The 115,343-nt window shown below is 33.5% G+C and carries 116 protein-coding genes, 1 tRNA gene and 2 pseudogenes (2 of these 119 cut by a window edge); 21 read left to right on the forward strand and 98 right to left on the reverse strand.

The features are described 5' to 3' along the window. The 38 genes from ccsA to RVY88_RS05230 all read right to left on the reverse strand — a co-directional run. Nucleotides 1-2,786, reverse strand: the 5' portion of a protein-coding gene (ccsA, locus tag RVY88_RS05045; protein WP_162167116.1) for a cytochrome c biogenesis protein CcsA. 289 nt of this gene lie to the left of the window's left edge; the window shows 2,786 of its 3,075 coding nt (coding positions 1-2,786); its start codon is at nucleotides 2,784-2,786; the stop codon falls past the left edge of the window. Nucleotides 2,787-2,856: 70 nt separating this feature from the next. After that, nucleotides 2,857-3,552 carry an ABC transporter ATP-binding protein gene (locus tag RVY88_RS05050; protein WP_002848598.1) on the reverse strand — a complete coding sequence of 232 codons (696 nt, stop codon included), beginning with the start codon at nucleotides 3,550-3,552 and terminating at the stop codon, nucleotides 2,857-2,859. Further along, the gene (locus RVY88_RS05055; RefSeq protein WP_002848597.1) at nucleotides 3,549-4,313 is read right to left on the reverse strand and encodes an ABC transporter ATP-binding protein; all 765 of its coding nucleotides are present in this window, start codon (nucleotides 4,311-4,313) and stop codon (nucleotides 3,549-3,551) included. Before RVY88_RS05055 ends, RVY88_RS05050 begins: the two co-directional genes overlap by 4 nt. Further along, entirely contained in the window at nucleotides 4,310-5,368 is a 1,059-nt protein-coding gene (locus RVY88_RS05060) for a branched-chain amino acid ABC transporter permease (protein WP_372682840.1), read from the reverse strand. Before RVY88_RS05060 ends, RVY88_RS05055 begins: the two co-directional genes overlap by 4 nt. Beyond that, a complete protein-coding gene (locus RVY88_RS05065; protein ID WP_002848594.1) occupies nucleotides 5,368-6,264 on the reverse strand; it encodes a branched-chain amino acid ABC transporter permease in 897 nt (298 codons plus the stop codon). The genes RVY88_RS05060 and RVY88_RS05065 overlap by 1 nt, the downstream gene beginning before the upstream one ends. Before the next feature lie 274 nt (nucleotides 6,265-6,538). Beyond that, nucleotides 6,539-7,657, reverse strand: coding sequence for an ABC transporter substrate-binding protein (locus RVY88_RS05070; protein WP_002848592.1), 1,119 nt, complete (start codon nucleotides 7,655-7,657; stop codon nucleotides 6,539-6,541). Nucleotides 7,658-7,801: 144 nt separating this feature from the next. After that, a complete protein-coding gene (locus RVY88_RS05075) occupies nucleotides 7,802-8,371 on the reverse strand; it encodes a c-type cytochrome (protein ID WP_162167115.1) in 570 nt (189 codons plus the stop codon). A gap of 123 nt (nucleotides 8,372-8,494) precedes the next feature. After that, entirely contained in the window at nucleotides 8,495-9,715 is a 1,221-nt protein-coding gene (locus RVY88_RS05080) for a major outer membrane protein (RefSeq protein WP_317051268.1), read from the reverse strand. Between the two features lie 217 nt (nucleotides 9,716-9,932). Beyond that, entirely contained in the window at nucleotides 9,933-10,361 is a 429-nt protein-coding gene (locus tag RVY88_RS05085; protein WP_024305331.1) for a hypothetical protein, read from the reverse strand. Further along, nucleotides 10,348-10,959 (reverse strand): hypothetical protein, encoded by a 612-nt coding sequence (locus RVY88_RS05090; RefSeq protein ID WP_002848582.1) that lies wholly within the window; start codon nucleotides 10,957-10,959, stop codon nucleotides 10,348-10,350. The genes RVY88_RS05085 and RVY88_RS05090 overlap by 14 nt, the downstream gene beginning before the upstream one ends. A 26-nt stretch (nucleotides 10,960-10,985) precedes the next feature. After that, complete coding sequence (locus RVY88_RS05095; protein WP_162167110.1) at nucleotides 10,986-11,546, reverse strand: DUF5416 family protein; 561 nt, start codon at nucleotides 11,544-11,546, stop codon at nucleotides 10,986-10,988. A gap of 111 nt (nucleotides 11,547-11,657) precedes the next feature. Continuing rightward, nucleotides 11,658-15,212, reverse strand: coding sequence for a pyruvate:ferredoxin (flavodoxin) oxidoreductase (gene nifJ / locus RVY88_RS05100; RefSeq protein ID WP_011731797.1), 3,555 nt, complete (start codon nucleotides 15,210-15,212; stop codon nucleotides 11,658-11,660). 189 nt (nucleotides 15,213-15,401) lie between these two features. Beyond that, nucleotides 15,402-16,052 (reverse strand): HAD family hydrolase, encoded by a 651-nt coding sequence (locus tag RVY88_RS05105; RefSeq protein WP_002848575.1) that lies wholly within the window; start codon nucleotides 16,050-16,052, stop codon nucleotides 15,402-15,404. 8 nt (nucleotides 16,053-16,060) lie between these two features. Further along, entirely contained in the window at nucleotides 16,061-16,885 is an 825-nt protein-coding gene (locus RVY88_RS05110) for a mechanosensitive ion channel family protein (protein ID WP_002848573.1), read from the reverse strand. 5 nt (nucleotides 16,886-16,890) lie between these two features. After that, on the reverse strand, nucleotides 16,891-17,928 hold the full coding sequence (locus RVY88_RS05115) for an OmpA family protein (RefSeq protein ID WP_011731796.1): 1,038 nt from the start codon (nucleotides 17,926-17,928) through the stop codon (nucleotides 16,891-16,893). A 299-nt stretch (nucleotides 17,929-18,227) separates the two neighbouring features. After that, a complete protein-coding gene (rpsI, locus tag RVY88_RS05120; protein ID WP_002848569.1) occupies nucleotides 18,228-18,617 on the reverse strand; it encodes a 30S ribosomal protein S9 in 390 nt (129 codons plus the stop codon). A gap of 2 nt (nucleotides 18,618-18,619) precedes the next feature. Further along, the gene (gene rplM, locus RVY88_RS05125; protein WP_002848567.1) at nucleotides 18,620-19,045 is read right to left on the reverse strand and encodes a 50S ribosomal protein L13; all 426 of its coding nucleotides are present in this window, start codon (nucleotides 19,043-19,045) and stop codon (nucleotides 18,620-18,622) included. Between the two features lie 78 nt (nucleotides 19,046-19,123). Next, nucleotides 19,124-21,889 (reverse strand): RecB-like helicase, encoded by a 2,766-nt coding sequence (locus tag RVY88_RS05130; RefSeq protein ID WP_038452870.1) that lies wholly within the window; start codon nucleotides 21,887-21,889, stop codon nucleotides 19,124-19,126. Continuing rightward, nucleotides 21,886-24,246 (reverse strand): PD-(D/E)XK nuclease family protein, encoded by a 2,361-nt coding sequence (locus tag RVY88_RS05135; RefSeq protein ID WP_162167109.1) that lies wholly within the window; start codon nucleotides 24,244-24,246, stop codon nucleotides 21,886-21,888. The genes RVY88_RS05130 and RVY88_RS05135 overlap by 4 nt, the downstream gene beginning before the upstream one ends. Further along, entirely contained in the window at nucleotides 24,227-24,760 is a 534-nt protein-coding gene (locus RVY88_RS05140; protein WP_038452866.1) for a FixH family protein, read from the reverse strand. The genes RVY88_RS05135 and RVY88_RS05140 overlap by 20 nt, the downstream gene beginning before the upstream one ends. 3 nt (nucleotides 24,761-24,763) lie before the next feature. Next, nucleotides 24,764-25,363, reverse strand: coding sequence for a hypothetical protein (locus RVY88_RS05145; protein WP_029662426.1), 600 nt, complete (start codon nucleotides 25,361-25,363; stop codon nucleotides 24,764-24,766). Next, the gene (locus RVY88_RS05150) at nucleotides 25,360-25,461 is read right to left on the reverse strand and encodes a hypothetical protein (protein WP_002848561.1); all 102 of its coding nucleotides are present in this window, start codon (nucleotides 25,459-25,461) and stop codon (nucleotides 25,360-25,362) included. Before RVY88_RS05150 ends, RVY88_RS05145 begins: the two co-directional genes overlap by 4 nt. Nucleotides 25,462-25,463: 2 nt before the next feature. Continuing rightward, complete coding sequence (locus tag RVY88_RS05155) at nucleotides 25,464-25,682, reverse strand: DUF4006 family protein (RefSeq protein WP_162167108.1); 219 nt, start codon at nucleotides 25,680-25,682, stop codon at nucleotides 25,464-25,466. Between the two features lies 1 nt (nucleotide 25,683). After that, a complete protein-coding gene (locus RVY88_RS05160; RefSeq protein WP_162167107.1) occupies nucleotides 25,684-26,547 on the reverse strand; it encodes a cbb3-type cytochrome c oxidase N-terminal domain-containing protein in 864 nt (287 codons plus the stop codon). Beyond that, nucleotides 26,544-26,774: a cytochrome c oxidase, cbb3-type, CcoQ subunit gene (locus RVY88_RS05165; RefSeq protein ID WP_002848554.1), complete on the reverse strand. Its 231-nt coding sequence runs from the start codon at nucleotides 26,772-26,774 to the stop codon at nucleotides 26,544-26,546. Before RVY88_RS05165 ends, RVY88_RS05160 begins: the two co-directional genes overlap by 4 nt. A gap of 10 nt (nucleotides 26,775-26,784) precedes the next feature. Beyond that, on the reverse strand, nucleotides 26,785-27,450 hold the full coding sequence (gene ccoO, locus RVY88_RS05170; RefSeq protein WP_002848552.1) for a cytochrome-c oxidase, cbb3-type subunit II: 666 nt from the start codon (nucleotides 27,448-27,450) through the stop codon (nucleotides 26,785-26,787). A gap of 10 nt (nucleotides 27,451-27,460) precedes the next feature. Next, the gene (ccoN, locus tag RVY88_RS05175) at nucleotides 27,461-28,927 is read right to left on the reverse strand and encodes a cytochrome-c oxidase, cbb3-type subunit I (RefSeq protein WP_162167106.1); all 1,467 of its coding nucleotides are present in this window, start codon (nucleotides 28,925-28,927) and stop codon (nucleotides 27,461-27,463) included. Between the two features lie 159 nt (nucleotides 28,928-29,086). Then, nucleotides 29,087-29,767 carry a response regulator transcription factor gene (locus RVY88_RS05180; RefSeq protein WP_002848548.1) on the reverse strand — a complete coding sequence of 227 codons (681 nt, stop codon included), beginning with the start codon at nucleotides 29,765-29,767 and terminating at the stop codon, nucleotides 29,087-29,089. After that, nucleotides 29,760-30,998 (reverse strand): PAS domain-containing sensor histidine kinase, encoded by a 1,239-nt coding sequence (locus tag RVY88_RS05185; protein WP_011731792.1) that lies wholly within the window; start codon nucleotides 30,996-30,998, stop codon nucleotides 29,760-29,762. The genes RVY88_RS05180 and RVY88_RS05185 overlap by 8 nt, the downstream gene beginning before the upstream one ends. Next, complete coding sequence (locus RVY88_RS05190; protein ID WP_162167105.1) at nucleotides 30,995-31,660, reverse strand: sulfite exporter TauE/SafE family protein; 666 nt, start codon at nucleotides 31,658-31,660, stop codon at nucleotides 30,995-30,997. Before RVY88_RS05190 ends, RVY88_RS05185 begins: the two co-directional genes overlap by 4 nt. Further along, complete coding sequence (gene carA, locus RVY88_RS05195) at nucleotides 31,660-32,778, reverse strand: glutamine-hydrolyzing carbamoyl-phosphate synthase small subunit (protein ID WP_002848544.1); 1,119 nt, start codon at nucleotides 32,776-32,778, stop codon at nucleotides 31,660-31,662. Before carA ends, RVY88_RS05190 begins: the two co-directional genes overlap by 1 nt. After that, nucleotides 32,778-33,329 carry a DUF507 family protein gene (locus RVY88_RS05200; protein ID WP_162167104.1) on the reverse strand — a complete coding sequence of 184 codons (552 nt, stop codon included), beginning with the start codon at nucleotides 33,327-33,329 and terminating at the stop codon, nucleotides 32,778-32,780. Before RVY88_RS05200 ends, carA begins: the two co-directional genes overlap by 1 nt. Nucleotides 33,330-33,455: 126 nt before the next feature. Further along, on the reverse strand, nucleotides 33,456-33,989 hold the full coding sequence (locus tag RVY88_RS05205; protein ID WP_002848540.1) for a MotE family protein: 534 nt from the start codon (nucleotides 33,987-33,989) through the stop codon (nucleotides 33,456-33,458). Further along, nucleotides 33,986-34,411, reverse strand: coding sequence for a flagellar export protein FliJ (locus tag RVY88_RS05210; RefSeq protein WP_002848538.1), 426 nt, complete (start codon nucleotides 34,409-34,411; stop codon nucleotides 33,986-33,988). Before RVY88_RS05210 ends, RVY88_RS05205 begins: the two co-directional genes overlap by 4 nt. Then, nucleotides 34,408-35,658 (reverse strand): adenylosuccinate synthase, encoded by a 1,251-nt coding sequence (locus RVY88_RS05215; protein ID WP_002848536.1) that lies wholly within the window; start codon nucleotides 35,656-35,658, stop codon nucleotides 34,408-34,410. Before RVY88_RS05215 ends, RVY88_RS05210 begins: the two co-directional genes overlap by 4 nt. Nucleotides 35,659-35,668: 10 nt before the next feature. Continuing rightward, nucleotides 35,669-36,520 (reverse strand): ATP phosphoribosyltransferase regulatory subunit, encoded by an 852-nt coding sequence (locus tag RVY88_RS05220; RefSeq protein WP_002848535.1) that lies wholly within the window; start codon nucleotides 36,518-36,520, stop codon nucleotides 35,669-35,671. Between the two features lie 2 nt (nucleotides 36,521-36,522). Further along, nucleotides 36,523-40,650 carry a PAS domain S-box protein gene (locus RVY88_RS05225; protein WP_162167103.1) on the reverse strand — a complete coding sequence of 1,376 codons (4,128 nt, stop codon included), beginning with the start codon at nucleotides 40,648-40,650 and terminating at the stop codon, nucleotides 36,523-36,525. A 33-nt stretch (nucleotides 40,651-40,683) separates the two neighbouring features. Next, nucleotides 40,684-40,781 (reverse strand) — tRNA-Sec (locus RVY88_RS05230). A gap of 128 nt (nucleotides 40,782-40,909) precedes the next feature. On the opposite strand from RVY88_RS05230, the gene RVY88_RS05235 reads away from it, so the two are divergent. Next, nucleotides 40,910-41,485: a BON domain-containing protein gene (locus tag RVY88_RS05235; RefSeq protein WP_002848534.1), complete on the forward strand. Its 576-nt coding sequence runs from the start codon at nucleotides 40,910-40,912 to the stop codon at nucleotides 41,483-41,485. Here the strand turns inward: RVY88_RS05235 and RVY88_RS05240 are convergent. From RVY88_RS05240 to RVY88_RS05250, 3 genes are read right to left on the reverse strand one after another with little or no spacing between them, the layout of a single operon-like run. Next, nucleotides 41,458-43,923 carry an efflux RND transporter permease subunit gene (locus tag RVY88_RS05240; protein ID WP_147542849.1) on the reverse strand — a complete coding sequence of 822 codons (2,466 nt, stop codon included), beginning with the start codon at nucleotides 43,921-43,923 and terminating at the stop codon, nucleotides 41,458-41,460. The genes RVY88_RS05235 and RVY88_RS05240 overlap by 28 nt on opposite strands. Beyond that, nucleotides 43,923-44,522: an ABC transporter substrate-binding protein gene (locus tag RVY88_RS05245; RefSeq protein WP_162167102.1), complete on the reverse strand. Its 600-nt coding sequence runs from the start codon at nucleotides 44,520-44,522 to the stop codon at nucleotides 43,923-43,925. Before RVY88_RS05245 ends, RVY88_RS05240 begins: the two co-directional genes overlap by 1 nt. A gap of 2 nt (nucleotides 44,523-44,524) precedes the next feature. Beyond that, nucleotides 44,525-45,238 (reverse strand): VacJ family lipoprotein, encoded by a 714-nt coding sequence (locus RVY88_RS05250; protein ID WP_162167101.1) that lies wholly within the window; start codon nucleotides 45,236-45,238, stop codon nucleotides 44,525-44,527. A gap of 163 nt (nucleotides 45,239-45,401) precedes the next feature. Here RVY88_RS05250 and RVY88_RS05255 point away from each other — a divergent pair, with 163 nt between their 5' ends. The 6 genes from RVY88_RS05255 to RVY88_RS05280 all read left to right on the forward strand — a co-directional run bounded on the left by RVY88_RS05255 (nucleotide 45,402) and on the right by RVY88_RS05280 (nucleotide 49,556). Then, the gene (locus tag RVY88_RS05255) at nucleotides 45,402-46,193 is read left to right on the forward strand and encodes a TOBE domain-containing protein (protein ID WP_002848519.1); all 792 of its coding nucleotides are present in this window, start codon (nucleotides 45,402-45,404) and stop codon (nucleotides 46,191-46,193) included. Nucleotides 46,194-46,336: 143 nt separating this feature from the next. Next, nucleotides 46,337-47,077: a molybdate ABC transporter substrate-binding protein gene (gene modA / locus RVY88_RS05260; protein ID WP_002848517.1), complete on the forward strand. Its 741-nt coding sequence runs from the start codon at nucleotides 46,337-46,339 to the stop codon at nucleotides 47,075-47,077. Beyond that, the gene (locus tag RVY88_RS05265) at nucleotides 47,077-47,451 is read left to right on the forward strand and encodes a hypothetical protein (RefSeq protein ID WP_010400138.1); all 375 of its coding nucleotides are present in this window, start codon (nucleotides 47,077-47,079) and stop codon (nucleotides 47,449-47,451) included. The genes modA and RVY88_RS05265 overlap by 1 nt, the downstream gene beginning before the upstream one ends. Beyond that, nucleotides 47,448-48,299 carry an ABC transporter ATP-binding protein gene (locus RVY88_RS05270; protein ID WP_042960078.1) on the forward strand — a complete coding sequence of 284 codons (852 nt, stop codon included), beginning with the start codon at nucleotides 47,448-47,450 and terminating at the stop codon, nucleotides 48,297-48,299. The genes RVY88_RS05265 and RVY88_RS05270 overlap by 4 nt, the downstream gene beginning before the upstream one ends. Next, nucleotides 48,296-48,961 carry a molybdate ABC transporter permease subunit gene (gene modB, locus RVY88_RS05275; RefSeq protein ID WP_002848512.1) on the forward strand — a complete coding sequence of 222 codons (666 nt, stop codon included), beginning with the start codon at nucleotides 48,296-48,298 and terminating at the stop codon, nucleotides 48,959-48,961. Before RVY88_RS05270 ends, modB begins: the two co-directional genes overlap by 4 nt. Before the next feature lie 25 nt (nucleotides 48,962-48,986). Then, nucleotides 48,987-49,556, forward strand: a complete 570-nt coding sequence (locus RVY88_RS05280; protein WP_002848509.1) for a hypothetical protein — start codon at nucleotides 48,987-48,989, stop codon at nucleotides 49,554-49,556. Nucleotides 49,557-49,595: 39 nt separating this feature from the next. On the opposite strand, the gene RVY88_RS05285 is transcribed toward RVY88_RS05280, so the two are convergent. From RVY88_RS05285 to RVY88_RS05325, 9 genes are all read right to left on the reverse strand, one after another. Continuing rightward, a complete protein-coding gene (locus tag RVY88_RS05285) occupies nucleotides 49,596-50,543 on the reverse strand; it encodes a hypothetical protein (RefSeq protein ID WP_011731786.1) in 948 nt (315 codons plus the stop codon). After that, the gene (gene fliN / locus RVY88_RS05290; RefSeq protein WP_002848505.1) at nucleotides 50,540-50,845 is read right to left on the reverse strand and encodes a flagellar motor switch protein FliN; all 306 of its coding nucleotides are present in this window, start codon (nucleotides 50,843-50,845) and stop codon (nucleotides 50,540-50,542) included. Before fliN ends, RVY88_RS05285 begins: the two co-directional genes overlap by 4 nt. Beyond that, nucleotides 50,842-51,261, reverse strand: coding sequence for a hypothetical protein (locus RVY88_RS05295; protein WP_002848503.1), 420 nt, complete (start codon nucleotides 51,259-51,261; stop codon nucleotides 50,842-50,844). The genes fliN and RVY88_RS05295 overlap by 4 nt, the downstream gene beginning before the upstream one ends. 148 nt (nucleotides 51,262-51,409) lie before the next feature. Further along, on the reverse strand, nucleotides 51,410-52,159 hold the full coding sequence (trpA, locus tag RVY88_RS05300; protein ID WP_144685799.1) for a tryptophan synthase subunit alpha: 750 nt from the start codon (nucleotides 52,157-52,159) through the stop codon (nucleotides 51,410-51,412). Next, the gene (trpB, locus tag RVY88_RS05305; protein ID WP_002848496.1) at nucleotides 52,152-53,333 is read right to left on the reverse strand and encodes a tryptophan synthase subunit beta; all 1,182 of its coding nucleotides are present in this window, start codon (nucleotides 53,331-53,333) and stop codon (nucleotides 52,152-52,154) included. The genes trpA and trpB overlap by 8 nt, the downstream gene beginning before the upstream one ends. Beyond that, the gene (locus RVY88_RS05310) at nucleotides 53,330-53,935 is read right to left on the reverse strand and encodes a phosphoribosylanthranilate isomerase (RefSeq protein WP_002848494.1); all 606 of its coding nucleotides are present in this window, start codon (nucleotides 53,933-53,935) and stop codon (nucleotides 53,330-53,332) included. The genes trpB and RVY88_RS05310 overlap by 4 nt, the downstream gene beginning before the upstream one ends. Further along, on the reverse strand, nucleotides 53,932-55,527 hold the full coding sequence (gene trpD, locus RVY88_RS05315) for an anthranilate phosphoribosyltransferase (RefSeq protein WP_317051269.1): 1,596 nt from the start codon (nucleotides 55,525-55,527) through the stop codon (nucleotides 53,932-53,934). The genes RVY88_RS05310 and trpD overlap by 4 nt, the downstream gene beginning before the upstream one ends. Then, the gene (locus RVY88_RS05320) at nucleotides 55,524-56,783 is read right to left on the reverse strand and encodes an anthranilate synthase component I family protein (RefSeq protein ID WP_065844162.1); all 1,260 of its coding nucleotides are present in this window, start codon (nucleotides 56,781-56,783) and stop codon (nucleotides 55,524-55,526) included. Before RVY88_RS05320 ends, trpD begins: the two co-directional genes overlap by 4 nt. Nucleotides 56,784-56,974: 191 nt before the next feature. Further along, nucleotides 56,975-57,415: a DUF302 domain-containing protein gene (locus tag RVY88_RS05325; RefSeq protein WP_170117931.1), complete on the reverse strand. Its 441-nt coding sequence runs from the start codon at nucleotides 57,413-57,415 to the stop codon at nucleotides 56,975-56,977. Nucleotides 57,416-57,542: 127 nt separating this feature from the next. Here RVY88_RS05325 and RVY88_RS05330 point away from each other — a divergent pair, with 127 nt between their 5' ends. Next, on the forward strand, nucleotides 57,543-58,271 hold the full coding sequence (locus RVY88_RS05330; protein WP_002848487.1) for a sulfite exporter TauE/SafE family protein: 729 nt from the start codon (nucleotides 57,543-57,545) through the stop codon (nucleotides 58,269-58,271). A gap of 21 nt (nucleotides 58,272-58,292) precedes the next feature. Then, the gene (locus tag RVY88_RS05335; RefSeq protein ID WP_065844572.1) at nucleotides 58,293-59,036 is read left to right on the forward strand and encodes a sulfite exporter TauE/SafE family protein; all 744 of its coding nucleotides are present in this window, start codon (nucleotides 58,293-58,295) and stop codon (nucleotides 59,034-59,036) included. A gap of 22 nt (nucleotides 59,037-59,058) precedes the next feature. On the opposite strand, the gene RVY88_RS05340 is transcribed toward RVY88_RS05335, so the two are convergent. Continuing rightward, nucleotides 59,059-60,717, reverse strand: a complete 1,659-nt coding sequence (locus RVY88_RS05340) for an SLC13 family permease (protein ID WP_162167098.1) — start codon at nucleotides 60,715-60,717, stop codon at nucleotides 59,059-59,061. Nucleotides 60,718-60,953: 236 nt separating this feature from the next. On the opposite strand from RVY88_RS05340, the gene uvrA reads away from it, so the two are divergent. Beyond that, nucleotides 60,954-63,785, forward strand: a complete 2,832-nt coding sequence (gene uvrA / locus RVY88_RS05345; protein WP_162167097.1) for an excinuclease ABC subunit UvrA — start codon at nucleotides 60,954-60,956, stop codon at nucleotides 63,783-63,785. A 390-nt stretch (nucleotides 63,786-64,175) separates the two neighbouring features. Next, nucleotides 64,176-65,348, forward strand: a complete 1,173-nt coding sequence (gene nhaA / locus RVY88_RS05350) for a Na+/H+ antiporter NhaA (RefSeq protein ID WP_038452825.1) — start codon at nucleotides 64,176-64,178, stop codon at nucleotides 65,346-65,348. Nucleotides 65,349-65,393: 45 nt separating this feature from the next. On the opposite strand, the gene flhB is transcribed toward nhaA, so the two are convergent. The 17 genes and pseudogenes from flhB to lpxB all read right to left on the reverse strand — a co-directional run bounded on the left by flhB (nucleotide 65,394) and on the right by lpxB (nucleotide 81,116). Beyond that, complete coding sequence (gene flhB / locus RVY88_RS05355; RefSeq protein WP_024305324.1) at nucleotides 65,394-66,470, reverse strand: flagellar biosynthesis protein FlhB; 1,077 nt, start codon at nucleotides 66,468-66,470, stop codon at nucleotides 65,394-65,396. Between the two features lie 7 nt (nucleotides 66,471-66,477). Then, nucleotides 66,478-67,104 (reverse strand): annotated as a pseudogene (locus tag RVY88_RS05360) (NAD(P)H-dependent oxidoreductase). A gap of 9 nt (nucleotides 67,105-67,113) precedes the next feature. Then, nucleotides 67,114-68,133 carry a selenide, water dikinase SelD gene (gene selD, locus RVY88_RS05365; RefSeq protein ID WP_375153237.1) on the reverse strand — a complete coding sequence of 340 codons (1,020 nt, stop codon included), beginning with the start codon at nucleotides 68,131-68,133 and terminating at the stop codon, nucleotides 67,114-67,116. Then, nucleotides 68,126-68,725, reverse strand: coding sequence for a sulfurtransferase-like selenium metabolism protein YedF (gene yedF / locus RVY88_RS05370; RefSeq protein ID WP_065843700.1), 600 nt, complete (start codon nucleotides 68,723-68,725; stop codon nucleotides 68,126-68,128). The genes selD and yedF overlap by 8 nt, the downstream gene beginning before the upstream one ends. Before the next feature lie 83 nt (nucleotides 68,726-68,808). Beyond that, entirely contained in the window at nucleotides 68,809-69,942 is a 1,134-nt protein-coding gene (gene nspC, locus RVY88_RS05375; RefSeq protein ID WP_002848463.1) for a carboxynorspermidine decarboxylase, read from the reverse strand. 73 nt (nucleotides 69,943-70,015) lie between these two features. Further along, on the reverse strand, nucleotides 70,016-70,561 hold the full coding sequence (gene pth / locus RVY88_RS05380; RefSeq protein ID WP_162167096.1) for an aminoacyl-tRNA hydrolase: 546 nt from the start codon (nucleotides 70,559-70,561) through the stop codon (nucleotides 70,016-70,018). Continuing rightward, nucleotides 70,561-71,097, reverse strand: coding sequence for a 50S ribosomal protein L25/general stress protein Ctc (locus RVY88_RS05385; protein ID WP_002848460.1), 537 nt, complete (start codon nucleotides 71,095-71,097; stop codon nucleotides 70,561-70,563). The genes pth and RVY88_RS05385 overlap by 1 nt, the downstream gene beginning before the upstream one ends. A gap of 60 nt (nucleotides 71,098-71,157) precedes the next feature. Then, nucleotides 71,158-72,354, reverse strand: coding sequence for a type IV pilus twitching motility protein PilT (locus tag RVY88_RS05390; RefSeq protein WP_162167095.1), 1,197 nt, complete (start codon nucleotides 72,352-72,354; stop codon nucleotides 71,158-71,160). Between the two features lie 9 nt (nucleotides 72,355-72,363). Then, nucleotides 72,364-73,359, reverse strand: coding sequence for a transaldolase (locus tag RVY88_RS05395; protein WP_317051270.1), 996 nt, complete (start codon nucleotides 73,357-73,359; stop codon nucleotides 72,364-72,366). A gap of 12 nt (nucleotides 73,360-73,371) precedes the next feature. Then, nucleotides 73,372-73,995: a phosphoserine phosphatase SerB gene (gene serB / locus RVY88_RS05400; RefSeq protein ID WP_011731778.1), complete on the reverse strand. Its 624-nt coding sequence runs from the start codon at nucleotides 73,993-73,995 to the stop codon at nucleotides 73,372-73,374. 8 nt (nucleotides 73,996-74,003) lie between these two features. Next, a complete protein-coding gene (locus RVY88_RS05405) occupies nucleotides 74,004-74,501 on the reverse strand; it encodes a chemotaxis protein CheW (protein WP_002848456.1) in 498 nt (165 codons plus the stop codon). Between the two features lie 9 nt (nucleotides 74,502-74,510). Further along, entirely contained in the window at nucleotides 74,511-76,850 is a 2,340-nt protein-coding gene (locus RVY88_RS05410) for a chemotaxis protein CheW (protein WP_317051271.1), read from the reverse strand. A 10-nt stretch (nucleotides 76,851-76,860) separates the two neighbouring features. Continuing rightward, the gene (locus RVY88_RS05415; RefSeq protein ID WP_002848452.1) at nucleotides 76,861-77,817 is read right to left on the reverse strand and encodes a chemotaxis protein; all 957 of its coding nucleotides are present in this window, start codon (nucleotides 77,815-77,817) and stop codon (nucleotides 76,861-76,863) included. After that, nucleotides 77,810-78,529, reverse strand: a complete 720-nt coding sequence (locus RVY88_RS05420; RefSeq protein WP_042960071.1) for a UDP-2,3-diacylglucosamine diphosphatase — start codon at nucleotides 78,527-78,529, stop codon at nucleotides 77,810-77,812. The genes RVY88_RS05415 and RVY88_RS05420 overlap by 8 nt, the downstream gene beginning before the upstream one ends. Continuing rightward, the gene (gene argC, locus RVY88_RS05425; RefSeq protein ID WP_002848450.1) at nucleotides 78,526-79,554 is read right to left on the reverse strand and encodes an N-acetyl-gamma-glutamyl-phosphate reductase; all 1,029 of its coding nucleotides are present in this window, start codon (nucleotides 79,552-79,554) and stop codon (nucleotides 78,526-78,528) included. Before argC ends, RVY88_RS05420 begins: the two co-directional genes overlap by 4 nt. 8 nt (nucleotides 79,555-79,562) lie before the next feature. Continuing rightward, a complete protein-coding gene (gene greA / locus RVY88_RS05430; RefSeq protein ID WP_002848449.1) occupies nucleotides 79,563-80,048 on the reverse strand; it encodes a transcription elongation factor GreA in 486 nt (161 codons plus the stop codon). Nucleotides 80,049-80,084: 36 nt separating this feature from the next. After that, complete coding sequence (gene lpxB / locus RVY88_RS05435) at nucleotides 80,085-81,116, reverse strand: lipid-A-disaccharide synthase (RefSeq protein WP_042960070.1); 1,032 nt, start codon at nucleotides 81,114-81,116, stop codon at nucleotides 80,085-80,087. Between the two features lie 78 nt (nucleotides 81,117-81,194). Between lpxB and surE the strand changes: the two genes are divergently transcribed. Genes surE through RVY88_RS05450 form a run of 3 tightly spaced genes read left to right on the forward strand, consistent with a single transcriptional unit; the run spans nucleotide 81,195 to nucleotide 83,492 of the window. After that, the gene (gene surE / locus RVY88_RS05440; RefSeq protein WP_162167094.1) at nucleotides 81,195-81,965 is read left to right on the forward strand and encodes a 5'/3'-nucleotidase SurE; all 771 of its coding nucleotides are present in this window, start codon (nucleotides 81,195-81,197) and stop codon (nucleotides 81,963-81,965) included. Nucleotides 81,966-81,967: 2 nt separating this feature from the next. Beyond that, the gene (locus RVY88_RS05445; RefSeq protein ID WP_002848446.1) at nucleotides 81,968-82,615 is read left to right on the forward strand and encodes a ThiF family adenylyltransferase; all 648 of its coding nucleotides are present in this window, start codon (nucleotides 81,968-81,970) and stop codon (nucleotides 82,613-82,615) included. Then, complete coding sequence (locus RVY88_RS05450) at nucleotides 82,608-83,492, forward strand: nuclease-related domain-containing protein (RefSeq protein WP_002848445.1); 885 nt, start codon at nucleotides 82,608-82,610, stop codon at nucleotides 83,490-83,492. Before RVY88_RS05445 ends, RVY88_RS05450 begins: the two co-directional genes overlap by 8 nt. A gap of 26 nt (nucleotides 83,493-83,518) precedes the next feature. Here the strand turns inward: RVY88_RS05450 and RVY88_RS09220 are convergent, their stop codons facing one another. The 12 genes and pseudogenes from RVY88_RS09220 to RVY88_RS05500 all read right to left on the reverse strand — a co-directional run bounded on the left by RVY88_RS09220 (nucleotide 83,519) and on the right by RVY88_RS05500 (nucleotide 95,383). Continuing rightward, a complete protein-coding gene (locus tag RVY88_RS09220; RefSeq protein WP_410494535.1) occupies nucleotides 83,519-84,001 on the reverse strand; it encodes a methyl-accepting chemotaxis protein in 483 nt (160 codons plus the stop codon). A gap of 99 nt (nucleotides 84,002-84,100) precedes the next feature. Then, a pseudogene (locus RVY88_RS09225) lies at nucleotides 84,101-84,421 on the reverse strand (PAS domain-containing protein); the annotation flags it as partial. Continuing rightward, nucleotides 84,342-84,803 carry a PAS domain-containing protein gene (locus RVY88_RS09230; protein WP_410494534.1) on the reverse strand — a complete coding sequence of 154 codons (462 nt, stop codon included), beginning with the start codon at nucleotides 84,801-84,803 and terminating at the stop codon, nucleotides 84,342-84,344. The pseudogene RVY88_RS09225 and the gene RVY88_RS09230, both read right to left, overlap by 80 nt. A 101-nt stretch (nucleotides 84,804-84,904) precedes the next feature. After that, a complete protein-coding gene (locus RVY88_RS05460) occupies nucleotides 84,905-85,327 on the reverse strand; it encodes a Sua5/YciO/YrdC/YwlC family protein (protein ID WP_010400448.1) in 423 nt (140 codons plus the stop codon). After that, nucleotides 85,324-86,163, reverse strand: coding sequence for a molybdenum ABC transporter (locus tag RVY88_RS05465; protein WP_162167092.1), 840 nt, complete (start codon nucleotides 86,161-86,163; stop codon nucleotides 85,324-85,326). Before RVY88_RS05465 ends, RVY88_RS05460 begins: the two co-directional genes overlap by 4 nt. After that, entirely contained in the window at nucleotides 86,160-89,414 is a 3,255-nt protein-coding gene (gene carB, locus RVY88_RS05470) for a carbamoyl-phosphate synthase large subunit (RefSeq protein ID WP_162167091.1), read from the reverse strand. The genes RVY88_RS05465 and carB overlap by 4 nt, the downstream gene beginning before the upstream one ends. Further along, complete coding sequence (gene mreC / locus RVY88_RS05475; RefSeq protein ID WP_162167090.1) at nucleotides 89,414-90,166, reverse strand: rod shape-determining protein MreC; 753 nt, start codon at nucleotides 90,164-90,166, stop codon at nucleotides 89,414-89,416. The genes carB and mreC overlap by 1 nt, the downstream gene beginning before the upstream one ends. After that, the gene (locus tag RVY88_RS05480) at nucleotides 90,156-91,193 is read right to left on the reverse strand and encodes a rod shape-determining protein (protein ID WP_002848440.1); all 1,038 of its coding nucleotides are present in this window, start codon (nucleotides 91,191-91,193) and stop codon (nucleotides 90,156-90,158) included. The genes mreC and RVY88_RS05480 overlap by 11 nt, the downstream gene beginning before the upstream one ends. Nucleotides 91,194-91,206: 13 nt before the next feature. Continuing rightward, nucleotides 91,207-92,427, reverse strand: coding sequence for an ATP-dependent Clp protease ATP-binding subunit ClpX (clpX, locus tag RVY88_RS05485; RefSeq protein ID WP_162167089.1), 1,221 nt, complete (start codon nucleotides 92,425-92,427; stop codon nucleotides 91,207-91,209). Continuing rightward, complete coding sequence (gene lpxA / locus RVY88_RS05490; protein WP_002848437.1) at nucleotides 92,427-93,212, reverse strand: acyl-ACP--UDP-N-acetylglucosamine O-acyltransferase; 786 nt, start codon at nucleotides 93,210-93,212, stop codon at nucleotides 92,427-92,429. The genes clpX and lpxA overlap by 1 nt, the downstream gene beginning before the upstream one ends. 9 nt (nucleotides 93,213-93,221) lie before the next feature. Continuing rightward, nucleotides 93,222-93,668: a 3-hydroxyacyl-ACP dehydratase FabZ gene (fabZ, locus tag RVY88_RS05495; RefSeq protein ID WP_002848435.1), complete on the reverse strand. Its 447-nt coding sequence runs from the start codon at nucleotides 93,666-93,668 to the stop codon at nucleotides 93,222-93,224. A gap of 647 nt (nucleotides 93,669-94,315) precedes the next feature. Next, on the reverse strand, nucleotides 94,316-95,383 hold the full coding sequence (locus RVY88_RS05500) for an epoxyqueuosine reductase QueH (protein ID WP_038452803.1): 1,068 nt from the start codon (nucleotides 95,381-95,383) through the stop codon (nucleotides 94,316-94,318). A 104-nt stretch (nucleotides 95,384-95,487) separates the two neighbouring features. Between RVY88_RS05500 and RVY88_RS05505 the strand changes: the two genes are divergently transcribed. Further along, nucleotides 95,488-98,556, forward strand: a complete 3,069-nt coding sequence (locus RVY88_RS05505) for a DUF748 domain-containing protein (protein ID WP_162167088.1) — start codon at nucleotides 95,488-95,490, stop codon at nucleotides 98,554-98,556. Nucleotides 98,557-98,632: 76 nt separating this feature from the next. Here the strand turns inward: RVY88_RS05505 and bcp are convergent, their stop codons facing one another. The 6 genes from bcp to RVY88_RS05535 all read right to left on the reverse strand — a co-directional run bounded on the left by bcp (nucleotide 98,633) and on the right by RVY88_RS05535 (nucleotide 100,932). Next, on the reverse strand, nucleotides 98,633-99,193 hold the full coding sequence (bcp, locus tag RVY88_RS05510; protein ID WP_002848432.1) for a thioredoxin-dependent thiol peroxidase: 561 nt from the start codon (nucleotides 99,191-99,193) through the stop codon (nucleotides 98,633-98,635). Next, on the reverse strand, nucleotides 99,194-99,394 hold the full coding sequence (locus RVY88_RS05515) for a tautomerase family protein (protein WP_002848431.1): 201 nt from the start codon (nucleotides 99,392-99,394) through the stop codon (nucleotides 99,194-99,196). It lies immediately after the preceding gene. A gap of 293 nt (nucleotides 99,395-99,687) precedes the next feature. Then, complete coding sequence (locus RVY88_RS05520; RefSeq protein WP_202930961.1) at nucleotides 99,688-100,041, reverse strand: hypothetical protein; 354 nt, start codon at nucleotides 100,039-100,041, stop codon at nucleotides 99,688-99,690. A 1-nt stretch (nucleotide 100,042) separates the two neighbouring features. Beyond that, nucleotides 100,043-100,270 (reverse strand): hypothetical protein, encoded by a 228-nt coding sequence (locus RVY88_RS05525; protein WP_002848429.1) that lies wholly within the window; start codon nucleotides 100,268-100,270, stop codon nucleotides 100,043-100,045. Nucleotide 100,271: 1 nt separating this feature from the next. After that, nucleotides 100,272-100,670, reverse strand: a complete 399-nt coding sequence (locus tag RVY88_RS05530; protein ID WP_002848428.1) for a hypothetical protein — start codon at nucleotides 100,668-100,670, stop codon at nucleotides 100,272-100,274. Between the two features lie 7 nt (nucleotides 100,671-100,677). Next, nucleotides 100,678-100,932, reverse strand: a complete 255-nt coding sequence (locus RVY88_RS05535) for a hypothetical protein (protein WP_162167087.1) — start codon at nucleotides 100,930-100,932, stop codon at nucleotides 100,678-100,680. An 89-nt stretch (nucleotides 100,933-101,021) separates the two neighbouring features. Between RVY88_RS05535 and RVY88_RS05540 the strand changes: the two genes are divergently transcribed. From RVY88_RS05540 to RVY88_RS05565, 6 genes are all read left to right on the forward strand, one after another. Beyond that, nucleotides 101,022-101,282: a helix-turn-helix domain-containing protein gene (locus RVY88_RS05540; RefSeq protein WP_002848421.1), complete on the forward strand. Its 261-nt coding sequence runs from the start codon at nucleotides 101,022-101,024 to the stop codon at nucleotides 101,280-101,282. Between the two features lie 88 nt (nucleotides 101,283-101,370). After that, a complete protein-coding gene (locus RVY88_RS05545) occupies nucleotides 101,371-102,288 on the forward strand; it encodes a branched-chain amino acid transaminase (RefSeq protein WP_202930962.1) in 918 nt (305 codons plus the stop codon). 17 nt (nucleotides 102,289-102,305) lie between these two features. Beyond that, the gene (locus tag RVY88_RS05550) at nucleotides 102,306-103,400 is read left to right on the forward strand and encodes an SPFH domain-containing protein (RefSeq protein WP_011731770.1); all 1,095 of its coding nucleotides are present in this window, start codon (nucleotides 102,306-102,308) and stop codon (nucleotides 103,398-103,400) included. 9 nt (nucleotides 103,401-103,409) lie between these two features. Further along, nucleotides 103,410-104,141, forward strand: coding sequence for a bifunctional phosphoribosyl-AMP cyclohydrolase/phosphoribosyl-ATP diphosphatase HisIE (gene hisIE / locus RVY88_RS05555; protein ID WP_011731769.1), 732 nt, complete (start codon nucleotides 103,410-103,412; stop codon nucleotides 104,139-104,141). Next, nucleotides 104,125-104,658, forward strand: coding sequence for a DUF2393 family protein (locus RVY88_RS05560; protein WP_162167085.1), 534 nt, complete (start codon nucleotides 104,125-104,127; stop codon nucleotides 104,656-104,658). Before hisIE ends, RVY88_RS05560 begins: the two co-directional genes overlap by 17 nt. Then, nucleotides 104,658-105,191 carry a DUF2393 family protein gene (locus tag RVY88_RS05565; RefSeq protein WP_065843686.1) on the forward strand — a complete coding sequence of 178 codons (534 nt, stop codon included), beginning with the start codon at nucleotides 104,658-104,660 and terminating at the stop codon, nucleotides 105,189-105,191. Before RVY88_RS05560 ends, RVY88_RS05565 begins: the two co-directional genes overlap by 1 nt. Nucleotides 105,192-105,249: 58 nt before the next feature. Here RVY88_RS05565 and purF read toward each other — a convergent pair whose 3' ends face one another. From purF to rsmI, 12 genes are all read right to left on the reverse strand, one after another. After that, nucleotides 105,250-106,590: an amidophosphoribosyltransferase gene (purF, locus tag RVY88_RS05570; RefSeq protein WP_002848409.1), complete on the reverse strand. Its 1,341-nt coding sequence runs from the start codon at nucleotides 106,588-106,590 to the stop codon at nucleotides 105,250-105,252. 1 nt (nucleotide 106,591) lies between these two features. Beyond that, a complete protein-coding gene (gene dapB / locus RVY88_RS05575) occupies nucleotides 106,592-107,356 on the reverse strand; it encodes a 4-hydroxy-tetrahydrodipicolinate reductase (protein ID WP_162167113.1) in 765 nt (254 codons plus the stop codon). A gap of 194 nt (nucleotides 107,357-107,550) precedes the next feature. Then, nucleotides 107,551-108,330 (reverse strand): complement resistance protein TraT, encoded by a 780-nt coding sequence (locus tag RVY88_RS05580; RefSeq protein WP_144685819.1) that lies wholly within the window; start codon nucleotides 108,328-108,330, stop codon nucleotides 107,551-107,553. Nucleotides 108,331-108,421: 91 nt separating this feature from the next. After that, entirely contained in the window at nucleotides 108,422-109,366 is a 945-nt protein-coding gene (gene trxB, locus RVY88_RS05585; RefSeq protein ID WP_002848401.1) for a thioredoxin-disulfide reductase, read from the reverse strand. A gap of 117 nt (nucleotides 109,367-109,483) precedes the next feature. Next, nucleotides 109,484-109,798, reverse strand: a complete 315-nt coding sequence (trxA, locus tag RVY88_RS05590; protein ID WP_162167084.1) for a thioredoxin — start codon at nucleotides 109,796-109,798, stop codon at nucleotides 109,484-109,486. 72 nt (nucleotides 109,799-109,870) lie between these two features. Continuing rightward, nucleotides 109,871-110,209 (reverse strand): YraN family protein, encoded by a 339-nt coding sequence (locus RVY88_RS05595; protein ID WP_002848396.1) that lies wholly within the window; start codon nucleotides 110,207-110,209, stop codon nucleotides 109,871-109,873. Between the two features lies 1 nt (nucleotide 110,210). After that, the gene (locus tag RVY88_RS05600; RefSeq protein WP_038452790.1) at nucleotides 110,211-111,479 is read right to left on the reverse strand and encodes a homoserine dehydrogenase; all 1,269 of its coding nucleotides are present in this window, start codon (nucleotides 111,477-111,479) and stop codon (nucleotides 110,211-110,213) included. Continuing rightward, nucleotides 111,476-112,684: an LL-diaminopimelate aminotransferase gene (locus tag RVY88_RS05605; RefSeq protein WP_002848395.1), complete on the reverse strand. Its 1,209-nt coding sequence runs from the start codon at nucleotides 112,682-112,684 to the stop codon at nucleotides 111,476-111,478. The genes RVY88_RS05600 and RVY88_RS05605 overlap by 4 nt, the downstream gene beginning before the upstream one ends. Before the next feature lie 9 nt (nucleotides 112,685-112,693). Then, on the reverse strand, nucleotides 112,694-113,512 hold the full coding sequence (locus tag RVY88_RS05610; protein WP_162167083.1) for a hypothetical protein: 819 nt from the start codon (nucleotides 113,510-113,512) through the stop codon (nucleotides 112,694-112,696). Next, a complete protein-coding gene (locus tag RVY88_RS05615; protein ID WP_167497331.1) occupies nucleotides 113,506-114,432 on the reverse strand; it encodes a hypothetical protein in 927 nt (308 codons plus the stop codon). The genes RVY88_RS05610 and RVY88_RS05615 overlap by 7 nt, the downstream gene beginning before the upstream one ends. After that, nucleotides 114,425-115,105 (reverse strand): 23S rRNA (guanosine(2251)-2'-O)-methyltransferase RlmB, encoded by a 681-nt coding sequence (rlmB, locus tag RVY88_RS05620; RefSeq protein WP_002848390.1) that lies wholly within the window; start codon nucleotides 115,103-115,105, stop codon nucleotides 114,425-114,427. The genes RVY88_RS05615 and rlmB overlap by 8 nt, the downstream gene beginning before the upstream one ends. Nucleotides 115,106-115,141: 36 nt before the next feature. Beyond that, nucleotides 115,142-115,343, reverse strand: the end of a protein-coding gene (rsmI, locus tag RVY88_RS05625; protein ID WP_011731765.1) for a 16S rRNA (cytidine(1402)-2'-O)-methyltransferase. It continues 614 nt past the right edge of the window; only the last 202 of its 816 coding nucleotides appear in the window; the start codon falls outside the window, past its right edge — the gene reads right to left on this strand; the stop codon is at nucleotides 115,142-115,144.

Consider the following 115,343-nt stretch of genomic DNA (forward strand, 5'->3'; position numbering starts at 1 on the left):
TCCCAACCCCAATATCTACCCCAGCTTTCATTTGCCCAAACTCCGCCTAAAAAGTTACCAAACACAAGAAGGCTTAATCCAAGTATCATCGCCATCTCATTTATCCTAGTAGCCTCTAAGATATTTCTTGAAAGTTCACTATTTTCTTTTTTACCTTGTAAGGCAAATAGAACAAGAGTAAATAATCCAAGAAGCGAACAAAGACCTAAAAATCCATAACTAGCAGTTATAACGCTAACATGTATAGTAAGCCAGTAGCTTCGAAGCACAGGAACTAAAGTAGTGATCTGAGGATCTATCCAGCTTAAGTGAGCAACAAATAGAGTCACACCCGCTAAAATAGAAGTCAAAGCCAAAGATATAGCAGAACTTCTAGCAAAAACCATACCGCTAAATGCTAATGACCAAGCTATAAACACCATACTTTCATAGCTATCGCTCCATGGAGCATGCTCAGCTATATACCATCTAAGTCCAAGACCTATAGTATGAGCCGCAAAAGCTAAAATATTTATAATATAAACTATCTTGAATACTGAATTTATCTTAATTTTTGGTCTTATCATTCTTGTGAATACAACTATAAGAAGAGCAAAACCGGCTAAAAGATATACGGGCGTTAAATTTTGGAATATCTTGTATTTATTGAAAGCAAGTTCAAGTTCTATTTTCTTCTGATTCGGCATAACAGCCGCGCCATACTTCTTTTGATAATCTTTTATATCGTTTAAAGTTTTATCCGCTTTTTCCCAATTTCCGCTATCTTGCGCTATAGCCACTCCATCAAAGTAATTTTGCAATAAAGTAGTCACTTCCCTTGCTTCGCTAGGAGAGAAACTCATTATAGCTCCAGCCGGAGAAAACCATGTATTATTTACATCATCTTTTTTAGGTATTACTCTAAATAACTCGCCCATAAATACCATATAAAGTATATTTAATTTTTCATCCGCTTTTATAACATCTTTATCAAACTGATTTCTAGCTCCAGGAGATTTTCTATTTGCTAGTTCGCTGTATTTTATCAGCTTATACTCCATATTGTCACTGCTATCTTTAGTAAAGAAATCGTTAAAACTTGCATATTTTTGATTTATAGGCATTTCTAATACTTTTTTCAGCTCTTTATCTGTTATTTTGATAATAGGTACATTTCTCCAATAAGACGAATTTACCATCATAGACAAAAAAACAGAATTTGCGTTCATAGAATTGTAATTATCACTTCTGTATAGTTTATTTAATACTTCATGACTAACCGTATCAAAAGGTTTCATTCTACCATCGGCACTTTGAACAACTATAGTTGAGATATTTTGTGCATGTTCTTTAGATATAGTAGGAAGCGAATTATAAGCTTGCAGATCACTAACTCCAAATATTACGCTACAGGCTATCAAGAATACAGCGGCATTTTTAATATTTGCTTCATTAACTAATTTAGCTAATTTTCTAAATCTTGAATACGGATTTAAAATATTTAAAAATAATCCTAAACCTAGTAAAAAATATCCTATGTAAGTTGGAATTTTACCCGGGTCTTTATTTACTGAAAGAATAGTTCCTAACTCATCCATATCATAACTGCTTTGAAAAAATCTATACCCACTATGATCTAAAACGTGGTTCATATAAATTTTATAATCCATATTTAAATCCCCATCTTTAACTATAACATCGCTACTATAACTCATAGGAGAGTTTGAACCTGGATATCTTTTTAATTCAAAATCTTTAAGATAAAGAGAAAACGGAAGTTTTATCATCATAGGAGACCAAGTAGCCTCAAAATTCTTACCGCCTACAACTACGGTATCGCCTGGCATAAAATTAAGCATAGATATTTCTTTACTATCTCCATTATAACTTAAAGTAGCTATGATAGCGTCTGAGCCGCGCTCATTATCACTTACTTGTCTAACTCCTTTTATGGCTGAAGCAAGCATGGTTTTAGGAGCAAAATTTATACCGTCGATACTATACAATCTTAATCCCTCAAAAGGTACTATTTTATCTTTTGGTATAGAGCCTCTACTCATATCGCTCATTTGCATATAATCTATATTTTGATTTGTTTTAATAAAAAACTTACCGTCTTTTAAAACTATATTTATAAATTTAGATTGCTTTGGAGTATCATTAAATGTAAAACTGATATCGCCTACTTCGATACTTTCATTTTCTTTTAAAGTAACTGATCTACTATTTGTATCATTAGAAAATATAAGCTCCAAAACAGGCTCACCTTTATCACTTTGAACCCATGCCGAGGTAGCATTTGGCATAAAACTTTTATAGGTTAAAATAGCTGGTTTATTGTCTACATCAAGAGATAATTTAAAACTATTTCCCCAAGCGCTTGAGATATATTTTGGCTCTGAAGCTATATAAGTTTTTCCCTCATCAAAACTTTTTAGCTGAATATAGCTTTGAGAAGTTGAAATTTCATTACTCTCGCCGCTTTCTCTTATATGCATTTGGCCTTCAAAACCGATATATCTAGTAAGAGCAGCGCCTAAAAGTATAAAAATAAAACTAACATGGAATATAAGCGCAGGTAGTTTTTTCAAATTTAAAAGCTTGTATCTAACTATATTGTATGCAAGATTTGCGCCAAGCAAAAGCTGAACTAAAGCAAACCACCCAGCACCATAAACTATAGCCCATGCAGTTTGAGTATTATAAACACTTTCTATAATAGTTGCTACACCGCTACTAATAGCAAATATTAAAAAAAGTATAACAGCGGAGCCCATACTTAAAAATAATTTTTTAAAAATATCCATTAAAATCCTTAAAATTTTGTCACGTCTGGCTAAATTCTATTACCAAAAAATAAATATTTTGCTAATACTTTCAAGCACCTAAATATTTTTTCTTAATTTCATCATTGCCTATCATATCTTTTGAGTTACCTTCCATAACTATATGACCATTTTCAAGCACATATGTATAATCACTAATTTTAAGTGCCAAAAAAGCATTTTGTTCAACTAAAAGTATAGTTATACCTTCTTCTTTTAGCTTTAAAATTATGTCAAAAACTTCGCCGACTATCTTTGGAGCTAGTCCTAAACTTGGCTCATCTAGCATAAGAAGTTTTGGCTCGCTCATTAAAGCTCGCGATATAGCCAACATCTGAGCCTCACCACCGCTTAAAGTACCGGCTAATTGATCTTTTTTCTGCCTAAGACGCGGAAAAAACTCATACATCGCATCTCTTAAGTGTTCATAATTTTCTGAATTATTAAAAGCTCCCATTTTTAAATTTTCTTCTACTGTTAAATTTATAAAAACTCTTCTTCCTTCAGGAACTAACGATATTCCTTGTCTTACTATGGTGTGCGTTTGGTGGCGTCTTGTTTCATAACCCAAAAAACTTATTTCTCCGGTTCTTTTAACTGAGTTTATAAGGGCGTTTAAAGTAGATGTTTTACCAGCTCCGTTTGAGCCTATCAAACTTACTATTTGACCGGTTTCAACGCTGAAATTTATACCTTTGACTGCTTCTATAACACCGTAATATACGTGTAAATTTTTAACATTTATCATTCTAAAAAATCTCCCAAATAAGCAGTTATAACATCTTTATTTTGTACGGCATCACTAGGAAGCCCTTCAAATATCACTTTACCATAATCCAAAACTAAAACTTTATCACATAGTCTATTTACAAATTTCATATCATGCTCAATCAATAAAATACTAAGCTTATTTTTATTTCTTAAACTAAATATCAACTCTGCTAATTCGTCCGTTTCGCTAGGATTCATACCGGCGGCTGGCTCATCTAATAATAATAGCTTAGGATTCGTAGCTAAAGCTCTTGCTATTTCGACTTTACGCTGCTGACCGTAGCTAAGGCTATTTGCAAATTCATTTCTAAATTTGAAAATACCAAGTTCTTCAAGAATCTCCGAAGCTCTTTGCTTGGCTAAATTTTCAGACTTTCTAAAACGTCCTATATGAGAAATTGCTTCTAAAAAGCTGTATTTTGTAGAGTTGTTTAAACCTATCAAAACATTGTCTAAAACACTAAGAGAGCTAAAAAGTCTGATATTTTGAAATGTTCTTGCTATACCTAAACTAACTATTTTATGAGGTTTAACACTATTTAATAAAATAGAATTAAATCTTATTTCACCGCTAGTTGGAGTGTATGCTCCGGTTATTATATTAAACATAGTGGTTTTTCCGGCGCCATTTGGTCCTATAAGACCGAAAATTTCACCTTCTGAAACACCAAAACTTGTCTTTGCGATAGCTTGAACTCCACCAAAACTCTTACTGATATCTTTTAGTTCAAGTATCATTTACCGACCTTTTTAAATTTATTAAATAATTCTCCAAGCTCCATTTGTCCCATAATTCCTCGTCTAGCAAACAGCATTACAAATATTAGCACTACTGAAAATACCACCATTCTAAGACCCGGAAAAGCAGGAGTTTCATAGCCAAATATATTCATAGGTTCATCTAAAAATCTCAACCACTCGCTTCCTCCTATAACCAAAATCGTTCCTAGTATTGCTCCGGTCGTACTTCCAAGACCTCCAAGAACTATAATGATAAGAAGTTGGAACGTAAACATAAATGTAAATTGATCCGGGCTTACGCTGCCTAAAAGCCCGACCAAAAGAGCACCCCCTACGCCTTCAAAAAATGCGCTCACACAAAAAGCCAATGTTTTGACTCTGAATGTATTTATACCCATAGCAGTTGCGGCGTCCTCATCATCTCTTACTGCTTTCATAGCTCTTCCGAATTTTGAGTATATTAAATTTAAAATAGCAACAACAGCTATTATCGCCACCGATCCGCTATAAAATATATTTGTGTATCTGCTAATATTTCCATCCCCATCTACTCTTAAAACTTCATTTAAGCCAAGAGAGCCATTTGTATAAGCAGGAAAATTTACAGCTAAAAGCTGGATAATAAAACCAAATCCAAGCGTAACTATAGCAAGATAATCCCCTCTTACCCGAAAAACAGGCATAGCTAGGATTAACGCTAAGATAGTAGCGCATATACCACTAACTAGCATAGCAAAAATAAAATTTGTAGTATGAATAGCTAAAATGATACTTGAAGGTTCAGTTACGTCAAACTGATAGAGTTTTGAATCTGAGTTTAAAAGCAAAAGAGCTGCCGCATAAGCTCCGATCGCAACAAAACCATTTGGCTCAAGACTAAATTGACCAGTTACTCCATTTATGAGGTTATAACTTATGGCTAGGATTATAAAAATAGCGATATTATTTACTATTCTTAGGGAATATTCACTAAAATAACTATTGCTTAGAAAAAGAAAACCGACTGCCAAAGCTACAAATAAAACATATCTAAATTTACAAATACACATTATTAAAACCTACTTTTTTCAAAATTATATCCAAGAATTCCAGTTGGTTTAAAAAGTAAAACTAATATCAAAAATATAAACGCAAACGCATCTTTAAATCCAGCTAAATCAGGAAATAAAGCAACCGCTACGACCTCTGTAAATCCTATGATAAATCCACCCAGCACTGCTCCTCCAACACTTCCTATACCGCCTAACACAGCAGCCGCAAACGCCTTTAGTCCTATCAAAACTCCCATAAGCGGATCTATACTAGGGTAATTTAAAGCCCAAAATACACCGCCTATGGCAGCCAAAGACGAACCAAGAGCAAATACTATAGATATAATCATATTTGCATCGATTCCCATAAGATGAACCGTGCTTATATCAAACGCAAGAGCTCTAATTGCCATTCCGTATTTTGTTCTATAAAGTATAAAAAGTACGACAGAGAGTAAAAAAAGTGTGATAATCGGTACTAAAATAGCAGTCATAGCTAAGTTAACAGATCCTATAGTAACTAATTGTTCAAAATAAGACGGTACCGGAAATGATCGAGGAGTTCCGCCAAATATCACTTGAAAAACATTTTCCAGTAAAAAACTAATACCGATAGCCGTGATAAGAAGTGAGATTCTAGGAGCTTTTCTAAGCGGTTTATAAGCTATTCTATCTGTAAATACTCCTAAAATAATAGCAACTGTTATAGCAAACAAAAGCGCAAATCCAAAAGGAAGGCTAAGACTAGTCATAGAAAAAAGAGCGGCATACGCTCCAACCATCATTATATCCCCATGAGCAAAATTTATAAGTCTTAAAACTCCATAAACCATAGTATAACCTATTGCTATAAGAGCATACATAGAGCCTAAACTAAAACCATTTACCATCTGTTGGAGAAAAAGTGAGCTATCCATAATTTTCCTACTTTTATTTAAAACTTCAAATTTAATTTACTTTTTTAAATACCAAATTTGATAATTAAAAAAGTAAATTTCATATGCTTTTACCACTAAAAAATTTATCGTTATAAATGCCACAAAAGAAACCTAAACTAAATTATTAACAGAAGTATCTTGAGATTATTTTAGCAGCTATAAAGTAAAAATCTATACTAGAAGGCTTACTTCTAGTACATAAACTTATTATATGAATTTCCACTAAAATAACTCAAGAAACAATATGTGAAAATTAAGGATTCACGGTATCTTTATATACAGCTCTCCCATCCTTTACCTCTTTTATAACGACTGAACGGATAGCATTTCCTTTAGAATCTATGTTTATAATACCAGAAACACCTTCAAAATTTTTGGTCTCTTTGATCTTTTTATTAACACATTCTCTATCTTCTGGATTCTCGCATCTATTCATGGCATCCACCATCAAAAAATATGAATCAGCACCTAAAGCAGTAAATCCAGGAACATTTCCATCGCCTTTTTCTTTAGTATAAGCAGCCACAAACTCTTTGCTTTTATCTGTTGGGGGATTTGAACTATCAAACGCATCCGTATAAAAGTATCCATTCGAAGCATCTCCAGCAAGCTCTATAAACGTATCATTTGATACGCCATCGCCGCTTGCAAATTGAGTTTTTAAGCCTATTTGTCTTGCTTGGCGCACTACCAAAGCTGCCTCAGGATGGTAAAACGGCATATACACTATACTTGGATTTAAACTTCCTATTTGAGATACTATAGCTTTGAAATCTTTATCTCCGCTACTTATCTTAAGTTCTTTTAAAACTTTTCCGCCATCTTTTTCATACTGTTTTTTAAATGCTTTTGCAAGTCCGATCGAATAAGAAGTCGATTGATCTACTACAACCACTGCAGTTTTTAAGCCTAAACTTTTAGCAGCGTAAGTAGCAAAGCTAGTACCTTGAAAAGAGTCCATAAAAGTAACTCGAGCACCGTATTTTGCGCGGTCAAGCAGTTTATCGGCAGTTGCTGCTGGAGCTATCATAGGTACTTTTTTCTCATCTGCTATTTGAAGCACTTGCTGAGTATTTCCAGTGACCATGGCTCCTATTAAGCCAGTAACTTTATCATCACTTACTAGTCTTGTAGTAGCTGTTGTGGTTTCTACCTTATCACCTTTATTATCTACCAAAATTAACTTTAGCGTATCTCCGTTTTTTAAAGTTGGCTCTAATTTATTCGCCATCTCTATACCTGCCCACGCTGTTTGACCATATGCTGCAACAGCTCCTGTGATAGGCATAACAACGCCTATTTTAATCTCTTTTGCCATCAACGAAGTAGCAGCTACTAAAGCAATAGATGCTACAAGTGAAATTTTCTTCATATATACTCCTTGTTTTGCTATAATTTTAGATAATACATAAATTTACCTTAATATAACAGATAATTAGATATAAATTTTAAAAAAATTTAAAGCAGTGTAACAATTCGAAATACAGAACCGAATTATGGTCAATTGACCATAATGCTACTCAAGATAACTTCCTTGTTGAGTAGGCTTTGTACTTATATTGCTATTTTTTATATTATCTTCAATGGCAAATGCGTCATTTCCTTTTATATAGGCTATTATATCTCCGACTTGAGAAAAATTTACATTTTTTGCCATAGGCTGCATAATATATTTTAATTTACCGCCAAAAGTAGGATCTGAATTATAACCAGACATAGATGCAGAAATATTTTCTGCACTCATGTCGGCTAAACGCTGAGATACTCCCATAGCCCTACTTGTTCCTTTGTCTCCATGGCAATGCTTGCAATTTGCATTATAAAGCTCTTCACCTTTACTAGCATTGTAAGCTCTATTTTTATCTACTCCTATATTTATAAATCCACCGCTATTATCTTGTGGAGATTTTTTATAGACATTTATCGATACGTTTTCATCTTTTGCGTACTTTTCCACAAGAGCCTTAAGCTCTTTGCCAAAATCACCTTTAGCTTCTATAACATAGCTACTATCATCAGCTAGATCAGCAGCATACATAAAACATGCGAGACAGATGAAAAGTAACGGTTTTTTAAGAAAATTCATAATATTCCTTATGGATTAAATTTATTTAATTATACAGAATATTTTTTTAATAGTTGATAAAAAGAGTATTTAAATTTAAAAAGATTTAAGGATAATAGACCCGAACAAGTCGGGTCATAGAAATTAGAATGAGTATTTAGCTTCAAATCTGAAGTGATCAGTTTTATCTTTACCAGCATTGTCTGGCTCTTCAGTTATATGTGACCACCAAGCTTTAAAATTAAGTTTTTTGCTATATGCATAGCTAACTCTACCGACTAACTCTGTTTTGTCTGTTTTAAGAATATTTATTTTATTTTCACCATCGATGTAATCAACACCTACTCTATATTTCTCTAAGAAAGTATATCCTGCAGTAATGAACCAGTATTTGTTCTCACCATTGAATAATGTATAGTCTAATAGATCCTCGCCTGGTTTTATAAATGAACCAGCATCCTCATAAGATACAACAGAAACTTTATCTTTATCAGCTGAGAAGTCTATATAACCAGCGCTAAAGTCTATACCAAATCCTTCGGCAGTTGCTTCGATAGCCCATAAATTAGCATCATCTGCTGCGTTGTTTGTACCTATTTTGAAATCGCTATCTATGCTTGAGCCAGCGAATTGTCCGTGCAATCCAAGATTTAAATCAGCAGTTGCATCAAAACTTACTGCAACGTCTATAGCGTATAGATCAGTAACATTTTCAAGCATAGCATACCATAGTTGGAAGCTAACTGGATCATAAGAACCGATAGCAGCTACGCCATAAAGGTTATTTTGGTAAGTATGTGAGCCATTTACTACTAGACCTCTACTTCCGATATCTGGATCATTTTGTAAATCATCAAAAGCAATAGCAGCAAGAGTTAAACCTGTGATATCTGTATTAAGTACTTTAATACCTGTTCCTACCATATCATCAGTAAAGAATGTTCCAAGAACTTGGCGACCAGCTTGGATAGTTGTATTACCGGCTTTGTATCCTAATAAGAATTGTCTAACATTGAAAGTTTGACCAAAATCCTCAGCACCTGCGTCATTAACACCAACTTGTGTTTGTCCGCCTGTTATATGATCACCTGAAACATCTTTGCTATCATATCTAAGACCTAAAACAGCGAAAAAATTGTCATCTAAAGCAGTTTTGAAATCTACGTAAGATGTAAATCTATGGCTAGCTTTTGTATCACTGCCTTGATTACCATTTGCATCAACTTTTGTGCTATCAAATCTATATCTAGCAAAACCAGATACATCAACATTTTTTATAGCTTCTTCAAGTGGAGTTGCAGACGCAACACTTGTAAGAGCACCGGCAGCTACTATAGCGGCTAAGCTCATTTTAACTAATTTCATTTTTTCTCCTTCTAAAATGTGTTATGGGTAATTTTAATTGTAATTTGCTTAAAAAAAGATAAATTTCATACATTTTATTGATAATATCTACCAAAATATATATTTAGGTGAGATTTGTTACTAATCTCACCTAGAAATTTTAGAAAGGAGTTAAAATTCGGATTGCTTCTGAAATTATAAATAAATTTAGTAAATGCTCGGTAATTATATAGATAAATCAGAAATTTAGTTTTTCCGCCACAGGAGCTGCGATTTTAGACTGTTTGCTTTTATCTCTTTTATGTACTTTTAAAATTTGTTTTGATTTTTCAGGATTTGCATAATTTTGTATGATAAGACTTATGTAGGTAATCTTGCTGCCTTCTATCTGAGCATACACCAAATCACCTACTTTAAACCCGTTTTCACTAGAAATAGCACTTGCAAATTTAAGCTTTGAATTTGATGTTTCAATACCGCGTATATCATACTTCCAACCTCCTTCGGCTTGTTCAATTTTAGCGATAGTTCCTTTTATATATTTCGGAATTACTTTTGCGACCGGAGGTTTTGGCGTTGGTTTTGGTTTTGGTGCGGAAGTAACTCCGCACCCAGAAAAAGCAAACATACTTAAAACTGAAATTACAAGCATATTACGCAGTGACATTTAAGGTGTTACCTCCTAATTCGGATATGCGTTGATTTATCTGAGAAATTGCCTTAGACATAGTTTCTTGCGATATATCAGGAAGTTTTGAGCCCCATAGTTTCTCGGCTTCGGTAAAACCTCTTTTAACTCCTTCTAATCCACTTTGAAGCTTTTCAAGATTATCTCCAGCACCGCTTATAACAAAACCTGCTATTCTATCAGCAGTATTTGTAACTCCAAAATACCCATTTTCTGATATCAAAGCTTTAGCTTCACCTTGACTTAAACTAGATATAGGTTTTCCGGTATAGCCTGTTTGTGATATATTTTTAGATATTAAATCACTTAAACCGCTGCTAAGCCCGCTAGAATTATTGCTATTGCCCGGCATAAATGGCTCTGGAAGGCTAAATGACATAAGCCCAACTTGAACATTTATATTCCCTGAAGTATTACTGAAAGTGTTATTCTGAAACTGTAAAAAATAATTTTGGGTAATATTTTTTGCATCTATTTTTGAAGCACTTTCTTTAATTTTCTCTATATTTTCCGGTGAATCCGGTTTTATGTTTAAAAAACCGAACATACTATTGGAATTAAAATCACCTATTTGCATATTCTCTCCTTTTTATATTTAAAATATTATAATATCTCATATCTATAAATTTCATTTATTATAACAGATATTTTCTTATTTTCAAATCCATAATCGCTACTAAAAGCAAAAGATTCTATAAAGTTTTTAGCCAATCTTTGATCTAAATTCAGACTCATATGAGCATGAAACTCATCTTTTGAGATCCTATACTTATAAACAGCATTGCGTGGAAATTTATTTGGATCAAATAAAAAGCTATCTTTGGTCTCATCAAAACCAAAAATATAGACTTTGATATCTAAAATATTACCATTATCTATAGTCAAACTATTGGAAAATCGTACTTTGTTTTTAGGATTTGATTCTAAATTTAAAATCAACTCATCAAAACTTTTCACACAATCTTTGAAAACAAACATTTTTATAGAATTATCAAAAATATTTGTCTCATCTCTATTTTTAACAATATCTGAAATGATATAAAACCCTTGCATATGCTTTGAAGCGGTGATTTTATACTCATTAAAATTTCCGCTATAAGCGGCAGTTGTAGCGTCTGTTGCGCTATCATCTAAAATTTCTTCTATGATAAATGCTTTGTCCATATTTATCTCTTTTCATAGATTAGTTTAACTTAAGCATTTTGTATATCGGTAAAATTTGGATTTTTTTAAATTTGAAAGGAGTAGCTTCCAAGATAAGGAAGCTACTAAATATTATGCTAATTCATCGCTGAAATCAGCATTTGCAAGACGTCTTAACTGACGATATCTTCTTTGCGAATCTGCTTTATTTTGACTAAATAATTCAGCTGCATGTTCTGGATTTAGCTTTTTAAGCGAATTATAGCGAACTTCATTTAGTAAAAACTCTTCATATCTATCCCACTCTGGTTCTTTAGAAGTGATCTTAAGAGGATTTTTTCCTTCTTTTACTAAACGCGGATCATAGATAAATGTAGGCCAATAACCGCATTTTGTAGCAAGTTCTGCTTGATCTCCAGATAAAGATAAGCCGCCTTTAATACCGTGAGCTATACAAGGGGAATACGCTATAACAAGGCTTGGCCCATTATAAGCTTCTGCCGCAGCTATAGCTTTTACTACATTTGCTTGACTTGCGTTTGAATTGATTTGTGCTACGAAAATATTTCCGTATGTCATAGCGATTTGTCCTAAATCTTTCTTTTGAACCGCTTTACCGCTAGATGTAAATTGTGCGACAGAACCACTACGGCTAGATTTTGAGCTTTGTCCTCCAGTGTTTGAATAAACTTCAGTATCAAGAACTAAAACATTGACATTCTCACCGCTTGCTAAAACATGATCAAGTCCGCCATATCCTATATCATAAGCCCAACCATCGCCGCCTATTATCCATTGAGATTTGCGAGATATATATTTTTTCAAGCTAAGAAGATCTTTTACTCCATCAACTTTTTTATTCGCTTCAAGAAGCGGCACTAACATATCTCTTATTTGAGCTGTTTTTGTAATATCTCCTTTAAACTCAATCCAATCTTTATAAAGAGCTGCAAGTGCATTTGGCACTTTATCCATGGTATCTCGCATAATATTTTCTATGCGGTGGCGTATAGTTTCAGTTGCTACTTCCATGCCCATACCGAACTCAGCATTATCTTCAAAAAGCGAATTTGCCCAAGCTACGCCATGACCGTTTTTATTTGACTTACGATAAGGCATAGATGGTGCAGAACCTCCGTAAATCGAGCTGCATCCAGTAGCGTTTGCTACCATCATATGCTCTCCGAATAATCTTGTGACCAAAGTTATATAAGGAGTCTCTCCACATCCAGGGCATGCACCGTGAAATTCAAACAACGGCTGAGCAAATGTAGCTCCTTTCACGCTGTCTTTACTCATCAAGTCATCTTTATATTTTACATTTTTAAATAGATAATCGGCATTTTCTTGCTCACCTTTATCCATCTCTTCACCAAGTGGAACCATAACAAGAGATTTCTCTTTGCTAGGGCAGTTTTGAGCACAAAGTTCGCAACCTGTACAATCAAGAGGACTTACTTGAATTTTATACTTGAACTCTTTTATCTCTTTCCCTTTTGCATCTAAAACATGAGATTTTACACCTTTAGGAGCAGCGCTTAGCTCTTTTTCATCTATAAGAAAAGGTCTAATAACTGCGTGAGGACACACAAAAGCGCATTGATTACACTGGATACAATTTTCCTCTATCCATTTTGGAACCATAACACCTACGCCGCGCTTTTCATATTCTGTCGTACCAGCTTCGAATCCACCGTCTTCATAACCCAAAAATACCGAAACAGGAAGATCGTCTCCGCGTGCTGCGTTCATAGGTTTTACTACTTTTTCTATAAAATCGTCACCTATATATTTATTTTCACTTATAACTTCATCTTTTAATTTTGCCCATTTTGGATCTACTTTAATTTCAACTAATTTATCAGCGCCTTGATCTATGGCTGCATAGTTCATCTCAACTATCTTATCGCCTTTTTTAGCATATGTTTTTTTAGCATACTCTTTCATATAGTTTTGAGCATCTTTAAAGTCGATAATATTTGCAAGTTTAAAAAACGCCGATTGCATAATTGTATTTGTACGATTACCAAGACCTATATCATAAGCCAATTTTGTAGCATTAAGTATATAGAAATTTGCTTTTTTCTGAGCTAATAAACGTTTTACTTTATTTGGAATTCTTTTTACTGTTTCATCGGCATCCCAGATTGAGTTAAGTAAAAACGTTCCTCCATCTCTTAATCCATCTACAACATCATAAATATCAAGATATGCAGCAACGGAGCACGCTACAAAATGAGGATTTGATACTAGATAAGTTGAGCGGATAGGTTTTTTACCGAATCTTAAGTGACTTCTTGTATAGCCGCCTGATTTTTTACTATCATATGCAAAGTAAGCTTGTGCATAAAGATCGGTTTTATCGCCTATAATTTTGATTGAGTTTTTATTTGCTCCGACAGTTCCATCTGCGCCAAGTCCATAAAATAAGCACTCTATACAGTCATCGTCGCTAAGTGATATTTTATCTCCAACTTCTAAAGATAAATTTGTTACATCATCATTTATACCTACTGTGAAGTTGTTTTTTGGCTCATCTTGTTTTAAATTTTCAAATACTGCCACCATCTGAGCAGGATCTACGTCTTTTGAGCTAAGTCCATATCTACCTCCGACTATAGTTGGGGATTTTTTACTTCCATAATACGCTGCTTTTATATCAAGATATAGCGGCTCTCCAAGACTTCCTGGCTCTTTTGTTCTATCTAAAACAGCTATTTTTTTAACAGATTTTGGAATCACATCAAAGAAATATTTCAAACTAAAAGGTCTATATAGATGTACTTTTACTATACCTACTTTCTCGCCTTTGCTTCTTAAATAATCAACAACTTCTTCTAAAGTTTGCGTAACCGAACCCATAGCTATAACAACACGATCAGGCTTTTTATCTCCATAATATACAAATGGTTTATACTCTCGTTTTGTCTCTTTTGAAATTTCATCCATATAGTGAGCTACCACATCTGGAAGATCATCATAAAATTTATTTACCAACTCTCTTGTTTGAAAGTATATATCATCATTTTGAGCAGTTCCTCTTGTTTTTGGACTCTCTGGATTCATACTTTCGTCGCGAAATTTTTGAATAGCTTCTTTATCTACTAACTTATCAAAAACAGAGTAATCAATAACTTCAACTTTCTGAATTTCATGGCTTGTTCTAAATCCATCAAAGAAATGTAAAAACGGTACGCGACCTTTAATAGCAGCCAAGTGGGCAACTCCTGCTAGATCCATCACCTCTTGAACCGAACCTGTTGCAAGCATGGCAAAACCTGTTTGTCTACAGGCATACACATCTTGATGATCGCCAAATATAGAAAGAGCTTGAGCAGCTATAGAACGTGCAGCCACATGAATAACGCCCGGAAGCATCTGTCCTGCTATTTTATACATATTTGGAATTTTTAATAATAAACCTTGAGCAGCAGTATAAGTAGTAGTAAGGGCACCGACTTGCAAGCTTCCATGCACAGTTCCAGCAGCTCCTGCTTCACTTTGCATCTCCACAACTTTAACAGGCATACCAAAAATATTTTTTTTACCTTGAGAAGCCCAAATATCAGTATAATCAGCCATAGGGGAACTAGGCGTTATAGGATAAATACCTGCTACTTCAGTGAAAGCATAAGCCGCGTATGCAGCAGCCTCATTACCGTCCATTGTCTTCATAACTTTATCCATTAGGTTACCTTCCTTTCAATCGTGTAACTTGATTTTATAATTCTACATATATATAACTTAAAGTTTGGCTCCTATTACAATTTAAATTGCTTTTTAAATTTAATTCTTACTTATTTATCGTTAGAGTTATTGTAATTATATATAAAAATACTGAAATAAAAATTAATATAAAAATGGCTTTAAATAATATTATAAATTTGAAATGATATTTACGCGCTCGACCGCTTCTTTTGGATTTTTTTCTACCCAATCACAAATTTTAAATAAATTATCGATCTTCTCGTATCCGCAGCTAACTCCTATACTAATTATATTTGCGCCTTTAGCTGCCATAGCGTCCATAGAAGTATCTCCTATCATATAAGCATTTTGATTTGATTTATTTAAATTTGAAAGAGCTTTTAATATAGGTTCTGGATGAGGTTTTGGATTTATAACATCATCTTTGCCTACTACTGTTTGAAAGTATTTTCCTATACCAAGATGCTCTAATAAACAAATAGAGTATTTTGAAGTTTTAGTAGTTACAACGCCGATATCAGCTATATTGCTAGCTAATTCTACGGCTTCTTTAGCACCGTCTAAAAGCTTTGTTTGCTCTAAATACGTTTTTCTATATGCTTCTTTATAGGTATCTACAAAATTCAAAACAAGGCTATTTGGAACTCCAAGAGAGCAAAACATATAATCAAGAGGATGACCAATTAAAGAGCAAATTTGCTCATCATTTGGCTGAGCAAATCCAAATTTAGAAAACGCAGAGTGGAATCCATTTAAAATAGAACTTGTAGAGTCTATCAAAGTACCGTCTAAATCAAACAATATAGTGGTTTTTGGCAAATTATATCCTATTGTTTTTCATAAACGTGATGCGTAACAACCTGAGGAAAAGGTATAGAAATGCCATTTTCATCAAATGCAAGCTTAACTTCTTCTAACATCTGATGATAAACGCTCCAGTAATTCTCATTGTTTGTCCAAAACTTTGCAGTTAAATTTACACTATTATCGCCTAAACTAAGTACGCCGACAAATGGTGCCGGATCTTTTAAAATAGTATCTTTCTTTTCTGCTATATCTAAAATAATATCTCTTGCCAACTTTAAATCGTCTTTATAATCTATCCCAAAAACAAGATCAACTCTCCTAGTAGGACTCAAAGAATAATTTATAATGCGCGAAGATATAACTTGCGAGTTTGGGATAATTATTATCTTATTATCTCCGGTTCTAAGGCATGTGCTAAATAAATTTAGATCACTAGCAACTCCAACCGAACCGCCTATTTCGATGTTGTCGCCTAATTTGAACGGCTTAAAAAAGATAATAAGAACTCCTGCTCCTACATTTCCAAATGTATCTTTAAACGCCATACCTATAGCCAAACCCACAGCACCCAAAACAGCCACAAAAGACGTAGTTTCTATGCCTAAATTTGAAAGAGCCGCTAAGATAACAAATATAAACAACATAGTTCTAGCACTATTTATTACAAAATTACCAAGCATAGGGTCTATTTTTGTTCGTTTGATTATTTTTTCAAGAACAATGGCAAGTTTGGATATGATCCACTTGCCGATAAAAAAGATAAGAATGGATACTATAAATTTAATAGCGTACTTACTACTAAGTGCAAGTACGCTCATATAGTCAATGTTTTGTATAAAATCCATAGAAACTATTTATTTCTAAATTTAGCTTCAACGCGGCGATTTTCAGCACGTCCTTCTTTTGTAGCGTTTGACGCTATAGGTTGTTCTTCGCCAAATCCAACTGTTGTAATTTTATTTTTACTAACACCCATTTTTTCTAAAGTTGCCGCTACTGCATCTGCTCTTTTGACAGATAGTTTTTTATTATAATCTTCAGGTCCAGTGCTATCTGTGTGACCTTCTAAAATCACTCTATATTCTGGATTTGCTACCATAACATCTGCAACTTCTTTAATTTTTGCTTCATATTCAGGAGTAACTTTTGCACTATCGAATGCAAAATTTGCTTTTAAACTTAAACGGATCACTTTCTCACATCCATACTCATCTACAACAACTCCTTTTGGAGTTCCAGGACATCTATCTACGTTATCTAAAACGCCATCGCCGTCTTCATCACCTATGGCAGGAACTATTTTAGTAGGCGCTGGAGCTGGTTGCTCTTCTACCAAAACAGGAGCCGGAGCTGCCGATCTAGACTCGCCAAATCCAACTGCAAAACCTAAAGTGTATAAAAACGTATTTGATCCATTATTCCAATCAAGTGCATCTCTGGCCTCTGCTTTTAAAGCAAAATTATCTGTAATTTTGTATTTTAGGCCCAAACCAGCTTGAGCAAATCCACCATCTTCTACATCATTGGCTTCTCTAGTAAAATCTTGATAACCAACACCAATTAGTCCATAAACAGAGATAGTATCGGTAATAGCAAAATCTTTTACTAAATTTAAATAATATCTTGTAACATCAGTTTCAAAGCCTACGGGCACACCATTTTTATGCTCAAAACTAACATTTTTTGCATAATCAAAACCAAGCTCAATTTGACTTAGTAAAAACTCATCAAGGTTTCTTGCGATTCTAAGACCTACAAAATTTTGATCGTCTATGCCCTGAGTACCTTCTGGATGAGCATACCCAACGACTGGAGTAAATTCATAGTTATAAGCGTTGGCACCAAAAAGAGCTGACGCGACACATATAGCTAAAGCAATCTTTTTCATTTTCATTTCCTTCTTAAAATTTTTTTGATATTTTAGCACGAATTTCATAAAAAATAGATTTTATTTTTAAAAATTTAAAAAATTATTTGAAATATAAGCGGGAGTAGAGCCGCCAGACAAGCGACTCTATAAATTATTACAAAAAGGAGGTTTTATCTGTTGGACAAAAGAATTATACTTAGTTCTTTTTAACTTAATTATAATTTATCATAAACTATTGCTAAATATATGAATAAATTTGAAAAGATGGTTTGGAAGCCAAAAAAGCTTCCAAATTTGAGAATATTGCGAAATAAAAATTATCTTTTTGAGAATTGTGGACTACGTCTTGCTTTTCTACGTCCGCATTTTTTACGCTCAACAACACGACTATCTCTAGTAAGAAGACCTTGTGGTTTAAGTGCGGCTCTAAAATCAGCATCAATAGCAGCTAAAGCTCTTGAAATTCCGTGTCTTAAAGCTTCTGCTTGAGCAGAGTAACCTCCGCCAATAGTTGTAGCAGTAATATCTATAGACGTCTCTTGTTTAGTAACAAGAAGAGGTTGAACAACTTTTAGCTTAATAGCTTCGTGTCCGCCAAGCCAAGTATTTAGATCCATACCATTTATTATGATTTTGCCACTACCTGGTTTTACCCAAACTTTAGCAACTGCTGTTTTTCTTTTACCTGTTGCGTATGTTGTTGCCATTGTTATTTTCCTTCTTTAGCTATTTGTGCAGTATGTGGGTGTTCATTGCCCGCATAAACTTTAAGTTTTTTAAGCATTTCTTTTCCGAGTTTTGTCTTTGGAAGCATACCGCGAACCGCTAATTTATAAAGTTTTTCTGGTTTATTTACTAATAAATCACCGAATTTTTCACTTTTAACACTGCCGAAATAGCCCGAATGCCTGTGATACAGTTTAGCTTCAGCTTTGTTTGCACCCGTGAACTCGGCTTTACTTGCATTGATGATAATCACATAATCACCGCAATCAACGTTTGGCGTAAATCCCGGTTTATGTTTGCCACGGAGGTAAGTTGCAGCTTCTGTTAGTAATCTACCAAATCTCTTTCCAGCAGCATCAAGAACGATCCAATCGCGTTTAACTTCGCTTGGCTTAGTTATATTTGTCATAATCTTGCCTTTTATTCTTTAATTAGAGTTGGAATTATATCAAGATTTACTTAAATTTTACTGAATTTAAGAATAATTTTAGATTAAATCTACATTTAAAAACTCTACTTTATCGTTTAGAAGATAAATAATTTTCCCGACAACTCTTTTTTGAGGATAAATTTGAGATAAGATGCTCATATATTCTCTAACTTGATCTTCATTTTGAGTTATGAATTTCTTTGAACTTTTATAGTCCATTACTACTATTTCATCATCTCCTATGCAAAGCAGATCAAGTCTTTTGATAACTTGGTTAAATGCGATATCTTGCTCTTTTAAAATATTTTTATCTTTTATTATATTTTTAAACTCAACGCTATTTATCAAATTTAGAACCCTATTTATAATATCTTCTATGCTATTTTTGGATAAAATGGCTCCAAATTGATTTATCAGAGCTATTTTTGCGTTTTTTAAATTTTCTTCTTCAAAATCAAAAATCATTTCAAGACAGTAATGCAGCGCTTCTCCAAAGTATATAGATTCTAAATTCAGCTCATATTCATCATTTTGTTTATCGCTAACAGCTTGTTTTTTTATAGTTTCAAACTCTTCTAGGCGCTCAAGTCCTCCATAAAAACTCATACTTGTTTTACTAGGCTCGATCTTGCCGACGCTAAATGGCTTTAGATCAAGGTAACAAATTTGCTCTTTGGAGCTGGTAAATGCTTTAAAATATGACGGTTTTAAGCCGTTTGAATCCAACTTCGACATAACAATCAAACTATTTTTAGCTCTTGTTAACGCTACATAAAGTTTGTTGATATCCTCTTCATAATCAAGATCTTTGCACTTCTGTTTTAAATTTATAAACTCGCTATCTCCGAGATTTTGGAGTGCACTATCATTTAGCTTTATATCCCATTTTTGCTCTGAATTATTGTATTCGGTTATAAATACGTCTATGTTTGAGCCGGCTCTACTAAGTCTATCGGCTACTATAACGTGATCGAACTCAAGCCCTTTACTCTTATGCACAGTAAGCAAAGTAATACCGCAATGGCTAGTGTCGGCACTTGGAGTTTGATCGTTTTGTATATTAAATATAAAATCAAATATATCTGCATATCCCAAGCTAATCTCATAAAGTTTAAGTAAATTCTTATCAAAACACTCTAAATTCAGATAACTTGCTACAAATTTAAGCGTACTAGCAAGCTCTGCTGTGGCATTTAAGCTCAGCTTGGATTTTTTCTCCCCTATAAACTCGTGAACACTATAAATATATATCTCATCACCGAATAAACAGTATTTAATAAAATCCAAAACGACTCTAACATTAGCTGAGTTTATAAGTAAATTTGAGCCTCCAGTAGCCACCGGTACGCCAGACTTTTCTAACTTATCTTTGATATTTATGATATCGCTATTTTTCCAGCAAAGTATAGCTATATCGTCATATCTAACACCGTTTTTGACAAAAAATTCTATCTTTTGAAAAAGAGTATCATAAAACTCATCGCTAACAAACTCACAAACTTCGACGTAACCTTCATTTTCTAAGCACGATAATTGAGTTTTATAATCTTTTATTTTATTACTAAATGTTTGATTTACAAAATTTACTATATTTTTAGCGCTTCTATAGTTACTCTCAAGACTTAAAGTCTCTATTTGTTTATAGCTGTTTCTTAGTCTAGAAAATAGCTCTTTCCTTCCTCCTCTAAACCTATAAATACTCTGTTTAATATCTCCGACATAAAAAAAGCTTCCTATATCATTTTGCCCACTTCCGCTAAGAGTCTCTTCAATAAGGGGTAAAAGTATATCATACTGAATTATATTTGTATCTTGGAATTCATCTATAAGTATATGTTTTATTCTATCATCAAGTCTAAAATATAGCATATCACTATCTATATTGCCTAATAACTCGTAAACCAGCCTTGTAACATCTATAAAATCAAGCGCATTTTCTTTTTTTATCGCTTCAAATCTACTATATTTATATAGATAAATAAACTTCAAAAGCTCATTGATTTTAAACTGCTCATACTCCAAATAATATTTTTTTAAATTTGAAATAAGCTCATCCCTAATCATCATAAATTTTGCATTTAAAGCGGCTTTTTCAAAATATTTTTTTGAATCAAACTCTTTAATAAGCGGTTTACCGGCGATCTGAGAAACGGTGTTAGCTTCAAAATTTTTCAAGAAATTTTTATCCGATGAAATCTCTAAAGCTAAACTTTTTAACTCACTAAATTTAGCAAAAACATAAGATTCATCAGGAATCTTTGAATTCTCACCAAAACTAGGCAAACTAATGTTTTCATACAGAAGCTCTAGCGTTTCGAATACTCTATTTTTATTGCTATTTGTCTCTTTTATGTAAAATGCAAAGCTTTCTAAAAGATGATTTTGTTTTAAATTTTTTATAAATTCAGACCTTGTTAAACCATTTAAACTAGTTCCCGCTTTGAAATCTGGCATGATACCGAGATTTAAACTAAACTGCCGTAAAATCATCGTAAAAAACGAATCAAACGTAGAAATTTTAAGTTCATTTTTTAAAAAATTACCCATATATTTATCTCTTAAACTCAAAATATCTACAGCACTAAGCTCTAAAATCTTTTCAAGTTCGTTTAATTCGTTTTTTTTACTACTTTCGTGCAAATTGCAAAAAGCATCTATAATACGACTTTTCATCTCATTTGCCGCTTTTTTTGTAAATGTTAGAGCAAGAATTTTTGCTATATCGTTGCCTTGCAAAATAAGAGCTATAAATCTAACGGACAAAGCAAATGTTTTTCCACTTCCTGCGCTAGCCTCTAAAGCCAAATAACGCGAAAAACTCATTTTAGTTCCTTTTTGCAAAAAACAAAATACGCACAGTATTGGCACGCTTTTTCATTTCTATCAAAACAAACTTCATTTTTGAACTCATCTTTAAGACCGTTTATACACTGTGCTAGCTCATCCGTATTAGTATCATTTGGTATAAATTTATACTCATTTTTTATATCATAGTAAAATGATATACTATTGTGTCCGAATAAAGCTTCATAAAATGATAGTTGAAAAGATTTTTTAGGCACTGTTCCGCTTTTATAATCTATAAGCATAAAAGTATCTGCACTTTTATCTATTCTGTCTATTTTACCGGTGATCTTAACACCGCAAAACTCGTTTTTAAGCTCTTTCTCACACTCAAAAACGCTAAATCCGGAGTTAAAATGAGTATTTTGACTCTCTTCAAATTTCGCTAATCCGGCTTTGAAAATTTCACTATCTAGCGTATCTATTGTATTTTCATACTTTTTAAATAACTCTAAAAACTCTTTTTTCACGAATTTAGTTTTAAATTTAGAAAAATATTCTTGCAAAGCAGAGTGAATTGTACTTCCTAAATGACTTGAAATATCTTTATCAAATCCACGATATTCCTTAATGCCCAAAATATAACGGTAATAATACTTTCTTTTACAAGCAAGATAAGTATTAAGGCGGCTAAATGATAACTCCGTAGCGAAAAAATCATGTCTTAAATAGATATCTTTTTTTTCTAAACTAAGCTTTATTCCGCCTGATTTAAGTGAGTTTAGATACGCATTTTGAGTATATTTTTCATCGATTCTAAAAGAAAAATCCCTAGCAAAACGCGACAATATAGACTCTTCGTCGCTAAGATATGATATGCTTACTTTTTTTGCACGATTTATGAGGCTTTCATAATAAAATCTCTGTAAATTTTCTCTATCTTGATGGCTGATGAGTCCCGCTTTTTTTCTCACAGATGAGCTTAAAAACATCTCCTTTTGGCTACGTTTTGGAACAATATCATCATTAAAATCTATAATAATTACCCCATCATAATTTCCGCTTCTACTTTCTAAAACACCCATTACAGTGACTTCTGCGCCACCTACAATACTTAATTTTGCTTCTTTTAAATTCATCAAAAATATCTCAAATAAATTTCCAAATCTAAGAGATGTATTTTGTAAAAGCGCGCCTATTAAAAACGCTTCATTTAACAAAATAGTTTTTACTTCAATACTCAATGTAAATTTAGAAATAATACTAGAAATAGCGGAATTAAACCTATCAAAATCACAACTTTGATTATATATTTTATTCAAATTTGAATAAAGATCCGTATCAAATTTAAAATAATTTAAAGCCGAAATCAAGCTATCAAGACTACTATTTTTTGATAGATAACTTTCATCGTATTCATAAACTAAATCTTGATCCAAGGCAGATTTTAGTGTATTTAAAAGAACAAATACCGGCTCAGTCGTAAAACTTTTTCCCATAGCGTAATTTAGCATATTACGCTCATCTGCATTTTTTAAAATCTCATAAAAACTCTCATCTGGTAAAACCACGGCTATCTTTTTTGGATCTATTCCGCAGCGTACAAAATTAGAAATCTCGTCAAAAACATAAGCACACTGCAAACTTCTTATAGAAAAACTTTTTAGCTTTATGTCTGTATTTTTTTCTATTTTCACCTTAGAAATAACTGTTTTTCGGCTCAAATTTAAAACATAATCAAAGCCGATCTCAAAACTAGTTTCACAAATTTCGCTTATGCTTTCGATAGTTTTTTGATTAAATTTACTTGAACTAAACTCTATAATAACACTTACGTATTTTGAAATCTCGCAAAGTATATACCAGTCTAATTTTGAAAATATACCGTCTAGTTTTATTTTGATCTCATCGTAATTCTTTATAAAATCATAATTTATTTGATACTCGTCAGGAAGAGAGATATCATCGTAAAATCCGGCTTCTTTAAGCATAATAAGATAAAGTTTTAAAAGCTCCTCAAGTATGCTTAGATGCTCATCATAATTCGCATACGTATCGCTCCTAACAAGATCTTTTATGCTCACAAATTCCCTTTTTAACTCTTTAAAAAAGGAAAATAAATAATCGCTATTTTTTAAAAATGCAAAAAACTGCGATCCTACATTTATCACGCTGGAGATATTTTGTACGCTTTTTGCAGCCTTTTGCATTATTAAAAGTCTATCTATTTGACTAGCTTTTTTTAAATTTGGAACTATAACAATTTGTTGTTCAAACCGAGCGATAGTTATAGCTTTGGAGACTAAAGAGTTTGAGCGTGAATTTATAATGTAAAACTCACGAACATTTCTTGATGAGCTAAGGACGTTTAAAATCCTATTTGGCGTATAATTCAAATTTAAAAAATCCTACACTATCGTCATTCGCAGCTAGTTTCATCATAACTTGCCATCTGCCTGGCATAGTTAAATTTAGATCACTAATTCTAAATTTATTATCTTCTAACTTAAAATTTAAACTCTTATTAAATTGATTAGTATCTGGTCTAGAAAGCAGAAGTTCGGCTTTTAAATTTGTAGCATTTGTATCAAAAACTAGCTCAACATTTTTATTTTTATCTACTACCGGAACTATTTTGTTACGCCTTAGTTTTTGAGGTTCATTTTGATTTAGAAGTCCGTCTATATAAATAGTAGCATTTTGATTAAATTTAAAATCTTGATCAAATTTAGCCTGCTTGATCTGGATCTCGTTGTATCCGTTTTCTACATTTTGGTATTTATCAAAATAGAAATTATCCAAATGAACCGGATAATCCAGTGAATAATAGACAGTATAAATACAAGCACATACTATAGCAAATATAGATAGCAAAATCCCATATGGCCAAAAAGTTTTTCTATTTTGCATAAATTACCTTTTTATTTTTCTTATTGCAAATACGACTATGACAAGTATAATCGAACCATAAATTAAATATCTAAAGATATTAATAGTGTTTCTATTTGAGTTTCCAATGGAGCTTTTTAAAACTACACCTTTGGAGTCTGCTATCCTATCTGCTATATCGGCGTAGCCATTTAACATAGCTGCGTTGTATATATCTTTGCCTTTATTTGAAACTAGTATCGGAAGGATAGATCCACTTTCTGGATAAGGACTAAGAACAGCTTCTTTATCAAAAAGCGAATTGGCATCGTTTGAAGTGTAGATATCTACTTTGCCAGTTGTAGCTCCGGCTTCTTTAGGAACTAATACAAGAATAACATATGGAGGCTTTAAATTACTTTTAAAAGGCTTAATAGCTTCATCGATACTTGCAGCGTTCAAATTTGAAAAAGTAATCAAATCCAAAGTGACACCTGTTGTCTCTTTTAACTCTGCGCCCATCTCATTTAGTTTAGATTTTATAGGCTCGCTTAAAACTCCAGCATTATCTATGGTAGCAGCATTAAGACCAAAGCTACAAAGAGCGGCTAAAAAACCGCTCTTTAACAAAGTTATTAACTTCATCCTAAAAATAGGCTATTTGGAGTTAAAACCGACCAAGCAGTTATAGCCGCTGTGATTATAAGACCAACAACTATCAATGATTCTAATACATTTGACATTTTTACTCCTTTATAACCATTACTTCTGAGGTTTGCTTAGTACTGCTTTTCATCTGTACAGATGCAGGATCGACTAACTTATATGGTTTTTGCATAACATTTTGTTGTGATAAAATACCAAGATATGTTAAAACCACTAAAATAGTTAGCAAAAGCACAGTAGCGATCAGCATTCCAGATACTCCGCTTATTCCAAAAACGGATCTATTTGTATTTTCCATGCTACTCCCCTTTCGAAAGCGAAATTACATATTCGCCGACAGCTTTTTCTTGAGTCTCATTAAGTATTCCTGAGCCGGTGAATTTTGGCATATGTCCTATATTTCCTATTTTACCGCGATTAAGAACATCTACGACAAATGATCCCGAACCATATTTAGTAAGATCTGGAGCTTGTCCGTCCATACCCTTACCATCATCTCCATGGCAAGCTGCACAAGTAGGCCATGCTTCTCGTCCGGCTGCTACTAAATTTTCATTATAAGTAGATTTTATAGCTGAAATCTCTTTAGCAACAAAAGCTGCTACAGCCTTAGCAGTAGGTTCATCTACCATACCGCCTGGCATCTCTCCTAGAGGATAGTCAAGCCCTTTTGAGCCATTTACGACAACATCATAAATAGCTTTTTCGCTTCCCCATATATTTAAATCTGCAGCTTTGCCGTTTATACCATCACCTGTGATACCATGACAGCTAGAACATTGCACTAAAAAAACTTGTTCTCCTATAGCTTTTAGCTCCTCAGCGCTAGCACCTTCAAATTTAGCTTGAAAACTCTTATTATAAGCTTTCACTTCTTCATTGTACTCCCCGATTTGAGAGTATGAATTTAAAGGATAACCTAATAAAAAATACCATATTGCCCAAACTATAGTAAGAACAAATACAATAGCCCAGCCAATCGGTAGTGGATTTTTATATTCACCTATTCCATCCCAATTATCTTCACTAAGCTCGCCGCCTTCTTTTTTTTCTTTCATCAGCTTAAATAGCCTACCAACGACAATAAGTGTCAATAAAATGATAACTATAGCGCCAAGAATAGAAAGCGAATTTACACTATCTTCAAGATTAAACCATTTCATTTTTCAACGCTCCTCTTAGCATTATTGTTATTAGTAGAAACATTTTCTAAGATATCATCACGTAACTCATCTTTAAGAGCTAAATTCGAATACTTTTCATAATCTCTTCTACCTGACTTTTCAGATTTTTTCAGATGAAACCAATAGCCATAAAGTAATACAACCATAGCGACCAATAAGACAAAATAGCCATATGCTTGAAGCTCTCTTATAGTTTCTACACTCATAACATAAACCTTATTTTAAGCTATTCAAGTATGCTATAAGTGCTACAATTTCGCGAATTTCGCCTCTTGCAAATGCATCTTTAACATCTTGATCTTTCATTTGTCCAACTATAGCCGCCGCTTCTTCTTTTACCATAGCTTGAGTTGCTTCCCAAGTGCCAAGTTTTGGCATATCTTCAGCATCATATGGTACGTTAAATACTTTTTTGATAGTAAATGCCTCAGCATAAGCAGTCTCTATATCAGCATTTTTATTAAACATATGTTTATATGCCGGCATAATAGATCCCGGCACTACGCTTGTTGGATCTTTCATATGGTTTTCATGCCAATCTGTACTTCTATAGTTACCTATACGCCATAGATCAGGACCTGTTCTTTTAGAACCCCAAAGAAACGGTCTATCATAAGCGTATTCGCCACTGATTGAGTACATTCCGTATCTATCTGTTTCTGATTTGAATGGTCTAATTAACTGCGAGTGACATGCGTTACAACTATCTTTTATATATATATGACGACCTGCTAATTGTAAAACGGTATAAGGTTTTCTACCTTCTACAGGTCTAGCACGATCAGCAAAATCTGGCAATATCTCTATAATACCAGCGTAAGCTATAAATATAAATACAAATACCGCAAAAAAGAATGGATTTTTTTCTAACCAACTAAACATTCATTCCTCCTTACGCAGCCATAGGTGAAGCACTAACTGGTTCACGCTCAACTGGTTTGCTTGATGAAATTGATTTGATTATGTTATAACTAAACATAAAGAAGCCTATTAAGTATAGCAATCCGCCTATAGCTCTTATCCAGTAATATGGGATTAGAACCGTAACGGTATCTATAAATGAATACGCAAGATTACCGTACTCATCAGTAGCTCTCCACATCATGCCTTGAGTGATACCTGCGATCCACATTGAGGCAAAATATAGAACTATACCTGTTGTTTGAATCCAAAATTGTGCTTCCATTAAAGATTTGCTATAAAGCTCTCTTTTAAACACACGCGGAGTCATATGATAAAGTGCCGCCATAGTCATAAATCCGACCCAACCAAGAGTTCCATCATGGACGTGTCCAGGTATCCAGTCAGTAAAGTGAGCTAGAGCATTTACAGATTTTATAGAAAGTATAGGTCCTTCAAGAGTAGAGAACATATAGAATGTACTCGCTAGAACCATAAATTTAATTAGAGGATTCTCTCTTAATTGTCCCCACTCGCCCTTCATAGTAAGAAGCATATTTATAGCAGAACCCCAACTAGGAAGTATCAAAACTACTGAGAATATCGATCCCATAGTTTGCATCCAATCTGGAACTGTAGAATAAATAAGGTGGTGACCGCCGGCCCAAAGATAAACAAACATTAAACCCCAAAATGAAAATAATGAAAGCTTATAACTGAATATCGGCTGTCCACTCTCTTTTGGTAAAAAGTAATAAATTTGAGCTATTATAGCTACGGTAAATACGAACGCAACGGCGTTGTGTCCCCACCACCATTGTACTAAAGCATCGTTACTTCCTGCATACATAGATACCGAATGAAGCCAACTACCCATGCCAGAAACTAGACGAGTAGGAACCTCCATGTTATTAAATAGATAAAGCATAGCAACACCTAAAAAGGTAGCTATATAATACCAAAGAGAGATGTAAAGAGTTTTTTCACGACGAATTCCGATAAGTCCAAATATCGAAACCCCCCATAATACCCACACTATAACAACTAGTATATCTATAGGCCATTCTAGCTCGGCATACTCTTTTGAAGTAGATAATCCGGCAAATAGACTAACTACTGCTAAAGCGATTACTATAACATATAACCAAAAATGCAATTTTCCTATAAACATTAGGAATTTCGACTCGTTCATTGAGACTTTTAGCACTCTTTGACCGATATAATACCAGGTAGCAAATATACCTGACAACATGAATCCATAGACCACGCCATTTGTATGAAGCGGTCTTAAACGGCTAAATGTTCCGTATTCACCAGCTAGGTAGTTTAGATCTGGGTATGCCATTTGAAAAGCTATCAAAGTTCCTACACCCATACCTACTATACCAAATATAATAGTGGTAAACATGAAGTACTTAGCGACTGTATAGTCATAATTTAATGCATTACTTGGCTGCATCAAAAAGTTCCTCCTGTCATTTTTTTATGTTATCCTGAAAAAAACATAACTTTGCAATTATAAGGTAAATAAAATATAAATTTTCTTAAAAAGATTAATTTTGTATAAATTATAACTCTATAATTACCCTTAAAAGCGCACTTTTACCTTATAAATTTTTTACAAATTTGTTTCTATTTTATATCCGAGTCCCGGAATATTTTTTATTAAATTTGCTCCTACTTTATCACGGATACGTTTTATAAACGTTCTAATCGCAGCGTCACTCACCTTTTCTCCAACCCAAACACTATTTTTTATCTCCTCATGAAGCACTAATGTACCCAATCTTTTTACTAAAATAGAGATAAATGCCAACTCTTTTTTTGTAAGAGCTATCTCTTCTTGATTTCTTACTAAAACTCTTTTTGTCTTATTAAATGAATAACCACCGCCTATTTCTACTATATTTGTAGTGCTGATCTTATCTTGAGCCAAAACTGATATAGCTTCAAACAACTCTTCCATATCTATAGGTTTTATTATGTATTTATCTATGCCGATTTCTATAGCTTTTAGTAGTTTTTCTTTTTCACTAAATGCACTTAAAATCACTATAGGAGTATCTTTTGATATATCTCTAATCTCTTTTGACATATCAAGACCGTCCATTATAGGCATAGAAATATCGGTTACTATAACATCTGGATTAAATTTTTTGAATTTCTTAAGTCCTTCATCTCCGTTGCCAGCTAGGATGACTTTTGCAAAAATTCCCTCCATAGCACTGCCCATACTAGTTCTTATCTTGTCTTCGTCTTCTACAAATAGAACCGTAAGACTCTTTAATATATCACTCATCATTATCTCCTTTTTCTACTAAAGTCGGTATTTTTATCTCAAAACAAGTTCCAAATTTAACGTTATGCACACTTATATCGCCATTAAATTTTTCTATAATCTTTTTGTTCATATAAAGCCCAAGCCCAGTTCCTACTATAGGATGCTTTGTAGTAAAGTACGGCTCAAAAATTTTATCTTTAATATCTTCTTTTATACCTCCAGCATTATCTTGTATTTTTAATATCACAAAGCCTTTGCTCTGTTTTACTGAAACTTTTATCAATTTATTATCTATATTTATCTCTCTAAAAGCATCTCTAGCATTTGTAAAAAGATTTACAAAAACTTGAGCAAGTTCATTTTTATATCCGGTTAAAAAAATATTCTTATCATAGCTAAAATCAAGTTTTATACCATCTTTTTCAAGCGTTCTTTGAAGCATTATGGCAGCGTCTTCTACTGCGCTAGAAACTAAAAAACTCTCTTTTTTAGTATTAGAATTAAAAAAATTACGAAAATCTTCTATAGTGTTACTCATACCTTTTATAACTGTTTTTGAGTGATCATATATATCTAAAAATTCGCTATTAGGAGTATTTACGGCTTGCTTTAATCTAAATAAATCTATACTCAACTCATTTAACGGTTGTCTCCACTGATGAGCTATATTTGCTAGCATTTCACCCATATTTGCAAGTCGGCTTTGCTGAAACATAAGCTTGGTTTTTTCCTCATTTTTTGCTACTTCTTGAAGAACTCTTTGTTCGAGATTTTTATTTAGATCTATGAGTTTTTTGGTCTGTTCTGCTACTTTTTGCTCTAGTAACGAGTTTAAATCCGTCAATTCGTTTTGTGTTTTTAAAAGTCTCTCATTGAGGAGAACGACCTCAGTTACGTTATGACGTATAGCAACAAACTCTTCTATATTTCCTTTCTCATCTAGTATAGGAATAATAGTTGTATTTAGATAAAATGCGCTGCCGTCTTTAGCTTTATTTTTTACTATGGCTCTATGGACTTTTTTTGCTAAGATCGTTTCCCAAAGAATTTTAAAATTTTCGCTTGGAACATCTGGATGGCGGACTATACTATGAGGTTTTCCGATAAGCTCTTCCCTTGTATAGCCGCTGATTTTACAGAATTCGTCATTTACAAAAGTAATGTAACCCTCAATATCTGTTTTAGAAACGATATTACTTGTATCGATAGCAGCTTGATACTGTTTTAATCTTTCACTTAAATCAATCATTTTATAGCCATAAATCCTAAATATGATAAATATACACCATAAATCGCTATGATAACAGAAGTAGCTATTGTCATTGTGTGTTTGAATTTAGCACTTACAAGACCAACCGTACCGCTAAAAATCAACATAACAGGTAGAGTACTAAGACCAAATATAAACATCACAAGAAAACCGTTAAAAATACTTCCGCTACTAAGAGATAACGCCAAAAAATAATAAACAACCCCACAAGGCAATAAACCATTTAAAAAACCTAATATCATGAAAGACAGAGCGTCATTTCTTTTGCTAAACTTTTTAAAAAAACGCATTATTAAATTTCCTATTTTATCATTTTCTATAAAAGCTAACAGCTTTCCGCGCTTTATCAAAGCTATAGATAAAATAACTAGAAAAACACCGACGATAAAAAACACAAATCCTTTGGTTTTTAAATTTAATATCACGATAGAACCAAAAAAACCAAAAAAAATCCCCAAGCAAACATAAGCAAAAACTCTACTTAAATGATAACTGATACTAAGAAAAACTATCTCTTTTCTGGTTTTATTTGATAATTTAGCATTATATGCCATTACAAATCCGCCGCACATTCCTATACAGTGCGATATACTAAACATAAGAGCAATGCTGATAATGCTAAATACCGTACTTATATCCATTATAGTATTTCAATAAAGTTTTTAAATATATATTTGCTCTCGTTAGGACCACTACTGGCTTCTGGATGGTGTTGCACCGAAAATACTTTACCGCCGTTATATCTAACACCTTCTATAGTGTTGTCAAAAAGATTTCTATGAGTAACAGTTGCTACTTCACTTATGGTTTCAGGAACATTATAATTATGATTTTGAGCAGTTATCTCTATACTTTTTGTTTCTAAATTTAAAACCGGATGATTTGCGCCGTGTTGTCCGAATTTAAGCTTATAAGTCTCATACCCATAAGCATTTGAAAGTAATTGATGTCCAAGACAAATTCCGAAAATAGGAAGATCTGCGGCTATAAGTTTTTTTATCTCGCCTATCTCATTTACAAGCATTTTTGGCTCGCCTGGACCATTGCTTAGAAATACTCCATTTATCTCGCCTTTTTTAAATTTGTCTATCAAAAAATCAGCTTTAACATTATGCGGATAAACTTCTACCTCAAGTCCCGCTTCACACAATTCATTTAAAATATTTCTTTTTACGCCATAATCTATGACCGCAACTTTTTTACCGATAGAACTCAAATTTCCATAGCTTTGTTTTTGATGTTTCCATGAGTTTTTAGAGTGAATATATGGCTTTTTAGTACTTACTATACTAACATAGTTTATCTCGTCTATACGCGCACTATTTTCTAATTCATGTTTTAAAATCTCTTTATCGCTTATCTCAGTCGATACAAAAGCTCTTAAATTTCCACTGTCTCTTAACATTTTTGTAAGATATCTTGTATCTAAATCATAAATTCCAAATTTACCTTGATCATAAAAAAATTTCTCTAAGCTTTTTTCACTTCTAAAATTACTTGGGGTTTGATTAAAATTACGCATAAAAACTCCACTAGCGTGGATTTTTGCACTCTCTTCATCATTTTCATTTACTCCCACTATACCTATTTCTGGCATAGTAAAAATTATAAATTGTCCGGCGTAGCTAGGATCGGTTATTATCTCTTCATAACCTGTTAAAGAGGTATTAAATACAAGCTCGCCAAAAGCACTTCCGCCTTTTCCGAACGCTTTTGCTTCTAAATAAACTCCATTTTCTATATAAACATAAGCTTTCATTATATCATTCCTTTTTTGTGTAGCTCTTCTTCATAAAGCTTTTCAAATATCAAATCATACTCATCGGTACCAGCAATGAGCTTTCTTTTGTAATTTGCAAGCCTGTCTAATACAATATCTTCTATATCTTCATATGATTTTAAATAATTTTCTATTGCGCCATAAATTATGTTTTTAACACGGTTATCAGATACGCTATAGTCTATGAGATCTTTTTTCCATAAAAGCTCTAAAATTTCATGAGAAACGCTACTATATCTATCCTCGTAAGATAAAATTACGCCAAAATCCTTTGCAAGTTTTTTCTTTATAAGCCAAAACATATTTTTTCTATCAACTTGCATAAAATCCATCTCGTTTTCATTTTGATCTAGCACCTCTTTTACTTTATCTTCAAGTGCTCTTTCTTTATTAATATCATTTTCCAATATGCTTTGTACTACGCTGGCAACTGGCTCGATGCCGCTTTTAAAACTAACAAAACCACAATTAAAAAGGTCTAATCCAACTTTTCTTGCTATATAAGGTGCGTGTGGTAATTTGATTCGCATAAACAGCCTTTCATTATTTTGTAACAATTTTATCTAAAAAAACGTAAAAGTTAGTTAAAGGTATGTGACATTACTCAAAGCTATATGAATTTTTGTATATTTTTTTATAAATTTAAAAGTTAAAGTTCATTTAACAGAACTATTATTGTCCGTAAATAGATCGTCTTTTTTTAGAATTTCGGTAAGTTCCGCCGCTGTCGCCGGATCCATTTTTGAGAGTATAGACGATATTTTTTTTGGCTCAAGCGCATAAAGTATTTTAGCTGCTTCGTCTCTAGGAAGTGAGCTTATAATATTTGCAGCAGGAGAATCTTTCATTTTTGCATATACTTCTAAAACTTTATCGGAAGTCATTGTTTTCAACTCCTCTAAAATTTTTTCATTTTTTGCAAGCATATTTTTTATATTTTCCTCTTTTTTTGAAATTTCATCTAGCGTTCTATTTACATCAAGCTCTTTTTTTGAAATTTCAGCCTCTCTTTTATCAAACAAGGATTTTGTAGCGGCTCTGTAAGCTTCTAACTCTTGTCTTGCACTGTCTATGCGTTCAAACTCGCGTGTTATCTCAGCTTTTTTAGCTTCATATATAGCATCCCAGTCATCTGCGGCTATTAAATTTAAACTTACAAATAAAAAACAGAAAACTAAGGCAAATTTCATTTTGCGTCTTTCATAAAAGAGTATCTTTGAACGGCAATTTCATCAAGATCTTTTGCTTCTTGTTTTTTTATCTTAGCTATCTCTTTTGCGGTTTCTTCTTTTTCTAAATATTTCATCTTTTCTAACTCTATATATGCTTTTTTATGTTGAAATTCGTAATGAACGATCTCTTTTTGATTTAAGATTATTTTCTCTTTTATTCTCTCTTTTTGTTCTCTCAAAAGCTTCTGCTCTTCTAGATTTATCTTTATATCCGCAGAACTACCGCCACGTGGGAATCTATGCAAATTTAACTCATCTATAATGGCGCCCATAGACTTTTTTAGCTCTTTGTCTAAAGCCCTGCATTTAGCAAGGCTTAGCTCTATTTTATTAACGTTTTCTTCTTTTACTTTTACTACTTGCGTAAATTTGTTATTCATCTTACGATAGTATCATTTCTCTCTGGACTTGTTGATATAAATCCGATTTTTACACCGGTTAATTCTTCTATTCTCTCTATATACTTTCTAGCATTCAAAGGTAAATCCTCATATTTTTTGATGCCATTTATACTATCCCAACCTTCTAATTCCTCATAAATAGGAGTTGCATTTTGGAGATCTGAAGGAAAATAATCTATAACTTCGCCTTTATACTCATATGCTTTACAAATTTTAACATTTTTAAATCCATCTAAAACATCAAGCTTCATCAAAGCGTAAGTATCTACTCCATTTAGCCTTGAAGAGTATTTTATACCGACAACATCAAGCCAGCCGCAACGTCTTTTTCTACCTGTTGTAGTACCAAACTCTTTACCTATCTCGCATAGATTTTCACCATCACTGCCAAGATCTTCGGTAGGGAAAGCACCATTTCCGACTCTAGTTGAATATGCCTTTATGATACCGATAACTTTGCCTATGCTTTTTGGACTAAGGCCCAAACCGGTGCAAGCCCCTGCAGATACGGTATTTGAGCTAGTCACGTATGGATATGTTCCGTGATCTATATCAAGAAGAGTTCCTTGCGCTCCTTCAAGCAAAACTTTTTTATTATCATCCATAGCTCTCCATAAAAGCTCGGTTGTATTTGTGATAAAAGGAGCTAAAACATCTTTAAATCTAACCAAATCAGCTAAAATTTTGTCTTTAGGAGGTATTTCTATACTAAGAGCGTCAAAATACGGTTTATTTGATTCAAAATCTTTCATAAGACTCTCACAAAGTGCTTTTGGATCTAAAAGCTCACCTACTCTATGTCCGCTTCTGCTGATTTTGTCTGAATATGCAGGTCCTATACCTTTACCAGTAGTACCTATAGCTTTATCACCTTTTAGTCTCTCTTTGGCTTGATCTATTAATGAGTGATGAGCTAGGTTTAGATGTGCTCTATCGCTTATAAAAAATCTACCTTCTAAATGATCAAACTGAGCCATCTCGCTAATCAAAACTTCAGGATTTACAACGACACCGTTTCCTATAATATTTATAATATTTTTATGTAAAATTCCGCTTGGAACTAAGTGTAAAGCGTATCTCATACCATCAACCCATATAGTATGTCCTGCATTATGTCCTCCACCGCTTCTACATACTACGTCATAATTTTGTGAAAGCATATCTACTATTTTGCCCTTGCCTTCATCTCCCCATTGTATTCCAACAATCAAATCCGCCTTTGTCATAAAAAGTCCTTTATTTACTTAAATTTTCTATCAAAGCGTCACTAAAAATAGCAAAACCAACAGAAACTTTGCCATCTATCTCATAGCTGCCGCCGCCACTTAAAATATAATTATCGCATAAAAACCTAAAAAATAGCTTATCATAATATCTCATTTTAGAATAATAGAGCGGTGCATACACTCTATTTTCATATCCGCTAGCCAAATCTTTTATCGAATTTAAAGGCTCTCTTAGCTCAGATGGAACTATTTTTATAACCTCATCGATATCTTTATCGTTTTTTATATTTGCTAATCTATTTAACCAGTTTAAATTTTGATTCAAAATCAACTCAAGTCTTCCGTTTTCAAATACGCTAATTGGCAAATCCAGAAGTTTGCATATTATTTTCGGAATTTCTATATTGCTGATTTGTAAATGAGGCTTTATGTGAAGCTCGTCAAATAGTTCTGCGGCTATATTTATACATTTTAATAAATCATTAGAATCTAAAATTTCGGCTCCGATTTGATAAATTTCACTACTAGGATACTTAAAAACAGGCTGGATATAAAACCATTTTTTCGTACTCATATCTTTGAGTCTTTTTGTAGCTATTCTTACTACATCTACCGTGCTATCGGCCCTTAAACTTATCTCGTGATTTGTACTATCTGAAAATCTTAATAGCTTTTGAGGTGCTACGCTTAAATGCTGATGATAACTAAAATACGGAGTTATAATCTCACTAAATCCATACTTTTCTAAAATCACACTAGCCCTGTTTTCTATATCTCTTTTTAATTTAGCACTATTTCCAAAATACAACTTTGAGCCGTCTGGAATTTCATGTTCATAAATAATCTTATTTGTATAATTCAAATTTATTCTCCGATTATGGTGTTTAAAATATTTAATTTTTTATGTTCTAACTCATTTAGCAAATACGCTATCTCCTCTTTGTTTATAAAATTACTACTAAATACCAAAGTTATAAGTTTATCTGCTTCTTTGCAGGATTCCGGCACTTCTTTTAGCCTATCAAACTCGTCATATACTTTTCTATAAGTAGAGTAATCAAATATAGAAGTGTTATAATTTTCTATAGATATTATAATCTGCTTAATAGCATTTATTTGATATATGATAAATTTATAAAGCGGTATCTTTTCTAAATTTGGATTAAAAACTCGTTTAATATAAATTGTATTTATCATATCTGATATATCATCTTTAAATATCGGTTTGCTTATAAAATTGCCTTGTAGCTCTACAAAGCCTATATTTGCAACTATGTTGTAGATATACTCATTTTCTACACCTTTAATTATAGCACGTTTTTTAAACGCGCTACATATATTTAATATAGTCTGCAACATATCTACATTATCTGCTCTATCAAGCAGCTCAAGAGCATATTTTTTATTTATTTTATATGTATTTGTAGGAGCAGTTTTCATAGTGTTAGCAAGTGATAAGCTTGACCCAAAATCATCAAATACAAACTTTATACCTAGATCTTCATATATTACTAAATTTAATATCTCGTTTTCAATATCTTTTACCGACATAGCGTCTGTTATCTCTATTTCAAGCATATCAAATCTTAAATCGCTATTTTTATAAAGATCTTTAAATTTAGCAAAAAAGATCTCGTCGTTTAGCTGTTCAAACGGTATATTAATACTTAATTTTATCCCTTTATTAAAAATATCTTCAGAATCTCTAAGAGCATTTATAATAATCCATATAGTAAGTTCATCAAACCAGACTTTATCGCTAAATATATGCAAGAAATCCACAGGAAGCATTATACCTTTTTGCGGATGTTTCCATCTAAGAAGAACTTCAAAACTTGTGATTTTCGCATCTTTTATATTGACTACTGGTTGGTACATCAAGAAAAACTCATCGGAATCAAATTTATCTTTAGATAATAAACTCTCATTATACTGGTTAAAAATTTCATCTCTATTTTCATCAAATATATAATATCTATTTTTACCAGATAACTTAGCATGATACATCGCCCAATCTGCTCTTTTTAATAGATCTTCCATAGATATATCACTATGTCTATCATAAAATGCTACGCCTATGCTTGTGCTTACTTGAATTTTGTTGCTATTGATAACCGTTTTATCACGAGCGGCTAAAAGCATATCGTCTAAGATCTTAATAAGAGCATTCTCATCGCTTACATCATTAATGAGAGCTACAAACTCATCTCCTCCAAAACGCGCTATCAAATTATCGCCATTTGATATAATACCTTGCATACGACTAGATATAGCTACTAAAAGCCCATCTCCGCAATTATGCCCATAAGTATCATTTGCTTTTTTAAATCCGTCTAAATCCAGATATATAACAGCTATTTTTTTGCCGTTCTCTTTAACGTTATTCATAGCTATAGCAAGTTTTTCTAATAATAAAAATCTATTTGGAAGCTTTGTAAGAGAATCATAATGAGCTATTTTTTCTAATCTTGTTTCATTCTCTTTAATATACGTAATATCATAAAATATAGCAACATAATGCTGAACTTCATCAAGCTGATTTTTGACTGCACTTATAGTTAGAATTTCTGGATATATTTGACCGTTTTTTCTTTTATTCCAAATTTCACCGCGCCAAAAACCGCTTTGCTTTATATCTGCCCATATTTTAGCATAGAATTTATTATTATGACGATCTGATTTTAGCATATTTGGATATTTGCCTCTTACTTCTTCTTTGCCGTATCCAGTGATTTGAACAAAAGCGTCATTTACATCTAATATCAAACCGTTTAGATCAGTTATCATAATGCCTTCTCTAGAGTAAGAAAATACACTAGCTATGAGCTGCAACTGTGCTTCAGACTCTTTTTTGATGGTGATATCTTCAAGCATTCCAGATATCAAATTTGGAGTTCCATCAAGATTAGATGTCGCGGTTTTTGCTTTTATGCATACCCAAATATATCTTCCATCTTTAGCTATACATCTGATCTCGGTATTTATGCTTGGACTAAGTCCTTTTAGATAGTTATCCCACGCTAAAACTACTTTATCTAAATCGCTTTTATATACTATTTTTGATATATTTTCAGAGTTAATAACTCCTAGATCATCACTATTTCGATATCCTAGTAAATTTATAAAGCTATTTGAAAATGTATATACACGCTTTTTAATATCATATTCAAAAGACATTCCAGAAGTAGCCCAAAGTAGATTTTGGTACTTATTTATCTTATCTTTAAATATATCTTCTGTAAGCTTTTGATTTGTACTATTAAACATAAACACAGTAACAAACATATCGCCGTTTGCATCTTTTGATATCTTGATAAATACTTTAAACCAGTCGTAATTGCCGTTTGAAAGCTTTATACGACAAAGCCTATCAAGCTCATTATCCGTCTCGTAAGGCGTATCTATAAGCTTCATTCTATGTTTTATATCTACAATTAAATTTGCTATATCTTCTTTATGAATTGTACTTCTAAAACTAAAATTTTTAAATAAAATATCTTCGATGTTATATCCTAATATATCAGATACGTTATTAGAAATTTGAATTATTTTCCAGTTTTCATCTACTTTAAAAGTAGCTATTAATATAGGGCTTGAGAGCAATAGATGTTTCTCTTTATTTAAATTTTCTATCATTTTTTGATTTTCGGTTGCGTCCCAAATAATCATAAAATAAAAATCATTTAAATAAGAGCTTACCGGAGTGATTTTTATCTGAACTATTTTTAGATCGCCGTTTGCTAGTCTGTGAGAACAGTAGATATTTTCATCGTCATTCATATCTGCTAATTTGCTATAAGAATAATCATACAAACTAGTTGCTTGTAAATCAAATACATTCATAGTAAGAAGCATATCTTTATCATAACCGTAAAACTCTATAGCAGACTCGCTCGCTTCTATAATCTGCCCATTTTTTGCATCTACAAATAGTATTTTTATAGAGCTTTTTTGAAATATCAAAGCATACTGTTCTTTATAATCTCTAAGATCATTTTTTGCTATAACTTGACTTGTGTATAAATTTAATATTTCATAGCAAATGTCGTCAAAATCTTTATTTGATTTAAATTTATTAACATCGATTTCGCCTATTTCTAATCCAGACAAAAGACTTTTTAGCTTGCTAATAGGAGATATAACATTTCGCTTTAAAAATATTATATTATCTATCAAAACCAAACAAGCAAATACCAACAGTATGATAGCTACTGCGATTACTACTAAATACGAGTTAAATATATCGAAAAATGGCTCTTTTGATATGATGGCTAAATTTAAACCTTTGTTAAACTCTACTGAATAAAAACTAAGTTGTTTTGTAGAATAATCAACCGAAAGATGCATCTTTTGGCTATTTTTCCAATCATAATCTATGTTAAACGTATCGTATATATTGCTACCTATGGAATCTAAAACTATAAAACCCTCAGAATCCATCATATACGAATACTTGTTTGCATCATCTAAAAGAGCAAATGAGGCAAGCTTTGAAGCGTCAAGCATACCAACTAAATTTACTCCATTAACATAAGGCAAAATAATAAATATATTCGGATGATCAGGCTCTAAATATATAAATTTAGATATAAAAAATCCATATTTGTTAAAATGATCTTTATAATTAAATAGTTTTAATGAGCTAAGATCGTTTTGAAATTTCGAATATGATTTTATAATGGTAAAGTTGTTATCCGTTAAAAATATACCATCTAAGATATCATTATCTGTGATAGTTTCATAAAACTCTTCATCGCTGATATTATCTTCTAAAAGATATGCTAACTCAGAGTGTATAGTCTCAAGCTTACTCATAACTCTCATCATATGATAAGAATTTGATCTTTTTAATCCGTCTTCTAATTTATAGAGTTCAACGAATATTATAAAAGATAAAAAGCAGACTATAGATCCTACGCATAAGATAAATATTAGGTAGGCTCTTTTCAAAAGCCCAGAAGAAAGCGATACGTCGCCCTTGTCCACGAACATAAAAAACCTTACCTACAAATAATTTGTAAAATTTGGCGAGAGAGTGAGTGAATCGAACACCCCGCGAAACGGTCAACCGCCCCGCCACATGATTTGAAGTCACAGAACGCCACCAGGTCGTTTTACTCTCCAACAAGATAAGCTAAGTTAAGATTTTAGCAAAATTTTTATAAATTTGAGTTGAATATATCCGATATGTAATTTTTTAAGCTCATTTTAGATAGAATGAAATAAAAATTATAATACTAAACTAATTATCATGAAATATATATTCCTAATTTTCTTAGCTTTAATGTTTAGCGGATGTCTAACAACAATAGGCACAGGTATGAACGCCAACACGATTTATAATGTTTATAGCGTTTCGCAAGACGAGAGGGGAATTTACTCCATTATAAGAGATAAAGTCATCAAAACAAAAATTCAAGCCAAAATAGCAAGCACAAAAAATCTTAGCAATTTCGATATAGATGTAGAGTCATTTTGGGGAGAAGTTCTGCTTATAGGCGAAGTAGATAATGTTGAGCAAAAATTAGAATTAGTAGATATCGCAAAAAACAGTAGCGGCGTCAGAAAGATAAAAACATATATAAGATTAAAAAGCGATAGAGGGTGCAGCTCATCTGATGAAATTGCGATTTTAGCTCAGCTTAAAAAAGAGCTATTTTCAGATAGTCTTATAAATGGAACAAACATAGGCGTAAGCGTAGTTCAATGCGATGTAGTTTTTAGTGGAGTAGTAGATAAAATAGAACAAGAAAAAAGAGCTATTTGGTATGCTATGCATACAAAAAACGTCAGAGAAATTTACTCTTTTTTGATAGTTTTAGAATGAAATGATAGTATAAGCGCTGGAAGCAATACTAAAGCACCCAAAAGCATCATCACCATAACAAGATCTGTTAAAACTCCAAAGTATATCGTAGGCCAAAAGTTACTAAAACTCATCACGCTAAATCCTAAAAATACGGCAAATGAGGTATAGTACATAGCATACCCTATGCTAGCATGACTTGATTTTATGGCTTCTATTTTATCTTTTGTTCTTATCTCGATCTTGTATCTATGGATATAATGGATTATATCATCAACACCGATTCCTAAGCTAATAGCAGCTATCGTGATACTCATTATATCAAGCGGAATATTTGCTATACCCATAACTCCAAAAACCATACAAAGCGGAACTAAATTTGAAACAATACCGATAATAGATAGTTTTATACTCTTAAATATAAAAACAAATACGATAAAAAGAGCTAAAACGACAAAAACAAACGTATCTACTTGAGAAGAAAATAAATTTTGAAGCATATTATTATAAAGCACCATAACGCCGCTAACATTAGCGCTCACTTCATCATTAGCAAGCAAAATTTCAAGATCTTTTTTCAAGCTTTTTATAAACTCGTCCCGCCTTAAATTCTCATCACTATCAATAGTTCTAATCACAAAATGAACTTCATTATCTTCTATGCTCACAAATGGAGTTAATAAAACTTTTTTATACTCATCGGGCAACCCATTGTATAAAATCGCCAAGCTAAGAGAATCTAACTCTTTACCGCCGTTTAAGTTTTTGCCGACTTCTAAAAGAGTGCCTAAAGAGCTTACGTTTCCTATAAAATTTCTATCTTCTAAAAATTTAGTAACCTTTTTCACTATATCCATTTTATAGCTTGAAAACCAGTATTCAGGATCACCTACTTTAGCATTAAACTCGCTTTCAAAATCATCTAAAATATCATTTTGATGATCCGAATTTAAAGCGGAACTATCTTTAAATTTAATTGTTATATCAAGAGGAACTGTTCCACCGAGTTTTTTATCTATAACCTCCATACCTCTGTAAATTTCGGTATTTTGCTTGAAATATCCTATAAAACTATTTTCTACTCTTAATTGAGCAATTCCGTAAATTCCGACCATAACAATGACAAAACTAACTAAATATATTGTTTTTCTATAATTAATCGCAGCTTGAGCACACCAAATAGTAAGCTTAAAACTATTTTCAAAACTTCTTTTAGGCTCTTTTTTATCCAGAAGAGCGAGAAGACTTCCAAAAACTACAAACGATATTATCAATGATACACTTATGCCAAAACTCATCATCGCGCCAAGCATAATAATAGGCTTGATATCGCTCAAACAAAGAGAAAAAAATCCGATAACGGTTGTAAAAATAGCGAAAAAACAAGGATTTGCGCGAGATTGCAAAGTAAGATAAATTAGCTGTATTTGAGTATATTTTGGATGCAATAAATAGAGTTCTCTATACGCGACTATCAGATGTATAACTACAGAAATAGTAATTATAAGCTGCAAAGCAACATAGTTTGAGCTGATAACTGTTATTTCATAGCCAAAAAATCCAAAAATACCGCTCGCCGAAACTACGCTTAAAAAACATACTAAAACAGGTATAATTATAAATCTAATTTGCCTAAAAAATAACCACAAACAAAATATCAACAAAAGCAGCACACTAATACCGTATGTGATAAGATCGTTTTTAACATATCCTACCATATCATCAGCTATCATATTTATACCGCCTAAAAACAGCTTCTCATCGCCGCTATATTTGCGTAGAACGCTCTTTATATTCTCTATATTTTCATGCTCTTTTTCGCGAAGTTCATCTCTATAAATTTTAAATTCTTTATTTAAATTTAGGAGTTCTTGCTTTTCATATTTATTTATAGTACCGTTTTTATCTTTTAAATTTAAAAAATCCTTTTTTTGTATATATTCATTATATTTTTCATTTGTTTTTAAATTTATAACAATTGCAGTCGTACTAAAATCGCTGCTTACTAGACTATTTTTATAAAGTGCGCTAGTTAAAAATTCATTTTTAGCTGCAGTTTTATTTATATCTTTATCCATTAAATTTGGAATATGTTTTATAAGATCACTTAAAGGGACATTGCTATTTTGCAAAAGAGGTGCATTTAGTATAGAAAAAACGCTAATTACACCATTAATTTTTTCTAGTTCGTCGGATATTATTTTTATTTTTTCAAGAGTTTTATCCGATAAAAGATCATTATTTGGAGTATAAGCGGCAACTAAAAAATTAGGCGTTTCATATCTCTTTGAAACTTCTCTATAAACAAAAAGTTCGCGATCGTTTTCCAAAAGCAGAGTCTGAGTTGAAGCGTCTATTTCAAGTTTCGTTGTAAAATATCCGAAAAACAGACAGATAATAATGCTTAATGTTAAAACAGTTTTTGGAAAAGCAACAACTGTTTTAAAGGCTTTTTTCATTATTTGGCTTTGGTTTCATTGTTATCTAACAAACTAGTAACCTCTAAACGTTTTAAAATATCATCAAAGCTTACATTTTGACTTAAATCTTCAAATTGAGATCTATAAGTTTGAATAATACTAACACCCAATATATCAACATCATAAATCAAAAAATTATCGCCGCTAGCACGGTGAAATTTAAAAACTATGTTATATTTATCTGCTTCATTTACGATAATCGAATTCACAAAAAATCTATTTTTATTTGGCATAGTAGTACTTTGTATCTCTATAACTTGATCGGTATAATAAGCAAGTTTATCCGTAAAAGACTGCTTGAGCTTTTTTTCAAACACGTTTTTAAACTGAATTTGTTGTTCTTTATCAAGAGTTTTATACTGTTTTGAAAGTGCGAGTTTTGCCATAAGATCATAGTCAAAATACCAATCAAATAGCTCGAACATCTTTTTTGGTTTATCGGCTTCAGATATCGCCTTATTTTGCATAACTAAAACTGCTTTTTTAAGATCTTCTCTCATAACCGGCTCTATCTGTGAAAGCTCTAAACTAAATCCTAAACTAAAAAATATTAAATTTAAAAATATAAATTTTCTCAAATTCATTCCTTTATAAGAGCATCTCGTCTTTGCTCATATGTATTTTTGATAAATGGATAAAGATCTATCGCATCTTTTATAATTCTCTCATAAAGTTCCGGATCTTTTGAACCTTCATTTACTTTTTGGAATGTGAATGCGGCGAAATTTATAAATTTACTATCTTTTGCCCACCATACGTTCATATATGTTATCGGACTAGCGTAACAATCTCCTACCAAACCAAACATATCTCTAAGATTTGATTGACCAAAGATAGGTAAGACAACAGGAAAACCGCTTCCAACTCCCCAATATCCAAGAGTCTGACCAAAATCCTCATCATGTTTGGCTAAACCATAAACATTAGTTGCCGCGTCGCTTATACCGCCAAATCCAACTATGGTATTAGCTATAAACCCAAGAGTCTCTTCACCGGCATTTTTAAATTTAAATTGCAAAATATTATTTACAAATCTAAGCGGATAAAGTATATTATCAAAAAAGTTACTGATCGCCATTTGAGCCTCATTTGGAATAATAAAATCATAACCTTTAAACGTAGGAATAAAAATATTTTTATAAATCATATCATTGAAATTCGTCATAGCTCTATTATATCCACTTAGAGGATCAATAGAACTAGGGCTTTTGAACTCATCTTCAAATGAATCCATCTGTATATCATTAGCCCAATATATATGAAAAAACAGCAAAACCGCCATAAGAAATCTCATAAAACTCCAATTTATACCACAATAGTGGGAACAATTTTATATAAATCAACCTTTAGTTTTAATAAAATAACTTTATGCGCAAAATTTAGGTCATTTTAATTTACAAGCCATTTGCTAAATAAGTATAAAATACCAAAAAGCAATTTTATAAAAAGGTAAAGAAATGAAAGCAGATGTTAGCTTAGAATTATTCTTAAACAGCGACACGGCTATACTAGAAAAACATATAAGGCTGCTTAAAGCCATAGAAAAAACAAAAAGTATTACTAAAGCTGCTCAAGCTGAAGATATATCATATAAAAATGCATGGGACTCGCTTGATTTTTTAAATAATCGTTCTAAATTTCCATTAATAGTAAGAGTAAACGGAAATAGAAAAAATAGCGGTAGCGAGCTTAGCGATTACGCTAAAAAGCTTATAAAAACTTATGAAGTTATACTAAAAGCTCAAAAAATTTTCCTAGATGAAATTTGTAAAAATGAAGATATAAATGAAGATATAATCAACAACCTACAAAGGATGAATATGAAATTAAGTGCTAGAAATCAACTTTTAGTTGAGATAACAGATATAAAAACAGGCGCGGTAAATTCAGAAATAACCGCCAAACTTAGCAATGGAAACAAACTAAGAGCAACTATAACAGTAGAGAGTGAAAAAGATCTTGGACTAAAAGTAGGAAAAGAGGTTCTTTTTATATTTAAAGCCCCTAGCGTAGTACTTGGAAAACAAGATGGAGAAAAAGATATAAAGATATCAGCTGCAAACAAGATCAAAGGTAAAGTTACAGAGGCGAAGCTCGGAGCAGTAAATGCGGAAATTACTATAGAAATAAACGATCAACAAAAAATCACAGCTATAATAACAAATGAATCTGCTCAAGATATGAGAATCAATGTAGGTGATGATATTTTAGTATTTATCAAAGCTAGTAATATTTTAATAGGAGCTTAAAACATAGCGGAGATATCTCCGCTAATCTCTAAACTTAAAAAAACAATCATTTAAAATTAAATATAAATATATAATTTATATGCTAAAAAATACTATTTTATGATATAATTTTGCATATAAATTTTAAATATCAAGGAGAATGGATGAAAAAATTACTGCTCATCGTCGCTTTTGTCATAGTCGGTTTTGCAAGTGAGTTAAACGTGGCTGCAGCTGCAAACACAACATACGCTTTTGAAGATATAAAAAAAGAGTTTAAAAAACTTTATCCGGATGCGAATTTGAACGTAAGTTTAGGATCTAGCGGAAAGCTAGTTGCTCAGATAAAAAACGGAGCTCCGTTTGAACTATTTATGTCAGCAGATATGAACTATGCAAACACGCTTTATAAAGATGGCTTTGCACTAAATGACGCTGTTATATATGCAAAAGGTAAAGTTGCTATGCTCTCAGTACGCGGATTTGATGTGACAAAAGGTTTAGAAGTCTTAAAAGATCCAAAAATCAAAACTATAGTGATAGCAAATCCAAAAACTGCACCTTATGGGGCTGCTAGTATAGAGGCTTTTAAAAATGCGGGAATTTATGACGCTATAAAAGATAAAATAGTAGAAGCAGGAAGTATAGGCGAAGCTCTAAGTCAAACTTTAAAAGCTGGCGATATAGGTTTTGTAGCAGCTAGCGCTATGTACAGCCCAAAAATGGCTGAGTATAAAGAAGGAAAAGAGTTTAATTTAGTAGATAGCAAACTTTATACAACAATAGATCAAGGTATAGTAATATTAAAAAACGGCGAGAAAAATAAACTTGCTAAAGATTTTTACGACTTTATCTTAGGGGAAAAAGGTAAAGAAATATTTGCAAAATACGGCTATGAATTTTAATGCAAGCAGTCGTTAGAGAGATAAAAATAGCTCATCAAGTGTGTGAAATAAAATTTTCATCGCAAGTTGGTGAGCTATTTATGCTCGGACTTGAGCTGCAAGATGATATCAAAATAGGCTCAAAAGTATTGCTCGGTTTTAAAAATAGCGATATAGCACTATCTTCTCACAAACAAATTAGCACTAGAAATAACTTTTGTGTCTCCATAACAAATATCAATGCAGGTGAAATAATATCTACAATAAATTTGAACTCAAATGGATTTATCTTTGAAACCGTATTAAGCTCAAATTTGATAAACGAGTTTAAAATAGGAGAGGAAATTTGGGCTTGTTTGAATGAAACATCTCTTTATATAAGTGAAATTTTATGATAGATATCTCTTGTCAAAAATCTCTTAGCGACAGTTTTCATCTTGATGTAAATTTTCAGATAAAAAAGGGAGATTTTGTAGCTTTTTACGGTAAAAGTGGAAGCGGTAAAACTACTATTTTAAGAATTATAGCAGGATTTTTAAAACCAGACAACGGATATATAAAAAACGGATCTTTAGTATATTGTGATAAAAACTACTATTTAGAACCGCAAAAGAGAAATATCGGTTATCTATTTCAAGACTACGCATTATTTCCAAATATGAGCGTGATAAAAAATCTTTTATTTGCAAATAATGACAAAAAACTTGCCAATGAACTTTTAAACTTAGCAGGGCTCGATGAACACAAAAACTCAAGCATCAATGCGCTTTCAGGCGGTCAAAAACAGCGCGTTGCGCTTGCTAGAGCTTTGATGAGAAAACCGGATATTTTGTTACTCGACGAGCCGCTTTCGGCTTTGGATAATGAAATAAGACAAAAATTGCAAGATTATCTCCTAAAAATACATGAAAACTTTGGTATGACTATAATTTTAGTAAGTCATGATGTAGGCGAAATTTATAAATTAGCAAATGTAGTATATGAGCTAAACAATGGAAAGATGATAAATATAGGCACGCCATCAGAGATTTTCTTAAAACCATCTGGCTCGCAAAAGTTTAGTTTTCACGCAAAAATACTAGAAATTCAAAAACGAGATACGATCTATGTTGTTATAGCAGAATGCGCAAATCAAATAAGCGAAGTAGTTCTTACCAAAAATGAAGTTTTAAATTTAAAAACGGGCGATATAGTAACTCTAAGTGCAAAAGCATTTAAAATATCGGTAAAAGGTATAAAATGATAGATTGGACACCGTTTTTACTATCTTTTAAGTTAGCTCTTATCTCAAGTTTAATACTTTTTACCTTTTCTCTTCCACTTGCTTACATAATCGCAAGAACTGAATTTAAAGCCAAACCGATGGTTGAAGCAGTCATATCGCTTCCTTTAGTACTTCCACCGTCGGTTCTTGGATTTTATATGTTAATTTTTCTATCTCCATACTCGTTTTTAGGCAAATTTCTTGAAGCAAATTTTGACGTCAGACTTGTTTTTAACTTCACTGGACTTATCATAGCAAGTTGCGTATACTCTCTCCCGTTTATGTTTCAGCCTCTTTTAGCAGGATTTAAATCTATGCCGAACTCGCTTATAGAAGCTAGTTACTCCCTTGGAAAGAGCAAATTTAAAACTTTAATTTATGTAGCTATGCCAAATATAAAACCGTCTTTGCTAACAGCTTTTATAGTAAGTTTCGCTCACACTTTAGGCGAATTCGGCGTTGTTTTGATGATAGGCGGAAGTATAGGCGGCGAAACTAAAGTTGCAAGTATTGCGATTTATGACGCTGTTGAACTTTTGGACTACGATTTGGCTCATATATACTCAGGAGTGATGCTAGCTATCAGCTTTACAGTGCTGTTTTTGGTGTATTATATTAACCATAAAATAGCAAAAAAATAGTATAATTAACAAAAAAAGGATTTGGATGAAAAAAATTCCATTTTTTATAATTATACTTTTTTCCATCATAGGTTGTGCTAATAGCGTACAAAACGTATACGTGTCGACTAGCTCGCCTCTATTTATAACAGATAAACTATCGGAAAAAAAAGTAAATATACAAACTAGAAACTCAGAGGGAAATCTAACTGATATTATAAAATTTGAATTGGTTAAAAACGGCTATGAAATATCAGATTTAAACAACTCGAACATACATATAAAAGCAAATATCAACTACTTTAGAAAAAATAGTTCCGTAAAACCAAATTCAAATTTCTTTATAGGAAGTAATTTTGGAATGGGAAGACATTTTATGAGTCGCGGGATAGGATTTTCGTATTTGCATAGTTTTGATGATGACTACTTTGATACGGAGTACTTTTATGACTCACAAGTATCGCTTTTTATAAATATCAAAAACGGTAGTTCATACCAAACGAATTTAAACATCCAAAGTGAAAAATCACCGATAAATTTTGATAGAGATAGAACTATTTTGAATTTCAACGAAAATATCGCTAAAAAGATAGCAGAAATTCTAAACGGATATTGAATTTAGTATTTTAAAATATCTGTTTTAGCATCTTAAAAATTACTCTTTGCTCATCATGTCTTTATAGCTACTAAGAGAATTTTTTCTATCTTCTAGATATCTACCGAGTTTTTGTCTATTTTCTTCAAAAAATACTTCAAAGTCCTCTTTGTCTCGTATTTTATCTTCTCCAAATTTATCCAAAAGAACATTTGAACTGCCGACTAAAACTAAGTATTTTCTATTTTCATAGCTTAAAAGAGCAACTTTATTTGTATTATCAATACTTTTTTCATATATAACTTCTACGCCGCCATCATCTGTTTTTAGCTCCCATGACGGAGTTTTTATCTCCTCGGTCTTTGTTGGTGAAGGATCAGAAACACTAAACGCGGAATTTCTATTGATATCTTGCTTTATGGGCTCTTTTGGCTCACTTGGCTGAATCGGCTTTTTATCTATATTATCTCCTATAGTAAATAAAATATCATTTTTCGGTTTCGCTAATCTCTTTTTTATGATAAAAGATATGAAAAATAGTATAAGTAAAACAACTATCACGGAAATATATCTTGAGTCGATATCGGCAGAAACTACGGTATTGTCTTTTGTCTGTATATTTGATGGTATAGCTGCTTGATTTTGATTTGTTTTGATATTTGCAACTCTGATTCTAAGACCAAATTTATCCGGGGTTTTAGAAGCTGTTATAGCTATAGGCAAATTTGATTTTAATTCAACTAGCGTTGAGAGCTTATTAGGCGATGATATAAAAATATTTTGCAAAATTGATGAGTTTATACTCTTATCTATCTGCTCTTCAACATTTAAATCACTCAGCATAAGACTAGTTTTATCTCCTGCTACTTGCTGTTTAATACTACCGTCATAAGGAGAATCGAAACTGAGCATTATATCTACTCGATCGCCTCTTTCATATATATTATAAGTTAATAAATTCACACCAAATAACGGTAAAGTAGCAAATAACAGAATTATAAATCTCATAACAACTCTCTTTTAAAGTATTGAATTACGGATTTTGAATCAAGAATCTCATTTATACGTATAGCTAAATTCTTCTCATAAACCATAACTTCGCCCTTGCCAAAAATCCTATTATTGATATATAGCTCCACACTCTCTCCGGCTGGTTTTTCTAAGTCTATAACCGATCCTACTTCGAGCTTTAAAAGCTCTTTTACGGTTATAGACGTAGTTCCTAGCTCACTTATAAACTCAACTCCTATATCAAGGAGTTCGTCATATCCGTGAAAGAGTCCGTTTGGGCTTAGTTCTTCATCGCTCATGCTTTTTTATAGCCTATTTTAAATGTTCTATTTTTCATTTTAAAAAGTTTCGACTCTGCTAGTTTTACCGGAAAGGATTCAACTTTACCTAAAAACTCCGGAGTACCTAATTTATATTTTCCATCATGTCTATCATTTAATAAATTTTTTGCATAACCTATTATTTGATTTGCAACTTCTCTTGAAAGATCACCTAAATCAACATGCTTCTCATCAGATACGTTTAATAAAACTTTTGCAAAATACTTCAATGTATCTCTTTTAAAATATAAGAAAAATTGATACTCTTCATTATCTTTATACACAGGAATACTAGCACCATAAACATCTTTGCCAAGCTTACTTCCATCTTTTAGCTCAAACCCCAAAGTATCAGTGCAAAAATGCTTAGTAGCATAGCACACAGCACTCATCATAACCTTACTCCTTAGCTTTTTTAGTTATTATACTAAATTTTTATTGAAAAAACCATTTCAAATAAAAATATAATGTATTAAATTTGAAATATTTCAAATTTAAACCTATTAAAATTAAACTTTTACTACAAAAAAAGAGTCGAAACGACTATTTTTTGAATATCTCTTCTATATGATAATTTATCTCATTTGGGCTATACTTATTTGTGAGTTTGACTATCTCAGTGCCTACTATAGCACCGTCGGCATATAATTTTGTTTTTTTCACGTCCTCATTTGTTTTGATACCAAAACCGACGGCTACAGGCAATGAAGTAGAACTTTTTATATCTTTTATCATATCTTTTAGCCTATCTACTGGACTTTGCTCACCTCCAGTTACGCCAAGAGAGCCGACTGCGTAGATAAATCCGTTAGCATCACTTAATATATCTTTTGTGCGTTTAGAAGACGTAGGGCTGATAAGAGGTATTAAACAAAGCTTAAATTTAGAAGTTTTAGCTCTAAATTCACTACTTTCGTCATGAGGCATATCAGGAACTATCAATCCGCTTATACCAACCTCTTTTGCTTTAGCTAAAAATTTATCTTCCCCATAGGCTAAAATTAGATTATAATAGACTAAAAATACCAAAGCTTTATCCGTTTTAACATCTTTAAGCATATCAAAAACAGTGTCTGTAGTAACTCCACTTTGACACGCACTAAAACTAGCCATACTTATGAGTTTTCCATCAGCCAAAGGATCAGAATACGGAATTCCGATCTCTATAATATCAAGACAGCTCTCATCAAGTAAATTTAAAAACTCTTTTGTGTATTCTAAATTTGGGTATCCGGCGACTATATAGCCTATATTTGCTTTTTTGCCCTCAAAAGCTTTTTGTATCTTATCCATATATTGTTCCTTTTTTATACTCCATTATAGTATTCATATCTTTATCACCTCTACCGCTAACGTTTATTACTATATTTGATTTTGTTTTTAAATTCGGACAGAGTTTTTCAAGATAAGCTAAAGCGTGAGAGCTTTCTATAGCAGGTATTATACCTTCTAAGCGCGTACAAAGCTTAAGAGCATTTATACACTCATCATCGCTTACTGCGTAGTATTCTACTCTTTTAATATCTTTTAAATGAGCGTGTTCTGGTCCTACTCCTGGGTAATCAAGTCCGGCACTTATACTATGAACAGGCAAAATTCTTCCGTACTCATCTTGTAAAACTACTGTTTTCATACCATGGATTATACCGTCTTTTCCTTTTGTCAAAGTAGCCGCGTGATAAGGAGTATCAGCCCCTAAACCTGCGGCTTCTACGCCTATTATCTTCACGTTTTCATCACCCAAAAATGCTGAAAATATACCTATAGCATTACTTCCGCCGCCTACGCAAGCTATAATGTAATCTGGTTTCACTCCTTTTTCATTTAGCTGAGCTTTGGCTTCGCGCCCTATAACACTTTGAAAATCCCTAACCATCTTTGGATACGGATGAGGTCCGACCGCTGAGCCTATAACATAGAACCTTGCTTCTATCTCATTTACCCATGCTTGAATAGCTGCGGTGGTAGCTTCTTTTAAAGTAGCCAAACCATCGGTTATACTTACTACGTTTGCTCCTAAAAGATGCATTTTATAGACGTTTAACGCTTGTCTTTTAGTGTCACACTCTCCCATATATACGTCGCATTCTAAACCTAAAAGTGCAGCAGCAGTCGCAGTCGCAACTCCGTGCTGTCCAGCTCCTGTTTCAGCCATCACCTTTCTTTTTCCCATTTTTTTTGCGAGCAATGCTTGAGCTAAAGCATTATTTATCTTATGAGCTCCAGTATGATTTAGATCTTCGCGCTTGAGATAAATTTCGTGACCGTAATACTCGCTTAACCTTTTTGCATGATACAACGGACTTGGTCTGCCGACATAATCTTTTAAAAGAGAATCTAACTCATCTCTAAATTCCTTAGTATTTGCTATGCTCTCATAAGCTTCTTCAAGCTCCAAAAGAGCGTTCATAGCAGTCTCCGGAACAAACTGACCACCATATTTTCCAAAATACGCTTTTACATTCATTTTAAATCTCCTAAACTAACTATTTTTAAAATTTCCATTATTTTATCACTATCTTTTATGCCGTTTTCATCTTCTATACGACTATTTATATCAACAAAACTTGGCTTAAGCTTCATCGCGTCTCTTAAATTTTCTACGCCGATTCCTCCGGCTAACCCAAATTTAGCGTCTAAACCCTGGAGTAAATTCCAGTTGAATTTAACGCCGTTTCCACCTTTTAAAACACCTTGTGTATCAAAAAGAATTTTATCATAACTTCCTTGCAGATCAGGCAAATTCTCTCCTACGCTAAAAACCTGCCAAACTTCACAACCCAATTTAGTTTTATCTTCTATTTTTTCATAAATTTGAACTGCATCCAGATCTGCAAATTTTACTATTTTAGTTATCTCATCAAATTTAATTCCCGCAAAAACTCCTACGACTTTTATACCAAATTTATGAGCTAAATTTGATATATCTTTTGCAGTTTCGATACTAACTTTTCTTTTACTATCTGCAAAAATAAGCCCTATAAAATCAACTCTAACACCGTTCAATTCACACTCACAAACGCTTTTAGCTTCGCTAAGGGTTTTGATACCGCAAATTTTTATCTTCATTTGCCGATATAATCTTTATAAAATTCCCATACCCTACCAGAACGCAGAGCCTCAAGTATGAGCGGTTTTGCATCCATAGGAGAGCTTACAAAATCAGCCGCATACAGACCAAACATAGCATTTATGAGAACTATATCAAATCTAGCTCCGCTTAGTTCGCCTTTTATAGTAGATTCAAATATTTTAGCGTTATTTTCAGCATCTCCACCCTCTATATCGGCGTGAAAAGCCCTTGTAAATCCAAATTGTTCAGGCGTTATCCTGTATTCTAATATTTTACCGTCTTTTACTTCATGAATAAGAGTTTCATCACAAAGCGTTATCTCATCCATACCGTCCATACCGTGTACAACAAGAGCATGTTTCCTACCTAAATTTAAAAGCGTTCTAGCAATAAGCTCATTTACCTCTTCAAGATAATTTCCGGCTATTTGATTAGTAAGATTTAAATTTGGATTAAGAAGCGGACCTAGCATATTAAATACCGTTCCTATACCAAGGCGATTTCTTACTTCTTTTACCTCGGCTGTTATTTTGTGAAAAAACGGAGCATGAAAAAATGCTAAATTTTTTGAATTTAAAGTCTCTCTTAACTCTCCTATATCACTGTTTAACGATACTCCAAGGGTATTTAGCAAATCGCTGCTTCCGCTTTTGCTAGTGATGGCTTTGTTGCCATGTTTTGCGACTTTAACGCCCATACTAGCTAGTATGAAAGCCACCGTGGTCGATATATTTATCGTTTTTAATTTATCACCGCCGGTGCCTACGATGTCAAACATCGGCGTAGTGTCGCTATAAGTAATCGAGTATTTAAGTATATTTTTAACAAGAGCGGCAAGGCTATCAGGATAAAGAGATTTTTCGCTTATCAAAACCAAAAGTCCTGCAAGCTGAACTATATCATAATTTTTATCGTTTATTTCTTTGCATATAACTTCATAATCTCCGCTTTCTAGAGGAAATCCTTTTTGTAGTTTTGTCATAAATGGAGCAAAATCAACCACTTTTTTCTCCTTTGTCTTTGGCTTATTTAAATTTACAAAATTTTCTATAATCTTCTTTCCGTACTCGGTAAAATAACTCTCGGGGTGAAACTGAATACCGTATATGGGCTTTGATTTATGTTTCAAACCCATGATAATTCCATCATCGCTAAACGCTGTTATTTCAAGGCATTCAGGAATATTATCCACATATAAAGAGTGGTACCTCATAACATTAAATTCATTTGGCAACTCCTTAAAAATACCGCTATTATTTACAACTTTTATAACGCTACTTTTACCGTGCATAGGATTTTCTAATCTTTTTATATCAGCACCAAAACTAAGACCGATAGCTTGATGACCAAGGCAAATTCCAAGAATCGGAATATCTAAATTTGAACTTAATATATCAAGACAAACGCCGCTATCTTTTGGATGTTTTGGACCGGGACTTAAGATGATTTTACTAGGGTTTAAAGCATTTATACCGTCTATAGTTATCTCATCGTTACGTACGCACCTTATTTCTTCATCTGTTGTTTCTAAAATATACTGATAAATATTATAAACAAAACTATCATAGTTATCTATCATCAAAATCATCGTATTTCCTTACAGCTTTGCTCAAAAACTTTTACGCAGCTTCTTCGTTTTTTACATATCTCGGAATACTCATTTTCAGAATTGCTATCCCATACTATACCGGCTCCGGCACCTATAAAAACCTTTGAAATTTCATCATCTTTAGCTATAAAAATAGCCGAACGAATAAGAATCGCCATCTGAACATCTCCGTTAAAATGCCAAAATCCGATTCCTCCGCCATAAATACCTCTAGAGCTAAGTTCTAATTCGCCGATAATCTGCATAGCGCGAATTTTCGGACTTCCGCTAAGCGTACCTGCTGGAAAAACCACGCTTAAAACATCAAAAGCACTCTTATCGTCTCTTTTTTGCCCATAAACTTCACTTACTATATGCATAACGCTTTCAAAATACTCCACGTGCATTGGATTTTTGACTTTTATGCTGCCTTGTTTGGCAAACTTTGAGATATCGTTTCTAGCTAGATCTATCAGCATTTTATGCTCACTAAGCTCTTTTTCATCGCTCAAAAGATCTTTTTTTAGGACTTCATCTTCGTTTGCATCTTTTCCTCTGCCCCTAGTGCCGGCTATTGGAGCGGCAAAAATCTCGCCTTTTTTTATCTGCATTACAAGCTCAGGACTGCTTCCTGCAACCACGCCAAATAAAGTAGGAAAATAAAACATATACGGACTTGGGTTTTTTACTTTCAATGTTTCGTAAAAATCAAGCGCTTTTAAATTTGACTCAAGCTCTAAAATTTCACTTAATACAACTTGAAAAATATCACCGTTTTTTATATACTCTTTAGCTTTCTTTATAGCATTTTTAAAATGCTCTTTTTCTAAATTTAGATCAGTATTTACTTTGTAAAATCCATTTTTAAACTCGGGCTTATGAGGTTTCGCATCTTTTAAATTTGAAAAATACGCATCATTTCCGTAAAAACTATAAATTTTACTCTGCTTATCATAATGCAAATACGCTTTTGCGTCTGCATAAAAATATGTCGGAAACTCGTAAATAGACTCTTTTTTATCTCCGATATTTTCAAATTTATAAACCACGTCATAACCCATCACGCCAAACAGTCCTGCAAAATCGCAAATTTTATTTCCGTTTTCATAAGCAAATTTTAACTTACTAAGATCGTCGCCCCAGATGTATTCACAGTCTATGCCTATTATAGCTTGAGTTGTATCTTCTGCTAAATATGAGTTTGGATAACTGCTTAAAATCTCTCTTAGGTATACGACCGGTTCTTGTAAAAGCATTTTGGCTCCAAAAGTTTTTTTAAAAAAATATTATACAGAATTTTTTCTTTGTCTATCTTAAAGTACAAATTTAAATTTATAGCTATACTTGAGGTTTATTTTTTAGTGATTTTATCCGTAAATTTGTAAAATTTAAATTTAGGTATAAGAAATTTTATCCCAAAATCTAAATTTTAGGATAAAAGAGCAAATTACTTAGTAATAGCTTTAAAGAAGTTTGATTGAGCCGCGCTTAGTTTATTTACCACTTCATCACAGTTGGCACCGTAACTTTTTGCTATATCTTTGATATCTCTATAAGCAACAACTGTTTTTGAGTCGTTATCTTTATAAATCACCATTTTTAACGGAAGTTCAAGAGCGATTGATGGTTCACATTGCATTAGCGGAGTTCCTGCTTTTGGCGCTCCAAAAGCGACTACAACAGTATCCCTCATTTCTAAATTTACCTCTTTTGCTAGCTTAGAGTGTTCAAACACACCAAATACCTTAAGACCTTTTTCTTTTAAAATATTTTGCAATTTAGCTGCAGTTTCATCGACTCCAAGCGGACTAAATCCAGTAACTAACATCTTATCTCCCGCAAATGCAAATCCTACAAGTAGGCTTGCTAAAAGTAAAATTTTCTTCATTCTTATCCTTTGAAATAGAAATACTTCATTGTACTTTATATTTTTAAATTTAAAACTATCTATCATTAGTAAGCAATGTTTTATATCTAAACTGATACAATTTCTAATTCAAATTTGAAAGGATAGCATGATCTTACTTCCGGTATTTGGCATCCTGATAGGATTCATATCTGGATTTTTCGGGATCGGCGGCGGAACGGTTTTAGTACCTATAATGCTCGCTTTAGGATACGATATCAAAGAAGCTATAGGCATATCCATACTTCAAATGGTTTTAAGTGCTACTTTTGGTAGCTTTATAAATTATAAAAGCTCAAATTTCATTCTCAAAGACGGATTTATAGTTGGATTAGGCGGATTTGTAGGAGCTAGTTTATCCGGATTTGTAGTATCAAATATACAAGAAAGAGTTTTAGAGTGGGGATTGCTCATAATTTTAGCAATATCTATATCAAAATTTTTCTATGTAAATACAGCCGCTAAACCAAAAGACCCTCCAAAATATATCTTATTTATAGTCGGATTTTTTACCGGAGTAATCGCTATATCTATGGGAGCTGGAGGTGGAATACTTTTAACTCCTATTTTAGTAGGATTTTTAGGAATGGATATCAAAAAATCAGTATATATAAGTCTATTTTTTGTACTTTTTAGTTCTATTTCTGGTTTTGTAAGTCTTGCCTTTCATGATCTTATCAACTATAAAGCCGGACTTTTGATAGCAGTAGGATCATTGATCGGTGTATATTTTGGTACGAAAACCAGCCACAAAATAGACAAACAAGCTCAAAAATGGTGGCTTGTAGCACTTTATATATCTATGTTTGGGTTGATGGTGAAAAAAATATTTTTTTAAATTTAAAAGTTAGGACTAAATATGAGTGAGTTTTTGCTACTTAGCTTTTTTGGTATTTTTGTAGGATTCGCGTCTGGATTTTTCGGGATCGGAGGCGGCGGAATTATCGTAAGCGTACTTGTATTTTTAGGATACGATATCAAATACGCGATTGGCATATCAGTCATGCAGATGATATTTAGCTCACTTTTTGGTTCATATATCAACTATAAAAAAGGTATGTTTAAATTTGGAGAAGGATTTTACGTAGGAATCGGCGGTATATTTGGTGCATTTTTAAGCGGATTTATAGTCAAATACACCCCATCTTTATGGCTAGAATGTATGTTCGCTAGTCTGCTTTTCATTATGATCATAAAGGCTTTTATTAAAAAAAGTTTTGCTAGCGAAGAGAAAAAACTATCTAAACCTATACTTATTATAATAGGTATTTTTGTCGGCATTATGGGTGTCAGCGTCGGAATCGGCGGAGGAATGCTTATAAGTCTTATATTTTTTGGATTTTTAGGATATGATATCAAAAAAGCGGTATCTATGGGGCTATTTTTTGTAGTTTTTGCAGGAGTTAGCGGATTTATAAGCCTTAGTATAAACGGACTTGTTGATTATTATCACGGATTTGCGCTTGGTATAGGAGCGATAATTGGAGTATATTTTGGTACAAACGCATCTATAAAAATAGACAGAACAAAACAAAAACGACTAAATTTAGGATTTAATATGACACTGTTTTTGCTAACTATAAAAAAGATTTTTCTTGGCTAGTAATTTAGCCAAGAAAATTAAATTAAATCTTTAGACCAAATACAGTCGTAGTCAAGAACATAACAGTAAGAGTTATCAAGAATATACCTACTATATTTAACCATAATCCAGCTTTTATCATATCGCTGATCCGCACGTATCCCGAGCCGTAAGCTATAGCATTTGGCGGAGTCGCGACAGGTAGCATAAATGCACAAGTAGCGGCTAAAGCAACAGGCACCGTAAATAGCATAACATTGCTTCCCTCATATCCTAAACCTATAGCAACCCCGGCTATAACCGGCAAGAACGCCGCTGCAGTAGCGGTATTTGAAGTGATCTCTGTTAAGAATATAACAAGAGCGGTAACTGCCACTATAACAGCAAGTATAGGCATAGTTCCTAAAGCCGAAACTTGATGTCCTATCCATAAAGATAATCCTGTTTTGCTAAATTGAGCAGAAAGTGCAAGACCTCCACCGAATAATATAAGGATATCCCACGGAAGTTTCTTAGCGCTATCCCAGTCTATAAGTCTCTCTCCGCTTTTGTTTGCAGGAATGATAAAGAGCAATACAGCGACGCTCATAGCGACGATCGTATCAAGACTGCCTACTTTTATCCCATATGCTTTTAGTATAAAACCAAGAAATATCCAGCAAAGCGCAGCAGATATGAACACGCCACCTACTAGCCACTCAGCGCTGCTCATATTTCCGAGTTTTTTGTACTCTTCATGAATGATTTCTTTACCTCCTGGTATCTCGTCTATCTCAGGCGGAAATAACCAATAAACAAGTATAGCCCAACAAATAGCAAGCATAGTTACGGCTAAAGGAACGCCCATTATCATCCACTGGCCAAAACCAATCTCTACGCCGAATTCGTTTTTCATATGAGCTACAAGAAGTGCATTTGGCGGAGTTCCTATGATAGTACCAAGAGAGCCGATAGAAGCGGCGTAAGCGATACCGAGCATTAAGGCAATGCCGAAATTTGAAGTAAATGAGCTTGTTCTTGCTTTTACTTCTTCTACTATATCTTTACCTTTATGGATCACAGCACTTGCTATACCGCCTTGAGTGCCTTTACGAGCTATCTCATCAAGATGTCTCATATCGCCCTCCACTGTACCGTCATCCTTATCGGTAGTAAGTTTACTGACTAAGTGCAAAACAGAAAGTCCTACTGGAAGCATCATAACCGCGGTCGCAGTGTTGCTAACCCACATAGACATGAATCCGGTCGCCACCATAAATCCAGCAACCAAACGGCGCGGACTTGTTCCGATTAGTAACACAATACCAAGAGCTATCCTAGTATGCAGATTCCACTTTTGCATAGCAAGAGCTAAAACGAACCCACCCATAAACAGATATATAGTATCTGAAGCGTACGGAGCCGCAGCTGATTTAAAGCTATCGACACCTAAAAGCGGAAACAAAACCATAGGCAAAAGAGCAGTAGCAGGAAGTGCTATAGCCTCGCTCATCCACCATATACCCATCAGCACAGCCACAGCAGCTACTATAGGAAGACCTTCTATATTTAACTTTTTGCCGTTTGCAGCGGCGTTTGCTATATCTCCAGCACTACTTGGCATCATATAATACACCAAAAGAGCAGCCAAAATACCACCAAAAAGACCGATAATCTGAACAGTACTGGTCTTTTTATCCACAGGAATGTTTGGATTTGCCATATAACCTCCTCATAATATTTTATCAACATACACATATTAATAAGAATAAAATTAGTTTGTTGTAAATTTCAACTAAATTTATGTTATTTTGAAAAATATGTGAATAAAAGTAACACCTAATATGCAAATATAAAAATTATTTGAAATTTAATTTTTAAATTTAGATTTTTTCTCATTTCTTTAAGATTAAAACAATTTTTGATATAATCATTGATTTTAAATTTAATGGACAAGTTATGAATGAAACTATAAAAATAACAGGTGCGAAAGAGCACAATCTTAAAAATATCAGCTTAGAAATACCGAAAAACCGCCTTGTAGTATTTACTGGGCTTAGCGGTAGCGGAAAAAGCACGCTCGCTTTTGACACGCTTTACGCAGAGGGTCAAAGACGCTATATAGAGAGTCTTTCTTCTTACGCAAGACAGTTTTTAGACCGCATAGGGAAACCAGACGTCGATCACATCGAAGGTCTTACTCCAGCTATCGCGATCGATCAAAAATCGACAAGTAAAAATCCTCGCTCTACCGTAGGAACTATAACTGAAATTTATGATTATTTAAGACTTTTATACGCTAGGATCGGGGTTCAACACTGCCATAAATGCGGCAAAATCGTCTCAAAAATGAGCGCGAGCGATATCATAGATCAGATCACAAAGCTTCCTGATGGCGCTAAAATCACGATCTTAGCTCCTATGGTACGTGAAAAAAAAGGAAGTTTCGCGGACGAACTAGAAAAATTAGCCAACAAAGGCTACGTAAGATCCATGATAGATGGAGTCATGGTAAGACTAGATGAAGAGATAGAACTCAGCAAAACCAAAAAACACACCATAAAAGTCGTGATAGATAGAGTAGTTGTAAGCAAGGAAAACTCTTCAAGGATAGCAAGCGACGTCGAAAAAGCGCTTCATGAAAGTTTTGGTGAAGTAGAGATTGATATAAGCAATGCGAGTGAGCTAAATTTAGAAAAAAGCTTAATACATTTTAGTGAACATAACGCTTGTTTTGACTGTAAAATATCATTTAACGCTCTTGAACCCCTAAGCTTTAGCTTCAACTCTCCAAAAGGCGCTTGTCCTAGCTGCGACGGGCTTGGAATCCGCTTTAGCTTAGATCTAAACAAAATCATCGATGAAAATCTCAGCGTAGAACAAGGCGCAATAAAAGTGATGTACGGATTTAACAAGAGTTATTTTTATAAATTTACGCTTGCTTTTTGCGAACAAAACGGTATAAATACCAAAACTCCTTACGGGGAACTAAATGAAGACGAAAAAAGGCTCATACTTTATGGAAATGTTAAAAATATAAATTTTTTATGGAAAAGACATAAGATAAGTAAAACTTTTGAAGGTGTCTTAAAAATCGCCTATGAGATATTGAAAGATGATAAAGATTTTAGTGATTATATGACCGAAAAACAGTGCGAAGTATGTAACGCCAAGCGTTTAAAACAAGAGAGTTTAGCAGTCAAAGTCGCGGGGAAAACCATAGGCGATATCATAGATATGAGCATCGAAGACTGTACTAAATTTTTTAGCGATAGCTCAAATTTTACTCATTTAAACGATCAACAAAAGATGATAGCTACACCGATCTTAAAAGAGATAAACGAAAGACTATTTTTTCTTTATGACGTCGGACTTGGGTATCTAAGTCTTGGTAGAGACGCTAGAACCATAAGCGGCGGAGAAGCTCAAAGAATTCGTATCGCAAGCCAGATAGGAAGCGGACTTAGCGGCGTAATGTACGTACTTGACGAGCCTAGTATCGGACTTCATGAAAGAGACACTTTAAAACTTATAAAAACGCTAAGAAATTTGCAAGAAAAAGGAAATACGGTAATCGTAGTCGAACACGACAAAAAAACCATAGAAGCGGCTGATTTTATCGTCGACATCGGTCCTGGAGCCGGAGTGCACGGCGGAGAAGTCGTATTTGCAGGAACTTACGAAAAGCTTTTAAAATCAAACACACAAACGGCAAACTATATAAACGGTAAAAAATCCATAAATTACTATAAAGGCAGAAAACAAAGTGATTATATCAGTATAAGCAGTGTAAATTTAAACAATATATCAAATTTAAACGTCAAATTTCCACTTAGAAATTTAGTCGGAGTGACAGGAGTAAGCGGTAGTGGAAAAAGCTCGCTCGTACTTCAAACCCTACTTCCGACTGCTCTTGAAGAGCTAAACCGAGCTAAAAAAGTACAAAAAATAAAAGGCGTCAAGATAGAAGGTTTAGAACATCTCGATAAAGTTATCTATCTAGACCAAAGTCCTATCGGTCGTACGCCGCGCAGCAACCCTGCAACTTATACCGGAGTTATGGATGAGATAAGAGGGCTTTTTGCCTCTACGAAAGAAGCAAAACTCAGAGGATACAAAATAGGAAGATTTAGTTTCAACGTAAAAGGCGGTAGATGCGAAAAATGTAGCGGCGAAGGAGAGATAAAAGTAGAAATGCACTTTTTACCGGATATCAACGTGGTTTGCGATATCTGCAAAGGCTCTCGCTACAACGCCCAGACTTTAGAGATAGAGTATAAAGGCAAAAATATAGCCGAAGTTTTAAATATGAGCGTCGATGAAGCTCTTACTTTTTTCAAAGCAGTACCGAAAATTTACGCAAAACTAAAGACTATAAGCGACGTAGGACTTGGATACGTAACTTTAGGTCAGCCGGCAACCACTCTAAGCGGCGGAGAAGCACAACGCATAAAGCTTTCGAAAGAACTCAGCAGAAGCGACACGGGAAACACTTTGTACGTGCTTGACGAGCCTACGACAGGACTTCATTTTGCCGATGTCGATAGGCTAGTAAAAGTGCTACATCATTTAGTAGACCTTGGAAATTCCGTCATAGTTATAGAACATAATCTTGATGTTATAAAAAACTGCGATTATCTGATAGATATGGGACCTGAGGGCGGAGCTGGAGGTGGAAAAGTGGTGGCCAAAGGAACCCCTATAGAAGTAGCTAAAAAATATAAAAAAACAGGTTCATTCACAGGTGAGTTTTTAGAAAACGAACTAAAAGATATGGGGCTTTTGAAATAAATTTACGTTAGCCGAGTTTAAATTTAAAAAACCGGCTAATAAAATTTGATCTAAATTTATAGTTATAAATTTAAAAATATATTCAATTTCATCTTAATATAATAATAGTAAAATTATATTTATAAAATATTTAATTATATTTAAATTTAGTTTAAATATAATTGTGATTTATTATAAAGTATAATATTTTAAAAACGTATAAAATAATCTATAAATTGTAGCGGTATATCCACGACTTAACTATATTTCAACAATTACAAAAATTTAAAAAAATATATAATTTTTAGTAATTTGTTAATAAATTCCAGATAAAATTCAGCTACATCACGCATTTAAATCACTTTACATATATTTTAATTTAATTTGCCAATAATACCATAAAGGTCAAAGATGAATATAATTAAAAATTTCTTACAAAAGGAATCAGCAAGCGGTATACTCATAATATTAGCTATGATATTGGCTCTTATCTTAGCTAATAACGGTGTTTTAAACAAATTTTACAGCGAGATATTAAGACTTGACTCCGGTATAATTTTTGGCGAATTTAAGCTAATAAAGCCTACGATTTTATGGGTAAATGACGGACTTATGGCAATATTTTTCTTTTTTATAGGACTTGAGCTTAAATACGAGTTTTTAGAAGGCGAACTAAACTCGATTAGTAAAGTAGCTCTTCCTAGCATAGCGGGAATCGGCGGCGTAATAGTTCCGGCGGTCATCTTTTACGTACTAAATCACGCAAATAGTTTTGATGTAAATGGTTGGGCTATACCTACGGTTAGCGATACTGCGTTTGCTTTAGCAGTGTTGTTTTTGCTTGGAAGTAGAATTCCTATTAGCTTGAAGCTGTTTTTACTAAGCCTTGCCATCATAGATGACGTAGCTGCTATAATCATCATAGCTATATTTTATACTAAAACATTGAGCATAATATCTCTTTTTATATCGTTTTGCGCTATAGTTATTCTAACTATTTTAAATTATAAAAATAATCAAAACATATATATCTATTTATTATGCGGTATCGTACTGTGGGTATCTGTGCTTATGAGCGGAATTCATGCTACTCTAGCTGGCATTATAGCAAGTATGTTCATACCTTTACGAGATGAAGATGGAGATCCTGAGCATGGAATGCTGCAGTCCGTAATGCACTTTTTGCATCCGATTGTAGCGTTTTTGATACTTCCTATATTTGCTTTTTCAAATGCCGGAGTCGTGTTTAGCGAAGACTCTATTTTAAACTTAACGCATCCCGTGCCGCTTGGAATAATATTTGGACTATTCATCGGTAAGCAAATAGGAGTATTTAGCTTTGCGTTTTTAGCTATAAAATGCAAATTAGCAGAGCTTCCTAATGGCTGTGGATGGCTACATTTATATGGATTGTCCATACTAACCGGAGTTGGTATGAGTATGAGCCTTTTTATAGATGGTTTAGCGTACGCCGAGAGTGATGCGTTTTTATACGCAAATAAAATCGCTATACTATTAGCTAGTACTATGTGTGCAGTAACCGGATATTTTGTACTTAGAAAAGCTAGTAAGTCTCAAAACTAGTTTTAAATTTAGAACTAGTTTTAAAAATTTGAAACAGCAATTTAGCTATTTTAACTTGCTTTCAAATTTAGCCCTATTGCCGAGATAAACGAAGCTTAGCACCTCGGCAACGGCTTGAAATAAATTTCCCGGTATCTGATCGTCAATATCGCATAATTTATAAAGTTCTCTAGCAAGAGGCGGATTTTCTACTATTTGAATACCGTTTTCTGTAGCTATCTTTCTAATGCGAAGCGCTAGATGATCTACGCCTTTTGCTAAAACAACCGGAGCTTTTTCTTTCTCTTTATCATAACGAAGAGCCACGGCGTAATGAGTAGGGTTTGTTATGACGACATCTGCGGTAGGGATATTTTGCATCATTCTTTTTCTTGCTGCTTGCATCTGAAGTTGTCTTATGCGACCTTTTACTTTTGGATCTCCTTCCATCTGTTTAAACTCATCTTTTACCTCTTGTTTGCTCATTCTAAGACCTTTGAAGTACTGATAACGTACGATAAAAACATCTGCTATAGCAATTATCAAAAATAGCAACAACATAACTCCAGCTAATATAAGCATTTTCTCTTTAAGCCATAAAAGTTGATTAAACATTGAGAAAAATATAGTATGAGGAAGCTCTTTTACAAACTGCAAGAAAAAGTAAAATGCAACGCCAAAAACGGCGCTTACTTTTAATATGATTTTAACAGCATCAATAAGTTTTTTCAGTGAGAACAGATTTGCGATACCTTTTATCGGATCGATTTTACTGAAATTCGGCATAATAGGCTCAACGGTAAATAAAAACCCAAACTGCATTATATTTGATATTATACCTGCTATCATAATGCAAATAGCTATAGGCAAAATTATCAAAAACGTCTGAAGCATTGAGTGGATAGTTATCTTAAAAAATAGTTCACGAGTAATTTCTACGCCGATAAGACCTTGGTAGTAAAGATAAAGATTTACTAATCTCTCTCCCATAAATCCCATAAGTCCTACAAGAACCGCAAATCCTACTAGTAACGTCACAAAACCGCTCACGTCTTGAGATTTTGCGACGTTGCCTTTATTTCTAGCGTCTTCTAACTTTTTCCCGGTGGGTTCTTCGGTTTTTTCTTGATCGTCTGCCACGATATTTTACTTATCCGTATTTTACGATATCTTTTATATCTCGTCTCTGTTTTTTACTAGCAGGATTTTTCCTATAACCAAAAGGAAGTACGAGAGCTACTCTTTTTTGTTTTATGTTTATACTTAAAACACTTTCTAGTTTATCTCTTTCAAATCCTTCCATAGGGCAACTGTCTATTCCTAAAAAAGCGGCCTGCATCATCATATTTTGCGCCGCCAAATAGCACTGTGCCCTAGCCCAACTAAAAAGCTCTTTATCGCTAGTGCCTTCGTTATATTCAATCATATTTGCATATCTTTGCAAATATGCTTTTTGCTCATCTTCGCTTTTATCTTTTCTACTGCAAATTATAGATTTAACATAGTTTGAGCTAGCTCTTAGATCATCTATCTTAGCATAGATCACGATGACTTTTGAGGCAGTCGTGATCTGAGCTTGATTCCAGCATGCTTCTCTCATTTTTTTTAAGAGTTCCTTATCTTATATCACTTCAAATTCCCACGGCTGCATACCCATAGAAGATGGGGATAAACGACCCGCTTCTAAAATATCATTAAAATCCGCACTGTCTATTTTTCTATTTTCATCAAAAACCTTACATGCATGACGAAAATTTAAAGCCTCTTTAAAATTCATTTATTACTCCTAGATTAAATTTATTTTATATTCACTCTTGCTTTTTACGGTTCCAACTATACAAGAGTTCTCATATCCTGCATTTTTTAAATTTGAAAGTGCTTTATAAGCATCATCTTCATTTATGCTGATGATAAGTCCTCCGCTAGTTTGGGCATCACTTAGCAAAATATCTGGTTTGATATTGCAAATTTTAGCAGTAAAAACACTATTTTTATAGCTTCCCTCAGGAATAAAGCCTAAATTTGCAAACTTCTTGGCGCTAGCTAGCAAAGGAATACCGTTTTTATATAGGTCAAAGCTGATATCGTCTCTTAACATTTCGCTTAAATGACCCAAAAATCCAAATCCGGTAACATCGGTAACAGCATTAACTTTTAAACCAGATAAAGCATCAACGGCATAAAAGTTTAGCTGAGACATTAAATTTGAAATCTCGCGTATCTCATCTAAACTAAGCATATCCGCTTTTAAAGCAGTTGTTAAAACACCACTTCCAAGAGGTTTTGTTAGTATCAATATATCATTGATTTTTGCTGAGTTATTTGACCAAAACTTGCTACTATCTACGCTTCCTGTTACGCTTAGTCCGTAAATAGTTTCTTTAGATTCTATACTATGTCCGCCGACTAAAACCGCGCCGCACTCTTTTATCTTGTTTTTTCCTCCAGCCATTATCTCATGCAAAATTTCATTTTCAAAATGGCAACTATCAAAACCGACTATATTCATAGCCGTTATAGCTTTAGCACCCATAGCGAATATATCGCTTAAAGAGTTTGCGGCTGCTATCATTCCATATAAAAACGGATCATCGACTACCGGAGTTATAAAATCCAAAGTCTGCACGATAGCTCTACCGTCTTCTAGCAGAAATACCCCGGCATCTTCGTTGCTATTTATAGATGATAGAAGCTTACTATGGGGCTCTAATATACTGCCGATGCTTTGTGTTAAACCCAACGGGTCTAGTTTGGCAGCTCATCCTGCGGATTTTATAAATTTAGTAAGGTTCTTATTATTATAGATAAACTGTTTCATTTTCCAACATTAAACTCATTATTTCAAAAGCATTGCTGATCTGACCTACTCCAAGTCTATCAACAAGACCAAAAGCTTCTAAACAACTGCCGCAACTAAGCACGTTTATTCCAAGCGATGAAAGATCTTTTAATACAGCAAAGCTAGGATGAGATCTATTTGTAGTCATAAGAACAGCTTCATTAACACAGATAATATGAGTCACTCTTTTGTTCGCTTGAACAGCAGATATCGCACTTAAAAATTTAGTTAAAAGTCCTTTTCCTATAGGATCGCTGCCAACTTTATCGTATTTTAAAAATAACACCTTATGCTTTTTAAAATCCGTTTCACAACTATAATTTTGAATATCTATTTCCGTAAGATCGCAACTCTTAACAGCAGTAACGGTATATTCACTTCCATTTTGAGAGATATTAAACTCTAAACCGTTTGCGCTTAAAAACTTCTGTACGTTTGTCAATGAAGCAGGACTATTTACGACTATTTCGAGCTTATCTCCGATACTAAGCTCATTTAAAGCGTCTTTAGTTTTAATAATCGGCTTTGGGCACTCAAGTCCGCGACAATCAATCTGCATAATTTCTCCTTGCTTTGTAGTATTCAAACCTTGAATTTATAAATTATACCTAATTTATTGAATTATTGTTTTAACAAACAAATTTAATTTCTACGGCTATACTCATCATAACCAAAATCTCGAATAATTTTTACATCTCCATTTTTATTCATCATAACCAAATTTGGAAGTTTAACACCGTTAAAAGTCGTATTTTTAACTATAGTATAGTGAATTTGATCTTCAAAAATAACCTTGTCGCCTACTTTTATCTCATTGTCAAATTTAAAAATCGGCTCACCTGCGGCTGCTCCTACGATATCTCCCGCAAGACAAGTCGCACCGCCAAAACGGTAGGCAAACTTACCATTTTTATTTTCACCGCGAATACTAGGACGATAAGGCATAAGAATAGTATCTGGCATATGGCACTCAGCTGACGCATCTATAATACATGTTTTTTCACCGTTTGTTACTATATCTAGTACGCTAGAAATAAGAAATCCGCATCGCCAACCTACGGCTTCTCCTGGCTCTATAAAAATCTGAGTGCCATATTTTTCTTTAAAACTCTTAATGAGATTTATAAGTAAATTTATATCATAACCGCTTTTTGTGATGTGGTGACCGCCGCCGAAATTTATCCATTTCATCTTTGGAATAATGGTTCTAAACTGCTCTTCAAATGCTTTTAAAACAAACTCTAAACTTTTAGCGCTCTCTTCGCAAAGTGCGTGAAAATGCAAACCCTCAACACCATCTAAATTTGAAAAATCAAAATTATCTTTAGTGATGCCAAGCCTCGAAAACTCTCCGCAAGGATTGTACATATCAGTTGGGCTAGCCGATGTGTTTGGATTGACTCTAAGACCTATACTTTTTCCGCTTTTTATAGATTTTGATCTAAATTTATTCCACTGTGCAAAACTGTTAAACACCACGTGATGAGATATGCTTAAAACTTCATCTATATCATCATCGCTAAAAGCCGGAGAGTAGGTATGGATCTCTTTAAATCCATGGTATTTAGCATACTTTGCTTCGTGCAAACCACTACAAGTAGCTCCGTTTAAATACTTTGAAACCAACTCCATAGCACCGCTAAATGCAAAACCTTTTAAAGCGCAAAGTACCTTTGCGCCGCTTTCATCGCTAATATTTTTTAGAATTTTCAAATTATTTTCAAGAGCAGCTTCTTCGCAAACATAAGCCGGGGTTTTTATATCGTTTAATTTCATTTTCTCATCTTTATATTTATGTAAAAACAATTATATCAAGAATTGGATAAAATATAAATTTGAAAATTTAAAATCAAGCTTTAAGTGTAAATTTTGAAGAAATTTGAGTTATATCACCGCAAGATATAAGCTCTAAAACAGCATTTTTACAATGTGCTAAAACATCTTTTAATCTATCTTTTTCATCATCGATAAATTCGCCTAAAACATAACTGATAACACTATTATTTCCACGTCCTATTCCGATACGAACACGATCATAGTCGTTCCCTATAAGATTATCTATGGATTTGATACCATTGTGCCCTCCGCTGCTTCCGCCGCGTTTAAATCTCACAGTTCCAAAAGGAAGATCAAGATCATCATGTATAACGATTATATTATCTGGCTTATAAAAGTCATTAACGGCTTTTAAAGAATTACCGCTTAAATTCATAAAGGTAGATGGTTTAAGAAGAAGAAGCGAACCCTTTTTAAAAAGTTCGCCTTGAAATTTACCGGAGCTTACGCTGTTAAATCCGCCGTCTTTAAGCATAGTGTCTATCAACGTAAAACCGACATTATGGCGAGTATTTTCATACTCTTTGCCTATATTGCCAAGTCCGGCTACAAGAGTCATTATTTAGCTTTAATTACGCCTAGTACAGCAACGCGATCGGCATCTAAGATACGAACGCCCGGAACTGTTTTTATATCACGTACAAGTATAGTATCATCTACGTCAAGTCCGCTTACATCAACATCGAAACTATTTATCAAATCTTTACCTTTGCATTTTACGGCCAAACGTTTTTTAGATTGAAGTAAAACGCCTTTGTTTTTAAAACCGATAGGTGTTCCAAAAGGTTTAACAGGAATCATATATTTTGATACTTCATCATCAAGCACGACTTTTAAATCAACGTGCTTTAATGCGCTTGTTACTGGGTGTTTTTGATAATCAACAACTACGACATCATAGGTTTTTCCGCCTACGCTAACTTGGAATTTCAGATCGCTCTTGACTTTTACAGCTTTTATAAAATCATTTACTTTAAATGCAGCGTTAATATTTTCAACACCTTTTGCGTAAATGTTAGCGATTAGATAACCATCTTTCCTAAGAGCTTTTGTACTTCTCTTGTCAATACTCTCTCTAACGATACCTTCTAACATTATGTTTCCTTATGAAATAAAATAGTTGGCGATTATACCTAGAAACTGTTAAATTTAAGCTTAGCCGATATCTTTCAACGCTATCAAATCGTCGATTGTTCTATTATCTTTGTTTTGCGTTGCTTTACCTAAACTAGATTCAAGTTCAGCAGCTTTTATACGAATTTCTAGATCATTTCTTCTACTTGAAATTTCTAAAGCTTCTTCTTTTGTGATTATACCGTCTATAAAAAGTTTCAACAAATGCGTATCAAACGTCTGCATACCGCTATTTGCAGAACTTTCTGCTATGGCGTCATATATCATATCAGATGCTCTGTTTTCCAAAATTAAATTTTTTATTCTAGGAGTTGCAAGCATTATCTCAAGAGCAGCCACCCTACCGCTTCCATCGGCTCTTTTACAAAGCCTTTGACTAATAATACCTTTTAATACAGAAGCTAAACTTAATTTTATACGATTTTGTTCATTTCCGGGAAACATACTAATTATTCTACCAATGGTATCTTTAGCATCTACAGTATGCAAAGTAGATAAAACAAGGTGTCCGGTTTCAGCTGCGTGCATAGCTATTTCTATAGTTTCAAGATCTCTCATCTCTCCGACCAATATAATATCTGGATCCTCTCTCAAAGCACCTCTAAGAGCATCTGCAAAATTTGTAGTATCTTGACCGATACTTCTTTGGTTGATAATACAATTTTCATCTTTATACACGAACTCTATAGGATCTTCTATAGTTATGATATGTGATTTTCTATTTTTATTTATGTAATTTATCATACTAGCAAGAGTTGTAGTTTTACCGCTTCCAGTAGGTCCTGTTACTAGAATTATACCTCTATAAATCTCTTTACACATATGCTCAACCGCATTTGGAAGCCCTAACTCATCAAATGTAGGAAATTTTGTAGGAATAGTACGAAACACAAAACTTACGCCATCCATCTGAAAAAATGTATTTACACGGAATCTATAATCATCATTAAATTTATAGGTAAAATCCACGCTTTTTTTCTCAACCAGCTCATTAAATCTACCTCTTAAAAGCTCTTTTGCAAGGGTAATCGCCTCTTTTGAGCTTAAAACGAGTCTATTGGATATAGGAACTATCTCACCTTTTACGCGTTTTCTTATGATACCTTCAGCCTTTACGTGTAGGTCACTTCCTGAAGAGTTTATAAGCTCTAATAAATATGTATTTAACTCGTCTCTTAGCTTAAAGTCAAGCTGATCGATATTTACGTCATAAGTCATCATTTTACTTTATTTTAAGCTTGTTAAAATATCGTCAAACGCCTCACAAAATGCTTTTAAACCATCTTCTAAAAGTATTTTACAACTTTTTTCATAGTTTATATCAGCCTTCTTAGTCCTATCAAAGTACTCGTCTATAATGCTGCATTCAAGCGGAGATTTTGGCTCACTCATATCTTTGATAAACTCTTTTATAGCGTTAAGAGGAGCGGTATTTATACTATTTTTATATAAAAGCTCTTTTATATAGTAGTCCGCCGGCAACTCATCACCTTTTACTCCGGTACTGGCAAATAAAGCTCTTATATTTTTATTATCTTGTTGTTCTATTATTTTATAAGCTTTTGTAGCATTGTAAATTCCAAACTTAGAAGTCTCTAGTCCGGCGTTTTTAAGACTCTTATCAAGCAGCCTATCAAAACGACTCACAAAGATACTAATAACGCCTTTTGGAAGCGGAGTTCCTGGAAACCTTTTAGCATAAGCTCTGCTTCCTTCACTAAAAGCTTCTAAGCACTCTTTTACTTGAGAGATCGAAAATACAAGAGTAGCATTTACGTTAATTCCCTTTTTCATAAGATCACTCATAGCTTCATATCCGCTATCAGTGGCAGGGACTTTTATCATTACGTTTGGCATTTTGATAATATTAAATAGTCTTTTTCCCTCTTTATAAGTGCCTTCGCTATCATCATATAAATTTGGATCGACTTCTAAGCTAACAAAACCGTCATCATCATTTGCATAATTTTTTAGAAGTTTATTTGCAGCCATTTTTATATCTGTCGTAGCTAAAATTTCGTATAACTCTTTTGGGCTTTTTCTTTTGTATTCATCTTTTAAAAGTGCGTAAGCACAAGATGAACAAATAGCAGATTTAAATATAGACGGATTGCTCGTAGCGCCGTTTATAACCGAATTTTCTATTAAATTTAAAAACTCGCCATTTATAAAATCTCTCTCCAAAAAATCACACCAAAGTGAAAATTTGATATCCCTATACATAATATAACCACCTTATAAAATTTGTTTTAATTCTCTTAAATCTTTTGTATCTACTATATGAGTTGCGGCTTTTTTCAAGATCTCATTTGCACAAAACGCTATGCCCATACCTGCTTCTTTAAACATAGAAACATCATTTGCGCCATCTCCAACGCAAACTATCTCATCATCTTTTAAATTTAAAAAACTTTTTAGACGTGCAAGCATCTTTCCTTTTGAGTCTCCAAACATCATTTCTCCGCCGACAGATCCTGTTAAAATACTATTTTTATGATGAAGTTCGTTTGCAAAATTTATATCAAATTTAAGCTTAGCTTGAGCAGCATCAGTTGCTATATGAAATCCGCCGCTAAATACTATAGTTTTGATATCTTTTGCTTTTAAATATGAGATAATTTCGCCAGCACCGTCTATAAACGGTAAATTTGAAGTTATTTTTATAGCATCTTGAAGTTTTAATCCTTCTATAAATTTTACTCTTTTTACTAGACTTTCATAAAAATCAAGCTCTCCGGCCATAGCTCTTTTTGTAATATCGCTAACCTCTTTATCTTTTCCAACAGCACTTGAAAGGATGGTGATAGTCTCACCATCCATTAAAGTAGAGTCAAAGTCAAAAACACAAAGTTTTATCATATCAACCCTTAAAAATCACGTTTTAAAAGTGCTTCAACTTTTAGTATCGTAAGTATGTTGTTATCTCTTTTGCCGATTCCTTGAATCATTCCTTTATCTTTTGCTAAAGTCTCAGGTGGCTGATCGATCCTATCTTTGTTAATTCTAATAGCCTCAGTAAGCCTGTCGATAACAAATCCTGCTATATTATCATCATCTTTCATAACGATATAGCGAGTATTTGCCGTCATTTTAGATGGATTTAGATTGAATTTAATCCTTAAATCTATAAGAGGTATAACATTTCCTCTTAGATTAAAAACACCTAAAACATAATCCGGAACACTAGGAACTCTAGTATATTCTATCGGTTTTATAATCTCTTTGATATATAAAATCGGAATAGCAAATTCCTCTTCACCAACTATAAATCCAACCAGCTGCTCTATTTCATCTCTGTCTTTTGCAGTAGGCTCAGATATTTGTTGCTTCTGTTTTTGTAAAACTTGACCTAATTTATCGTTCATTTTACTTCCTTACATGAGCTTAATGTTTTTTCTAACAACATTTTCAAGGTACTCTGGAGAGTAAGGTTTTGTTATATACTCAGTCATACCAACCTCAACACCTCTTAAACGGTCGCTTTTACTAGTTCTACTCGTAACTGCGATAAGAGGTAAATTCCTATATTTTGAATACTTTCTAATCTCACCAGCTAGAGTATATCCATCCATTCGCGGCATCTCTATATCTATCAGTACAGCGTCTATAACATGATCGCCTGATTTTATTATATTTAGAGCCTCAACACCGTTTGTTGCTTCTATAACCGTTACGCCTATAGGTTCAAGTGATTTTTGCATAATTGTTCTATCCATTTTCGAGTCATCAACAATTAAAACCTTATAATCGCTTGGTTTATCTTTTGAAACGGCTTTGATGCTAGATTCTATACTGGCTCTGATATCTATCTTAAGCTCTTTTGCCATATCCATAATCATTCCCACATCAACTATCAGAGTAACTTTTCCGTCTCCTCTGATCGTTCCGCCGGCAATTCCTCGTATATTTTGCAAATAGTTACCAAGAGATTTAATAACGATCTCTTCTTGTCCTATTAGATTATCTACTATGATACCGAGCTTGCTTTCAGCCACGTTTATAACTACCACATACGTCTGATCACCACTTTCAAATACCTGTTTGACACCAAACAGATCACTAAGTCTAACGAGACTTAAAACTTCATCTCTTATTCTAAGAACGTTTTTACCTTCTATGGTGTAGATATTATCCACTGGAACTCTAACGGTCTCTTTAACACTAGCCAAAGGTATAGCGTAATACTCTTCTTGTGATCCTACAAGTAAAGACTGGATAATAGCAAGAGTTAAAGGTATTTTGAGCTTCATAATAGTACCTTTACCTACCTCGCTATCTATATCAATTATACCATTTAGTTTTTCGATATTTGTTTTTACAACATCCATTCCGACACCGCGACCACTTACGTTTGTAACTTGTTTTGCAAGTGAAAATCCAGGTTTAAATATTAAAGCAAATGCCTCTTTATCACTCATTGCGTCCGCTTCTCTATCTGTGATGATACCGCGCTCGACAGCTTTCATTTTTACTGATAAAGGATCGATTCCCTTACCATCATCTACTATCTCAACTACAATGTGATTGCCCTCGTTATAAGCTTTTAACTGGATAACGCCTTTTTCTGGCTTTCCTGCTTGAGCCCTATCTTTTGGATCTTCGATTCCGTGGTCGCAAGAGTTTCTGATAATATGAACTAAAGGATCTCCTATCTCTTCAACAATAGATTTATCAAGCTCAGTTTCCTCACCACTAATTTCTAAATCTATTTGCTTACCTAGCTCACGGCTAAGATCTCTTACCATTCTTGGAAATTTATTAAATACTTTTGCTATAGGGAGCATTCTTGTTTTCATAACAGCTAATTGAATATCAGTCGTAACAAGACTTAAAGCCGAAACTACCTGATTTAGCTCTTCTAGGAATTTCTCTCCCTCGTATCTCTCTTCTACGTCATCATAAATTTTAAGAAGTCTGTTTTTGCCTAAAACCAACTCGCCTATGAGGTTCATAAGATTGTCAAGTCTTTTTACTTCAACGCGAACAGTCTGCTCTATAGCTGAACCGCTTGATTGAGCCGGAGCGTTTTTTGTCTCAGAAGCAGCCGGTTTGCTTGGAGCAGGTTCAGGTTTTGGAGCAGGTTTTGGATCTTCATGATGCTCATTTTTTCTCTGCTCTTTTCTGGCTTGATCTTCTGCTTTTCTAACTTTTAGAAGCCTTTCTATCTCAGCTTCCACTTCAGCTTCACTTAAACTATTTACATCAACATCATTAGCCGATTCATCTACTTGCTCTTCTTCTTTAGGCTCGTTAGTATTGGCTTCTTCTTTAGGCTCTTGTTTTGGAGCATCATTTGTTTCTTGTTGGCTAGATTGCGGTGCTTCGCCTTCACTTATAGCAGTAAGTCTAATACAAATATCATCTATGCTTATTCCTGCGCTAGTATCGCTACCGTTATCTCTTATACTTCTTAAAAGAGCTTTCATCATATCAACAGATTCTAAAACAACATCCATTATATCAGGAGTTATTTTCAAATCACCGTGGCGAGCTTTATTTAAAACATCTTCCATATGATGAGTAAGTTTTGTTAAAATATCAAAATTTAAAAATGATGAACTTCCTTTAACCGTATGAGCTACACGGAAAATTCTGTTTAAAAGCTCTAAATCCTCAGGGTTTGCCTCAAGCTCTACAAGATCGTGATCAATCTGTTCAATAAGCTCAAAAGCTTCGACTAAAAAGTCTTCAAGTATTTCTTGCATATCATCCATAAATCACCTCTTAACTAATATATTTTTTATGAGCATCAATAACTTTAATGACCTCTTTGTAAAGCTGTGTAGCATTAAATTTGGTCAAATACCCATCAGCTCCAGCCTCTTTTCCATGAATCTCGCTAAACTCATTGCTAAGCGAAGAGTTAAAGATAATAGGAATATTTGCAAATCTTTTATCTTCTTTTAAGCTGGCTGCAAAGTGAAAACCGTCCATCTGAGGCATCTCTATATCGCTTATGATGACTTTTAAATTCTGATCTAAATCATCTTTATAAAGCGAATAAAGATCATTCATTTTCTCGATTCCTTCAGATCCGTCTTTTGCTTCAACTACTCTAAGACCCATCTTAGCAAGAGCGTCTCCAACTAGACGTCTAGCAGTTAAGCTATCATCTAGCACAAGAGCGATACCGCTTAATTGTCTCATTTCATCGATTTCCATCTCAATTTTTGGCTGATAAATTCCGAGCTCTTCAACTATGCTTTCTAAATCCAAAATCAAAAGAACTTCGTCATTTTCGATTCTAGTTACGCCTGTTATTTTTGACTTATCAAGCGTTCCGCTTCCTGCACCACCTGCAAAATTTGCCGGTTCTATATCTTTCCAGCTTATACGACGAATTCTTTTTGCTTCATGAACAATAAAACCTATAAAAATATCACTAAACTCTGCTATTATAACGCGCGGCTTTAATATGTTATCTCTTGGTTCTGCTATATTCATCCATTTGGCTAGATTTATAACAGGGATAACTACTCCACGTAGATCAAAAATCCCCTCGATATAATCTGGCACACCTGGAAGTTCGGTAAGATTTGGCATTTTGATAATCTCTTTAACCTTAGCAACATTCACTCCATAAATACCTTCATAGACCTTATCTTTGCCTTGCTTAAATATACGAAAATCAACAAGTTCCATCTCATTCGAACCCGTTTTAAGAATATTATCATCAAACATTTGGGCTCCTTACGATTTGAAATTTTATTTCATGGTCGTATTCTACTATAAAATACCTTTGTTCAGACGCAAAACAAGGTAAATTAATATAAATTTTATCTTCAATCTTTAAATTTACACCTTGGTGATAGTGACCTTCGATGATTTTTGAGGTTTGATAATTATGAATTTTAGCGCCTATCACAAAAGTAAAATCAATAATTTTATAATTTAGATTCTTATTTTCTTGTGCTTTTAAAATTGATTTTGAGATTTTAAATTTAAAAAATCCATCTATTTTATCCATCAACCATAAAAAAATCTTATTTCTAAGAGATCTTAAAACAAAAGTTTCAAACGGTTTTAAAAATATATCGCCGTGAGCAAGACTTATTTTTTCACCGTTTGCATTAAAAATTTGCGGCTGAGAGTAGATGTCAAATACTTTTAAATTTGGAAATATATTTTTTAGATTAAAATCGTGATTGCCTTCAAAATAATATATATCAATATCTTTACCAAGCTCATTTAAAAGCTCTATTTGCTCAGAATAAAATAGTTGTGAATATGTAGTATTAGCAAGAAAATCAAACATATCTCCCATTATAAAAAGCTGCGGCGGAGCCAGAATAGCTCCACTTTTCAAAGCCTTTAGGAAATTTAAAAAGCTTTTTTTATTTGCATTATCGTGAGCGTCCGCGATAAATAGTGCGCCGTCTAAAATTTCTTTCATATAGAATTGCCGACAAAAGGAAGTCCTAAACTCTCATCAAACCCAAACATCAAATTTGCATTTGCCAAAGCTTGACTAGAAGCGCCGCGAAGAAGATTGTCGATACTTGAGTTTATCCAGAGTTTACCGTTTTTATTTATCACAAAAATATCGCAAAAATGCGTTCCGCTTACAAATTTCGTATTAACTGGTTCGGTACGAATGCGGATAAACTTCTCATTTTTATAAAAATCTCTTAAAATTTGTAGTGGATCAATATCTTTAAACTCATCTTTAAGAAGCAAAAAACTACTCACTAACATTCCGCGAGTAAGAGGCACTAAATGCGGCACGAACATTATTTCGATATCATCTTTTAACCCGTTTTTGAGGTTTTTGTTTAGATGCTCTTTTATCTCATCACTGTGCCTATGAGTAAGAGGACTATAAGCATTTACATTTTCATTTACGCTTACAAAATGGCTAGTGGATTTTAGACTTTTTCCAGCACCGCTAAGACCACTTTTTGCGTCTATCATTACACCAAATTTAGGCTCTAGCATATCTACAAACGGTAGTAAAGCTAAAAGCGAACAAGTCGGATAGCATCCCGGATTTGCTATCAAATTTGCGGTTTTTATCAAGTCCCTATTTATCTCTACTAGTCCATAAACGGCTTCTTTTAACCCGCTTTTATCCAAATGCGGACAGTAATTTTTTTCATAATTTTCTAAGCTCACGCGGTAATCAGCAGAAAGATCAACTATCTTTACGTCTGAGCCTTTTAGCTCTTTTACTACCTTCATACCTTCAGTATGCGGAAGTGCTAAAAATACAAGTTTACAACGCTTTTTTACTTCATTTGTATCTGCGACTTCGACTTTTAAATTTAGCACGTTTTTAAGACTTGGAAACAGATCTTCAAGCTCATTTTGGCTAGTTGCTCCTGCATAAACTAGCTCAAAATTTGGATGATTTATCAAAAGCTTTACTAATTCAAGTCCGGTATATCCACTGATTCCTATTATGCCGACGCTTATTTTCATCTTCAACCTTAATCAAATTTGATCGGTTTATAGCATACCGAAACTATCTCTATCTCGCTTATTCCATTTGGTAAGCTTAAAGTTACATTATCGCCCTCACTTTTACCGATTAACTGTTTTGCAAGAGGCGTATTGATACTTATAAGACCCCTTTCAAGATTGCTTTCGCTGATTCCTACTATAGTATAAGTCGTTTCTAACTCGGTATCAACGTCCATTATGGTGATAGTAGATCCAAATTTTACTCTGTCGTGTTCGTATTCACTCGGGTTTATCACCTTTGCTCTGCTTAATATATCGCTAAGCTCGGCTATGCGGTTTTCTATGAAAGCCTGCTTCTCTCTTGCGGCGTGATACTCGGCGTTCTCTTTTAGATCTCCATGGCTTCTTGCTATATCGATCTCTTCAACGATGGCTGGTCTTTGGACGAGTTTTAGATCCTTTAACTCAGATGATAATTTTTCATAACCATATAGCGTCATCGGCTCTGTCATTTTGTCTCCTTTGAACCCATTTTTTAATGATTTTATCTAATTTTGGCTTAAAACCATATCAGCGACTATTTTAGCGCTTCCGTGTTTTAAATAGCTTCTAAGCTCACCACAAGCTCCTAGAAACTTACTTCTATCGCAATTTTTATACTCATCAAGTAAAGCTTTTTTGCTAACTTGCTCTTGGATCAACTCAACATTTAGTGCTTCTTTATCCATAAAATCGAACATTATATTTGCAAGGCCGACGTGTTTTAGTTTTACGAGTTTTCTAGCAATCCATATATCAATCGCTTTTGCTTTATAACAAAGCACAAACGGAGTTCCTATAAGAGCCGCTTCAAGAGTAGCGGTTCCCGAACAAACAAAGGCAAATTCGCTTTGTAAAAGAGCTGCGTGAGTGTCAAAAATTATTTGGAATTCGCTCACGTCTCCATAAATTTCATCTATATCATTCTTTAAATTCAGTGGTACTACTAGAAGCTTTTTATTGTTTAGGCTTGACGCAACCTCTTTGTATATAGGCATAAGTCTAGTTATCTCAGACTTTCTTGAGCCGGGTAAAAATGCTATAACTCCGCTATTTAAAAGCTCTTTTTTTTGTACTTTTATCTCATCAAGCAAAGGATGACCTACATAATATGAGCGCGAATAAAACGAAGCATCAAAAGGCAAGATAGAAGCTAAATTATCGCAGTATTTTTCTACTTTAGCCGCGCGTCCTCTTTTCCACGCCCAGACTTGAGGAAGTATGTAGTAAGTTACCTTGCATTTTAGCCCAGCTTCTTTTATGGCTTTTGCTAAAGGTAGGTTAAACGCAGGGCTATCGATCAATAAAACTTTATCGCAGTTTTTAGCAAGTTTAACCATCTGTTTTAAAGCTTTTTTAGCTTTAAAAATCAATGGTAAAATCTCTACAAACCCCATAGCTGAAAACTCTTTACTATCATAAAGCGGTTCACCGAATTTTTTATCGAAAATTCCGCAAATTTCAGTATCGCCAAGATATTTTAAAACCTCTTCTAAATGTAAATTTGCCGAAGCTTCAAGGCAAGAAACTAAAATTTTCATAAAAGGCATCCTATCTTTTTATTTCATTATATCAAAAATTTAAAAAGTTCGGATAAAATTAATGCAAAGGGGTCAAATTTGAAAGAAATTTTAATAACAAACGATGACGGTTTTGAAGCTTTAGGAATTAGAGCTTTAAGAAACGCTTTAAAAGACATCGCAAAAGTAACGGTAGTCGCTCCAAGCAGTGAAAAATCAGCTTGCGCACACTCTATAACATTAACTCGCCCACTCAGATTTATCCAGCTTGATGACGGTTTTTTTAAGCTTGATGACGCAACGCCGAGCGACTGCATATATCTTGCGCTTGAAACTATGTATAAACACAAAAAACCAGATCTTATAATAAGCGGTATAAATCACGGCGCAAATTTAGGCGAAGATATCACGTATTCAGGAACTTGCGGAGGCGCTATGGAAGGTACTTTGCAAGGCGTGGCGTCTATGGCGATATCTCTTTTATATAAAAACGATAGCATAGATAAATACGGTTTTGATTTAGCTTGTGAGATCAGTGCTAATATAGTAAAAAACATATTTGAAAATGGTTTCCCGCTAAATGGCAGAGAGTTTTTAAATTTAAATATTCCAGCAGTTCCAAAAAATGAGTACAAAGGGCTAAAAATAGTCCCAGCAGGTCATCAGGCGTACAACACAAACGCCGAACTTCATAGAAATCCAAGAGGGTTAGAGTATTACTGGTTAGGAACGCCGAATATACATTACCTTAAAGAAAATGATAACGAATGTGATTTAGCCGTTACTTTTGACGGATACGCGTCACTAACTCCCATAAAGCTTGATATGACCGCTCATCATAGTATAAATAGACTAAAGAGTTGGATATAATAATGCAGATTAATGATAGATTTACAAGAGCAAGATGGCTCTTTGGAGATAATTTTGAAAAATTAAGCAAAGCAAAAGTTCTTGTGTGCGGCTGTGGCGGTGTAGGCGGGGTATGTATAGACGCGCTGTATAGAAGCGGAGTAGTAAATTTAACAGTTATAGACTGCGATAAATTTGATATAACAAATCAAAACCGCCAAATAGGAAGCCAGTTTGTAGGAGAGCTAAAAGCGGACGTATTTACTAGGCTATATCCAGGTATTTTAGGGTTGAATTTAAAACTTACAAAAGAGATTGTAGAGGAATTCGATTTTTCTAAATTTGATGTTGTTATAGACTGCATAGATGATGTTCCAGCCAAAGTAGAAATAGCAAAAAAATGTCATAAAAAACTGCTTAGCTCAATGGGAGGAGCAAAAAGACTCGACCCTACAAGAATACAAGTAGCGAGTATTTGGAAAACAACAAATGATCCGTTTGCTAGAAAAATAAGATACGAGCTAAAAAAAGCCGGATTTAAAAACGACTACAAAGTTGTTTTTTCTACCGAAATGCCAAATTGCAAAGATCTTGGAAGTTTTATAGGCGTAACTGCGAGTTTTGGATTAAATTTAGCTAGTCTTTGCGTACAAAAGATAACTCATGCTTAATTTTTGGCAAAACTTTAAGCTTCTAGCAAATCCTACAAAAACGACACCTGATTTAAGCAGCGTAGCTGGAAGCTTGGCTGAGAGCGAATTTGCGATAGAACTAAGCAAAATAAAAAGAATATGCGTATTTAAAAATAAAAGAATAAAAGATTGTTTAGCAAGTCTGCACGAGATAGATTTCATCATACTTGATGGCAAAAAAATATATCTTATAGAGATAAAAAACTGGTCTGGAACAGTAAGTATAAATGAAAATGATGAATGGATACAAATAAATAAGCAAAAAATTATAAATCATTCAAATCCGCTTAAAAAATTACTTAGAAATACAACGTTTTTTGTAAATCATCTAAGATCTTCAGGCTTTGATTTAAGCGGCTATGAGATATATCCGCAAGTTGTTTTTATGAGTTCGAATTTAAAGTTTGATTCTGGATTTAAAAACAATATATATATCAAAAAAAGTAGGGAGTTTTTACATAGTTTAAATAGACGAGATAGGTTTTTTAAATTTAAAAAACCCGATCCAAATAGTCAAAAATTAGTAGAAATTCTAAGTTCGCTCACGGTCTGGTCTAGACTGCATCTCTATGGAGGAAGCGTACTTACTGGAAGCATCAGATACTTCGTGATAAACGGTAAAAAAACAAGACTTCCAAAACATTTTAGAGTAAATCACGAATTAAATTGGAATAGAAAAAAGCCTATAAGTTTTATAAATTCACTATTTGGAAGACGAAAAAAGCTGAAAATAAAATCTAAAATATTTAAAGTAAAACCGAATGATAGCGTAGCATTTTTACAAGCAGGAAAAAATAGAGTCGGATTAATTAAATTTGGAATAATAGAAAAAATAGTCAAAGACGATATTTCTTAAATATTTAAAGAACCTAAAAAGGTTCTTTAAACTCCTTGAGACATTGCGTTAGCCACTTCTGCCGAACTTGCTCTGATTTTTTGCATACAATCTTTAGCCTCTTTAGCTAATTCGACGCTTTGATTTACATCTTCTAATCCATCTTTTATACTTTGAACCACTTGTGAAGTAACATCTCTAATAGAACTAATAGTAGTTGATATCTCGCTTACAGAGTGTTCTGTTCTTTCGGCCAAACTTCTGACTTCATCGGCAACAACAGCAAATCCGCGTCCGTGGTCTCCGGCTCTTGCAGCTTCTATAGCCGCATTTAACGCTAATAAATTTGTCTGATCCGCGATATCGCTAATTGTTTGAATGATAGATTTGATTTCATCTGATTGTTGATTAAGCGACGCTACTAAAGTACTACTTTGAGACATCATATCTGCTATATTTTGTACGTTTGACACTGTATTTTCTATAACTCTATCTCCATCTTGAGTAAGATTATCATTTTCATCTGCCAAATCACTAATTAGTTTTAATTTTTCTTGATCTTTGATTACTTGTTCGCTTATATCAGTAGCAAATTTAATTACTTTATATATCTTTCCATCTTCATTTCTAACAGGATTATAACTAGCTTCTAAATATACGATTTTTCCACTCTTACCATATCTGACGTATTTTCCAGACTGGAACTCTCCGCTTCTTAATTTAGTCCAAAATCCCACATATTCTTTAGAGTTAGAAAAGCTAGAATCACAAAGCATACTATGATGCTTGTCTTTAATCTCGTCCAAAGTATAACCCATCGTACGCAAGAAGTTTTCGTTTGCATTAATTATAGTGCCATCTGGTCTAAATTCAATAATAGCCATAGAGCGATTTGCAGCATATAGTATTTTTAAGATCCATAAGCTCATAATGTCTAGTTGTGATATCATTTGCAAATTTTATAATTTTATATACTCTTCCATTTACATCTAAAATTGGTATATAATTTGCTTCTAGATAAATATCTTTGCCGCCTTTTGCGATTCTTCTAAATAGTCCGCTTTTTGACTTTCCGGCTCTCAAATCAATCCAAAAATTATCGTATTCCATAGATCTCACAACATCTGGAAGACAAAACATACTATGATGCTTGTCTTTAATCTCGTCCAAAGTATAACCCATCGTACGCAAGAAGTTTTCGTTTGCGTCGATTATAATTCCCTCTGTTGAAAATTCTATAACAGCCATCGTATGTTTAATGGCTCTTAATATATCTTGCAACTCCGTACAGTGTGTATCTGTTTGTTGAATTTGCTTTGCTTTTCCAAACATCTTCTACCCTTTCTAGTTAATTTTCATAAATAGTAAGATTGCAAAATAATAATGAAGTAAAAATAATAAAATTACAATAAAAAAATAATTATATTATAATATTATCTAATTTTTTTTATAGAACATTTAGATAATTTATATATATTAGATGGCTTAGTTTCACTAAAAACTTCACCTACTATGACATCACAACTACTCTTAGCATATTGTAAATCAAATTTTTGTCCATGGATATTTGCACTACTTGAATACGCCCAACCAAGCTCATCAAGAAATTTTGAATGAGGATGATCTTTTATAACTCTTATTGCTTTCGTGTTTGGATATATGAACGTAGTTTTCTTAGCTCTTCGTACAAGATTTTTGAATTTACACGGCACGCGAGTAAAGTTTTTCAACATTTCAAATTTACTTACGCAAATAAGACAAGGTTGATCTAATGGACGATTTTTAAGCTTATTTAACTCTTCTAAGTTTTGGCTTAAAAATCCGGCCGTCGTATCGGTTTGTGCTAAATAAATCATAAAAGAGTTATTCTAGCTCCTAAATTTGCAACGCCTTTATAAACTGCACTTGTTACTATGGCGTTTATGCCTGTTTTTGTGTACTGCGCGGCGTTTGACTCATTTATACCCCCAGCAGCTAAAATGATAGAATTCGGGAAATTCGCGTTTTTAAACTCTACTAAGTTTTGAACTTCGTCCACGCTCATTTTATCACACTGAACACCGTCGCTTCCGGCTTTTAAAGCAGCTTTTGCAAATTCTAAATCACTAGCTTCGACGATGATTTTTCTCTCGCAAAGTCTATTTTTAAATTTAGAGATATCAGATAAAAACTCATCTAAATTTATATAAGCATTTGTATGGTTTTCAAAAAACAAAACAGTGTCGCTAGGCCCCAGTCTATGAACTTTTGCTCCACCTTCAAGCGCCGCTTTTAAGCAGAGTTTTTTTGCAAACGGAAAAACTTTTCTAGTAACTAAAATTTCACAGTTTTGACTAATTTCTCTTACGCTTTTTAACATCAAATTTGCGCTAGTTGCGATACCACAAGCATACTCAAGTAAATTTTGAATAGTTTTATATGTAGCGTGAAGAGTGTTAAAATCTCCGATCACGCTTAAAATTTGAGTGCCGCTTCTAGCTTGCATAGAGTTTTTAAAATTCGAATAAAACTCAAGCTCTCTTACCTTGCAAATTTGACTCACCGCGTCTAAACAACTAAGCGTGATATCTTCTCTAGTAATTATGCAAAGTTTAGCTTTTGCTTGAACTTCCATAAGCTCGGTGGTAAGATCGTTAAAAGGAATATCGCTTTTTACAAGTTCTTCTAGCTCCGAATTACTAAATTTAATCATTTTTCTAGATACTCTTGCAAGCTTTTTACTTCCAAAGCTGCTTCGTTTGCACTTATGGATTTAGCTGCGACTAAAGCTGCGTTCATATTTGTAAAATACGGAATCTTAAATCTAAGCACGGCTTGGCGAATTTTATGTGCGTCGCTTGAGCTTGATTTATTATCGCTCGTATTTACCGCTAAGCTGACTTCGCCGTTTTTCAATTTATCTTCTATATTTGGACGACCTTCGCTTATCTTATAGACCATTTCGCACTCTATTGCTGCGTCTTTTAAGAATTTATACGTTCCACCAGTTGCTAGAACTACAAAACCAAGAGTAACAAACTCTTTTGCAAGCTCTATTCCTCTTTGTTTATCGGCGTCAGCTAAACTGATAAATACTTTTCCGCTGCTTGGAAGACTATTTTTTGCTGCGATCTGAGACTTAACAAAACTCTTTGCAAAACTATCGCTAATGCCCATAACTTCGCCGGTACTCTTCATCTCAGGACCTAAGATCAGATCGGCTCCGCTTAGTTTATTAAACGGAAATACGCTCTCTTTTACGCAAACTATATTTTTAATATTTGGTTTATATACGCTGCTGTTTTTTGTCACAACATCAAACTGATCATAGAATTTAAGAGCTTCGGGAAGATTCCCTTGCCACATAACTCTAGTTGCAACCTTTGCCATAGGAATGCCTGTAGCTTTGCTTACAAACGGTACCGTACGACTTGCACGCGGATTGACTTCGATAATATAAAGCTCATTTTGATACACTGCAAATTGTATATTCATAAGCCCGACTACGCCCAAATTCAAAGCGATATCTTTAGTGCAAATTTCAACTTGATTTATAATCTCTTTACTTAAATTTTGAGGCGGAAGTATACTCGCACTATCACCGCTATGAATTCCCGCTTCTTCTATATGCTCCATAATAGCGCCGATATAAACATTTTTACCATCACTTATAGCATCAACATCTAGCTCGGTAGCGTCTTGTAAAAATTTATCCAAAAGCACCGGAGAGTGATTGCTAACTTTTACGGCTTCGCTCATATATTCTTTGAGTTCACTTTCGCTATGTACTCTTCTCATAGCGCGTCCGCCTAAAACATAGCTAGGACGAACAAGAACCGGATATCCTATAACAGCGGCTTTTTGCACGGCTTCTGATTCGCTAGTTGCGGTATCGTTTTGCGGCTGTTTTACACCGATTTTGCTTATAAACTCGCTAAATTTCTTTCTATCTTCTGCAACGTCGATAACCCTAGCGCTAGTTCCGATTATCTTAGCGCCTATCATAGTAAGTCGCTTTGAAAATTTAAGTGGAGTTTGACCACCAAAATGCACTATAATGCCATCTGGTTGTTCTGCTTCTATCACGGCTCTTAAATGCTCAAAATCAATCGGTTCGAAATACAAAATATCACTAGTATCATAATCGGTCGAGACGGTTTCTGGATTACAGTTATACATTATCGTAGTAACGCCAAGATCGCGCAAAGCATAGCTCGCATGCACACAGCAGTAGTCAAACTCTATACCCTGACCTATTCGATTTGGACCGCCGCCGATGATAAGAACTTTTTTATTTTTATTTTCTACTTTTAAATTCGGTAAATTTGAAGTGATATTCGTACTGCTATAAAGATACGGAGTAAGAGCTTTAAACTCTCCTCCGCAAGTATCTACTTCTCTGTACTCTAAGTTGATTTTATGTTTTATTCTAGCGTAATATATATCGTTTTGACTAAGCTCGAGGTTGTCTTTTTCATTTATAAGCTGAGCAAGCATTTTATCACTAAAGCCCCAAGTTTTAGCTTTTCTTAGAAGATCTTTGTTATTCAAAATATCCATGTCAACGCTTTTTTCAAATTCGGTTATCTCATAAATTTGATTTAAAAACCACGGATCAATTTTGGTGAGCTCATAAACTTCATCTACACTTTTACCATTTCTAAAAGCTTGAGCAACGTAAAGAATTCTTTTTTCATGCGCATTTCTAAGACCGAAAATGAGCTTTTCCTCATCCAAGCTTAAAAAATTAAATCCGGCGTAATCTTTTTCTAAAGAACAAAGCGCTTTTTGGATGCTCTCTTTAAAGCTAGTTCCTATCGCCATTACTTCGCCCACACTTTTCATAGCCGTGCCTAAATACGGGTTTGAGCCAGGGAATTTTTCAAATGTAAATCTAGGAATTTTAGTAACTATATAGTCAATCACAGGCTCAAAGCTAGCAGGAGTACCTGTTATATCGTTTTTTATCTCATCAAGAGTAAATCCAACTGCAAGCATAGTAGCGACTTTGGCTATCGGATATCCAGTAGCTTTTGACGCAAGAGCGGAGCTTCTACTAACGCGCGGATTCATCTCGATCACGGTCATTCTGCCGTTTTTTGGATTTATAGCAAACTGAACATTGCTTCCGCCCGTATCTACACCGATTTCTCGTAAAATTTTAAAACTGGCGTCCCTCATATGCTGATACTCTTTATCCGTAAGAGTCAAAGCCGGAGCTACCGTGATACTATCTCCGGTATGTACGCCCATCGGATCAAAGTTCTCTATAGAACAGACTATTATACAGTTATCGTTTTTGTCTCTGATAACTTCCATCTCAAACTCTTTCCAGCCAAGCAAACTCTCTTCTATCAAAATCTCATTTATAGGACTTGCATCAATCCCTGCTTCGGCTAGATCTCTAAATTCGTCTATATTATAAGCTACGCCGCTTCCGGCGCCTCCAAGGGTATAACTAGCTCTTATGATAAGCGGAAATCCGATATCGCCGGCTGCGACCATAGCCTCTTCTATATTGTAAGCGTACATTGATTTTGGAAGATCCATACCTATCTTTAACATAGCTTCTTTAAATGCGACTCTATCTTCGCCTTTTTTGATTGCAGCCGGATTCGCACCTAGAAATTTGACGTTTCCAAGCATACTTGCTTCATGAAGCTCCATAGCTACATTTAGCGCTACTTGACCACCCATAGTAGGAAGTATAGCATCTACGTTCTCTTTTTTTATTATACGACTTATACTTTCTTTGGTTATCGGTTCTATATAAGTAGCGTCCGCAAAATCAGGATCGGTCATTATAGTAGCCGGATTTGAGTTTATAAGTACGACTCTATAGCCTAGTTCTTTTAACGTTTTAGCTGCTTGAGTTCCGCTATAGTCAAATTCACACGCCTGACCGATAACTATAGGACCGCTTCCTATAAGTAAAATTGTCTTAACATCTTCTCTTTTTGGCATTAATTTTCCTTTGTCACTACATACAGATATGATGGAACCTCTATTTTATTGTCAGGCTCAACTATTGCACTTTTATACAGATCTTGCTCTTTTATCTCAACTATTTTACCAACGGGTATTCCGCCAAAAAATATACCGTCAAGCCCGCTTGTATAAACTTCATCTCCTACTTTTGGATTTAACCACTGCGAAATGTATTTTATAACTATATTTTTATTATTTCCTTTTGCGATGCCTGAAATTTTATTTTCCCCTATAAATACCGAAAACATAGACTCGGGATCGGTCTGCAAAAGCCCTAAAGGTTTTCTATCTTTATTTACTACTATCCCGGCACTCCTACCTTTATATATAAGACCATAAATTTTATCTTCATTGAACTCTTTAAAATCCAACCATACTTTATTATAATCGCCCATATTTACATATGATAGCGCACTTACTAATTTTACTTCCGGAGCATAGATAGTTGAGTTTTTGTCACTTAAAATATTATTTAGCTCATAAGCAAACGCTGAAAGTAGAACAGCTGAACGCTCTAACTCTAAATTTTGAGCTCTTAAAGCTCTGATCTCTTCAGCTTGCCTAAAATGCTCTGTTATCTTGTCTTTTAAAAACCCTGTGAAATTTTGATAAAAGCCTATACTTGAACTAGTAGAATCTACAAAAAATCTTCTTGCATAGTCGCTAAAATAAAATGACACAAAAGTTAAACAACCGATTGTTAAAATAAATTTAATTTTATTCTTCATTCATAAGCTGCTGAAGTAAGCCTATCTCCTCTAATGCTTTTCCGGTTCCTTTAGCCACTGCTAAAAGCGGTTCATCTGCTACATAAACCGGAAGTTTTACGATATCGGCTAGATATCTATCCAGACCACGAATAAGCGCTCCACCGCCAGTTAGCACAACTCCGCGCTCAACTATATCTCCGGCTAGATCAGGCGGCATCATTTCTAAAACTGTTTTTAAAGCATCGGCTATCTCTTTTAATGGCTCTCTCATAGCCTCTCTAACATCTTCGCTCGTTAGTTCAACTCTGCTTAAAAGTCCGCCTACTTGATCTCTTCCTTTTACAACGATAGAAAGCTCTTTTGGAAGCTGAGTTGCCGAACCGACTTTTATTTTTATCTCTTCTCCGGTTCTTTCACCGATTAAAAGATTATACTTTTCTTTTATGTAATTTACTATACTAGAATCTATCTTATCGCCGGCCGTGCGGATACTTTTACTTATAACCAAACCCCCTAAAGATACAACCCCTATCTCGGTAGTTCCGCCGCCGATATCAACTACTAAACTTCCTTGCGGCTCTCTTATAGGTAAATTTGCTCCTATTGCAGCAGCCATAGGTTCTTCTATCAAAAATACCTCTCTTGCTCCTGCGCTCAAAGCACTTTCACGAACCGCTTTTCTTTCTACTTGAGTTAAACCGTAAGGCACGGATATAATTATACGAGGACGCAAAAAGCTTTTTCTTCTATGAGTTTTTTCTATAAAATACCTTATCATCTTTTCAGTCATATCAAAATCAGCTATCACGCCGTCTCTCATAGGGCGGATGGCTTCTATATCGCCCGGAGTTTTACCGACCATCTCTTTAGCATCATGACCTACAGCTAGTATTTTTTGCTTTCCATACTTTTCTCTTTGGACTGCTACCACACTCGGCTCATTTATAACAATACCTTTATCTTTGACTAAAACTAGCGTGTTTGCCGTACCAAGATCTATCCCCATATCGCTTGAAAAAAATCCAATAATCTGATCTAATATCATAATTTCCCTTCTTTTAGTTTTGTGCTTTGATTAATAATGGTTTTGCCTTGCCTATGGCAACGTCTTTTGAGATGATAACATCATATCCTTTAAGATCCGGAAGATTAAACATTATGTCCATCATAATATCTTCCATGATACTTCTAAGACCTCTTGCTCCTGTTTTACGATTTATAGCTTGTGTAGCAACCTCTTTTATAGCATCATTATCAAATTTTAAATTTGCGCCATCTATCGCAAATAATTTCTGATACTGTTTTAAAAGAGCATTTTTTGGTTCCGTTAAAATTTTTACCATATCATCGGTTGTTATCTCATTTAAAGTAGCAATAGCATGCAAACGTCCTATAAGCTCAGGGATAAGGCCAAAATGAACTAAATCATCTGGCTCAACTAAGCTTATTAAATTTTGCTTATCGTCGCGACCGCGTTTTATCTGACCAAATCCAAGAACATTTTTTCCTATTCTTCTTTCTATAATCTCATTTAACCCATCAAAAGCTCCGCCGCATACAAAAAGAATATTTGTTGTATCTATCTGAATAAAATCTTGATTTGGATGCTTTCTACCGCCTTTTGGAGGGATATTTACGGTACTTCCTTCTATTATTTTAAGAAGTGCTTGCTGAACTCCTTCGCCGCTTACATCGCGAGTTATAGAGCGATTTTCACCCATTCTTGCTATTTTATCTATCTCATCGACAAATACAACTCCTTGCTGAGCTCTTTGTACGTCTCCGCCAGCTGCGCTAAGTAGTTTTGTAAGGATATTTTCCACATCTTCGCCTACATATCCTGCCTCAGTTAAGCTCGTAGCATCACAAATCGCGATCGGCACATCTAAAAATCTAGCTAAAGTTTTCGCCATAAGAGTTTTACCGCTTCCTGTTGGACCTATAAGCAAGATATTTGATTTTGAAATTTCAGTATCATCTTCTATAGCATCTTGTTTAAATATCCTTTTATAATGGTTATAAACGCCTACGCTAAATACTTTTTTAGCTTTTTCTTGACCTATAACATAACTATCTAAAACATCTTTTAAAAGTTTTGGTGTTATATCTTTATAATCTTTACTTGTTTTTTCACTACTATTTAAACTTTTATCACCATGCACAGCAGCATATCCAGCATCAATGCAGTACTCGCATATAAAAGCGCTATCTGTTTCATTTGCTAGTAATTTTCTATCTTCGGCTTCACTCTCACCGCAAAAACTACATTTCCTAGCCATTAATATTTTCCTTTTTCAAGCGGAATTCCCCTTGTTGTATTTATTATAAACTCACACATTTTTTTTGCATATTCATTTGGATTTAAATTTAAAAGCTCCTGAGCTCTATCTTTTAATCCTCCACCGCTTCTAAATAAAAATTTATAAGCCTTATTTATCTCTTCAACAACTTCTTTATCAAATCTACGACGAATTCCTACTAAATTTAAACTTCTTATATAAGCCCTATTTCCCTCTGCTAAACAATACGGCACAACATCTTGAGACAAAGCCGAAGCGCCTGCTATCATACAGCTTTCACCTATTCTTACAAACTGATGAATAGGAGTAAGTCCTCCTACTACGCTAAAATCGCCTATTTCTACATGTCCTGCTAAAGTAGCGTTATTTGCTAATATAATATTATTCCCAAGTATGCAATCATGTGCGATATGCACATACGCCATTATAAAAACATTATCTCCTATACGAGTAATTCCATCGCCTTTATGCGTACCTGAGTTTATAGTACAAAACTCGCGTATAGTAGCATTTTTACCTATTATAACACCTGTATTTTCTTCTGGACGGTAACTAACGTCTTGTGGGGCGTCTCCTACTATAGCATAACTATAAATTTTGCTTCCGCTGCCAATTTTCGTATCGCCTATGATCCTAGCGCCTTGCTTTATAGTAACGCCGTCTCCTAAAACAACTTTGGAGCCTATAAAGGAGTATGGTTCTATAATGCAGCCTTCGCCTAAAATAGCGCCGTCTTCTATAACCGCTGTTGAATGAATACTCATATCGCGCCGCTACTTATCAACTATCATAGCTTTTAACTCAGCCTCAGCTACCAATTTATCGTCCACGTAGGCTTTCCCGTCTAAAACCCAAACATTTCCTTTATGTTTTAATACCTCTAAACGATACTCTAACTTATCTCCTGGCTTTACAGGATTTCTAAATTTAGCTCTATCGATACTCATAAAATATACGACTTTATTTTCTATGCTCAAACCGCTTGGATCTTCTGCACTTTTAAATGCCAAAATACCACCTGCTTGAGCCATTCCTTCTATTATCATAACACCTGGATATATCGGATGCCCAGGAAAATGTCCTTCAAAAATTTGTTCTGCGATAGTTATATTTTTATACGCATAAACACTTTTACCCGTTTCTAATTCACAAACTCTGTCTATTAACAAAAACGGATACCTATGTGGTAAAATTTTTTGAATTTCTACTACGTCTATCATAAATTTTGCCCTTACGTTGATATAAACTCCAAATTTTAGCAAAAATTAGCAAATAGTTAGATAAAACGAAATAAAAAAATCAAAATTTGTTTGTCGTTTAATTTTAATTATATATAAGCGTGCTTAATAAATTTAATATTTTTTTAAACTTTGCAGAATCAAGCAAGCAATTTGGAGAAATATTCTATCTTAAATTTAAATAAATAATGATATATCCATAGATACCGTATTTGCCGCTTCGCCTTTGGTTAGTAGCCAGCACATTTAGCCTAGCGTAATTTCGCAGCCAAACTGATTTCTTATATCGTCAGTTTCCTATATCGTAAACTCTACTGTAGCTCTTTGAATTTGAAATAATTTTATCTTGCGCTTTTGCATAATTTTCGCTTAGATAAGCTTCAAGCCCACCATCAAAATCATTGCCAAAGCTACGATCACCAAACCAAAAATGATTTTTTTTCGTACTCTCTCCTTTTTGAAATTCGTAAAATATATTTAATCAAATTTAAACTTCATTTAACTTTAATTTTTAAGGTTACTTTCTATTACTGTTGCGCATTGTAAATTTAAGCTGATTTTAGAGAGATAATTTAAATATTTAGCTTGCTAAAGATATAGATTTGCGCCTCAAAAAAAGTGCGCAAAATCTACAGAACAAGCTTTTCTATGCTTTGCGTATACATAACGCTATTTGCTCTAACCTCGAATTTGCCGATATTTATCTCATCAAGCACGATGATAGGAGAAAGAGAAAAATTACCACAAAGCCATTTGCGAATTTTTAACTCGCGCTTTAGCTTCGGCGGATTTGCCATAAGCTCCGAAACGCTCTTATAAAAAAATCCGCCAAGCTCGTTAAATTTAGCAAGACTAATAAGCTTTATATCGTCTTTATTTGTATTTAAAAGCTCTGAGTTCTCATTTACTTTAAATTTAACTAACTTCCTATTAAAATGCGAATAAAAAAGAAAATAACTAGGCAAAGTTACGCCATCAACGCAAACTTTTGCAAATTTTAAGCGATAATTTAAGATTTTTTCTCTTATCAGCTCAAATTCCAAACCATTTTTTTCATATTTTCTTACTTTTTTATATAGCTTTAAACGACTTTTTATAGATCCAAACTGAACTTGTCCACCAAGAGGTTCAAAAAGTTCATCTATGATTTCATTTTCTCTTTTTTGTGCACTCAATCCAAAAATGCAACCGCAGTAATTTTGATGATACAATTTATCGTTTTTAGCTAGTTCAAACTGCTTTGTAGTGCCGCCATTTTTGCGAAAATCCACAGCTATAGGCTCTAAGTTTGTACCAATAACTGCATTTTTTAATGCATTTTCTAACTGAGTAAAATCCTTTTTGGGGCTCATTAAAAGCGTTGTAGTTATCTTTTTACATCCTAACTCAACTGCTATTTGCGCCGATTTTCCCACACGAAAATCAAAACAATACTCGCACCTTTTTCCTTTTTCAGGCTCATTTTCAAGACCTTTTGTGCCCTTAAGCCAACTCTCGTAATCGTAATCTCCACAAATAAGTTTAACACCTAGCTTTTTACAACTTCTTTTTACGTCTTGATAACGCAACAAAAACTCACTATACGGATGGATATTTGGATCATAAAAGTAGCCTATGATGTTTTGGCTAGGATAGGCTTTTTTAAGCTCTTGTAAAAAGTAGTGACTATCAACACTGCAGCAGATATGAACTAGCAAAATTTGACCTTTTATTTTTATATTATCAAAATAATAGTGAATTTTTAGTAAATTTTATTACTTAAATAGATAATTTTTTATATAATAATATAAAAGGAGTCATTATGAAAACTGCTAAGATAACTGTTTATATAATCTGTCTTGTATTTCTGTTTTATACTGTTTTGGGATATTTTGCAGCTCCAAAACTCATTATGAATTATGTGCCAAAAATTGCCGCGCAATATGATGCGAATTTAAGCATAAAAAATATAAAATTAAACCCTTTTACATACGAAGCAAACATTACTGGAGTGGAGTTTAGCCGTAAATCTCCTATATTTAAATTTGACGAAATAAATATAAATTTCGATCCTATAAATTTGATAACAAAAACCATAAAAATCGCAAATTTAAAAATTTCTAAACCTGAAATTTTTATCCAAAAAGAAGAAAACGGTGAGTTTAATTTCTCATTTTTACTAAGCCAAAAAGATACAAATAGTAGTTCCGATACCGAAAAAACAACCCGATTCGAGTATGAAATAGGCGAACTCGAGATAATAAACGCAAACTTAAACTATGAAGATTTTAGCAATGATTTTAAACTTAGTTTAAAAGACATGGATTATAAACTTTCAAATTTATCTACTAAAAATGGAAGTCTTGGAGCACACTCTTTGCTAGCTAGCTCAAATCTAGCAAATAAAATAGTTATAGATGCAAATGCTAGTTTAAATCCACTCAAAATAGATGGAAATATACAGATAAACGAGCTAAAAACGAAGCCGATTTGGATATCGTTTTTCAAGAATATGCCGCTAACTATAAATAGCGCGGTTGTGAGTTCTGATGTAAATTATAGTTTTAATTTTGATAACAATATCAGCATAAAAGCAAACGCAAAAACAGATATCAAAGATATAAATATAACTCAAAATAAAAATACTTTTATAATAACTAGCTTAATCATACCGGATTTAAACGCAAATTTCATAAATAGCTATAATAATTTTGATATGAAAATGTCTATATCAAATGTAAATATAGGCAGTTTTAAAACTAAATTTGATGAATTTAATGCTAATTTTGATAAGTTGAGTTTGGCTGCAATTAGGTTAGGTTTTGATCAAAACTTGGATTTAAATTTAGATATAAATGATATAAATTTAAAAAAATTAAATGTCAAAAAAGATAGTTCAAAGCTAAGCATAGACACATTCGCATTAAATAAAATAAACTTAAAAAAAGATGATTTAAAAATAAAAAATACGTCGATTGCAAGTACGAGCTTAAACTTAGATAAGCAAAATTACCTGGATATAAATGGAACCGAGCTTAGTAATTTCAATTTAAAAAACAACAGTCTAACACTAGAAAATATAATTATAAATAAGCCAAATTTTGCGACTTTCATCGACGAGAGCGGATCTAAGTTCATAAACAATTTATTCTCCTTGCTCCCTAAAAACAGCGATAAAAAAGATGAATCCAAAAAAGATGAGTTTAACTATAATATTTCAAATTTCATCCTAAATAACGGATACTTGCATCTTAGCGACGAAATCAGCAAAAACAGCATAAAAAATATAGAACTGAGTGCCAAAAATATCTCAAATAAAGACAGTCTAACACTGAATTTAAATGCAAAAGATGATAATTTAAATTTAAAAAGCAGCGCAAAGATAAATATAAATAAAAACGAATTAGGCGGAGATATAAACTTAAATTTAAACAATCTAAACTTCGCAAAACCATACATAAAACGGTATCTAAACATATCGGATTTAAATGCAAAGATAAATTTAAATGCAAAGATAAATTATACCGATAAACTAAGCGCAAAAGCCGATTTAAACGTAAATAACTTCTATATAAAAGATGATAGAAACGAGATATTAGGTTCTTTTAAAACTCTTAGCCAAAATATAAATTTGAACGATAAAAATATCTTGATATCAAATGTAAAGCTTGAAAATCCACATTTAAAATTTGTAGTTTCAAAACAAAAAGAGTTAAATATTTTAAATTTAATAAAAAATCAAGATAGCAAAACTAGCAATGAAGAACAAAGCGATAACTTCAAACTAAGTCTAAAAAATTTAACGTTAAAAAATGGTAGTTTGGAATTTAAAGATGACAGTTTGGCTCTTCCTTTTGATACAAATATAACTAAAATATCTACCACGATAAACGAGTTATCAAATGACAAAATAAGCAATATCACGCTTCACGGAGTTGTGGCAAACTATGGATTTAGCGAGATTTTAGTTACTACTTTGCCATTTGATCCAAGATCTAACACGGATCTTATCGTACGTTTTAAAAATATAAATTTAAAAAATATAACTCCGTATTCGGTAAAATTTTTAGGATATGAGATTGATAATGGTAGACTAAGTGTAAATTTAAATTATAAAATAAAAAACTCTATATTAAGCGGCGCAAACTCACTAAATTTCGATAACCTAACTCTAGGACGCGAAATTCCTAGCAAAGACGCGGTAAGTCTTCCTTTAAAACTTGCGATTTCTATACTAAAAGATAGCAATAATCAAATTGATATAAATCTTCCTATATGGGGCGATTTGAACAGTCCGGAGTTTAGCTACTCAGGTATCGTTATTCAAGCTATTTTCCAACTTTTCAGTGACGTCGTCACTTCTCCATTTAGATTTATAGGAAATGTTCTTGGTATAAATACAGATGAGATCAGTAGTGTTGATTTTGCTCCAGGAACGGCGTTTTTACTAGAAACAAATGAATCAAAGATAAAAAAACTAGCAGATATCGCGAAGAAAAAACCAGAAATCATATTTACTCTCACGCCGACTTATTCTCAAATACCAGATTCCTACGCTATAGCAGATAGAAGCGTATCTAAAGATATACTTCTTGTTATGAACACAAAAGATCTAAGCTATGAAAATGCACTAAAAGAGATGTTTAAGAAAAAATTTAATAATTCTGAATTTATAAATGAAAAAGATGCGAAAGAAAAGCTTATATCTCTAGTAAAAATCAACCAAGACAGGATACTAGCCATAGCACAAAAAAGAGTAGAAAATCTACGTAAAAAATTGATGGAAAACGGAGTTAAAGAAGGTCAAATAGAGATTTTAAATATCAAAGACGTAAAAGGTCAAGCAAACGATAAAAAAGTCTCAATGCAGATAAATATAAGAACAAGATAATTGATAAAAATAGCAAAAAGCACCGACCTTGCATATAAAAATATATTAAGATTATGCAAAGCGTTGCTTTTTAAATTTACTTTGCCAAATCAGCTAAAACTTTCATAGCGTGACCTGCGGCTTTTACGCTTTTATACACTTTTGCGATTTTTCCTGTTTTATCTATAACAAAAGTCGTTCGCACTATACCAAGATACTCTTTACCGTAGTTTTTACGTACTTGCCATACGCCATAAGCTTTTGCTATTTCTTTTTCCGGGTCGCTTAAAAGTATATGTTTAAGACTCTGTTTTTCTATGAAATTCGAGTGTGATTTTACGCTGTCTGGACTGATACCTATAATGATAGTATCGTTTGCTATGAAATCATCGTAATTTGCGCTAAACTCGCACGCTTCAGTCGTACAACCAGGCGTGTTGTCTTTTGGATAAAAGTATAAAACTACGTTTTTACCTTTAAAGTCTTTGAGTGAGATTTTAACTCCATCTGCGTTTTCTAGCTCAAAGCTTGGAGCGATATCGCCGGCCTTTAATGTAACTTTTCTCTCAACGTCTTCAGGCAAAAAAACTGTAGTTTGAGCTGATTCTTTTGTTTTAGGAGCGCATAAATTTGACTCTTTTTTATCGTTGCACGCCATTTATTTACCCTCTTTTATAGTTTGAACAGATTTTGCACCAAAATACGTCGCTTCAGGGCGAATTTCATCGAAATTTATCACGACTCTATCTGGATTTTTTCCTAAATCTTTTACCATTATATCCGTGATTTTGACTGCGATTTCATCTAGTTTTTCACGGCTTGGCATGGAACCTGCTAATTTTATATTTATAATAGGCATTTTATTTCCTTATTTAAATTTAATGCGTGATTATAGCGAATTTAAATTAATCAAATTATTCATATCTCTCAAATTTACTCCACAAATTTACTGCCATTCAAAAGATATTAATCAATTTTTTAGCATAATGCCTAGATTATTATTTCATAATTTTATTAAGCAACATATCAATATCATCTTGATGAATATTGTCTTCCATACCATACTTTTTTGCCGCCAAATTTAGCAATGATATTTGATCTTTTATGTATTTATCCACTTCGTATATTTTCCAATTTTCAAGACCAAATACATTACAATATGTGTAAACAGTTGAAAAAAGTTATATTTAAAATCATACGTAAATACTGGTCGTTACCAACTATACTTTTATCATATATGTAATGCGTATAAGCTACAGAATATGTATAATTAAGCAATTTTTTTAATTCTATTCTACCTTCTGAATCGTTAGCATGATTTATCCAAAAATGATTTTTAGAACCTTTAACAGTTGAATAATATCTATCATACTGACCCAATAAATATTCGCCAACATCATCTTGTTTACCATTATATATAAAAAATGTTATCACTAAAGCGACTAAAATAGAAATTCCATATGTGAAAAAACTTAATATTATAGCAATAATCCATAAAATAGCCATTTTATTCCTTTACTTTATATCCAAATTTTTTCAAGAAAAATTTGTAAAGTTTTTTTACGATAAAAATCAAAGCCCAAGCAACACCGCCCAATACCAGCATGTAGATTATCGCTCCTACGCTTTGTCCGTTTGATGTAGCACCTTTAAAAACTGCCAAAAATAATCCAGCAGGGAAAAACCATAAGGCTAATCCAATCACTAAAGCCAAAGCAAATGCAACAAATTTCATTCTAATTCCCCCTTATTAAACCTTGATTATCTTCTCTCATTCCGTATTTACGGTATCTTTCAAGCTCATAATGCAAATGCTCTATACCAAATTCCTTATTTTTCATTCCACTGGCAAATATAATTTCATTTAGTATAAATAGCTTTTGATTTCCACTTACTACTTCATTTCTCTCAACTGCTACTTTATCAAATTCATCTGATATAGTTTTAAGCAAATTTATGATTTCCTCTTTTGCAAACATACCTACATAAGGATTTTTTGTAGATTTTAAAAGCTCTATATTTGCATCCACCAGCTCATCGTATAAAGTTCGCTCTTTTTTTACAGCATCTGGCATTTGAGAATAAATCATAAAAACACAAAATATAACAAATAAAATAAAAAATATTACCCACATCATTAACCTAAAATATTCTCTTTACATCACATTTACTTGGAATTGTCATATCGTAATCAAAAATCAAAGCATTATCATAAGAATAATTATCATATTTCAAAATTGCTTCGCTTCCATATGTGTAGTGATAACAAAATTTTGTTTCGATAAATATCTCATCAGATGTTCTGTATAAATTACTATCAACTCTTTTTACATAAACTTTATACAACTCTGCATTAAGAAATGAAAGACAAACAAATAGACAAAATAAAAATTTCATACAACCCTCCTTAAATTTATCCCATAGGATATAGAAAATATAATTGTATCGGTATAAATTTAAAAGAAAATTAATCCCATAGGATAAATATGCAGAGTGAATTTAGCAATGCAAGTGACGAGGAAATCGCTGCTTTTTACAGACAATTATCACAAAACGTAAAACACTTAAGAGAACAAAGTAAAATTTCTCAGCTTGAATTAGCTTTAGAAATAGGTATCAAATCAGTCGCATTTTACTCCAATTGTGAAAATAATCGCTATGGAAAACACTTCAACATCGAACATATTTTTAAAATTTCAAAAGCCTTAAATGTGGATATAGAAGAACTATTTAAATTTAAAAATTAAGCTAAATTTAGTAATATTCAAAAGATATTAATCAAATTTTGGATAAAATCAGGCAAATTTTATAACCACGAAAGGCAACAAAATGGCAATACCAGAAGCAGAGCATATATGGTTTGATGGGAAACTAATCAAGTGGAAAGATGCCACGGTTCATGTTTTAACTCATTCACTTCATTATGGAAATGCTGTTTTTGAGGGAGTTAGGGCTTATAAGACACCAAAAGGCTTAGCTATATTTAAACTAAAAGAACATACAAAAAGACTTTTTGAATCAGCAAAAGCCTGCGGGATTACTATCCCATTTTCACAAGATGAGATAAATAAAGCGCATATAGATTTACTAAAAAGCAACACTTATAACAGCAACGTTTATATCCGTCCACTTGTATTTTTAGGGTACGGAAAAATGGGAGTTAACCACATCGGCTGCCCAGTAAATACGGCTATAGCCGCATGGCAATGGGGAGCTTACATGGGCGATGATGCTCTTGAAAACGGGATAAAAGTAACGATCTCATCTTGGATAAAACCGGCACCGTTTTCTATGATGGCAAAAGCAAAAGCAAGCGCGAATTACTTCAACTCTCAAATGGCGAACTACGAAGCGCAATTATCTGGATACGATGAAGCTTTGCTTCTTGATCCTCAAGGATTTATAGCTGAAGGAAGCGGAGAGTGCTTTTTCATAGTAAAAAACGGCGTGATCATTACTCCTCCAAATGACACGAGTTTAGAAAGTATAACTCAAAAAACGGTTATAGATATCGCAAAAGATCTAGGCTACGAAGTGGTCCGTCAAAGAATCACAAGAGATGAAGCATATACGGCAGATGAGGCATTTTTTACAGGAACAGCCGCGGAAGTAACGCCTATAAGCAACATCGACGGTAGGATTATCGGCTCAGGAAAAAGGGGCGTTATAGCCACACAGCTTCAAGCCGCATATTTTGATGTAGTAATGGGTAAAAATGCAAAATACGAGCATTTTGTAACATATATAAAATAAATTTAAAAGGAATAAACTTGCCAGCAGATTTAAATGATTATTTCAACAAGAAAAACGGTAATGGAGGCGGAAACGGCGGAGATAATAAGCCGAATTTCAACTTTAAAAAACCAAATATGCCGAGCCTTCCTAGCGGCTTTGGTAAATTTAGCGGTATAATTTACGCTATCGTCGTTATCATAGCTGTTTTAGTCATAGCAAAACCATTTATAATAATAAATTCAGGTGAGGTGGGTATCAAATCAACAGCGGGTAAATTCGATCCGACACCTCTTGGTCCAGGATTTCATTTCTTTGTACCTTTTGTACAAGAAGTAAGAGTAGTAGATACTAAAGTTCGTATCATAAACTATACTTCAAGCGAAGGCAGAAACGAAGCAAATTACCGTGGTAGCGGTATAGAAACAAAAGATACTATATCGGTTCTTGATTCTCGCGGTCTTCCAGTCAGCATGGATATCACCGTTCAGTACAGACTAAATCCGCAAAATGCTCCTCAAACTATAGCCGCATGGGGATTTAGCTGGGAAAGTAAGATAATTGATCCAGTTGTTAGAAACGTTGTTAGAAACGTAACTGGTAAGTACACCGCCGAAGAGCTTCCTGAGCGTCGTAATGATATAGCAGTAGCTATAGATAATGGTATAAGAACAGATATCGATAGCCAACAAAATAAACCGGTAGAGCTTTTAAGTGTACAACTTCGCGAGATAATACTTCCGCCAAAAGTAAAAGAGCAAATCGAACGAGTTCAAATAGCAAAACAAGAAGCCGAAAGAACAAAATACGAAGTAGAACGAGCGAATCAAGAAGCTCTTAAAAAAGCAGCTCTTGCAAAAGGTAACGCAGAAGCCGTAAAAATAGAAGCTCAAGGTAGAGCCGACGCTTTAAAAATAGAAGCAAACGCTCAAGCATACGCAAACAAAGAAGTAGCAAAAAGTTTAGATAATAACTTACTGCAACTAAAACAAATTCAAACCCAAAAAGAGTTTAATGAAGCATTAAAAGTAAATACCGATGCTAAGATATTTTTAACTCCAGGAGGAGCCGTACCAAATATCTGGGTGGATACAAAAGACAAACCCAAGCAAAGCGCTCTAGAGCAAAAGTAAGGATAAAATATGTGTGTGAATTGGGATAAAGTAGCTGGACTTTTACCAGTAAGTGTACAAGAGTATAGCTCAAATGAAGTTCTTATGATGGCTTATATGAATGAAGCAGCACTTAATCTTAGTATAGAAACTGGTTTTGCTCACTACTTTTCACGCACAAAAAATAGAATCTGGAAAAAAGGTGAAGAGAGCGGAAATTTTCAGATTATTAAATTTATGGCTCTTGATTGCGATAACGACGCGCTTCTTATTAAAGTCAAACAAATAGGCGACAATGCTTGTCATACCGGAGCAAAATCTTGTTTTTTTAATGAAATTTCAGCCAACAAAGCAAATTTAAATAACAATCAAAAAACCTATAAATACGATATTTTAGATCATCTTTATCATATAGCTCTTGATAGAAAATTAAATAGGAGCGAGAACTCGTATATATCTAAACTATATCAAAAAGGTGAAAATAGTTACTTAAAAAAAATATGCGAGGAAGCCGGAGAGTTCAGTTTTGCTATCAAAGATCTTTCTAAATTTAAAAAATATGCAGATCTAAACAAAGAGAGTTTCGGCGAACATATAGATGGCAAACCAGATTACGACGTAGTATATGAAGCAGCAGATATTTTATTTCATCTTATAGTCGCTTTAGCTGATTTTGATATACATCCGGCTAGAGTTTTAGATGAGCTGAAAAGACGCGAAGGAATAAGCGGTATTGAGGAGAAAAATGCTCGCTCTAGATAGCATAAAACAAGGTATTAAATTTTATATATCGCATTTCGGTTTTATCGATTATTTTGCGATAATTTGGGTTTTATTAGTGTTTTTAGTGGTGCTTTTTCTTGTTATAATACTCATTTTTAAGCGCCCAGGTCTTGCCTCAATCCTACTTATAGCCGATATAGTATTTGTATTTCTTGGTATATTCTATACGCATAAATTTATAGATGGAACTTTAAGAAAGAGAGAGATTATGATAAGTGATATAAAACAGCTAAACTACTCAGATACAATGATAGTCGATCTGAATTTGACTAACAAGTCAAATAAAGCGTTTAAATATTGCAATGTAAATTTGAAGTTTTACAAAGTAGCGCCTAATAAATTTAAAAACTACATAAATTCTCTTAAGCCATTTTACAAAAAAAATAGCGTGATAGAAGATGGAGTAAATATAGGTCAAACCAAAAACTTAAGGCTTGTCATAAATGACTTTAGACCGACTGATTATAATACAACTGTGACTTCGGAGTGTTTTTGATGGGTTATTTTACTATTTATCACATAATCGCACTAGTGATTATATTTATACTATTTTTAGCTTTTTTATTTCTGTCCATAAAAGAAAAAAAGGTTTCAGTAGTGCTAAGTATGGTGCTGCTAAATATATTTGTCATGACCTCTGTTAGCATACTTGCAATGCTTATAATAGACGAATATACAAAAATAGCCAGAATAATCCAATTAGACCAAAACAGAGTACTCATCAATGAAAGTATAGTATTTACGGGCACTATCCAAAACACGGGTTCACATACGATCACTAATTGCAAATTTAATATAAGACTTGTTAATTCTCCTGTTGAAAAAGGAAAGCTTGATCCTACTATATTTCAAACAAGAGGATTTTTTGAAATATTTAAAAGAAAAGATACTCAATCCAGCACACAAAATGCTAGCTTCACAATCGGACATGGTTTAAAAGCAGGTGAAACTAGAGCATTTAGCGTTTCTATGAATTATCCGGCGCATTTTAGAAGTCCAAGTGTATATCATACTTTATCTTGCCACTGATAATCAGCAAGATAAAATCACATAAAACCAGGCTTTGAAACTCTGGTTTTAAATAAATTTATTTTATAAAATAATCACCATCAAAGCTCACGAGAGAATATTTTCGCTCATTGCCAAGGCTGCTAGTAAGCTCATCGATACTAAGAAACTCAAGACTATCAGCGCCTATAAACTTACGCACCTCTTCTACGTTCATATTTGCACTTATAAGCTCAGCGTAACTTGGCGTATCGATACCGTATCTACAAGGATGTTTGATTTCTGGAGCAGCTATTTTCATATGAATCTCTTTTACTCCGGCATGCCTTAAAAGCTCAACAATTTTTTTACTAGTAGTTCCTCTTACTATACTATCATCGATGACAACAACGCTTTTCCCATTTAAAACAGAACTCATAGGGTTTAATTTCAGCTTAACTTTTAAATTTCTCATCTCTTGAGTAGGCTCTATAAATGTACGACCCACATAGTGATTTCTCACTATAGCCATCTCAAACGGTATTTTGCTAAACTGAGAATATCCAAGCGCCGCGGGAACTCCAGAATCTGGCACCGGAACTACAAAATCAGCTTTGATATTTGATTTTTTAGCCAAAGTCTCGCCGAGTTTTTTTCTTATGTCATATACATTTTTACCGTCTATGACACTATCTGGTCTAGCAAAATATATATACTCAAAAGCGCAAATTCTAGGATCGACTTGTCCAAAAAGCTGGATACTTTTAAACTCGCTTTTACCTTCTTCAAATATAAGCATCTCTCCTGGCTTCACGTCTCTTATAAAAGTTGCTCCTACAAGATCAAACGCACAAGTCTCGCTAGCTACGATATATCCGCCATCTTTTAATCTCCCAAGACTAAGTGGTCGTACGCCGTAAGGATCGCGCAAAACAAACATCTTTGAACGACTCAGTATAAGAAGACAATACGCTCCTATAATCTGACGAACGGCTTCAACTATGCGATCTTGCAGATGCTCTTTTTTGCTTTTTGCAATAAGATGAAGAATATTTTCCGTATCCATATTTGACTGAAATATCGCACCGTCCTCGACAAGCCTCTCTCTAACTTCATTTTTATTTATCAAATTTCCGTTATGCACTATGCTAATCTGACCCAAAGAGTATTTTGCGCTAACTGGCTGAGCATCCAAAACGCTATCGCTTCCTGCGGTTGAATAACGATTGTGACCTATTGCCATTTCACCTTTTAAAACTTCAAAACTATCATGATTAAAAACTTCTGTTACTAAACCGCGATTTTTAATGGTTTTGATATTGTGATTATTACTAGCGCTGATTCCGCTTGCTTCTTGACCGCGATGCTGCATAGAAAATAGACCGTAATAAGCAGTCTTAGCGGCATCTTTTGAATTTATAATTCCTACTATCGCACACATTTTATAGTCCTAAACAATCATAAATAGAGTAAAGCTTAGGCTCTTTTGATTTTATCCAAATGGCAGCTTTTATAGCGCCTTTTGCAAATGTAGCTCTAGATGTAGCAGTGTGATTGAGTTCGATAAACTCCCCATCATTATAAAATCCTACAGTATGACGACCGACTATATCGCCGCCTCTTAGGGACATAACAGCTATCTCGTCTTTGATTCTAGCTCCTATCATCCCGTCTCTACCGCTAACTCTTACGCTATCTAAAGTCAAGTTTCTAGCTTTTGCGGCATGCGTTGCTAGTGTAAGAGCCGTGCCGCTTGGGGCATCTACTTTACGGCGATGATGCATCTCGACTATCTCTATATCAAATCCATCTAAAACTCTACTTGCAAGTTCAGTAAGTCTATTTAACACTGCTACGCCTAAACTCATATTTGTAGCTTGAAGTATAGGCATAACAGAGCTAGCAAGTTTTATGAGCTCATCACCTTCGCTTCCCAGACCGGTTGTACCTATGATCAAAGGTTTTGGGTTTGTTCTTGCATAGTTTATTAAATTGACAGCACCATCTTTAATACTAAAATCAATTATCACATCGCTATTATCAAAAAGTGTTTTTAAATCATTTGTAACGATAGCATCACCGACATCGAAAGGCATAGGTTCTATCGTATAAGCAACGCTTAAAATTGCTTGTTCATTGTTTTTTAAATTTGAAATTATCTCATATCCCATTTTACCGCTTGCACCGTGAATTCCTATCCGTATCATCATACACCTTTTTGGTTTGAATTTTTTCTCATTTTATCAAATTTTTAATTACAAAATGGTTATGTTATAGAAAATTTGAAATTGAAATTTGAGTAAATGTGAAGATTTGAGATATTAATATAATTCGAAATTTGATATTTTAAATTTAAAAAACTAGGCTCAAATAAAAACTTATTTGAGTCTAAATTTAAAAATTAAAATAATCCAACAATTTGAGAAGCAATTTTATCTTCTAATATAGGAGTAGCTTCAGCCAAATCTAATCCCATTTTAGTAGCTTCGGCAAATATAATTGTCTTTTTCTCTATATAATCGCTTTCATAGCTTTGGCTAGAGGTGTCAACTTGGTTACTTCTTAGCGAACCGCTTGCATTATCATTTTTGATATTTCCGCCAAACGAATTTAAAAATCCAGATTTACTTGAATCGCTAACTGAAGCTTGTCCGCTCACGCTTCCTGTAGAGCTAAGAACCGTTCCTTTTGATTTTTGTTTTATATTTATATCTACTTGCATTTGCCAAATAGTATCTTCGGTAATCTTGCCTAAAACTCCACCAACCAAAGCACCAGCAGCACCAGCAGCTATCATACTACCGGCCCCTCCGCTATTATATCCGCTTATAGCTGCTCCGGTGGCTCCTAAAGCTACAGCGCCGCCTGCAGCGTTATTTTCTGATTTTTTATCGCAATATAATACATTTGTACTAAGTATATATGTAGCAACGTCTGGATCATCTACTATCTGATAACCTTTAGACTGCAAACCTTGTATGATTCTATTTTCCAAATTCACATCATGACCGCTTGTGTTTTTGATATTGACAAAAACAAGTCTCTTGTCTTTAGAAACCGGATCTATAAATATACTTTGAGTCATTTTAGAGCTAGTCTGCAAATTCGTAGTAGCACAACCTGTTAAAAAAAGCAGCACGGCAATACTGCCTAAGATAGTTTTTGAACTTAAAATTTTCATATGAAACCTTATTTATAAATTTATTGCATAATAACAAAAAAGTTTATAAAAATCGCTTAAATGAATTTATTAAAGTCAGTAAAAACTGACTTTAATAATGAAGGCTCTCTATATAGCTCATAGCTGAAAGTGCTGCAGTAGCACCATCGGCAGCTGCACACACAACTTGTTTTGGAGCATCTTCTCTTAAGTCTCCAGCAGCAAAAAGACCGGGAATATTTGTTTGCATTTTTAAATTTACCCTAACTTGACCTGTTGATAAAGTATCACATATAAAATTGCCGTTTTCATCTTTTAAAACATCGTTTCTAACATCCAAACCAACAAAAGTAAATATACCAGGCACTGCCAAATCACGCACTGAGCCATCTTGAAGCTTAACTTTTACCCCTTTTACTCCAGCTACGCTATCTCCATAAACCTCATCTACTCTCGCATTTGTTATAAGCTCTATTTTTGGATTTTTTTTAACTTTTTCTACCGTGATCGGAGCTGCTCTAAAACTATCTCTTCTATGTATCAAATAAACCTTAGAACAGATATTTGCTAGATATTCGGCCTCTTCAAGCGCTGTATCCCCGCCACCTAAAACCGCAACTTCTTTATTTTTATAAAAAAATCCATCACAAGTCGCACAAGTAGAAATTCCCTTACCGAAAAACTCGTCTTCTCCTTTAAATCCAGCTCTTTTTGGCGTTGAACCGGTGCAAACTATAACTGCTTTTGCGGTTTCTACTTTATTACCTTCTAAAAAAATACTAAAACTTCCATCACTGTTTTTTGATACTCTTTGAACATTTGCCATTTCATGTTTTAAACCAAATCTAGTACATTGCTCAGTCCAAGGAGTCATAAAACTAAGACCATCCATAACTGTCGCGACTCCGGGATAGTTTTCCATCTCAGAACTACTTGTTATCTGACCTCCGGGCATTCCTTTTTCAAACATCACAACATTTTTAAGACCGCCGCGAGTTGCATACAAACCTGCGGATAGTCCGGCAGGACCTCCTCCAATTATCGCTACATCTAACATAATTTGCTCCTAAATAAATTTATATCTATAAAATTAAATAATAAATCACATAAAAATAAATTTTAAATTTTTGATTGAATATATACAGACAGATAATGGGGTAAAACCCCATTTGGATTATAAAAGCGAGTTAATTTTATCAGCAATTGCCATTTTTGATTGCGCGCCGATCATTTGATCTACTATTTGACCATCTTTAAAAAATAGTAGCGTTGGTATCGAACGAACGCCATACTCAACAGCTAAATCTTGTGCCTCGTCCGTATTAACTTTACAAATTTTAGCCTTGCCATCAAACTCAGCAGCAAGCTCATCAATAACTGGAGCTAACATTCTACAAGGTCCGCACCAAGGAGCCCAAAAATCTACTAATGCAACGCCTTCTTTGGCAACATTAAAATTTTCTGAAGTAAGCTCTATATATTTACCCATTTGTTTCTCATCTCCTTAATAAATTTAGTCAAATTATACATTAAAAAGCTTAAATTAAAAGACAATAGTGAATTAAAAGCTAACGTTTTGTATAAATTTAACCTTATTTTGTTCAATACATATAATATCTATCTGGTAATTCAAATCAAAATCGTATTTTAGCATATAAAAGTTAATAGTTTTTATTATTTTATAAATTTTATTTTGTGTAACTCTATATATAGTTTCGTAATCTTTACTAGTAGATTTTACCTCTACAAAATGGAGAACATCATCCTTTTTTGCAATTATATCGATTTCTCCGAATTTAGAATGAAAGTTTTTTTCTAATATTTCAAAACCTTGCGATACCAAATATTTAGCTGCCATATTCTCGCCTTTAAATCCAAAAAGATACTCTTTTAGACCCAAATTATTCTTCTATTCTGATCATAAATGGCTTATCTTTTATAAAACTCTCATTTTCAAGTAGATTTACCACTCTTACCATATCTGCTTCTAAGCATGTATGAGTAGTAAAATACAAAGTGCTACTATCACAACTCTTATCGACTCTTGGTTTTTGTAAAAAGCTATCTATAGAGAGATTATTTTTACTCATTAGATCCGTAATCTTAGCTAAAACACCTATCTCATCGGCTACTTTTAATCTTAAATAATACTTAGTTCTAATATCTTTTGGACTCATAAGCTCAAGCGGAGCTATCTCAAGCGGAGCTTTATAACCAAGCATAGGATTTTTAACGTTTCTTGCTATATCTATAAGATCGCTTATAACGGCACTTGCAGTAGCACTTCCGCCGGCTCCGGCTCCATAAAACAGACTTTCTCCAACAGCATCTCCAGTAACGCTAATGGCGTTCATTACTCCGTCTACTTTTGCTATCATTTTATCTTTTCTAATAAGAGCTGGATGAACGCGAAGTTCTACTTTATCTTCTCTTCGTTTTGCTATAGCTAATAATTTAATAACATATTCGAATTCATTCGCAAAATATATATCTTCATTAGTGATATCGCCTATGCCTTCTATGAGTATATCTTGCGGTTTTGCATGCACCAAATAAGCTATACTAGCAAGTATAAGGAGCTTATGAGCCGTGTCAAATCCTCCTATATCAAATGTCGGATCAGCTTCAGCGTAGCCGAGTTCTTGAGCTCTTTTTAACGCTTCATTAAATTTAGTGCCGTTTTGCATCATATTTGTAAGTATATAGTTGCTAGTACCGTTCATAATGCCTACGATTTTTTCTATATGGTTTGCGCTTAAACCCTCTCTTAAGGCTTTTATGATAGGAATACCTCCAGCTACGCTAGCTTCATAACCAAATGGAGTATCTCCGGCAAGTATCTCAAGCTCACTTCTATGATAAGCTAATAAAGCTTTATTTGCAGTTACGACAGGTTTTTTTTTCTTTAAGATTTTGCTTACTACATCATATGGTTTTTCCACGCCTCCCATAAGCTCCACAAAAACATCAATATCATCCCTATTTATAACACTTTGTATATCATCGCTAAGAGGTATACTAGACTCTCTTTTTTTACTTATATCGCGTACAACACCTATAACAGGTGTTATCTCAACACCCGATCTAGCTGTTATCAACCGTCTATTATTTATTAATACGTTGGCAACTTCGCTGCCAACAGTACCTAATCCAAGTATCGCTACTCTCATTCAAATTCTTTTAAATATTTTTTTATATTTCTAGCTGCTTGACGGATACGATTTTCATTTTCTATAAATGCAATTCTTACATATCCATCACCAAGCGCACCAAATCCGGCTCCAGGACTAACTGCTACGCAAGCTTTTGTTAGAAGCTGCTTTGCAAACTCTTTGCTTCCTATGCTTCCTACTTGATGAGGAAGTTTTGCCCATGCAAACATACTAGCTCTTGGCTTTGCTATCTCCCATCCAGCAGAACAAAACGCATCTATCAATATATCTCTTCTTTTCTCATATGTTTGGCGAATTTGCTCAACGCAGTTTTGATCACCATCAAGAGCAACAGTCGCTGCTACTTGAATAGGAGTAAACATACCATAATCAAACCATGATTTTATCTTTTTAAGTGCGGCGACTAATTTTTTATTTCCACATACAAAACCGACTCTCCAACCTGCCATATTGTATGATTTTGATAGCGTATAGCACTCTACTGCAACGTCTTTTGCGCCTTCAACCTCAAAAATACTAGGAGTTTTATACCCATCAAAAGTAAGTTCGGCGTAAGCTATATCGCTTATTATATAAAATCTCTCCTTCTTTGCCATATCTACTAAACGCTCATAAAAACTTTTTTGACAAGTCACCGTTGTTGGATTATGGGGGAAATTTACTACTATATATTTTGGTCGTGGAATACTTTCATCTATAGTTCTTTGTAAATTTTCAAAAAATTTATTCTCATCTAGTTCAAATTCGGAATTATAGCTAAGCGGCATTTTGGCGACATTTCCACCAGCTATAATAAATGCTTGAGTATGTATAGGATAAGCAGGATCTGGAACGATCGCAACGTCTCCTGGATTTACTATAGCTTGAGTTAAATGCACAAAACCCTCTTTGCTACCCATAGTAGCGACTGCTTCAGTTTCTGGATCTAATACTACTCCATATTTTCTTTTATACCAATTACAGATAGCTAAACGGAGTTTATATATACCCTGACTTACGCTATATCCATGAGTTTTATCTTTTTGAGCGCTCTCACAAAGCTTATCTATGATGTGTGCCGGCGTTCTGCCATCTGGATTTCCCATAGAAAAATCTATTATATCAGCTCCGTCTCTTCTTGCAGCCATTTTTATAGCATTTACTTCGGCAAAGGCGTAGTTTGGTAATCTCTCAATAGTATTAAAACGTATCTCGTCAAACATAATAACTCCTTAATTTGATTTTATATAAATTGTTAAACCGTGCTTTATATTTTCTAAGCTAAAAACATCATCAATAATTAGATAAAACGCCTCATCAGGAAAATTTAAGTATATTTCTTTTTCTTTTTTATCTGACTTTACTTGACTAATAAGCTTTAAGTTTTTATCTAAAATTTTCACTAATGCTATCCAGCTATCATTTGATCTAGATTTTATCTCTATGCTGCTTTTACCACTTACATTTAAAAAATACGGCTCCAAAGGCTTTGAAAGCTGTACTTCGGTATCACTCTCATAAGTTAAAGTTTTTAGCATAGCTCTGCTAGCATCTATTTCGTAAAAATAAGCAAATTGACCTGTTTTTTTTATATTTTTTATAAATATATTGTTTGATAAAAGCTCTTTATAAAAACTTCCAGGATTTAGCATAAATTGCGTATTTATAGATATACTCCATACCATACCAGAATCCCAAGTATCTAGGCTTTTGGTTAAAAAATAGTTATAGCCAAGATTATTTAAACTCTGAGATATCGCTTTTAGTACAAGAGTAGGAGAAGATGAGCTAACAAAACTAATATCCATATAAACAGGCGATGCATAGCTTAAATTTAAAAAGGAATTTGTCCTAAGTATGTTTGTTATCTTATCGTAATTCAAATTTAGGTTTGTATCTAAAAACTCGGCTTCATTTATAAATAAACTTTTAATTTTTTGCCGGTTTGCATTATATACCTGATCTCCAACTATGCTTTTTAAATTTGAGTTTAAATCATATCCAAAGCATATGGACGCAAAAAGCAAAAAAGCAAAAAATGATTTTACCACTCTTTTCCCTTATTTAACTTTACGTATTCATCATAATCTATCTGCTTTAAACTTCCATTTTCTACTAAAAATCTAAGTGCATTTTTTGATTTAAATGTTGTGTTTTTATCGTTTTGTTCTAAATTTAATTCTCCATGACCTGTTAATACAAGCGAATTCAAACTTAAATTTATATCAACCGGATCTTTTGTGCTAAATGATCTTTTATATGTTCCATCAAGACTTTTTACACCTATCCAGATTGTCTTTTTTGGTATAATTTTAGCGATCAAACCACCCTTAGGTACGTTTTGTTCTGCACTATTTTGCTGTAAATTTAAAACAGGTATCAAGCTATCTATCTGATCATTTTCACTGCTTTGTGTCATAGATGAGCTAAATAAAGACTCATTTTCATCAGACAAATTCGAATCAGTTACATTTTCATCTTGCAAACTGACAAAAGGAATTGTCATATTGCTTTCTATCTTTAAACTCTCTTTTGCAGTTTCTACTACCGTTGTATTTGAGTATGAAACGCTATTATTTTTATCGTCAAATATAAATGAAAAATCATCAAAATATTTCGTATATCCAAAAATCCAAATCAGCCCGACAATAACAAATAACAGCACAAGCGTCCATGTCCAAAAATTGCTGCCCGGTTTTGATGTATAAGCGGGAATTTTAGGTGCTACGCAAAAAGTGCAGCCATCATCACCTGAATGCTCAAAGCAGTAAGTCTTAAACTCATCATACCAATCAGAAAGATCCCACCCATACTCTCTTGTTAAAATTTTTATAAAACCAGAAACATTTAGCTTTTTTAACTTATCAAAATTTTTATCACACATATACTCTAGATATTCTGCTTCTATGTGTGTTTGCTTTGCAACTTCTCTTACGCCTATATCTTTGATTTTTAATATATCATTAGCCATTCATAATCCTATCAAATAATATTCCAAATGCCACACTAACATTCAAACTATCCCAGCCTTCGCGCATATTTATACCTAAATTCTCATCGCATTTTTCAAGCGCTTTTCTAGGAATTCCCTCGCCTTCGCTGCCCATCACAAGTACGGTTTTTTTACCAAATTTGCACTCACTAGGGTTTTTACCTTTAGCATCTGAGCCATAAATTTTAAATCCAAGCTGTTTTAGCTCGTTTAAAAGACTTAGTCCATCACTAACTAGCGTTATAGGCAGCTCATAAGCCGCTGCACTGCTAGCTCTTATGATACCTTCCATGGAAGCACTTTTAGATATCATTATAACACCGCCTCCGCCAAGAGCGTAAGTCGTGCGAACTATGCTTCCTATATTTCCTACGTCGCTTAATCCATATAGCACGACTAAGAAGTCTTGTTTTTTTATCTCATTTAAGCTAGCAAACTCGAACTCACAAACTTCGGCTAAAAAGCCTTGATGATTGCCCCCGCGTGCTAAAGCTTGAGCTTTTTTGTTATCTACCTTGTGGATTTTGACTCCACTTTTCACAATTTTATTAAAGATATCTTTTTCGATATCTTTGGCAAGATAGATATTTATAAGCTTCTCTTTGTGCTTTTCTAACAAATGTAAAAATAGTTGTTTTCCATAAATAATCATACGCCTGATAATACCCAAAAGCCGTTAAAATTTAGCTTATGTTATCAAATTTTGGTATATTTTTTTTGCATTCTCACCGGTTATTTTAGAAATTAGCTTAGCTTTTTGTTTTAAAGGCAGATCAAGCTCCATAATATCTTTTGTAGTGATACGCTCTAATGCTTTATTTGCAGAACGATCGATCACAACACACCACTCTCCGTTTAAATTTGAGTTTTCAAGCTGAGTGAGTAAATTT

The organism is Campylobacter sp. TJR-1 (genome assembly GCF_032840035.1).
GTDB classification, from domain to species: Bacteria; Campylobacterota; Campylobacteria; order Campylobacterales; family Campylobacteraceae; genus Campylobacter; species Campylobacter fetus.

Excerpts from the sequence above, each read along its gene's own strand:
- RVY88_RS05605 (WP_002848395.1), bottom strand. The coding sequence starts at position 112,684 with ATGTTTGACGAGATACGTTTTAATACTATTGAGAGATTACCAAACTAC.
- RVY88_RS05055 (WP_002848597.1), bottom strand. The coding sequence starts at position 4,313 with ATGATACTTGAACTAAAAGATATCAGTAAGAGTTTTGGTGGAGTTCAA.
- RVY88_RS05145 (WP_029662426.1), bottom strand. The coding sequence starts at position 25,363 with ATGAAGTTAATAACTTTGTTAAAGAGCGGTTTTTTAGCCGCTCTTTGT.
- RVY88_RS05330 (WP_002848487.1), top strand. The coding sequence starts at position 57,543 with ATGATCTTACTTCCGGTATTTGGCATCCTGATAGGATTCATATCTGGA.
- RVY88_RS05080 (WP_317051268.1), bottom strand. The coding sequence starts at position 9,715 with ATGAAATTAGTTAAAATGAGCTTAGCCGCTATAGTAGCTGCCGGTGCT.
- RVY88_RS05310 (WP_002848494.1), bottom strand. The coding sequence starts at position 53,935 with ATGAAGATAAAAATTTGCGGTATCAAAACCCTTAGCGAAGCTAAAAGC.
- RVY88_RS05240 (WP_147542849.1), bottom strand. The coding sequence starts at position 43,923 with ATGAAAAAAGCCTTTAAAACAGTTGTTGCTTTTCCAAAAACTGTTTTA.
- RVY88_RS05580 (WP_144685819.1), bottom strand. The coding sequence starts at position 108,330 with ATGAAAATTTTAAGTTCAAAAACTATCTTAGGCAGTATTGCCGTGCTG.
- ccoO (WP_002848552.1), bottom strand. The coding sequence starts at position 27,450 with ATGTTTAGTTGGTTAGAAAAAAATCCATTCTTTTTTGCGGTATTTGTA.
- RVY88_RS05130 (WP_038452870.1), bottom strand. The coding sequence starts at position 21,889 with ATGAGTTTTTCGCGTTATTTGGCTTTAGAGGCTAGCGCAGGAAGTGGA.
- RVY88_RS05085 (WP_024305331.1), bottom strand. The coding sequence starts at position 10,361 with ATGTCACTGCGTAATATGCTTGTAATTTCAGTTTTAAGTATGTTTGCT.
- RVY88_RS05050 (WP_002848598.1), bottom strand. The coding sequence starts at position 3,552 with ATGATAAATGTTAAAAATTTACACGTATATTACGGTGTTATAGAAGCA.
- carA (WP_002848544.1), bottom strand. The coding sequence starts at position 32,778 with ATGAAAGCTTATGTTTATATAGAAAATGGAGTTTATTTAGAAGCAAAA.
- RVY88_RS05250 (WP_162167101.1), bottom strand. The coding sequence starts at position 45,238 with ATGAGATTTCTTATGGCGGTTTTGCTGTTTTTTCATATATATTGGGCT.
- RVY88_RS05285 (WP_011731786.1), bottom strand. The coding sequence starts at position 50,543 with ATGAGATTTATAATTCTGTTATTTGCTACTTTACCGTTATTTGGTGTG.
- RVY88_RS05180 (WP_002848548.1), bottom strand. The coding sequence starts at position 29,767 with ATGAGTGATATATTAAAGAGTCTTACGGTTCTATTTGTAGAAGACGAA.
- nifJ (WP_011731797.1), bottom strand. The coding sequence starts at position 15,212 with ATGGATAAAGTTATGAAGACAATGGACGGTAATGAGGCTGCTGCATAC.
- RVY88_RS05215 (WP_002848536.1), bottom strand. The coding sequence starts at position 35,658 with ATGACAAAGGCGGATTTGATTGTTGGAATACAATGGGGAGATGAAGGC.
- RVY88_RS05110 (WP_002848573.1), bottom strand. The coding sequence starts at position 16,885 with ATGGATTTTATACAAAACATTGACTATATGAGCGTACTTGCACTTAGT.
- RVY88_RS05155 (WP_162167108.1), bottom strand. The coding sequence starts at position 25,682 with ATGGAAAATACAAATAGATCCGTTTTTGGAATAAGCGGAGTATCTGGA.
- RVY88_RS05280 (WP_002848509.1), top strand. The coding sequence starts at position 48,987 with ATGAAAAAAATTCCATTTTTTATAATTATACTTTTTTCCATCATAGGT.
- RVY88_RS05140 (WP_038452866.1), bottom strand. The coding sequence starts at position 24,760 with ATGCAAAATAGAAAAACTTTTTGGCCATATGGGATTTTGCTATCTATA.
- rlmB (WP_002848390.1), bottom strand. The coding sequence starts at position 115,105 with ATGATTATTTATGGAAAACAACTATTTTTACATTTGTTAGAAAAGCAC.
- RVY88_RS05565 (WP_065843686.1), top strand. The coding sequence starts at position 104,658 with ATGGGTTATTTTACTATTTATCACATAATCGCACTAGTGATTATATTT.
- pth (WP_162167096.1), bottom strand. The coding sequence starts at position 70,561 with ATGACTCTTGTAGCCGGACTTGGCAATATAGGCAAAGAGTATGAAAAT.
- hisIE (WP_011731769.1), top strand. The coding sequence starts at position 103,410 with ATGTGTGTGAATTGGGATAAAGTAGCTGGACTTTTACCAGTAAGTGTA.
- RVY88_RS05615 (WP_167497331.1), bottom strand. The coding sequence starts at position 114,432 with ATGGCTAATGATATATTAAAAATCAAAGATATAGGCGTAAGAGAAGTT.
- RVY88_RS05520 (WP_202930961.1), bottom strand. The coding sequence starts at position 100,041 with ATGGCTATTTTATGGATTATTGCTATAATATTAAGTTTTTTCACATAT.
- ccoN (WP_162167106.1), bottom strand. The coding sequence starts at position 28,927 with ATGCAGCCAAGTAATGCATTAAATTATGACTATACAGTCGCTAAGTAC.
- RVY88_RS05420 (WP_042960071.1), bottom strand. The coding sequence starts at position 78,529 with ATGAAAGAAATTTTAGACGGCGCACTATTTATCGCGGACGCTCACGAT.
- rpsI (WP_002848569.1), bottom strand. The coding sequence starts at position 18,617 with ATGGCAACAACATACGCAACAGGTAAAAGAAAAACAGCAGTTGCTAAA.
- RVY88_RS05535 (WP_162167087.1), bottom strand. The coding sequence starts at position 100,932 with ATGAAATTTTTATTTTGTCTATTTGTTTGTCTTTCATTTCTTAATGCA.
- RVY88_RS05065 (WP_002848594.1), bottom strand. The coding sequence starts at position 6,264 with ATGGATAGCTCACTTTTTCTCCAACAGATGGTAAATGGTTTTAGTTTA.
- trxB (WP_002848401.1), bottom strand. The coding sequence starts at position 109,366 with ATGTTAGATGTAGCGATAATTGGAGGAGGTCCTGCCGGACTATCCGCA.
- RVY88_RS05445 (WP_002848446.1), top strand. The coding sequence starts at position 81,968 with ATGCAGATTAATGATAGATTTACAAGAGCAAGATGGCTCTTTGGAGAT.
- RVY88_RS05090 (WP_002848582.1), bottom strand. The coding sequence starts at position 10,959 with ATGCAAATAGGTGATTTTAATTCCAATAGTATGTTCGGTTTTTTAAAC.
- RVY88_RS05320 (WP_065844162.1), bottom strand. The coding sequence starts at position 56,783 with ATGCTTTTACAAGAACCGGTCGTATACCTAAGAGAGATTTTAAGCAGT.
- RVY88_RS05335 (WP_065844572.1), top strand. The coding sequence starts at position 58,293 with ATGAGTGAGTTTTTGCTACTTAGCTTTTTTGGTATTTTTGTAGGATTC.
- rplM (WP_002848567.1), bottom strand. The coding sequence starts at position 19,045 with ATGACAAATATAACTAAGCCAAGCGAAGTTAAACGCGATTGGATCGTT.
- purF (WP_002848409.1), bottom strand. The coding sequence starts at position 106,590 with ATGTGTGCGATAGTAGGAATTATAAATTCAAAAGATGCCGCTAAGACT.
- RVY88_RS05210 (WP_002848538.1), bottom strand. The coding sequence starts at position 34,411 with ATGAATAACAAATTTACGCAAGTAGTAAAAGTAAAAGAAGAAAACGTT.
- RVY88_RS05185 (WP_011731792.1), bottom strand. The coding sequence starts at position 30,998 with ATGATTGATTTAAGTGAAAGATTAAAACAGTATCAAGCTGCTATCGAT.
- lpxB (WP_042960070.1), bottom strand. The coding sequence starts at position 81,116 with ATGAAAATTTTAGTTTCTTGCCTTGAAGCTTCGGCAAATTTACATTTA.
- RVY88_RS05070 (WP_002848592.1), bottom strand. The coding sequence starts at position 7,657 with ATGAAGAAAATTTCACTTGTAGCATCTATTGCTTTAGTAGCTGCTACT.
- RVY88_RS05385 (WP_002848460.1), bottom strand. The coding sequence starts at position 71,097 with ATGTTAGAAGGTATCGTTAGAGAGAGTATTGACAAGAGAAGTACAAAA.
- RVY88_RS05515 (WP_002848431.1), bottom strand. The coding sequence starts at position 99,394 with ATGCCTATTATAAATATAAAATTAGCAGGTTCCATGCCAAGCCGTGAA.
- mreC (WP_162167090.1), bottom strand. The coding sequence starts at position 90,166 with ATGAAGAATAAAATTAAATTTATTTTAACAATCGGTTGTTTAACTTTT.
- modA (WP_002848517.1), top strand. The coding sequence starts at position 46,337 with ATGAAAAAATTACTGCTCATCGTCGCTTTTGTCATAGTCGGTTTTGCA.
- RVY88_RS05115 (WP_011731796.1), bottom strand. The coding sequence starts at position 17,928 with ATGAAAAAGATTGCTTTAGCTATATGTGTCGCGTCAGCTCTTTTTGGT.
- carB (WP_162167091.1), bottom strand. The coding sequence starts at position 89,414 with ATGCCAAAAAGAGAAGATGTTAAGACAATTTTACTTATAGGAAGCGGT.
- nspC (WP_002848463.1), bottom strand. The coding sequence starts at position 69,942 with ATGAAATTAAACGATATAAAAACCCCGGCTTATGTTTGCGAAGAAGCT.
- greA (WP_002848449.1), bottom strand. The coding sequence starts at position 80,048 with ATGACAGAGCCGATGACGCTATATGGTTATGAAAAATTATCATCTGAG.
- RVY88_RS05560 (WP_162167085.1), top strand. The coding sequence starts at position 104,125 with ATGCTCGCTCTAGATAGCATAAAACAAGGTATTAAATTTTATATATCG.
- RVY88_RS05235 (WP_002848534.1), top strand. The coding sequence starts at position 40,910 with ATGAAATATATATTCCTAATTTTCTTAGCTTTAATGTTTAGCGGATGT.
- RVY88_RS05465 (WP_162167092.1), bottom strand. The coding sequence starts at position 86,163 with ATGATTAAATTTAGTAATTCGGAGCTAGAAGAACTTGTAAAAAGCGAT.
- RVY88_RS05600 (WP_038452790.1), bottom strand. The coding sequence starts at position 111,479 with ATGAGAGTAGCGATACTTGGATTAGGTACTGTTGGCAGCGAAGTTGCC.
- RVY88_RS05505 (WP_162167088.1), top strand. The coding sequence starts at position 95,488 with ATGAAAACTGCTAAGATAACTGTTTATATAATCTGTCTTGTATTTCTG.
- RVY88_RS05530 (WP_002848428.1), bottom strand. The coding sequence starts at position 100,670 with ATGTGGGTAATATTTTTTATTTTATTTGTTATATTTTGTGTTTTTATG.
- RVY88_RS05190 (WP_162167105.1), bottom strand. The coding sequence starts at position 31,660 with ATGGATATAAGTACGGTATTTAGCATTATCAGCATTGCTCTTATGTTT.
- RVY88_RS05095 (WP_162167110.1), bottom strand. The coding sequence starts at position 11,546 with ATGGACAAAGCATTTATCATAGAAGAAATTTTAGATGATAGCGCAACA.
- dapB (WP_162167113.1), bottom strand. The coding sequence starts at position 107,356 with ATGATACGGATAGGAATTCACGGTGCAAGCGGTAAAATGGGATATGAG.
- RVY88_RS05410 (WP_317051271.1), bottom strand. The coding sequence starts at position 76,850 with ATGGATGATATGCAAGAAATACTTGAAGACTTTTTAGTCGAAGCTTTT.
- lpxA (WP_002848437.1), bottom strand. The coding sequence starts at position 93,212 with ATGAGTATTCATTCAACAGCGGTTATAGAAGACGGCGCTATTTTAGGC.
- RVY88_RS05340 (WP_162167098.1), bottom strand. The coding sequence starts at position 60,717 with ATGGCAAATCCAAACATTCCTGTGGATAAAAAGACCAGTACTGTTCAG.
- uvrA (WP_162167097.1), top strand. The coding sequence starts at position 60,954 with ATGAATGAAACTATAAAAATAACAGGTGCGAAAGAGCACAATCTTAAA.
- RVY88_RS05450 (WP_002848445.1), top strand. The coding sequence starts at position 82,608 with ATGCTTAATTTTTGGCAAAACTTTAAGCTTCTAGCAAATCCTACAAAA.
- RVY88_RS05265 (WP_010400138.1), top strand. The coding sequence starts at position 47,077 with ATGCAAGCAGTCGTTAGAGAGATAAAAATAGCTCATCAAGTGTGTGAA.
- fabZ (WP_002848435.1), bottom strand. The coding sequence starts at position 93,668 with ATGATAGACGTAGTAGAAATTCAAAAAATTTTACCACATAGGTATCCG.
- RVY88_RS05480 (WP_002848440.1), bottom strand. The coding sequence starts at position 91,193 with ATGATATTAGATCAGATTATTGGATTTTTTTCAAGCGATATGGGGATA.
- RVY88_RS05255 (WP_002848519.1), top strand. The coding sequence starts at position 45,402 with ATGAAAGCAGATGTTAGCTTAGAATTATTCTTAAACAGCGACACGGCT.
- RVY88_RS05525 (WP_002848429.1), bottom strand. The coding sequence starts at position 100,270 with ATGAAATTTGTTGCATTTGCTTTGGCTTTAGTGATTGGATTAGCCTTA.
- fliN (WP_002848505.1), bottom strand. The coding sequence starts at position 50,845 with ATGAGCGATGAAGAACTAAGCCCAAACGGACTCTTTCACGGATATGAC.
- yedF (WP_065843700.1), bottom strand. The coding sequence starts at position 68,725 with ATGCAGATTGATTGTCGCGGACTTGAGTGCCCAAAGCCGATTATTAAA.
- RVY88_RS05270 (WP_042960078.1), top strand. The coding sequence starts at position 47,448 with ATGATAGATATCTCTTGTCAAAAATCTCTTAGCGACAGTTTTCATCTT.
- RVY88_RS05225 (WP_162167103.1), bottom strand. The coding sequence starts at position 40,650 with ATGTTCGTGGACAAGGGCGACGTATCGCTTTCTTCTGGGCTTTTGAAA.
- serB (WP_011731778.1), bottom strand. The coding sequence starts at position 73,995 with ATGATAAAACTTTGTGTTTTTGACTTTGACTCTACTTTAATGGATGGT.
- RVY88_RS05160 (WP_162167107.1), bottom strand. The coding sequence starts at position 26,547 with ATGAAATGGTTTAATCTTGAAGATAGTGTAAATTCGCTTTCTATTCTT.
- RVY88_RS09230 (WP_410494534.1), bottom strand. The coding sequence starts at position 84,803 with ATGTTTGGAAAAGCAAAGCAAATTCAACAAACAGATACACACTGTACG.
- RVY88_RS05415 (WP_002848452.1), bottom strand. The coding sequence starts at position 77,817 with ATGTTTGATGATAATATTCTTAAAACGGGTTCGAATGAGATGGAACTT.
- trpB (WP_002848496.1), bottom strand. The coding sequence starts at position 53,333 with ATGAATGTAAAAGCGTATTTTGGAAAATATGGTGGTCAGTTTGTTCCG.
- RVY88_RS05460 (WP_010400448.1), bottom strand. The coding sequence starts at position 85,327 with ATGATTTATTTAGCACAAACCGATACGACGGCCGGATTTTTAAGCCAA.
- RVY88_RS05540 (WP_002848421.1), top strand. The coding sequence starts at position 101,022 with ATGCAGAGTGAATTTAGCAATGCAAGTGACGAGGAAATCGCTGCTTTT.
- RVY88_RS05075 (WP_162167115.1), bottom strand. The coding sequence starts at position 8,371 with ATGAATTTTCTTAAAAAACCGTTACTTTTCATCTGTCTCGCATGTTTT.
- argC (WP_002848450.1), bottom strand. The coding sequence starts at position 79,554 with ATGAAAATAAGCGTCGGCATAATAGGAATCAGTGGATATACCGGACTT.
- RVY88_RS05395 (WP_317051270.1), bottom strand. The coding sequence starts at position 73,359 with ATGTATAGGGATATCAAATTTTCACTTTGGTGTGATTTTTTGGAGAGA.
- RVY88_RS05165 (WP_002848554.1), bottom strand. The coding sequence starts at position 26,774 with ATGAGTGTAGAAACTATAAGAGAGCTTCAAGCATATGGCTATTTTGTC.
- trpA (WP_144685799.1), bottom strand. The coding sequence starts at position 52,159 with ATGGATAAGATACAAAAAGCTTTTGAGGGCAAAAAAGCAAATATAGGC.
- RVY88_RS05205 (WP_002848540.1), bottom strand. The coding sequence starts at position 33,989 with ATGAAATTTGCCTTAGTTTTCTGTTTTTTATTTGTAAGTTTAAATTTA.
- trpD (WP_317051269.1), bottom strand. The coding sequence starts at position 55,527 with ATGATTTTGATGATAGATAACTATGATAGTTTTGTTTATAATATTTAT.
- RVY88_RS05390 (WP_162167095.1), bottom strand. The coding sequence starts at position 72,354 with ATGACTTATGACGTAAATATCGATCAGCTTGACTTTAAGCTAAGAGAC.
- bcp (WP_002848432.1), bottom strand. The coding sequence starts at position 99,193 with ATGGCGTGCAACGATAAAAAAGAGTCAAATTTATGCGCTCCTAAAACA.
- RVY88_RS05150 (WP_002848561.1), bottom strand. The coding sequence starts at position 25,461 with ATGTCAAATGTATTAGAATCATTGATAGTTGTTGGTCTTATAATCACA.
- RVY88_RS05325 (WP_170117931.1), bottom strand. The coding sequence starts at position 57,415 with ATGAAGAAAATTTTACTTTTAGCAAGCCTACTTGTAGGATTTGCATTT.
- clpX (WP_162167089.1), bottom strand. The coding sequence starts at position 92,427 with ATGGCTAGGAAATGTAGTTTTTGCGGTGAGAGTGAAGCCGAAGATAGA.
- modB (WP_002848512.1), top strand. The coding sequence starts at position 48,296 with ATGATAGATTGGACACCGTTTTTACTATCTTTTAAGTTAGCTCTTATC.
- RVY88_RS05200 (WP_162167104.1), bottom strand. The coding sequence starts at position 33,329 with ATGCGAATCAAATTACCACACGCACCTTATATAGCAAGAAAAGTTGGA.
- nhaA (WP_038452825.1), top strand. The coding sequence starts at position 64,176 with ATGAATATAATTAAAAATTTCTTACAAAAGGAATCAGCAAGCGGTATA.
- RVY88_RS05405 (WP_002848456.1), bottom strand. The coding sequence starts at position 74,501 with ATGAACGATAAATTAGGTCAAGTTTTACAAAAACAGAAGCAACAAATA.
- RVY88_RS05295 (WP_002848503.1), bottom strand. The coding sequence starts at position 51,261 with ATGATGAGTGCTGTGTGCTATGCTACTAAGCATTTTTGCACTGATACT.
- trxA (WP_162167084.1), bottom strand. The coding sequence starts at position 109,798 with ATGGGTAAATATATAGAGCTTACTTCAGAAAATTTTAATGTTGCCAAA.